104 protein-coding genes and 4 tRNA genes (2 of these 108 cut by a window edge) are annotated in these 111,698 nt (G+C 66.3%); 49 read left to right on the top strand and 59 right to left on the bottom strand.

Going from position 1 to position 111,698, the window contains the following annotated elements; all coding sequences use genetic code 11:
* Positions 1–992, bottom strand: partial view of a FliI/YscN family ATPase gene (locus tag LX70_RS09840; RefSeq protein WP_105514559.1) — the 5' portion only. Its footprint begins 328 nt before the window's first position; the window shows 992 of its 1,320 coding nt (coding positions 1–992); its start codon is at positions 990–992; its stop codon lies beyond the left edge, outside the window.
* A gap of 81 nt (positions 993–1,073) precedes the next feature.
* On the opposite strand from LX70_RS09840, the gene LX70_RS09835 reads away from it, so the two are divergent.
* Genes LX70_RS09835 through LX70_RS09795 form a run of 9 tightly spaced genes read left to right on the top strand, consistent with a single transcriptional unit; the run spans position 1,074 to position 5,679 of the window.
* Positions 1,074–1,457 (top strand): FlgB family protein, encoded by a 384-nt coding sequence (locus LX70_RS09835; RefSeq protein WP_105514557.1) that lies wholly within the window; start codon positions 1,074–1,076, stop codon positions 1,455–1,457.
* Between the two features lie 14 nt (positions 1,458–1,471).
* Entirely contained in the window at positions 1,472–1,864 is a 393-nt protein-coding gene (flgC, locus tag LX70_RS09830; protein ID WP_105514555.1) for a flagellar basal body rod protein FlgC, read from the top strand.
* 16 nt (positions 1,865–1,880) lie between these two features.
* Entirely contained in the window at positions 1,881–2,180 is a 300-nt protein-coding gene (gene fliE, locus LX70_RS09825) for a flagellar hook-basal body complex protein FliE (protein WP_105514553.1), read from the top strand.
* A gap of 2 nt (positions 2,181–2,182) precedes the next feature.
* On the top strand, positions 2,183–2,449 hold the full coding sequence (locus tag LX70_RS09820) for a flagellar biosynthetic protein FliQ (protein WP_105514551.1): 267 nt from the start codon (positions 2,183–2,185) through the stop codon (positions 2,447–2,449).
* Position 2,450: 1 nt separating this feature from the next.
* On the top strand, positions 2,451–3,170 hold the full coding sequence (locus LX70_RS09815; protein WP_105514548.1) for a flagellar hook-basal body complex protein: 720 nt from the start codon (positions 2,451–2,453) through the stop codon (positions 3,168–3,170).
* Between the two features lie 11 nt (positions 3,171–3,181).
* Positions 3,182–3,967, top strand: a complete 786-nt coding sequence (flgG, locus tag LX70_RS09810) for a flagellar basal-body rod protein FlgG (protein ID WP_105514546.1) — start codon at positions 3,182–3,184, stop codon at positions 3,965–3,967.
* Positions 3,967–4,389 (top strand): flagellar basal body P-ring formation chaperone FlgA, encoded by a 423-nt coding sequence (gene flgA, locus LX70_RS09805; protein WP_105514544.1) that lies wholly within the window; start codon positions 3,967–3,969, stop codon positions 4,387–4,389. The genes flgG and flgA overlap by 1 nt, the downstream gene beginning before the upstream one ends.
* A 12-nt stretch (positions 4,390–4,401) precedes the next feature.
* Positions 4,402–5,127 (top strand): flagellar basal body L-ring protein FlgH, encoded by a 726-nt coding sequence (gene flgH, locus LX70_RS09800; RefSeq protein WP_105514543.1) that lies wholly within the window; start codon positions 4,402–4,404, stop codon positions 5,125–5,127.
* 6 nt (positions 5,128–5,133) lie between these two features.
* Positions 5,134–5,679, top strand: a complete 546-nt coding sequence (locus tag LX70_RS09795) for a flagellar basal body-associated FliL family protein (RefSeq protein WP_105514541.1) — start codon at positions 5,134–5,136, stop codon at positions 5,677–5,679.
* Positions 5,680–5,694: 15 nt separating this feature from the next.
* Here LX70_RS09795 and LX70_RS09790 read toward each other — a convergent pair whose 3' ends face one another.
* From LX70_RS09790 to LX70_RS09745, 10 genes are all read right to left on the bottom strand, one after another.
* Complete coding sequence (locus LX70_RS09790) at positions 5,695–6,072, bottom strand: hypothetical protein (protein ID WP_105514539.1); 378 nt, start codon at positions 6,070–6,072, stop codon at positions 5,695–5,697.
* The gene (gene flhB, locus LX70_RS09785; RefSeq protein WP_105514537.1) at positions 6,069–7,136 is read right to left on the bottom strand and encodes a flagellar type III secretion system protein FlhB; all 1,068 of its coding nucleotides are present in this window, start codon (positions 7,134–7,136) and stop codon (positions 6,069–6,071) included. The genes LX70_RS09790 and flhB overlap by 4 nt, the downstream gene beginning before the upstream one ends.
* The gene (locus LX70_RS09780; protein ID WP_105514535.1) at positions 7,133–7,894 is read right to left on the bottom strand and encodes a flagellar biosynthetic protein FliR; all 762 of its coding nucleotides are present in this window, start codon (positions 7,892–7,894) and stop codon (positions 7,133–7,135) included. The genes flhB and LX70_RS09780 overlap by 4 nt, the downstream gene beginning before the upstream one ends.
* Entirely contained in the window at positions 7,891–9,978 is a 2,088-nt protein-coding gene (gene flhA / locus LX70_RS09775; RefSeq protein ID WP_105514534.1) for a flagellar biosynthesis protein FlhA, read from the bottom strand. The genes LX70_RS09780 and flhA overlap by 4 nt, the downstream gene beginning before the upstream one ends.
* Positions 9,978–10,718 (bottom strand): transglycosylase SLT domain-containing protein, encoded by a 741-nt coding sequence (locus LX70_RS09770; protein WP_245885024.1) that lies wholly within the window; start codon positions 10,716–10,718, stop codon positions 9,978–9,980. The genes flhA and LX70_RS09770 overlap by 1 nt, the downstream gene beginning before the upstream one ends.
* A gap of 96 nt (positions 10,719–10,814) precedes the next feature.
* Positions 10,815–13,202: a YfgM family protein gene (locus LX70_RS09765; protein WP_105514530.1), complete on the bottom strand. Its 2,388-nt coding sequence runs from the start codon at positions 13,200–13,202 to the stop codon at positions 10,815–10,817.
* Positions 13,199–14,068 carry a flagellar motor stator protein MotA gene (gene motA / locus LX70_RS09760; protein ID WP_105514528.1) on the bottom strand — a complete coding sequence of 290 codons (870 nt, stop codon included), beginning with the start codon at positions 14,066–14,068 and terminating at the stop codon, positions 13,199–13,201. The genes LX70_RS09765 and motA overlap by 4 nt, the downstream gene beginning before the upstream one ends.
* Positions 14,069–14,135: 67 nt before the next feature.
* Positions 14,136–14,723, bottom strand: coding sequence for a MotE family protein (locus LX70_RS09755; RefSeq protein WP_105514526.1), 588 nt, complete (start codon positions 14,721–14,723; stop codon positions 14,136–14,138).
* Positions 14,720–15,085, bottom strand: coding sequence for a hypothetical protein (locus tag LX70_RS09750; RefSeq protein ID WP_105514525.1), 366 nt, complete (start codon positions 15,083–15,085; stop codon positions 14,720–14,722). Before LX70_RS09750 ends, LX70_RS09755 begins: the two co-directional genes overlap by 4 nt.
* A gap of 13 nt (positions 15,086–15,098) precedes the next feature.
* Positions 15,099–15,581 carry a flagellar basal body-associated FliL family protein gene (locus LX70_RS09745; RefSeq protein WP_105514523.1) on the bottom strand — a complete coding sequence of 161 codons (483 nt, stop codon included), beginning with the start codon at positions 15,579–15,581 and terminating at the stop codon, positions 15,099–15,101.
* 120 nt (positions 15,582–15,701) lie between these two features.
* Between LX70_RS09745 and fliF the strand changes: the two genes are divergently transcribed.
* The 4 genes from fliF to fliP are packed head-to-tail and all read left to right on the top strand — an operon-like array spanning position 15,702 to position 18,876.
* Positions 15,702–17,279 carry a flagellar basal-body MS-ring/collar protein FliF gene (fliF, locus tag LX70_RS09740; RefSeq protein ID WP_105514521.1) on the top strand — a complete coding sequence of 526 codons (1,578 nt, stop codon included), beginning with the start codon at positions 15,702–15,704 and terminating at the stop codon, positions 17,277–17,279.
* The gene (locus LX70_RS09735; RefSeq protein WP_105514519.1) at positions 17,276–17,878 is read left to right on the top strand and encodes a FliH/SctL family protein; all 603 of its coding nucleotides are present in this window, start codon (positions 17,276–17,278) and stop codon (positions 17,876–17,878) included. Before fliF ends, LX70_RS09735 begins: the two co-directional genes overlap by 4 nt.
* Entirely contained in the window at positions 17,871–18,155 is a 285-nt protein-coding gene (locus tag LX70_RS09730; protein WP_105514517.1) for a FliM/FliN family flagellar motor switch protein, read from the top strand. Before LX70_RS09735 ends, LX70_RS09730 begins: the two co-directional genes overlap by 8 nt.
* Before the next feature lie 25 nt (positions 18,156–18,180).
* Positions 18,181–18,876 (top strand): flagellar type III secretion system pore protein FliP, encoded by a 696-nt coding sequence (gene fliP, locus LX70_RS09725; RefSeq protein ID WP_245885022.1) that lies wholly within the window; start codon positions 18,181–18,183, stop codon positions 18,874–18,876.
* A gap of 328 nt (positions 18,877–19,204) precedes the next feature.
* On the opposite strand, the gene LX70_RS09720 is transcribed toward fliP, so the two are convergent.
* The 5 genes from LX70_RS09720 to LX70_RS09700 all read right to left on the bottom strand — a co-directional run bounded on the left by LX70_RS09720 (position 19,205) and on the right by LX70_RS09700 (position 25,026).
* Positions 19,205–20,299, bottom strand: coding sequence for a flagellar basal body P-ring protein FlgI (locus LX70_RS09720; protein WP_105514514.1), 1,095 nt, complete (start codon positions 20,297–20,299; stop codon positions 19,205–19,207).
* Positions 20,296–21,309: a flagellin gene (locus LX70_RS09715; protein WP_105514512.1), complete on the bottom strand. Its 1,014-nt coding sequence runs from the start codon at positions 21,307–21,309 to the stop codon at positions 20,296–20,298. The genes LX70_RS09720 and LX70_RS09715 overlap by 4 nt, the downstream gene beginning before the upstream one ends.
* A gap of 2 nt (positions 21,310–21,311) precedes the next feature.
* Positions 21,312–22,766, bottom strand: a complete 1,455-nt coding sequence (gene flgK, locus LX70_RS09710) for a flagellar hook-associated protein FlgK (RefSeq protein WP_105514510.1) — start codon at positions 22,764–22,766, stop codon at positions 21,312–21,314.
* Positions 22,767–22,780: 14 nt separating this feature from the next.
* Positions 22,781–24,091 (bottom strand): flagellar hook protein FlgE, encoded by a 1,311-nt coding sequence (locus LX70_RS09705; protein WP_105514508.1) that lies wholly within the window; start codon positions 24,089–24,091, stop codon positions 22,781–22,783.
* Positions 24,092–24,171: 80 nt separating this feature from the next.
* Positions 24,172–25,026, bottom strand: coding sequence for a flagellar motor protein MotB (locus tag LX70_RS09700; protein ID WP_105514506.1), 855 nt, complete (start codon positions 25,024–25,026; stop codon positions 24,172–24,174).
* Positions 25,027–25,270: 244 nt separating this feature from the next.
* Between LX70_RS09700 and LX70_RS09695 the strand changes: the two genes are divergently transcribed.
* Positions 25,271–25,564: a TFIIB-type zinc ribbon-containing protein gene (locus tag LX70_RS09695; RefSeq protein ID WP_105514504.1), complete on the top strand. Its 294-nt coding sequence runs from the start codon at positions 25,271–25,273 to the stop codon at positions 25,562–25,564.
* Between the two features lie 75 nt (positions 25,565–25,639).
* Entirely contained in the window at positions 25,640–26,224 is a 585-nt protein-coding gene (locus LX70_RS09690; protein ID WP_105514502.1) for a rhodanese-like domain-containing protein, read from the top strand.
* A gap of 273 nt (positions 26,225–26,497) precedes the next feature.
* Here the strand turns inward: LX70_RS09690 and LX70_RS09680 are convergent, their stop codons facing one another.
* From LX70_RS09680 to lysA, 8 genes are all read right to left on the bottom strand, one after another.
* Positions 26,498–28,087, bottom strand: a complete 1,590-nt coding sequence (locus tag LX70_RS09680; RefSeq protein ID WP_105514712.1) for a D-aminopeptidase — start codon at positions 28,085–28,087, stop codon at positions 26,498–26,500.
* Between the two features lie 20 nt (positions 28,088–28,107).
* Positions 28,108–28,623 (bottom strand): L,D-transpeptidase family protein, encoded by a 516-nt coding sequence (locus LX70_RS09675; RefSeq protein WP_105514500.1) that lies wholly within the window; start codon positions 28,621–28,623, stop codon positions 28,108–28,110.
* Between the two features lie 13 nt (positions 28,624–28,636).
* Entirely contained in the window at positions 28,637–29,614 is a 978-nt protein-coding gene (locus tag LX70_RS09670) for an ABC transporter ATP-binding protein (RefSeq protein ID WP_105514499.1), read from the bottom strand.
* A complete protein-coding gene (locus tag LX70_RS09665) occupies positions 29,611–30,621 on the bottom strand; it encodes an ABC transporter ATP-binding protein (protein ID WP_105514497.1) in 1,011 nt (336 codons plus the stop codon). Before LX70_RS09665 ends, LX70_RS09670 begins: the two co-directional genes overlap by 4 nt.
* A gap of 3 nt (positions 30,622–30,624) precedes the next feature.
* Positions 30,625–31,518, bottom strand: a complete 894-nt coding sequence (locus tag LX70_RS09660) for an ABC transporter permease (protein ID WP_105514496.1) — start codon at positions 31,516–31,518, stop codon at positions 30,625–30,627.
* Positions 31,515–32,450, bottom strand: a complete 936-nt coding sequence (locus LX70_RS09655; RefSeq protein ID WP_105514495.1) for an ABC transporter permease — start codon at positions 32,448–32,450, stop codon at positions 31,515–31,517. The genes LX70_RS09660 and LX70_RS09655 overlap by 4 nt, the downstream gene beginning before the upstream one ends.
* 105 nt (positions 32,451–32,555) lie before the next feature.
* On the bottom strand, positions 32,556–34,139 hold the full coding sequence (locus LX70_RS09650) for an ABC transporter substrate-binding protein (RefSeq protein WP_105514493.1): 1,584 nt from the start codon (positions 34,137–34,139) through the stop codon (positions 32,556–32,558).
* Positions 34,140–34,255: 116 nt separating this feature from the next.
* A complete protein-coding gene (gene lysA / locus LX70_RS09645) occupies positions 34,256–35,578 on the bottom strand; it encodes a diaminopimelate decarboxylase (protein ID WP_105514491.1) in 1,323 nt (440 codons plus the stop codon).
* 117 nt (positions 35,579–35,695) lie between these two features.
* Here lysA and LX70_RS09640 point away from each other — a divergent pair, with 117 nt between their 5' ends.
* Positions 35,696–36,622, top strand: a complete 927-nt coding sequence (locus LX70_RS09640; protein WP_105514490.1) for a LysR family transcriptional regulator — start codon at positions 35,696–35,698, stop codon at positions 36,620–36,622.
* Positions 36,623–36,825: 203 nt separating this feature from the next.
* Here LX70_RS09640 and LX70_RS09635 read toward each other — a convergent pair whose 3' ends face one another.
* Together LX70_RS09635 and uvrB are read right to left on the bottom strand one after the other, a co-directional pair.
* Positions 36,826–37,566 (bottom strand): type II toxin-antitoxin system death-on-curing family toxin, encoded by a 741-nt coding sequence (locus LX70_RS09635; protein ID WP_105514488.1) that lies wholly within the window; start codon positions 37,564–37,566, stop codon positions 36,826–36,828.
* A 4-nt stretch (positions 37,567–37,570) separates the two neighbouring features.
* Entirely contained in the window at positions 37,571–39,748 is a 2,178-nt protein-coding gene (gene uvrB / locus LX70_RS09630) for an excinuclease ABC subunit UvrB (protein WP_105514486.1), read from the bottom strand.
* Between the two features lie 332 nt (positions 39,749–40,080).
* On the opposite strand from uvrB, the gene LX70_RS09625 reads away from it, so the two are divergent.
* The 7 genes from LX70_RS09625 (at position 40,081) to LX70_RS09595 (ending at position 45,696) form a co-directional block, all read left to right on the top strand.
* Complete coding sequence (locus LX70_RS09625; RefSeq protein WP_105514484.1) at positions 40,081–40,392, top strand: ETC complex I subunit; 312 nt, start codon at positions 40,081–40,083, stop codon at positions 40,390–40,392.
* 48 nt (positions 40,393–40,440) lie between these two features.
* Positions 40,441–41,898, top strand: a complete 1,458-nt coding sequence (locus tag LX70_RS09620) for a hypothetical protein (RefSeq protein ID WP_105514483.1) — start codon at positions 40,441–40,443, stop codon at positions 41,896–41,898.
* Positions 41,895–42,356: a GNAT family N-acetyltransferase gene (locus LX70_RS09615; RefSeq protein ID WP_425430583.1), complete on the top strand. Its 462-nt coding sequence runs from the start codon at positions 41,895–41,897 to the stop codon at positions 42,354–42,356. The genes LX70_RS09620 and LX70_RS09615 overlap by 4 nt, the downstream gene beginning before the upstream one ends.
* A gap of 30 nt (positions 42,357–42,386) precedes the next feature.
* A tRNA-Arg gene (locus tag LX70_RS09610) sits at positions 42,387–42,463 on the top strand.
* A gap of 172 nt (positions 42,464–42,635) precedes the next feature.
* Positions 42,636–43,562: a transketolase gene (locus LX70_RS09605; protein WP_105514481.1), complete on the top strand. Its 927-nt coding sequence runs from the start codon at positions 42,636–42,638 to the stop codon at positions 43,560–43,562.
* 11 nt (positions 43,563–43,573) lie between these two features.
* Positions 43,574–44,578 carry a transketolase family protein gene (locus LX70_RS09600; RefSeq protein ID WP_105514479.1) on the top strand — a complete coding sequence of 335 codons (1,005 nt, stop codon included), beginning with the start codon at positions 43,574–43,576 and terminating at the stop codon, positions 44,576–44,578.
* Entirely contained in the window at positions 44,578–45,696 is a 1,119-nt protein-coding gene (locus tag LX70_RS09595) for a RuBisCO large subunit C-terminal-like domain-containing protein (protein ID WP_105514477.1), read from the top strand. The genes LX70_RS09600 and LX70_RS09595 overlap by 1 nt, the downstream gene beginning before the upstream one ends.
* A gap of 9 nt (positions 45,697–45,705) precedes the next feature.
* Here LX70_RS09595 and LX70_RS09590 read toward each other — a convergent pair whose 3' ends face one another.
* The 4 genes from LX70_RS09590 to LX70_RS09575 all read right to left on the bottom strand — a co-directional run bounded on the left by LX70_RS09590 (position 45,706) and on the right by LX70_RS09575 (position 49,833).
* A complete protein-coding gene (locus LX70_RS09590; RefSeq protein ID WP_105514475.1) occupies positions 45,706–46,149 on the bottom strand; it encodes an RbsD/FucU family protein in 444 nt (147 codons plus the stop codon).
* An 80-nt stretch (positions 46,150–46,229) separates the two neighbouring features.
* Positions 46,230–47,267 carry a substrate-binding domain-containing protein gene (locus LX70_RS09585; RefSeq protein WP_105514474.1) on the bottom strand — a complete coding sequence of 346 codons (1,038 nt, stop codon included), beginning with the start codon at positions 47,265–47,267 and terminating at the stop codon, positions 46,230–46,232.
* Positions 47,268–47,303: 36 nt separating this feature from the next.
* Entirely contained in the window at positions 47,304–48,320 is a 1,017-nt protein-coding gene (locus tag LX70_RS09580) for an ABC transporter permease (protein ID WP_105514472.1), read from the bottom strand.
* Positions 48,313–49,833, bottom strand: coding sequence for a sugar ABC transporter ATP-binding protein (locus tag LX70_RS09575; protein ID WP_105514710.1), 1,521 nt, complete (start codon positions 49,831–49,833; stop codon positions 48,313–48,315). Before LX70_RS09575 ends, LX70_RS09580 begins: the two co-directional genes overlap by 8 nt.
* A gap of 151 nt (positions 49,834–49,984) precedes the next feature.
* Here LX70_RS09575 and mtnK point away from each other — a divergent pair, with 151 nt between their 5' ends.
* Together mtnK and mtnA are read left to right on the top strand one after the other, a co-directional pair.
* Positions 49,985–51,250 (top strand): S-methyl-5-thioribose kinase, encoded by a 1,266-nt coding sequence (gene mtnK / locus LX70_RS09570; protein WP_105514470.1) that lies wholly within the window; start codon positions 49,985–49,987, stop codon positions 51,248–51,250.
* On the top strand, positions 51,247–52,341 hold the full coding sequence (mtnA, locus tag LX70_RS09565) for an S-methyl-5-thioribose-1-phosphate isomerase (protein ID WP_105514468.1): 1,095 nt from the start codon (positions 51,247–51,249) through the stop codon (positions 52,339–52,341). The genes mtnK and mtnA overlap by 4 nt, the downstream gene beginning before the upstream one ends.
* A gap of 23 nt (positions 52,342–52,364) precedes the next feature.
* Here the strand turns inward: mtnA and LX70_RS09560 are convergent, their stop codons facing one another.
* A complete protein-coding gene (locus LX70_RS09560) occupies positions 52,365–53,333 on the bottom strand; it encodes a sugar-binding transcriptional regulator (RefSeq protein WP_105514466.1) in 969 nt (322 codons plus the stop codon).
* Positions 53,334–53,448: 115 nt separating this feature from the next.
* Here LX70_RS09560 and LX70_RS09555 point away from each other — a divergent pair, with 115 nt between their 5' ends.
* Positions 53,449–55,491 carry a bifunctional aldolase/short-chain dehydrogenase gene (locus tag LX70_RS09555; RefSeq protein ID WP_105514464.1) on the top strand — a complete coding sequence of 681 codons (2,043 nt, stop codon included), beginning with the start codon at positions 53,449–53,451 and terminating at the stop codon, positions 55,489–55,491.
* 100 nt (positions 55,492–55,591) lie between these two features.
* Here the strand turns inward: LX70_RS09555 and LX70_RS09550 are convergent, their stop codons facing one another.
* Positions 55,592–56,071, bottom strand: a complete 480-nt coding sequence (locus LX70_RS09550) for a YidH family protein (RefSeq protein ID WP_105514462.1) — start codon at positions 56,069–56,071, stop codon at positions 55,592–55,594.
* Here LX70_RS09550 and LX70_RS09545 point away from each other — a divergent pair.
* The 5 genes from LX70_RS09545 to LX70_RS09525 all read left to right on the top strand — a co-directional run bounded on the left by LX70_RS09545 (position 56,070) and on the right by LX70_RS09525 (position 62,438).
* Entirely contained in the window at positions 56,070–57,803 is a 1,734-nt protein-coding gene (locus LX70_RS09545) for an ATP-binding protein (protein WP_105514460.1), read from the top strand. The two genes, LX70_RS09550 and LX70_RS09545, sit on opposite strands and share 2 nt — an antisense overlap.
* Positions 57,800–59,032: a sigma-54-dependent transcriptional regulator gene (locus tag LX70_RS09540; protein ID WP_105514458.1), complete on the top strand. Its 1,233-nt coding sequence runs from the start codon at positions 57,800–57,802 to the stop codon at positions 59,030–59,032. The genes LX70_RS09545 and LX70_RS09540 overlap by 4 nt, the downstream gene beginning before the upstream one ends.
* Before the next feature lie 204 nt (positions 59,033–59,236).
* Complete coding sequence (locus LX70_RS09535; protein WP_105514456.1) at positions 59,237–60,241, top strand: DctP family TRAP transporter solute-binding subunit; 1,005 nt, start codon at positions 59,237–59,239, stop codon at positions 60,239–60,241.
* 66 nt (positions 60,242–60,307) lie between these two features.
* A complete protein-coding gene (locus tag LX70_RS09530; RefSeq protein ID WP_105514454.1) occupies positions 60,308–60,985 on the top strand; it encodes a TRAP transporter small permease in 678 nt (225 codons plus the stop codon).
* 4 nt (positions 60,986–60,989) lie between these two features.
* Positions 60,990–62,438, top strand: a complete 1,449-nt coding sequence (locus LX70_RS09525) for a TRAP transporter large permease (protein ID WP_105514452.1) — start codon at positions 60,990–60,992, stop codon at positions 62,436–62,438.
* Between the two features lie 163 nt (positions 62,439–62,601).
* Here LX70_RS09525 and LX70_RS09520 read toward each other — a convergent pair.
* Together LX70_RS09520 and LX70_RS09515 are read right to left on the bottom strand one after the other, a co-directional pair.
* A tRNA-Met gene (locus LX70_RS09520) sits at positions 62,602–62,678 on the bottom strand.
* A gap of 55 nt (positions 62,679–62,733) precedes the next feature.
* Complete coding sequence (locus LX70_RS09515) at positions 62,734–63,744, bottom strand: NAD-dependent epimerase/dehydratase family protein (RefSeq protein WP_105514709.1); 1,011 nt, start codon at positions 63,742–63,744, stop codon at positions 62,734–62,736.
* Positions 63,745–63,861: 117 nt separating this feature from the next.
* On the opposite strand from LX70_RS09515, the gene selD reads away from it, so the two are divergent.
* Entirely contained in the window at positions 63,862–66,039 is a 2,178-nt protein-coding gene (selD, locus tag LX70_RS09510; RefSeq protein WP_105514450.1) for a selenide, water dikinase SelD, read from the top strand.
* Between the two features lie 85 nt (positions 66,040–66,124).
* Here selD and mnmH read toward each other — a convergent pair whose 3' ends face one another.
* From mnmH to LX70_RS09490, 4 genes are all read right to left on the bottom strand, one after another.
* Positions 66,125–67,183, bottom strand: coding sequence for a tRNA 2-selenouridine(34) synthase MnmH (gene mnmH, locus LX70_RS09505; RefSeq protein WP_105514448.1), 1,059 nt, complete (start codon positions 67,181–67,183; stop codon positions 66,125–66,127).
* 131 nt (positions 67,184–67,314) lie between these two features.
* Positions 67,315–67,911: a L,D-transpeptidase gene (locus tag LX70_RS09500; protein ID WP_105514446.1), complete on the bottom strand. Its 597-nt coding sequence runs from the start codon at positions 67,909–67,911 to the stop codon at positions 67,315–67,317.
* Between the two features lie 148 nt (positions 67,912–68,059).
* Positions 68,060–70,588: an ABC transporter permease gene (locus tag LX70_RS09495; protein WP_105514444.1), complete on the bottom strand. Its 2,529-nt coding sequence runs from the start codon at positions 70,586–70,588 to the stop codon at positions 68,060–68,062.
* On the bottom strand, positions 70,585–71,295 hold the full coding sequence (locus LX70_RS09490) for an ABC transporter ATP-binding protein (protein WP_105514442.1): 711 nt from the start codon (positions 71,293–71,295) through the stop codon (positions 70,585–70,587). Before LX70_RS09490 ends, LX70_RS09495 begins: the two co-directional genes overlap by 4 nt.
* Positions 71,296–71,356: 61 nt before the next feature.
* On the opposite strand from LX70_RS09490, the gene LX70_RS09485 reads away from it, so the two are divergent.
* From LX70_RS09485 to LX70_RS09475, 3 genes are all read left to right on the top strand, one after another.
* Positions 71,357–71,989 (top strand): arylesterase, encoded by a 633-nt coding sequence (locus LX70_RS09485; protein ID WP_105514440.1) that lies wholly within the window; start codon positions 71,357–71,359, stop codon positions 71,987–71,989.
* A gap of 74 nt (positions 71,990–72,063) precedes the next feature.
* On the top strand, positions 72,064–72,789 hold the full coding sequence (locus LX70_RS09480) for a sterol desaturase family protein (protein ID WP_105514438.1): 726 nt from the start codon (positions 72,064–72,066) through the stop codon (positions 72,787–72,789).
* A gap of 57 nt (positions 72,790–72,846) precedes the next feature.
* A complete protein-coding gene (locus LX70_RS09475) occupies positions 72,847–74,265 on the top strand; it encodes an FAD-binding oxidoreductase (RefSeq protein WP_105514436.1) in 1,419 nt (472 codons plus the stop codon).
* Here LX70_RS09475 and hemC read toward each other — a convergent pair.
* Positions 74,262–75,212, bottom strand: a complete 951-nt coding sequence (gene hemC / locus LX70_RS09470; RefSeq protein ID WP_105514434.1) for a hydroxymethylbilane synthase — start codon at positions 75,210–75,212, stop codon at positions 74,262–74,264. The two genes, LX70_RS09475 and hemC, sit on opposite strands and share 4 nt — an antisense overlap.
* A 106-nt stretch (positions 75,213–75,318) precedes the next feature.
* Between hemC and hemE the strand changes: the two genes are divergently transcribed.
* On the top strand, positions 75,319–76,344 hold the full coding sequence (gene hemE, locus LX70_RS09465; protein WP_105514708.1) for a uroporphyrinogen decarboxylase: 1,026 nt from the start codon (positions 75,319–75,321) through the stop codon (positions 76,342–76,344).
* Positions 76,345–76,347: 3 nt separating this feature from the next.
* Here the strand turns inward: hemE and LX70_RS09460 are convergent, their stop codons facing one another.
* Positions 76,348–76,974, bottom strand: coding sequence for a TetR/AcrR family transcriptional regulator (locus LX70_RS09460; RefSeq protein ID WP_105514433.1), 627 nt, complete (start codon positions 76,972–76,974; stop codon positions 76,348–76,350).
* 142 nt (positions 76,975–77,116) lie between these two features.
* On the opposite strand from LX70_RS09460, the gene LX70_RS09455 reads away from it, so the two are divergent.
* The 5 genes from LX70_RS09455 (at position 77,117) to LX70_RS09435 (ending at position 84,634) form a co-directional block, all read left to right on the top strand.
* Positions 77,117–79,156 (top strand): NADH:flavin oxidoreductase, encoded by a 2,040-nt coding sequence (locus LX70_RS09455; RefSeq protein WP_105514430.1) that lies wholly within the window; start codon positions 77,117–77,119, stop codon positions 79,154–79,156.
* A gap of 337 nt (positions 79,157–79,493) precedes the next feature.
* Positions 79,494–80,615, top strand: coding sequence for an ABC transporter ATP-binding protein (locus tag LX70_RS09450; RefSeq protein WP_105514428.1), 1,122 nt, complete (start codon positions 79,494–79,496; stop codon positions 80,613–80,615).
* Positions 80,616–80,693: 78 nt separating this feature from the next.
* Complete coding sequence (locus tag LX70_RS09445; protein WP_105514426.1) at positions 80,694–81,788, top strand: extracellular solute-binding protein; 1,095 nt, start codon at positions 80,694–80,696, stop codon at positions 81,786–81,788.
* Positions 81,789–81,875: 87 nt separating this feature from the next.
* The gene (locus LX70_RS09440; RefSeq protein WP_105514424.1) at positions 81,876–83,444 is read left to right on the top strand and encodes an ABC transporter permease; all 1,569 of its coding nucleotides are present in this window, start codon (positions 81,876–81,878) and stop codon (positions 83,442–83,444) included.
* A 5-nt stretch (positions 83,445–83,449) separates the two neighbouring features.
* Positions 83,450–84,634 (top strand): ABC transporter permease, encoded by a 1,185-nt coding sequence (locus LX70_RS09435; protein WP_105514422.1) that lies wholly within the window; start codon positions 83,450–83,452, stop codon positions 84,632–84,634.
* A 73-nt stretch (positions 84,635–84,707) separates the two neighbouring features.
* Here LX70_RS09435 and LX70_RS09430 read toward each other — a convergent pair whose 3' ends face one another.
* From LX70_RS09430 to betI, 5 genes are all read right to left on the bottom strand, one after another.
* On the bottom strand, positions 84,708–85,652 hold the full coding sequence (locus LX70_RS09430) for an AEC family transporter (protein WP_105514421.1): 945 nt from the start codon (positions 85,650–85,652) through the stop codon (positions 84,708–84,710).
* 9 nt (positions 85,653–85,661) lie between these two features.
* Complete coding sequence (locus LX70_RS09425) at positions 85,662–86,459, bottom strand: MBL fold metallo-hydrolase (RefSeq protein ID WP_105514420.1); 798 nt, start codon at positions 86,457–86,459, stop codon at positions 85,662–85,664.
* A 1-nt stretch (position 86,460) separates the two neighbouring features.
* Positions 86,461–87,261: a TatD family hydrolase gene (locus LX70_RS09420; RefSeq protein ID WP_105514418.1), complete on the bottom strand. Its 801-nt coding sequence runs from the start codon at positions 87,259–87,261 to the stop codon at positions 86,461–86,463.
* Positions 87,262–87,322: 61 nt separating this feature from the next.
* Complete coding sequence (gene betA / locus LX70_RS09415; protein WP_105514416.1) at positions 87,323–88,972, bottom strand: choline dehydrogenase; 1,650 nt, start codon at positions 88,970–88,972, stop codon at positions 87,323–87,325.
* A gap of 3 nt (positions 88,973–88,975) precedes the next feature.
* Positions 88,976–89,551 carry a choline-binding transcriptional repressor BetI gene (gene betI / locus LX70_RS09410; protein ID WP_105514415.1) on the bottom strand — a complete coding sequence of 192 codons (576 nt, stop codon included), beginning with the start codon at positions 89,549–89,551 and terminating at the stop codon, positions 88,976–88,978.
* A 216-nt stretch (positions 89,552–89,767) separates the two neighbouring features.
* Between betI and choX the strand changes: the two genes are divergently transcribed.
* The 3 genes from choX (at position 89,768) to choV (ending at position 92,686) form a co-directional block, all read left to right on the top strand.
* Complete coding sequence (gene choX, locus LX70_RS09405; protein ID WP_105514413.1) at positions 89,768–90,703, top strand: choline ABC transporter substrate-binding protein; 936 nt, start codon at positions 89,768–89,770, stop codon at positions 90,701–90,703.
* A gap of 118 nt (positions 90,704–90,821) precedes the next feature.
* Complete coding sequence (gene choW / locus LX70_RS09400) at positions 90,822–91,658, top strand: choline ABC transporter permease subunit (protein ID WP_105514707.1); 837 nt, start codon at positions 90,822–90,824, stop codon at positions 91,656–91,658.
* Positions 91,655–92,686, top strand: a complete 1,032-nt coding sequence (gene choV / locus LX70_RS09395) for a choline ABC transporter ATP-binding protein (RefSeq protein WP_105514412.1) — start codon at positions 91,655–91,657, stop codon at positions 92,684–92,686. Before choW ends, choV begins: the two co-directional genes overlap by 4 nt.
* A gap of 2 nt (positions 92,687–92,688) precedes the next feature.
* Here choV and LX70_RS09390 read toward each other — a convergent pair whose 3' ends face one another.
* Positions 92,689–93,594, bottom strand: a complete 906-nt coding sequence (locus LX70_RS09390; RefSeq protein WP_245885020.1) for a DMT family transporter — start codon at positions 93,592–93,594, stop codon at positions 92,689–92,691.
* Between the two features lie 39 nt (positions 93,595–93,633).
* Positions 93,634–94,236, bottom strand: coding sequence for a LysE/ArgO family amino acid transporter (locus LX70_RS09385; protein ID WP_425430582.1), 603 nt, complete (start codon positions 94,234–94,236; stop codon positions 93,634–93,636).
* 89 nt (positions 94,237–94,325) lie between these two features.
* Here LX70_RS09385 and LX70_RS09380 point away from each other — a divergent pair, with 89 nt between their 5' ends.
* Positions 94,326–95,201: a LysR family transcriptional regulator ArgP gene (locus tag LX70_RS09380; RefSeq protein WP_245885019.1), complete on the top strand. Its 876-nt coding sequence runs from the start codon at positions 94,326–94,328 to the stop codon at positions 95,199–95,201.
* 4 nt (positions 95,202–95,205) lie between these two features.
* Here LX70_RS09380 and LX70_RS09375 read toward each other — a convergent pair whose 3' ends face one another.
* From LX70_RS09375 to LX70_RS09360, 4 genes are read right to left on the bottom strand one after another with little or no spacing between them, the layout of a single operon-like run.
* A complete protein-coding gene (locus LX70_RS09375) occupies positions 95,206–96,336 on the bottom strand; it encodes a DNA polymerase III subunit delta' (RefSeq protein WP_105514410.1) in 1,131 nt (376 codons plus the stop codon).
* Positions 96,333–96,944 carry a dTMP kinase gene (tmk, locus tag LX70_RS09370; RefSeq protein ID WP_105514409.1) on the bottom strand — a complete coding sequence of 204 codons (612 nt, stop codon included), beginning with the start codon at positions 96,942–96,944 and terminating at the stop codon, positions 96,333–96,335. The genes LX70_RS09375 and tmk overlap by 4 nt, the downstream gene beginning before the upstream one ends.
* A 10-nt stretch (positions 96,945–96,954) precedes the next feature.
* Positions 96,955–98,103, bottom strand: a complete 1,149-nt coding sequence (locus tag LX70_RS09365) for a D-alanyl-D-alanine carboxypeptidase family protein (RefSeq protein WP_105514408.1) — start codon at positions 98,101–98,103, stop codon at positions 96,955–96,957.
* A gap of 16 nt (positions 98,104–98,119) precedes the next feature.
* The gene (locus tag LX70_RS09360) at positions 98,120–99,145 is read right to left on the bottom strand and encodes an SPOR domain-containing protein (protein ID WP_146111576.1); all 1,026 of its coding nucleotides are present in this window, start codon (positions 99,143–99,145) and stop codon (positions 98,120–98,122) included.
* A gap of 301 nt (positions 99,146–99,446) precedes the next feature.
* On the opposite strand from LX70_RS09360, the gene LX70_RS09355 reads away from it, so the two are divergent.
* Positions 99,447–99,534 (top strand) — tRNA-Ser (locus LX70_RS09355).
* 65 nt (positions 99,535–99,599) lie between these two features.
* Here LX70_RS09355 and LX70_RS09350 read toward each other — a convergent pair.
* A complete protein-coding gene (locus LX70_RS09350; protein WP_105514406.1) occupies positions 99,600–100,505 on the bottom strand; it encodes an NAD-dependent epimerase/dehydratase family protein in 906 nt (301 codons plus the stop codon).
* Complete coding sequence (locus tag LX70_RS09345) at positions 100,502–101,272, bottom strand: SDR family NAD(P)-dependent oxidoreductase (RefSeq protein WP_105514405.1); 771 nt, start codon at positions 101,270–101,272, stop codon at positions 100,502–100,504. Before LX70_RS09345 ends, LX70_RS09350 begins: the two co-directional genes overlap by 4 nt.
* A 155-nt stretch (positions 101,273–101,427) precedes the next feature.
* On the opposite strand from LX70_RS09345, the gene LX70_RS09340 reads away from it, so the two are divergent.
* The 3 genes from LX70_RS09340 (at position 101,428) to LX70_RS09330 (ending at position 104,501) form a co-directional block, all read left to right on the top strand.
* On the top strand, positions 101,428–102,399 hold the full coding sequence (locus LX70_RS09340) for a Bug family tripartite tricarboxylate transporter substrate binding protein (protein WP_170076166.1): 972 nt from the start codon (positions 101,428–101,430) through the stop codon (positions 102,397–102,399).
* Positions 102,400–102,469: 70 nt separating this feature from the next.
* Positions 102,470–102,988 (top strand): tripartite tricarboxylate transporter TctB family protein, encoded by a 519-nt coding sequence (locus tag LX70_RS09335; protein WP_170076165.1) that lies wholly within the window; start codon positions 102,470–102,472, stop codon positions 102,986–102,988.
* Between the two features lie 28 nt (positions 102,989–103,016).
* Positions 103,017–104,501 carry a tripartite tricarboxylate transporter permease gene (locus tag LX70_RS09330; protein WP_105514402.1) on the top strand — a complete coding sequence of 495 codons (1,485 nt, stop codon included), beginning with the start codon at positions 103,017–103,019 and terminating at the stop codon, positions 104,499–104,501.
* Here LX70_RS09330 and LX70_RS09325 read toward each other — a convergent pair.
* The 6 genes from LX70_RS09325 to LX70_RS09300 all read right to left on the bottom strand — a co-directional run.
* Positions 104,498–105,346: an IclR family transcriptional regulator gene (locus LX70_RS09325; protein WP_170076164.1), complete on the bottom strand. Its 849-nt coding sequence runs from the start codon at positions 105,344–105,346 to the stop codon at positions 104,498–104,500. The two genes, LX70_RS09330 and LX70_RS09325, sit on opposite strands and share 4 nt — an antisense overlap.
* Positions 105,347–105,407: 61 nt before the next feature.
* Complete coding sequence (locus LX70_RS09320) at positions 105,408–107,120, bottom strand: thiamine pyrophosphate-binding protein (RefSeq protein ID WP_105514400.1); 1,713 nt, start codon at positions 107,118–107,120, stop codon at positions 105,408–105,410.
* A 261-nt stretch (positions 107,121–107,381) separates the two neighbouring features.
* Positions 107,382–109,616 carry a Hint domain-containing protein gene (locus LX70_RS09315; RefSeq protein ID WP_281260441.1) on the bottom strand — a complete coding sequence of 745 codons (2,235 nt, stop codon included), beginning with the start codon at positions 109,614–109,616 and terminating at the stop codon, positions 107,382–107,384.
* A 144-nt stretch (positions 109,617–109,760) separates the two neighbouring features.
* Entirely contained in the window at positions 109,761–110,492 is a 732-nt protein-coding gene (locus LX70_RS09310) for a calcium-binding protein (RefSeq protein ID WP_105514398.1), read from the bottom strand.
* A gap of 799 nt (positions 110,493–111,291) precedes the next feature.
* Positions 111,292–111,368: transfer RNA gene (locus LX70_RS09305), tRNA-Pro, on the bottom strand.
* 65 nt (positions 111,369–111,433) lie between these two features.
* Positions 111,434–111,698, bottom strand: partial view of a DMT family transporter gene (locus LX70_RS09300; protein WP_105514397.1) — the 3' end only. 701 nt of this gene lie beyond the right edge of the window; 265 of the gene's 966 nt are visible here — the last part of the coding sequence; its start codon lies off the right edge, out of view — the gene reads right to left on this strand; its stop codon occupies positions 111,434–111,436.

Genomic DNA, 111,698 nt, shown 5'->3' with positions numbered 1-111,698 from the left:
TCAAGGACGCCGCGCAGGATGTCGGCCACGGGTTCGTCCATATCCGACGCGGCCACGAGGACGGAGAAGATCGCGGTGATGTCGCCCACCCCCTCCTCCCCCGGCCCCGCGCGTTCGGCCAGCGACATGATAAGCTGCGCGGCCGAGGCGGGATGGCCACGCACCGACGCAGGCTCCCCCGCCGCGAAGGCGATGTCACGATGCGCCTCGGCAAAGCGGGTGACGGAATCGGCGAAGAGAAGCACCTGCGCGCCCTGATCGCGGAAATGTTCTGCAATCGCCATCGCGGTCCAGGCACAGCGCCTGCGCACCAGGGCCGAACGGTCGGCGGTCGCGCTGACGATGATGCTGCGGGCCAGCCCCTCGGGGCCAAGGACCGATTCGACGAATTCCCGCACCTCGCGCCCGCGTTCCCCGATCAGCGCGATGACGCAAAGATCCGCGCTCATCCCGCGCGCCAACTGGCCGAGCAGCGTCGACTTGCCGACGCCGGAGCCGGCGAAAAGACCGATGCGCTGCCCGCGCACGATGGGCAGGAAGGTGTTGAAGATGGCCGTCCCGGTTTCCAGCCGACCGCCCAGCCGCTTGCGCCGGATGGCAGGCGGCGGCCCGGCCAGGACCGGCCGCTCGACCGCCCCCCGGATCAGCGGCCTGCCGTCCAGCGGTTGCCCCATCGGATCGACGATCCGGCCGATCCAGCTTTCATGCGGGGCGATGCCGGTCACCTCAAGCCGCTCCACCGTGTCGCCAAGCGCGCTGCCATCGGGCGACCCGTCCATCAACGCAATCGCGCCCGAGGGCTGAAGGGCGATGATCTCCCCCGTGATCGCGGGCGCATGGGCAAGCCGGATCCGGTCGCCGAGCTTCCAGCCCTCCGCCCCGCCGCCGATTTCCACCGTCCCGTGTCCGATGGCACCGATGCGGCCAATGTGGCGAACCGCCCCGCAGCCATCCATCTGGCTTCTGAGTGTTTCAAGATCGAGCGCGGCCATCGTACTCCCCGTTTGCTTCTCCTTACGGTTTCTAAAGGAATCACGGTTAAGGCTTGTTGAAAGTTCGGAGGAGAAGCCCCGATGTTCGCAAAGCCCGAGATTCTGACAATCGCATCATCGCTGTCTGCCCATGCCATGCAGCGGCAGGCCCTGATCGCGGAAAACGTCGCCAATGCCGACACCCCCGGCTACCGCGCCAGGGACATTCCCGATTTCAAGGAAAGTTACCTTTCTGCCTCGCCCTTCGGCATGAACCGCACGCGGGAGGGTCATCTGGGTACGCCCGAGCCGCCCTTCGCCGGTCAGGTCGAAACCCAGACGGCGCAGATGTCGCCCAACGGGAACAGCGTTTCGCTGGAGACCGAGATGGTCAAGGCGGCCGATACGCAGCGCGAACACGACCTTGCCCTCGCCGTCTATGGCAAATCGCTGGACATCCTGCGCGCCAGCCTCGGGCGGCGCTGAGGAGGGGCTGAGAGATGAGTGATTTCCAGACCAGCCTGTCGATCGCCGCAAGCGGCATGGAGGCCCAGGCCGCCCGCCTGCGCCACGTTTCCGAGAATATCGCCAATGTCGATACGCCCGGTTACCACCGCAAGACCATCGCCTTCGAGGCGGTTGTCCGCGACGGCGAAAAAAGCGGTGAGGTCCGGGCGGGCAAGGTCCGCCTCGACCAGAGCGAGCTGAGCCGCGTCCTCGACCCCGGCAATCCGCTGGCCGATGCCAACGGATATTACGAAGGCTCCAACGTCGACCTCGTGACCGAGATCGCGGACGCGCGCGAAGCGCAACGCAGCTATGAGGCAAACCTCAGGATGTTCGAACAGACCCGGAAGATGGCGGCAAGCCTGCTCGACCTCCTGCGCCGATAAGGACCAGATCATGACCATGGATATCAAAAGCGCCTTCGCGGCGCAGACCTACCTTCATGCCCGCCCGGCAACCGAGCCTGTGGCGCAGCCCGCCGCAGAAGGCGCAGAAGGGGGCGGTTTCTCCGGCCTTTTCAGCGACTTCGCCCAGACGCTCCGGCAGGGGGAAGAGGCCGCGAAGGCCGCCATGACCGGCGGGGCCGATCCCCATTCCCTGGTCGAGGCGCTCGCCGCAAGCGAGCTTGCCGTCGAAACCGCGGTGACGCTGCGCAACAAGGTCGTGGAGGCCTATCAGGAAATCCTCAGGATGCAGGTCTGACCATGGAAGAGCAGGCATTCTTCGACATCCTGCGCGAAGGGCTGTGGATCGCGGTGAAGATCGCGGCGCCGCTCCTGACGGTCGCGCTGGTTATGGGCGTGGTCATCGGCCTTTTCCAGGCGCTGACCTCGGTGCAGGAAATGACGCTGACCTTCGTGCCGAAGGTCGGGGCGATGATCTTCGTCTTCTGGGTGTCGATGACATTCATGTCCGCCGCCCTTGTCAGCTATTTCACCGACGGGATCATCCCGCTGATCGTGGGGCGCTGAGATGGATAACAGCGTCTACACCACGCTGAACCGCCAGTCGGGCCTGATGTCCGAAATGCGCGCGATCGCGAACAACATCGCCAATGCGGCAACGACCGGGTTTCGCGCCGAAGGGGTGCTGTTTTCCGAACATGTCGCGGGTCTCGGCCGCGCGGCACCCAGCCTGTCGATGGCCAATATCGAGGGCCGGATCGTCAGTCCCGTTCAGGGCGCGCTTGCCCAGACCGGCGGCACCTTCGACCTTGCGATCGAGGGCGACGGCTACTTCCTGATCGAGACCCCCGGCGGCAACCGGCTGACCCGCGCGGGGTCCTTCACGCCCTCGGCCGAGGGGGAGCTGGTGACCCCCGATGGGATGCGCCTTCTCGATGCGGGCGGCTCTCCGGTCGCCATCCCGCCCGGTGCCGCGAAGATCGCCATCGGGCGCGATGGCACCGTCACGGCCGATGGCCTGCCCGTCGCCGGGATCGGCCTTTGGATGCCTGCCGGTGAGACTGGCCTGGTCGCCGACGGTGCCACCCGTTTCGACGCCCCTGACGGGATTGAGCCGATGGAGAACGGCCAGATCTTCCAGGGCTTCGTCGAACAGTCGAACGTCGATGCCGTGGCAGAGATCGCCCGCATGATCGAGGTGCAGCGCGCCTATGAGCTTGGGCAGGGCTTTCTGGACAATGAGGATCGCCGCATCCGCTCGGTGATCGAATCCATGGGACGCAGCTAGGAGAGCGCGCGATGAGAGCTTTGCAGATTGCAGCGACGGGCATGTCCGCCCAGCAGATGCGGGTCGAGGTGATTTCGAACAACCTCGCCAACATGTCGACCACCGGCTACAACGCCCGGCGCGCCGAATTCGCCGACCTGCACTATCAACAGTTGACCCGGCCCGGCACCATCGCGGCGGCGGATGGCACCACGATCCCCGCCGGGGTCCAGATCGGCCTTGGCGTCCGCCCGGCCGCTGTTTCCGTCAACGTCGCGCAGGGGCCGCTCTCTGCCACCGGCGGCGACCTCGACCTTGCCATCGAAGGCCTCGGCTATCTTGAGGTCACGCTGCCCTCGGGCCTGTCGGCCTATACCCGCGACGGGGCGCTGAAACGCTCCGCCGACGGTCTGATCGTGACCTCGGACGGCTACCCGGTCGCGCCGGAAATCACCATCCCCTCCGACGCGCGCTCGATCTCGGTCAATGCCGCCGGTGAGGTCTATGCCTATTTCAACAACCGGGTGCAGCCGCAGCTTCTGGGGCAGTTCACGCTGGCCGGGTTCACGAACGAAAAAGGGCTTGAGGCGACCGGCTCGAACCTCTTCCTCGAAACCGCCGCCTCCGGGCCTGCCAATATCTCTCTGCCGGGGGAAAACGGCCTCGGTACCCTGCGGCAAGGATTCCTTGAGGATAGCTCCGTCGATCCGGTGAAGGAGATCACCGACCTGATCGAGGCACAGCGGGGATATGAGCTGAACGCCAAGGTCATCACCGCCGCCGACCAGATGCTTGGCGCGACGACCCAGGTGCGGTGATGTTAAGGGTCGTTCTTCCCTTGCTCCTCTTTGCCAACGCGGCCGGGGCCGACACGGTCTTTGCGGTCCGCAACCTGCCCGCGCAGACCATCATCGGCCCCGCCGATGTCTTCGTGCAGGATCTGGACGTTCCCGGCGCCGAGGCGCGGCTTGACGATGTCATCGGCCGCGAGGCGCGCACCACGATCTACAAGGACCGGCCCGTTCTGGTGGCGTCCATCGGCGCGCCGACGATCGTCCAGCGCAATCAGGTCGTGCCGCTGCTTTTCTCCGCCGGTGCGCTCGTCATTTCCGCCGAGGGCCGCGCGCTCGATCGCGGGGGCGCGGGCGATGACATTCGCATCATGAACACCACATCGCGGACGACGATTCGCGGCACCGTCCTTGCGGATGGATCCGTGATGGTCGGCTCCGCCCGCTGAAGGAATATCCCGTTGCGAAAACCTCTCCTCGTCCTCTCTCTGCTCCTTGCGGCCGGCTGCCAGCGGCTGGAAAACGTCGGCAAGGCCCCCGGGTTCACCCCCCTTGTCAGTGGCAGCGAATATAGCGCGATGTCATCGGCCGCCCTGCCGCTGACGACCGCCGCGCATACCCCGCAAGAGGCCGCCTCGCTCTGGACCGGTGCGCGCGGGTCGCTGCTCGGCGACCGCCGCGCCGGGAAACGCGGTGATATCCTGACCGTCGTGATCGAGATCGACGACAAGGCGGAGATCTCGAACTCCACCGGCCGCTCGCGCAGCGGGTCCGACAGCATGGGCATTCCGCAGATGCTGGGCATTCCGCAGCGGCTCGATGCGCAGCTGCCCGCCGGGGCGAGCCTTGCGCAGGCCGTCGCGACCAATTCCGCCTCCAGCTATCAGGGCGACGGCTCGGTCAGCCGGAAGGAGAAGCTGACGCTGAGGGTCGCCGCCGCGGTCGTCGATGCGCTGCCGAACGGGGTTCTGCATATCAGCGGCTCGCAAGAGGTGCGGGTCAATTTCGAGTTGCGTGAGCTGATCGTCGAGGGATTCGTGCGGCCCGAGGACATCTCGCGCCAGAATGAGATCACCTATGACAAGATCGCGGGCGCGCGCATCTCCTATGGCGGCCGGGGCCAGATCACCGACGTCCAGCAACCGCGCTATGGCCAGCAGGTCGCCGATGTCCTGCTTCCCTTCTGAGGCACCATGAAGAAACTCATCCCCCTTCTCCTCGGCCTTGTCGGCCTGATCGCCGGTGGCGGCGTGGGCTATGTCCTGCGCCCCGACGCCAAGGCCGAACATCCCGCCGAAACGCCCGCGCCGGACGGTGAACATGCCGAGGCCAAGCCCGAACAAGCGGACGCGCATGCGCCCGCCGAGGCCACGGCGGAGCATGGCGACGGGCATGGCGAGGACGGCCATGCCAGCGCGACCGAGTTCGTGAAGCTCAACAACCAGTTCGTCGTCCCGGTGATTAAGGATGAAAGCGTTGTCGCTCTGGTCATCCTTTCCCTGACCGTCGAGGCCACCACCGGCTCGCGCGAAGCGGTCTTTGCCACCGAGCCGAAGCTGCGTGACAGCTTCCTCCAGGTGCTTTTCGATCACGCCAATGCCGGTGGCTTCGACGGCGCCTTCACCCAGACCGGGCGCATGGCGCAACTGCGCAAGGCGCTGCTTGAACCTGCCCGCGTGGTCCTCGGCGACGCCGTCAAGGACGTCCTCATCACCGACATCGTCCGTCAGGACGGCTGACCGGCCCGCCAGGCGTCAGCGGCGCTTCGCGCCGCGTTCGGCCTGGCGCGCCTTTTCCTCAAGGCTGCCGATCACCCGCCAGCGCGCAAAGCTGTGGCGCGCCGATGCCAGGTCGGTCTCGACCCGCGCCGCGACCTCGTTGCGTTCGGCCGTCAGCGTCCTGCGCTGCTGTTCCACGAGGCCCGAATAGGCCTGAAGTTGCAGCATGTCGCGGCCATCGCTGTCTTCGGACATGCCAGTCGCGGCCCGTTCGGCATTCCGGCCAAGTTCCTCGATCCCGCGGTCCGCCACTTGCAGCCGCTGAAGCGACTTGGCGACCACCGCCAGATCCCGGTCCCGCATCAGCCGGGCAAGCACCTCAAGCCGGGCGAGTTCCTTTGCGGGCATCGTCATTGCCAGCGCCTCCGCGCCTTGGCGCGCATGGTTTCGGCAAAGCGGATGGCGGCGGCGACCGCGGCGAAATGCTCGGGCAGAATCTCCTGCCCCAGATCGACGCTTGCGTGAAGCGCCCGTGCCGCAGGCGGGTCGGAGCGGATCGGCACCCCGGCAAGCGAGGCCGCCTCACGAATCCGCGCGGCAACCTCATCGACGCCCTTGGCGACGCAGACAGGCGCCCGGCCCGAACCCCGGTCCCAACGCAGGGCGACGGCATAATGGGTCGGGTTCACGATCACCACATCGGCTTTCGGAACATCCGCCAGCATCCGCTGCGTGGCGATCGCCTCGGCCCGGCGGCGGCGCTGGCCTTTTACATGCGGGTCGCCGTCCGACTGCTTCATCTCGTCCAGCAGTTCCTGCCGCGTCATGCGGTTGCGGCGCAGGAAATCGTGGCGCTGCCAGAACCAGTCCAGCGCCGCGATGCCGCCGATCATCATAAGGATCAGCGTCAGGAAGCGGACGAAATCCTCCATCAGCCCGGCAAAGGCCAACCGCGCGTCGCGGTACTGCGCCAGCGTCAGCTCCGGCAGGCGGTCGAGGATGAACCAGCCCAGAAGCCCGCTGACGAAAAGCAGCTTCGCCAGCGACTTGACGAATTCAGCAAGGCCAGAGCGGCCGAATTTCTGCCCGGCGTTCTTCAGCGGATTGATCCGCGACAGCTTGGGCTGAAGCTTGTCCGGCGCGAAGACGATGGCGCGCTGGGCGGCAAGCGCGGCCAGGACGGCCAGCGCCGGAAGGACGAAAAGCGGCAGCACCGGAAGCATGAGGCGCATCGCCCCCCCCATCGCGGCGCCAATCAACGGTTCCTCCCCCGTCCGCTGAAGCCCGATCAGCGCGACCGCGCGGGTTCCGATCCCCTCGACGCCCGCCCGCCCGGTCATTACGACCGCCAGAAGCAGACCCGCATAGCCCGCCGCGGTCAACAGTTCGGTGGAGCGGACGATGTCCCCCTTCCGCCGCGCCTCCTCAAGCCTTTGCGGCGTTGGGTCGTGTTCGCGTTCGGCGTCATCCTCGCTCATGGGGCGGCTCCGAACGGGTCGGCGATCCGGGCGCCCAGCACATCGACCCAGATCGAAAGCGCCACCGGCGCGCAGATCGCCAGAAGCACGATTGCCCCCATGGAAATCGCTGGCGCGCCGACGAAGGCGACCATCAGCTGTGGCATGGCCCGGTTGATGATGCCGAGCGCGACGTTGTAGAGAAACGAGATCGCGAAGAAGGGCGCGGCGATGCGGATGGCGAGCGAGAAGCTCGCCGTGATCTGGCCGATGCCCCAGTCCTTGACGGTCGCCGCATCGGGCAGGCGCCCCATCGGCAACACGTCATAGGATGCCACGAACAACTCGCAGACACGGATATGAAGCCCCGCCATCATCGCGAGGCTGAGCGCGCCCCAGACCAGAAGGTGCGAGATGACCGGCATCGGTTCGACCGCGCCGGGAAAAAGCTGGGCGAGAGAGGTCGATTGCGCCGCGATGGTCCCGGCCATCTCAAGCGCGTGGATCAGCAGGCGCAGGGAAATCCCGATCAGAAGGCCCGCCACGGTCTCGGTCCCAAGGGCCTTGAGGAAGGAGATGTCCTGCCCGCCCGTCGCGACGGCGGGGGTGACGATCAGCGTGAAGGCGATGGCGACCGCAAGGCGCACCCGCGGCGGAACTGCCCTTTCGCCGAAGCCCGGCAAAAGTGCCATCGCGGCGCCGACGCGCAGGAACACGACGGCAAAGCTCAGCCAGGCGGCGCCCGCGAACTGTGCCACGTCCTGCAAAAGTCCGGTCATGCGGGGACCATCCCCACCAGCGCGGGCTTCGCATCCGCCGCGATTTCCTCAAACGACAGGACCGGGGCGGTGATGCCGCGTGCCTGCGCGACCGTCTTGACGAAACGCCGCCGTCGGCCGGACGTGATGACGGCCGGGAACACGCCCTTTTCGCCCGACCGCGCCAGCCGTTCGGAGATATTGCCCGCAAGGCGGTTGAACAACTCGGGCGGCAGTGCGATCTCCGGGCTGCCGCGATCCGCGTCGATCTGGTGTTTGGCGAAGGTCTGCTCCCATTCCGGGGCCAGTTGCAGCATCGGCAGGGTGCCGTCCTCGCGCCGGAATTCGGCGACAAGCTGAAACCCGAGCCTGCGGCGGACATGTTCGCAGATCATCTCTGGCTGGCCAAGCCCGCGTGCCTCGGCAATCGCCTCGAGAATAAGCGGCAGGTTGCGGATCGAGACCCTTTCTTCCAGCAGCAGTTTCAGCACGCTTTGAAGCAGGTCGACCGGCACCTTTTCCGGGATGAGTTCATCGTAAAGCTTGCGGTTGGCCTCGCCGCGCGCCGCGATCGAGAGGTTCGTGCTTTCCTCAAGCAGCCGCCGGACCGCCTTCAGCGTCAGAAGCCGCGCGAGGTTGCGGCGGATGATCTCAAGCAGATGGGTTGCCAGCACCTCGACCGGGCCGACGACCGTCGCACCGGCCAGCACGGCGCCTTCCTGATCGGCCAGCGCAAGCCATCGGGCGGGCGCGCCATAGACCGGCTCGGCGATGGTCTGACCGTCGGGAAGCGGCGTGTCCCCGGTCCCGATCAGGGCCAGCACATGATCGGGGAACAGCCGGTCGCGCGCCTGTTCGACGCCGTGGATGCGGATCCGGTATTCGCCGCGTTCAAGAAGCGCGTTGTCGGTCAGCCGTATCTCCGGGAGGATGAGGCCATAGGTCATTGCGACATGCTTGCGCATATTGGCGATCCGCGCCTCGATCCCGGTGCCGGGGTCAAGGACCATGGCAATCAGGCTGGGCGCGAATTCGACGTTGATTTCATCGAGGTCGAGGATGTCGCCCATGGATTTCTGCCGCGGTGTCGCGGGGGCTTCCTCCACCGCGGCCGCCTCTGCCTTGGCCTGTCGGCTTGCCTGGCGCTGGACGACCACCGCCGCGCCGCCAAGCGCCAGTGCGCCGGCAAGGAACGGCAGGAAGGGCAGCCCCGGCACGAAGGCGAACAGCCCCATGAGGAAAGCGACCGTCCCCAGCGCCGCCGGATAGCGGCCAAGCTGGCGGAGAAGATCGCGGTCCGCCGCCCCCGTCGCCCCGCCGCGCGACAACAGAAGCGCCGTCGCGATAGAGATGATGACGGCCGGGATCTGGCTGACAAGCCCGTCGCCGACGGTCAGGATCGCGTAGGTTTCGAACGCGCGGCCGAAGGGCATCCCGTGGACCGCGACCCCGATGACCAGCCCGACGACGATATTGAGAAGCGTGATCAGCAAGCCCGCCACCGCGTCGCCCTTGACGAATTTCGACGCGCCGTCGAGCGAGCCGAAAAAGGTCGTCTCCGCCTGCTCACGCTCGCGCCGCGCCTTGGCTTCGGCATGGTCGATGGCGCCCGCGTTCATGTCGCTGTCGATGGCAAGCTGCTTGCCCGGCATCCCGTCCAGCGCAAAGCGCGCGCCGACCTCTGCCATCCGTCCCGCGCCCTTGGTGATGACGATGAAGTTCACGATCAGGAGGACGCCGAAGACTACAAGCCCGATCAGGATCGAGCCCGACATGATGAAGCTCGCGAAGCCCTCGATGACCTTCCCGGCTGCCGATGTGCCGGTATGCCCCTGCCCGATGATGAGCTTGGTGGATGAGACGTTGAGCGACAGCCGCAGCATCAGCGAGGCCAGCAGGATCGTCGGAAAGGCCGAGAAATCGAGCGGCCGTTCGATGAAAAGGGTGATCGTGAACATCAAGATCGCCAGCGCGAATGAGGCGGCGAGGCCCACGTCCAGCACCCAGGCGGGCATCGGCAGGATCATCATGATGATCACCGCCATCAGCGCGAGGGCAAGAAGCACCGTGGGCTTGAAGATATTGCTCAGCTGGACTTGCGACATCAGTCGATGACCGTCTTCGGGGCAGGCGCGGCGAAGAGGGACCCGGCGCTGCGGCCCTGGATCGGGACCAGAGAGCCGGGCGCCAGCGTCACGCCGGGTTGCAGCAGCGGAAAGAGGTTCGCGCGTTTCGGTTGCGGCGCCTCGGCCCCGCCATTGGCGGCCAGGACAATGTCGGGAATGTCGGGGATCGCGCCGCCATCCCCTGCCAGAAGCGGCCCGCGCAGCCGTTCGAAGCGGGCCTGATAGCGTTCGGCCAGTTCGGTGGTCCGGGAATGATAGGCCCCCGCCGCCTTGCCCCAGCTTCCCAGTTCCGCATGAAGCTGGCCCAGAAGCCGCGCGGCATAAAGCGCGTTCGGGACCGGATCGAACATCTCATCGATGGAGGCGAAGGCCTCGCCATGCCATTTGTAGTTGATCTGAAAGCACCCGATGTCAAAGCTGCGGGCGCCGCGGGCATATTCCTTGTCGACATAGGCCTTTGCCGCCTCGCGGCTTTCGAACCAATGCCCCTTGCCCTCCATGTTCACGGTCCAGGGCCAGGGCCGGAACGCCTTGCCGCGCTTGCGGCCCGTCTCGGTCAGCGAAATCGCCTTGAGGACGGAAAGCGGCACACCCGTGCGTTGGGAGGCAAGGCCCGCCATCTGGTCGCAGATTGCGGCGGTGTCCTCGGGTGTCGCCACGCCGGGCGATCCGGCGCCGATCAGGCCGACGAAAAGGGAAAGCCGGAGGAAACGGCCCAAGGGGGAAACTCTCTGCGCTGTCATTCTGACCTGTCCGCGGCATTCTTGCTTGCAGGCCCAGCCTCGCCCCACATGGTTGAGATTCGGTAACCGCGGTCACTGTGCCGGGGGCTCGGCGGCGAACTTGACGAGGCTGCCAAGCGCGTCCCGCGCCTGCGCGGCCTCGGTCACCAGGTTGCGGCCGGTCTCAAGCTCGCCGGTCGGCGGTGTCGTTTCCGTGTTCGGCGCATCAGAGGGAACCAGGCCGAGGGCCGAGAGATTCTCCGCCAGGCCGTTCGCGTCATAGGCGGCGGCAGACGTCCAGTCACCCGAAAGCCAGGCGGCGCGCGCCGCCCCGTCATCGGCGCCGGTCGACTTGAAGACGGTGGCGGCCTGGTCCACCGCGCCCTGCCGCAGCATTGCTTCGCCGCGAAGTCGTGCGGCGGCGGCATCCTTGAGGCCCGAAAGCTGCGCCAGGGCCGCATCGGTATCGCCAGAATTCAGCGCGTGACGCGCCAGCAGGCGCCGCCCCCGCGTGGTCGCCGCTGCCTCGCCCGTCAGCAAGCGCGCGGCATCGGTGTCGAACCCGGCGCCGGTCAGCCGTTCGGCCAGATCCAACCGCAGGAGAATGTCGGGATCGGCCGCCTCAAGCCGGTCGCGGTCGCGGAAATACTGCGCGAAGAAACTCCAGTCGTCGCCCTTCCCGACCAGCGCCGCGAAAAGCCCGATAAGGACCTCGCGTGCCTGATCTTCCGACAGGCGGTCGCGCCAATAGGCCTCTTGATCGAAGGCGGTCGTGAAATCCCCCGTCGAGGCCAGGCCGAGGATTTCCAGCACCGCAAGCTCAGGACCAAGAGGGTTGTAGGAGAATTCTTTCGCAAGCGCACCGGCATTCGCGGTCAGTTCGGGCGGCACCGCGCGCCCCTTGTCGAGGTGCAGGCGGATCGCCTGCATCAGCGCCTCGGTCGCCGCCGGGCCGTTCCCGGCCGCAAGCGCCTCAAGCTGCCGGGTCCCTTCCCCGTCATCGCCCTCTGCAAGGGCGATCCGGGCCTCGGCCAGTCCAAGGTCGGGGGTCTCGACCGGCCCCGCGCGCAGGATGGCGGCGCGCACGGTGCGGGCGGCCTCCACCTCTCCCATATCCGTCAGCCGTTCGACCAGCGTAGGGCCAAGGTGCAGCCGCAGATGAAGCGGCAGGGATGAGAAGCCGCCCAGCACGCTTGGCAGATCGACCTGGCTGGATGCAAGGCCGCCGCCGTCCTCAAGAAGCGCCCAAAGCGCGACCGGCCCGGCGCATCCGGCAAAGCTGTGCAAGGATGGCGGCGCGTCGCCCGGCTGATCGACGATCCGCGCAAGACTGTGGAGCCAGGCCGCCGAATCGCTCTCGATCCCGAAGGAGTCGAGCGTCGCGCTGGCTTCGGCGCCGAAGCCGAGATTGATGTAAAGCCGTGCCAGCGCGATGGCCCGCTCCGGGTCCGGGCGGTCGAATTCCCCGACGACGCCCTGGCGCAGGGCCGCGATCTGGATCGCGGCCGGGTCCTCTCCGGCCCAGGCGGCGACATCGAATTCCGTATCGGCGGGGCATTGGCCGCCGTCTGAGGTCAGGGGATGCGCCGGGGCGGTAAAGCCGGAATCCCGGTCGACGCTGGTTTCGATGTGAAGCGGCACCCGGTCGGTTTCCGGCAGGGGGATCGGGGCCTCCATTTCCGGGGCCTGAGGCGTTTCATGGCCGGGGGGCTGCGGCGCAGGCCGGGTAGGGGCGGGGTCAAAGGTGATGAGACCCTGCGAAGCCGCACGGCTGAGCTGTTCCAGCAGGTCGTCGCGCATCTCCGGGATGCGGTCGGGGGCGGGGCTTTCGGCGGCAACCTCGGGCGGGATGTCGGCGGGCGTTTCAGCGGGGGGCGTCGCCGTCTGCTCTGCGGGGGTGGGCTCCACCAGAGGGGGCGGGACCGGCCCGTTCCAGTAGACCGGCAGATGCGGATCGTCCGGGATCGCCGTCGAGGGCAGGGGGACGAGTGAGGCGTGCTGTTTCGTGACCGTATCGGGGGTCGCCTCCGTCGTCCCGGATGGCACCCCGGACGGCGTCGTGTCGGTCTGCGCGATCCCGGCCTGATCTGCCGCCTCGAAAGGGCTGTCGCCGGTGGGCGGTCCGTCGGTGATGTCGATGGCGATGGCGCCCGACCCGGTCGCAAAGGCCGCCGCGTGGCAATCGCAGCCGAGGATGATGTCAAGCGCTCCGTCCGCGCGGGGACGCAGGTCGGCGATCCGATCGCGCGGGATCAGGTTGAACACACCGGCGAGGTCGTAGTCGTCGCCCGTCCGGCCGCTGCGGAAGACATACCCTTCCGCCCCCCGCCGCAGGGTCCAGCCCGAAGAAGGCCCGCCCGCGATCACGATGCGGCTGAAGCCGTCATGTTCCCCCGACCGCAGGCGCAGCGTTTCGGCAAAGGCCCCCGTCCCCGCCAGGAGGGCGAAGGCGATCGCGAAGATGCGGAGCGCAGGTGTCATGCGGCGTCCGATTTCACGGATTTCAGCGCCTCTTCCAGCACCGAAAAGCTTGGCCGGATATGGTGGGGCGTGTTCTGGCGCCCGACCTCGATGCAGAGATTGGCCGGGTGGTTGTGCAGGTTGGCGACCAGAACCTCACGGATCAGCTGGTAGAAATGGCCGTCCTCCTCGACGACGGTCTTCAGCTTGGCCGCGAAGGGGCCGACGATCCCGTAGGCGAGAAACACCCCCAGGAAGGTCCCGACCAGCGCGCCGCCGATCATCTTGCCAAGGATTTCGGGCGGCTGGTCGATGGAACCCATCGTCTTGATGACGCCGAGAACGGCGGCGACGATCCCAAGCGCGGGCAGGCCGTCGGCGACCGACTGAAGCGCGTGGGTGGAATGGAGCGAATGATGCAGGCTGGCCTCGATCTGCTTGTCCAGCACCTCTTCGACCTGATGCGGATCGTCGTAGTTCATCGAGGCCGAGCGCATCGTGTCGCAGATCAACTCCACCGCCTCGTGATCCTTCGAGATCTTGGGATACTTGCCAAAGATCGAGGAGCTTTCCGGCTCTTCGATATGGGGTTCGAGCGCGACGGGATTGCTGCGCGCAAGGCGGATCAGTTCGAACAGAAGGCAAAGAAGATCGCGGTAATCGTCGGGCTTCCATTTCGCGCCCTTGAAGACCTTGCCGATGTCTTTCATTGTCTGCTTGATGGTCCCCCCGTCGCTTGAGACGACGAAGGCGCCGACGGCCGCGCCGCCGATCATCATCAACTCGAACGGAAGCGATTTCAGGATGATGCCGAGCTTGCCGCCCGCCGCGATGTAGCCGCCGAAAACCATCACGAAGATGATGACGATACCGATGATGCCGATCATGTCCGTCGTCTTTCTGTTCTGCCTGACCGGAGCTTTGACGCCCCGTGGTTAAGATTGCGTCTGCGGATCAGGATTTCGGCGCCGCGGCGTTCCGCCCGGCAAACATGACACTGATCGCATAGGCCGTTTTCGGGTCGAGACCGGCCATGATGGCCGCCGCGGCGTCAGGCCGCATCCTGGCCAGGAAGCCGGCTGCGAAATCCGGCTCCATTTCCGAAAACAGCGTGGCGGCGACCTTGGGCTTCATCTTCTCGTAAACAGCGACCAGCCGGTCGACATCCTTCTCGGCTGCCTGATCGGCCTGGGCCAGGGTGGCCGACAGCTTTGCCTCCGCCTCCTCAAGGGTCGCGATCCGTTTCTCGGCCTCGCTGACGGCCAGGGCGACGGCCTTTTCGCGGATGACGATTCGCGCTTCGCGTTCCTTCAGCGCGGCGTCGCGGGAGGTCAGCTCCTCCAGCATCGTGCGCAGCCCCTCTTCGTCCGCCGTGCAGGACGGGCCGGGTTCGGCCGCGGCCGCGGGCGCGGCGGTGGCCGCATCAAGGGCGTGGCTCGCGGTCAGCCCGATGCGCAGGACGCCAGAGCCGATGAGGAACACGAACAGGACCGGCAGGGCCACGCGCCGCTGGCGGCGGGGGGGGCTGGTCTTCCGTCTCATGCCGCTTCCTCCTCGATCTCCGGGGAACTGCTCCGGCGGCGCAACACCCGGCGCCGGACGGCGGGGGCTTTGCCGTCCTCGGGCAGGTCGTGCATGGTCGCGAGGATCAGGTCGAGCCGCGCGGCGGCGGCCTCGGCCCGCGCCGTCATGCTGGCCAGCCGTGCCTCGGAGTCCTGCGCGGCGGCGCGCGCCTCCACCAGCGCGGTCGTCATGTCATCGACTTGCGCCGACAGGACCGCGACCGCGCCGCCGATGCCACCCTCAAGCCGGCTGAAGGCCGCCAGACGCCGCGCGAGGATATGGCAATAGGCCGCAACCCCAAGGGCGCCGGCCCCCAGAAGAATATCTGCAATCAACTCCATCTTCTGCCTCGCTTCAGTTGATGACGAATTCGGTGATGAGAAGATCGCGCACCCGACCCTCGCCGGTGACCATCTGGACCCGTCTGAGCATCTGCGCTCGAAGCCGGACGAGGGCCATCGGGTCCTCAAGGTCCTTGGTCTCCACCGCGCGCAGATACCCGTTCAGGACATCCATGACCCGCGGCATAATGTGCAGGGTTTCCTCTTCATGACCCTTCTGCACCTCAAGCTGCGCGGTGAATTGCAGGTACCTCCCGCCGGGCTGCGGGCCAAGCGAGACGACCATCGGTTCGATCGGGACATAGCCGACCTCGGGCAGGGCCGCGACGGGCTGCGCCTCTTCCGGTGCGGCTTCGTGGGTGCCGAGAATCAGGCCGCTATAGACGGCGTAAAATCCTCCGCCGCCCAGGCCGAGCATCAGGACAAGCCCGATGATCAGCGGCAATTTCGACTTCTTCGGTGCGGGTTCCGCGGTTTCTGGGGGCGTCTCTGACATCTCTCGGTCCGGTCGTTTCCTCGACACAGGAATAGACCGGCCAGTGCTAACCGAATGTTAAGCGCGATTGCGGAAGCATCCGGGTCATGCAGGCAGAAGCCGCGGACGGGAGAAAAGCGCATGGAGCAACTGGTATCGGTCTGGAAGGCGCTGGAACCGCGCCGTCAGGTGATCGTCGTGCTGGCCACGCTGGCCATGTTCGCGGCGGTCCTCGGGCTGGCCAGGGTGGCCTCCAACCCCTCTTACGCGCTGCTTTATTCCGGCCTCGATTCCAAGCAATCGGGTGAGGTTCTGGCCGCCCTGGACCAGACCGGCGCCGCCTATGACGTGCGCGGCTCGGCGATCTATGTCGATGCGGCGCGGCGCGACGAATTGCGCATGACGCTTGCCGCCGAGGGGCTGCCCTCCACCAGCGGCGCCGGGTACGAGCTGCTCGATTCGCTCTCCGGCTTCGGCACCACCTCGCAGATGTTCGACGCGGCCTATCTCAGGGCGCGCGAAGGCGAACTGGCGCGCACGATCACGGCGCTGCCGGTGGTTCGCGCCGCAAGGGTCCACCTTGCCGACGGGCGCAAGCAGGGCCTGCGGGGAACCGCGCCCGCCTCGGCCTCGGTCGTGGTGACGACGACGGGCGCGATGTCCACCCGGCAGGTGCGGGCGCTGCGCTATCTTGTCGCCTCCGCCGTCCCCGGCCTTGCGGCCGAGGGCGTGTCGGTCATCGACAGCGAGGGTGGCCTGATCGAAGACGCTGCCGCCTCCACCGTCGCCGGTGACGATGAGCGTGCAGATACGCTGCGGCGCAATGTCGAACGTCTGCTTGAGGCGCGCGTCGGCTATGGCAACGCGGTCGTGGAAGTCGCGGTGGAAACCGTGAACGAACATGAGGCGATCACCGAACGAAAGCTCGACCCCGACAGCCGGGTCGCCATCTCGACCGACACGCTGGAAAACTCAAACTCCTCGACCGACAGCGGTAACGGCGCGGTCACCGTCGCCTCCAACCTGCCCACCGGAAATGCCGCCGCCGGTAACGGCAGCGCGCAAAGTCAAAGCAACGATACCCGCGAACGGACGAACTTCGAAGTCTCCGAAACCACGCGCGAGGTGATCCGTGCCCCCGGCGCGATTCGCCGCCTGACCGTCGCGGTCCTGATCGACGGGGTGGCCGACCCGCAGGACCCCGCCGTGAAGACCCCGCGCAGCGAGGAGGAGATCGCCGCGCTGCACGATCTGGTCGCCGCCGCGGTCGGCTTCGATTCGGCCCGCGGCGATGTCATCACCGTGAAATCGATGGGGTTCGAACCCGCGCCCGATGCCCTGCCCGCGCCTGCCGGATCGCTTCTTGAACGGATGCCCTTCGATTTGATGTCGCTGATCCAGCTTGCCGTTTTCGCGGTGGTCTCGCTCGTCCTCGGCCTCTTCGTCCTGCGCCCGATCCTCACCGCGCGGCCGCAGGGCCGCCCCGCCCTGATCGCCGCCGGGGCGCCCGGTGACGCGCCCGAGGCGCTGACCGGAACCATCGACGATGACGGCCCGGACCCGGCCGCCCTGCCGATGGTCCCCGCCACGCGGCAGGCCCCGGACGACGCCGCCGACCCGGTGGCCCGGCTCCGTCAGCTGATCTCCGATCGTCAGGATGAGACGGTAGAGATCCTGCGCGGCTGGATGGAAGAGCCGGAAGAGGAGAAGACGACATGATCTCCCGCGTTTTGAAGCTTGAAACCTTCACCCCTGCCGACCCGGACCTGACCCGCGACAACGTCACCGATACCGAGGCGGAGGAGGGCCGGCTTGCCGCCTATGAGCAAGGGTACTCGGCGGGCTGGGATGATGCCGTCGCGGCGCAGGACGCCGACCTGACGCGGCTGCGCAATGAGCTTGGCCAGAACCTTCAGGATTTGGCCTTCACCTATCATGAGGCGCACAGCCACGTCCTGCGCACGCTTGAGCCGCTTCTGCGCGACATGGTCGCCAAGGTGCTGCCCGCCGTTGCGCGCGAGACACTGGGCCAGATGGTCGTGGAACAGCTTCGCCCCCTTGTGGCGGACCTGGCCGATGCGCCGTTGTCTATCCTCACCCATCCCGACAACGTCGCGATGATCGAGGATCTGGTGATCGTCCATGCCAAGTTCCCCGCCGAGGTGCGCGTGGACCCGACGCTCGGCCCCGGTCAGGCGCAGTTCCGCATCGGCCCGACCGAACGGGTGATCGACCTCGACGGCGTCATCGCCGCCATTGCCGGTGCGGTGTCGGGGTTCTTCGATATCGAGAAGCAGGAGTTGAAATCCCATGGATAACAAGCCCGGCGCCACCCTCGCCGACACCAGCCCCTTTCACCAGGTCCCGATAGAGATCACGGTCTCCGTCGGCCACGCCCGCCCGCTCCTGAAGGACCTGCTGGCGCTGCGGCGCGATGCGGTCCTGTCGCTCGACCGCCGGATCGACGACCCGGTAGAGCTTTACATCGGTGACCGTCTGATCGGGCGCGGTGCGTTGACCGAGCTTGACGCGGCCGAAGGCGGCGGCCTTGCCGTGCGTCTGACCGAAGTGGTGCAGGTCAGAGATGCGCTGTGATCGACGTGCCGGCAGGGCGGCTCTGATGCTCGTGGTCCTCGCCGTTTCGGCGCATCCCGCCGCCGCGCAGACGCTCGATCTGGGGGGGGCGACCCTGACCGGGCAGTCGCTTCTGCTGATCGCGCTGGTGACACTTCTCAGCCTCGCGCCGGGGCTTGCCGTCATGGTGACCTGCTTTCCCTTCATCGTGACGGTGCTGTCGATCCTGCGGCAAGGGATCGGGCTTCAGCAATCGCCACCGAACATGCTGATCGTGTCGCTCTCGCTGTTTCTCACGTGGTTCATCATGGAGCCGGTGATGACCGAGGCCTGGCAGGCGGGCATCTCCCCCCTGATCGACGGCAGCATCGACCTCCAGACTGCCTTCGACCGCAGCATTACGCCGTTTCGCGGCTTCATGGCGGCGCGGCTTGATACCGACACGCTGCTGGAACTCGCGTCCCTCCGCCCCGGCCCGCCGGTGACCGACGCCGCATCGGCGCCCCTGTCGCTGCTCGTGCCGTCCTTCATGCTGTCGGAAATGGCCCGCGCGTTTGAGGTCGGGTTCCTGCTGTACCTGCCGTTCCTCATCATCGACCTCGTCGTCTCGGCCGTGCTGATGTCGATGGGCATGATGATGGTGCCGCCGGCGATCGTCTCGCTGCCGTTCAAGCTTGCCTTCTTCGTTGTGGCGGACGGCTGGGCGCTGGTCTCCGGCGCGCTGGTACGCAGCTATATGTGACCCGGACCGGGGCCGGGCGTTCGCGCGCCCGGCCCCTGTTCTGTGGCACGAACCCCCGATAGCGTCGTTCTGACAAGACAAAGAGAAGGGCGGACCCCAAGCATAGGGTCAGCCGCTTGATCGCCGGATCATCCCGGCCCCTCTCAATGTCACAGGGGAACCCGCTGTTGGCGAGCTGGCTGGCAGAGCTTGCTTCGCGCAAGTCGGCCCCGGCAGCGCTGGCCGGATAGATCTTACCCGCGTCGCGCGCCGCCCGCGGTGGCCGGTCCAAGGCCCCCGCCCGCGCCAGCCGATCCATGGCCCCCGCAAGGCGCAGCGCGTTCCCGTGTCACTGCACCACGAACTCCGCGTGCAGCGCCCCGGCGGCATGGATGCTTTTCAGGATGTCGATCATGTCGCGCGGGGAGACGCCAAGCGCGTTCAGCCCCGCCACGACCTCGGACAGCGATGAGGTATCGCGGATCTCGGCCATGCCGATCCCGGGCTCTTCCTGAACGCTCGCCGTGCTGCGCGGCACGATGACCGTCTCGCCCTCGGCAAAGGGGTTCGGCTGCACCGCGATGGGCGCCTCTTCCACGCGCAGGGTCAGGTTGCCCTGGCTGACCGCGACGCGGCTGATCGTGACGTCAGAGCCGACGACGATGGTGCCGGAACGTTGATCGACGACGACCCGGGCGCGCAACTCCGGCTGGACCGAGAGGTTCTCGATCCGGCCAAGCGCATGGGCCGTCGACAGCCGCGTCGCGCGGATATCGACCGAGACGGTCCCGGCATCGGTCATCGCCGCCACGCCGCGTCCGAACTCGCGATTGACCGCATCCTCGATCCGGCCCGCAGTGGTGAAATCCGGCGTCCGCAGCGCCAGCCGCACGGTCTTGAGCGCGGCGAAATCGAAGGGGACCTCGCGTTCCACACGCGCCCCCCCGGGGATCGCTCCGGCGGTCGGAACACCCTGAACGACGGATGCCGCCTGACCGTTGGCCGAGGCCCCGCCCGCGATCACCGTCCCCTGCGCCACCGCATAGATCTCTCCATCCGCGGCGTTGAGCGGGGTCATCACCAGCGTGCCGCCCAGCAGGCTTTTCGCATCCCCGATGGCCGAGACATTGATGTCGATCTTCGCCCCGGCGCGCGCGAAAGGTGGCAGGCTGGCGGTCACCAGAACCGCGGCCACGTTCTTTGGCCGCATGTTTTCGCCGGTGATGTTGACGCCGAGCCTCTCAAGGATGTTCGACATGATCTCTTCGGTGAAGGGCGCGTTGCGCAGCCCGTCGCCGGTGCCGTTCAGCCCGACGACAAGGCCATAGCCGACAAGGTCGTTGCCGCGAACGCCGTCGAATTCGACCAGGTCCTTGATCCTGACCGGGGCGGCCGCGGCGGCAAAGGCGCCGAACAGGAACAGGATCAGCGTCAGCCACTTCATCTCAGGAAATCCGCCAGTGTCAGGCGCGACAGGCGCGCGGTGATGGAATAAAGCGTCTCGATCTGCGTCTGCGTGCTTTCGAGCGCGGTTGCCGTCTCATAGGGGTCGGCCTCGACGATCTTGGCGCGCGCGATCGTCAGCGCCGTGGATTCGGCGGCGTTGCGCGTTTCGCTGTCGGCAATGCGCGCCTCGACCGAGCCGACACGACCGCGCAGAAGCGCGAGGTCCGAGCCCGCCGCCTGAAGCGTTTCGCCCGCCGTGCGGGTCAGGAAGGCGCGGCCGGTGTCATCGCCCGCAAGCGCGCCGCCGGAGACCATTGACGCCAGCGCCAGCCCCTTCAGCGTGTCGATGATCGCGGGGTCAAGCGCGGTCACGTCCAGCGTGACCTCGTCATTCGGCCCCGTCGCGAAGGTGCCGGGCTGCCCGGCGCCACCATAGATCGCATCCGCAAACCCGCCCCCGCCGGGCGGGGCGTCGAACCAGCTTTCCACCGTGGCGATGATGCCCGAGGCGGTGGTCTGCCCGGCCGTCGCCATCGACAGCGCGTTAAGGATGTCTGTCGAACCGCTGATCGGCGCCCGGTCCGTCGCGGCGCCGGACAAGAGAAAGCGGTCGGCGACCTGCGTGTTCAGGGCCGAGACGACGGAATCGAACTTCTGCCGCGCGTCGCCGGTCGTGATCGTGACGCTTTGCACCCCGCCGGTCGTCCCGGCCCCAAGCAGCGCCGGTCCCGTGTCGCCTGCGATCGAGGCGACGGTACCAAGGACGTTCTGGAGGTTCTCGGCAAAGAACCCAGCCTCGCTCGTCGCGGTCTTGTAGCCGTCGAGGATACCAAGCCGGTGGTCGAGCCCCGCCAACACCTTGAAATCGCTCGAGACGGCAGCGGCGACGTCGGCCTTTTTCCCGGTGGTGAGTTCCTTGCTCAGCGTCGAGAGCCGGGCCTGAAGGTCGGCATTCTGACGGCGGAGCGTGAAGTGGCGCGCCATGTCGCCGATGGTTACGGAGGTCATGGTCAAAGTCCGATCAGCGTCTGGATAAGGGAATCGACTGTCTGGATGACGCGGGCATTCGCGGCATAGGCCTGCTCGATCAACAGGAGGTCCTGCATCTCGGCATCGGTATCGACTCCGTCGGCCAGCTGAAGCTCGGTCATCGCGGCTTGCCGGGTGGTCGCGTAGCTTTGCCGCAGGTCGGCCTGCTGGCGTTGCCCGGAGATGTTCGACAGGACATCGGCCGCGAGGCCCGATGCGGAACGTGCCGCGCCGATGAAGGGGCCGGAGGCCGGCACCCGCGCCGCCTGCATCGCATCCGTCATCGCCGTCAGAAGCGTCGTGTCACCGACATTGCCCTGCGTCGCAGCCCCAAGACCGTCGCGCAGGCGCCAGAGCTGGCCACCCTGCGCAGGATCGGCCGCCGCGTTGATCGTCAGACGCCCTGCCAGCCCGGCCTCTGCCAGCGGATCGAAAGCGCCGCCCCGGTCGGTGAAAAGGCCCGGCGCGCCGGGTGGCAGCGTGGGATCGACCGCGGGATCGGAGAACCGCGCCATCAGGTCGCGCGCAAGCGCGTCGAACCCTTCCTGCGCGGCGGGGGCGAGATCGTCGCGGATCGCGAACATCGCGCCCAGCGTGCCGCCGCCAAGGACGCCGTCATCGCCGGACGGCACCGCCATGCCATTGATCGTCAGGCCGGACAGATCGCCGGAGGCCAGCGTCATGTCCGCCGTGACGACCCCGACGGGTGAAAAACCGACCGTTGCCGGAAGCCCGTCCAGAAGGACCGCGCCGCCGGTGGTGAACAGCGCGATCTGGTCGTGGTCGCGGGCGATTTCACGCACCGGCACGATTTCGGCGACCCGGTCGACGAGGCGCTGCCGCTGATCCATCAGCGCATTGGCGTCGCGACCCGAGGAGCGTTCGGCCAGGATCGCGGCGTTCAGCTTGTCGATGCCCGCCAGCACGTTGTTCAATTCAGCGACCTGCGAGGCGATGGAATTGTCCGCCTCGGCACGGGCGATCTGAACCTCATCCGACAGGGTGCCGAGGTGCGAGGCCAGCGCATCGGCCGTATCCAGCACGGTCTGCAACCGCGCCTGGCTGTCCGGCCGGCTGGTTGCCGAAATCAGCGCCGTTTCAAAAGTCGCGATCCGGTCGGAAAGCGACCGGCCGTCGCCCGGCGTGCCGATCTGCGTCTCGATGCGCGACAGGAAATCCGCCCGTGCGCCGGTATTTCCCGCCTCGGCATCGGCCAGCCGCCGGTCCCCGAGGATGCCGGTATTGACCTGCCGCGTTACGCCCACGACCTGCACCCCCGCGCCGATCCCGCCAAGGGATCGCGCGGCGACCTGAACCTCGCGTCGGGCATAGCCCTCGGTCAGGGCATTGGCGACATTGGTCGACACCACCTCGGCGCGGCGGGAGGTGGCCGTCAGGCCGGACAGCGCATTGTTGAGAGAGGCGGAAAGGCTCATCGTTCAATCTCCGGTCATCGTTTGATGTTTGTGGTTTCCTGAAGCATTTCGTCGACCGTCTGGATCACCTTGGCATTCGACGAATAGGCCCGTTGCGTCTGGATCAGGTTGGTCAGTTCCGCCGCGACATCGGTGGCGGAGCCTTCACGCGCATACCCCACGACCGGCCCCGTCGGGCCGTCGCCCGCATCCCACAGGAAGAAGGACCCGGAATCGGGCGAGACCTGGAAGGCCTGGTTGTTCAGCGTGATAAGACCGTTCGGATTGGGGACATCGACCAGCGGGATCTGGTAGATGCGCCGGGTAAAGCCGGTGTCGTAGGTCGCGATGACATAGCCATGCTCATCGACCTCGACCGTGGTGAGGTTGCCGACCGGAGAGCCATCCTTGGTGATGGAGGTCGGGGCGAAACTGTCCGACAGCTGGGTCAGCCCGTTTGGATCGCCAAGTTTGCCGATCGTCATGGTCAGGGGGCCACCCGCGACGGTCAGGGCAAGGGTGCCTGCCACCGGGTCATAGGCCCCGCCCGACACGGTGGTGACCGAGGCAAGGGTACCGCCATTCGGGCGCGTGTCGTCGAAGGTCAGCGTATACTGCCCGATCACCGCACCGGCCTGGGCGGAATCGCGGATCTCCATCGTCCAGGTGTTCGAGGAGCCGGTCGCCGGAACCGTCGGCGTGAAGGTGATGTCGAGCGTGTTCGAGGTGCCGAGATTGCCGAAATACTCGACGGACAGCGGCATGGTGTTCCCGGCCGCCCCTGCCTCGGTCGCCGTGGCGGGCAGGTTCACCCCCATGTTGACCACCGTCGTCGGATCGCCAGCGGTCTGGTTCGCATTGATGACGACAGGTTGCAGCCCCGCGATCGTGTCACGCGGCAGGACCGGGATCGAGCCGTCCGAATTGGCCGGCCAGCCAAGAAGGACAAGGCCGGATTCGGTGCGCAGGATGCCATCCGCATCGGGCCGGAAGGCCCCGGTGGTGGTCATCATCATGGGTTGCGACCCGCCCGAGAAAGAACTCAGCGTCACCGCGCTGGTCACCGGCAGCATACCGCGTCCGGCGATGGCAAGGTCGAGCGCGTGGTTCGTCGCCACCAGCGCGCCCTGTTCGTCGACCAGCCGCGTCGTCGCCGCACGGACCCCCCCGGCCGAATAGGTACCGGCCCCGCGTGCCTGGGTGATGACGAAATTCTCGAAATCGGTCGAGGCGCGTTTATAGCCGTAAGTGCCGGAATTGGCGATGTTGTCCGAGATGGTGGCAAGTCGAGTGGCATTGGCGCTAAGCCCGGCCACACCGGCGTTGAGAGAGGACGAAATGGACATGGAGCCGCCTTTCTGAAGCTGTGTCGCGTAGTCCCGCGCAGGATGGCGCGCGGTGGTTTAAGATTGCCCTAACGCCCCTTTCATCCGCCGCGCCCCGACCTGAGAAGCACGATTTCCATCCGGTTGTTTCGCGCCGCCATCGGGTTCTTCACGGCCAGGGCGCGGTCGGCATGGCCGGTCACCCGCTGCATCCGCTTCGCATCAAGCCCCTCGCCCTCAAGCACCTGGCGCATCTGCATGGCGCGGGCGGCGGACAGGTCCCAGGCGGGGTTCACGCGCAAGACCTCGGCCTGGGCGCGGATATGGCCGTCCACGGCGACGCCGTTGCCGACAAGGCCAAAGACCTCGACGATCACTTTGGCGATGTCAGACAGGATCGGCGCGGGCGTGTCGGTCTGCGGAAGGAACAAAGGTTCCCCTTCCAAATCAAAGACTTCGACGATCAGCCCCTCATCCGTGACGCGGGTCACGATATGGCGCTGGACCGCATCGCTGACCATGCTTTCGCCTGCGCGCCCGGCCAGTTGTTCGGCGATGCCGCGCAGCACCTCTTCCTCGGCGGCGCGGGCCGCCGCGTCGGCAGCCGCGGTGCCGGTCTGGCCCGTTGCCTGCCGTTCCTTGGTCGGCTGGATGCTGGATCCGCCGCGGCCGTTCTGGGCGATCTGTTCTTCGGAAAAGACGCTGTCGCCGCCAAAGCTGCCATCACCGCCGCCCGAAACGCGGCTGAGCGGTATCGTCGGACTGAAATAGTCCGCAATCCCCTTGCGTTGCTTTTCCGTCGTCGCGTTCAACAGCCACATCAGCATGAAGAAGGCCATCATGGCGGTCACGAAATCGGCATAGGCAACCTTCCAGGCGCCACCGTGATGACCGCCGCCAGAGACGACTTTCTTGCGCTTGATGATGACTGGCGCGGCATTCTTCTGCCCGGCCATACCACCAACCTTATCCTTCAACCCGAGGATGAACCTACGCGCGGGGGTTTAAGATTTCCCTAATCCCCGGCGATCTCCGGCCAGTTTGCGGGCGTCGGGATCGAGTCGGGTCCGCGTAGGGTGTCCGTAGCTACAGCGTAACGACGGCGGCGCGGCGGGAAACCGCCCCAGGAAGCCCGCCCGCATTGCCCCGGCGGGACGGGGTTCCCATATCGGGCGGGACGAAATCAAAGGAGACGTGGCGATGCGATGCCCGGTGGATGGCGCCGAACTGAGGATGATGGAACGGCAGGGGGTTGAGATCGACTATTGCCCGACCTGCCGGGGGGTCTGGCTCGATCGGGGGGAACTGGACAAGATCATCGACCGTTCCACGCCCGCGGTCGCGCTGGAGGAACCGGGCGCGGCGCGCCCCCCGCGTGAGGAGCCCCGGCGGGAATATCGCGGGGACCGCCCGCGCGAGGACGACCGCTACAGCCACGCCAAGCCCTACCGCAAGCGCAAGAGCTTCCTGAGCGAGATCTTCGATTTCGACTGACGGCACACCGGGGCGGAATCATATAGATAAAATCGAATGTATCTGGCAGTCTGGTCCCATAGGAGGACCAGACCCATGCGCCATGTACTGATTGCCATCTGCCTGACCCTGCCGGCCGCCGCCCTGGCCGAGCCGGTCGGGATCACCCCCGACACGATGTCGGTGACCATCGAAACAGATGCGGGGCCGGCGGAGATTTCCCGCGTTCAGGACAATGCCAACGAACTGTCCGGCGAATGGGCGCTGACCTCGCGCCCCTGTCCGAATTTCTGCATCCAGCCGATGAGCCCCGCGCCCGGCGTCACCACGATTGGTGAGCTTGAGATGCTCGCCTTCCTGCAAGACCCGAAAGTCGTTGTCGTCGACGGGCGGGTGCGCAGGGATTTTGAGGGCGGCGCGATCCCCGGCGCCGTCAATATCCCCTATACCGAGGCCGCCGACCGCCTGGGCGAGCTTGGCTGCGAGCCGGATTTCGAGGGGTTTATCTGCGACGGGCCGGAGGTGAAGTCGGTCGCGCTCTATTGCAACGGCCCCTGGTGCGGCCAGTCCCCCACCGCCGCGCGGCGGATGATCGAGGCGGGCTATCCGGCCGAGAAGATCTTCTACTATCGCGGCGGGATGCAGGTCTGGCGGATGCTGGGGCTGACAGTGACGAAGTGAGGGGGGGCGGGGTGGACCAGCGGACTGGGGCGCGGTTGCAAACGATGATGTATTGGCCGGTGTTCTCGGCCACCTGATAGCCGCGTCGGTCGATTTCGGCCATGAAGCGCTCCATCCCCGCGAAGCGCTCGACATCCCGCGCCTTGCGGCGAATGACGGCGCCCTCCTGCACCGCCCTGGAGGCGAAAGGTCTTTCGGCCAGATGTCGGGCGAGAAGGGGGAAGTTCAGGTTCCGCATGGGTGAAGGTTTGGTGCGGGATGGTTAAGGGCGGGTCAAGGCGGATGGGGAAGGGACATTGCCCGGCCGTCCCGGTGATAGCGGATCGCGCGGGCCAGCCAGCAGCCGAGCGTCAGGCCGGTCACCTCGCCAGTCTCCGCGCGGTGGATGCAAAGCGTCCATTCGCCCGGCGGGGCCGCATCCATGGCCCGGCGGCTTGTCACCGACCAGAGGTCCCGCGCCAGCGGATACATCCGCTCCATCGGACCCTGGCCCAGCATGCCGTCAAAGCCGATATAGGCCGCGCCGTCCCGTGCCACGATCTCAAGCGCCGCCCCGATACCGGGGGCGTGATAGCGCCCGGCGATGTCGTCGGCATCGGCGCGGTCGAGCGGGACGAGCGGCCTGGCCCGGACGGTCAGGTTTTCGGCCCGCCGCTCCATCACCATCTCCTCCCCCTCGCGGCGCAAGGCAAGGCCGGGGGCCTCGGCGTGCCGGTCGTCCAGCGGCCGCAGCATGACGGGCGAGACCGCGTAATGCAGCCGAACCCCCTCGGCCGTGTCGGTGCAGCGCAGGAACAACCCGTTTTCGTCGTCCAGCCACAGCCCGCCCCAGCCATGGGCGGCAACCGGGGCCGCGGGCGCCGGCCCGCGCAGGGCCGCCGTCATCAACCCCTCGGCCGCGCGCATCGCGCTGGCCTCATGGTTGAAGATCACCACGACCGACAGGCGGGCATCCGCGACATGCAGCCGGAAAGAGCAGAAGCCGCGAATGCCGCCGCCATGACCGGTCACCTCATGCCCGGCATGGCGATAGCGGCGCAGGCCATAGGCATAGGGCGCGGGCGCGCCATCGGCGAAGGTGACGGGGGCGGAGATGCGGCGATAAAGCCCCGCGGGATCGTCGCGCGTGGCGTCGATGTGCCGTTCCCATGCCAGCATGTCGTCCAGCGAGGCGACGACCCCGGCATCGCCCGTCCATGAGATCGCCGATCGGGCGGGGAGAAAGCCCACCTCATCATTGCCCTCATAGCCGATGACGCCGTCGATGCGGTCCCGCGTGTCGGCGGCAAGACGGGCGGTCGGCATCCCGGCGCGGCGCAGGATACGATCCTCAAGAAGCGCGCCGAAATCACGGCCGGTGGCGCGGGCGATCAGCTCTGCCAGCAGGCGGAAATTGCCGTTGCTGTAGGAATAGCACGCGCCCGGCGCGAAATGCCCCTCCTCTGCCGTCGCCAGAAGGGCAAGGCCGTCCTCCAGCGTGAACCGGCCCTCGGGGGCGGCGCCCTGCAACACGGTCAGCGCCCAGTAGTCGCGCAGGCCGGACTGGTTGTGGCAGAGCTGGGCGATGCCGGGCAGCACCCCGCGAAAGCGCGGCAAGAGGTCGGGGAGGAGGGGGGCCAGGTCCTCGGGCTGTTCGAAGAGGTCAAGGAGAAGCGCGCAGGTCATCTGCTTGGAGATGGAGCAGAGCGGCATTCGCAGCGCCGCCGTCATCGGCAGGCGGGTGGCCATGTCGGCATAGCCCCAGGCGCGCCGGGCGACGATCTGCCCGTCCTTGACCACCCCCGCGACGCCTGCCGGGCCGCGATACTGGCCCGGCAAGAGGTCAAGCGCCCGTTCCAGCGCCGCCATGTCGATCCCGGTCATCGCCCCCTCACGCGCCCCCATCACGCCCCATCGCGGAAGCACAGCCGCGTCTGCGGCCCGGCAAGGGCCAGGAACTCCAGCAGGTCCGCCCGGCTCAGCGCCGCGCAACCGGCGGTGGGGGTATAACCCTCGCGCGCGACATGCAGGAAGATTGCGCTGCCCGCACCGGGCAGGACGGGGTCGTCATTCTGGCCCAGCACGACGACGATGTCGTAAAGGTCGTCACCGCGCCACATCTCTTCATGGCTGGCCGCGAAGGGGCGTTTTACCGGGCGGTTATAGGCGGGATGGTCCGGCGCATCGCACCAGCCGTCATCGGGCGCGATTTCCGCGGTCGGAAAGACCGACACCGGCGCCGCTGCCAGCTTGTCCGCGCGCCATAGCACCCGCCGGATCGGCCAGCAGCCCAGCGGGCTGATCCCGTCGCCCTCGGCCCGTTTTTCGGCGATGCCGCCCCGGCCCACGGCGGCGCGCCAGACCCGGTCGCCAAAACGCGCCTGCCAGCGGCCTTCCTTTCCCGTCACGATCAGGTCCAATCGTCTCTCCCTCTCAGCCGTTCAGCGGAAAGTGGCAGGCGACGGTGCGCCCGCCCCGCTCTTGCAGCGCCGGGTCTTCCACCCGGCAGATGTCGCGCGCGAAGGGGCAGCGGGTATGGAACCGGCACCCCGGCGGCAGGTTCATCGGGCTTGGGATCTCACCCGTCAGGATCGGCCTGTCCCGGCCGCGCTGGTGCGGATCGGGGCGCGGGACGGCCTCCATCAGCAGCATCGTATAGGGGTGCAGCGGCGCGGCGAACAGCTCTTCGGTCCGGCCCACCTCGACCAGTTGACCAAGGAACATCACCCCGACGCGGTCGGCGAACTGACGCACGACGGCAAGGTCGTGGGTGATGAAAAGATAGGTCAGCTTCAACTGGTCCTGAAGATCGGCCAGAAGGTTCAGGACCTGCGCCTGGATCGACACGTCAAGGGCCGAGACGCTTTCGTCGCAGACGACGAAATCCGGCCCGTTCGCCAGCGCCCGCGCGATCCCGATACGCTGACGCTGACCGCCCGAGAACTGATGCGGGTAATTGCGCAGGTATTGCCGCCTGAGGCCGACCATCTCCAGCAGTTCGGCGCTTCTCTCACGGATCTCTGCGGATGAGCCGAAACCGTGGCTGCGCAGGGGTTCGGCCAGAATCTCCCCCACCCGCATCCGGGGGTTGAGCGAGGCATAGGGGTCCTGGAACACGATCTGCAACTTCTTGCGCAGGGCGTTCATCGCGCCTTCGTCCAGCCCGGTAAGATCGGTGCCGCGATAGGCGACCGTCCCCGAGGTCGGTTCCTGAAGGCGCAGCATCACCCGGCCCAGCGTGGTCTTGCCGCAGCCGCTTTCGCCCACCAGCGCGAAGGTTTCGCGCGCGCGGATGTCCAGCGTCACGCCATCGACCGCGCGCACCACCCGCGCCGGGCCGCCAAGGAACCCGCCGCCAACCCGGAAATGCCGGGTCAGGTCGCGGGTCGAGATCACCACGTCTTCGGTCATGCCGTCCCTCCGTTCGGGCTGTGCAGCCAGCAGCGGGCGGTGTGGCCGGGGCCAGACCCGGTCCCGGCGGCGGTCAGGCCGGGATCGCGACGCAGGCAGACCGGCATCACCTCGCCACAGCGCGGGTTGAAGCGGCAGCCGGGCGGCAGTTTCGCGAGGTTCGGCACCATGCCGGGGATCGAGGGCATCCGCCGCCCCGCGCGCGGTTCGGTCGCCCGCGGGATCGAGGCCAGAAGCCCGCGCGTATAGGGATGGGCGGGCTGGTCGAAAAGCGCGAACACCTCCCCCTGTTCCACCAGTTGCCCGGCATACATCACGTTCACCTCGTCGCACATCTCGGCGATGATCCCGAGGTCATGGGTGATGAGGATGATCGAGGTGCCGACCCGGTCGCGCAGGTCGCGCATCAGGCGCAGGATCTGCGACTGGGTGGTCACGTCCAGCGCCGTCGTCGGCTCGTCCGCGATCAAAAGCTTCGGTTCGCAGATCAGGCCCATGGCGATCATTGCCCTCTGACGCAGCCCGCCCGACAACTGGTGCGGATAGGCATCGAGCCGCGTCTTCGGTTCCGGTATGCCGACAAGCTCGAACATCTCAAGCACGCGCGCCCGGATGGCGCGGCGGCCCAGCCCGTGATGGATCGCCAGCGGCTCCCCCACCTGTTCCCAGACCCGCCGGACGGGGTTCAGAGATGTCATCGGTTCCTGAAACACCATGGCGATGTCGCGGCCCCGGATGCGGCGCATCGCCGACGGGCCAAGGCGCGAAATCTCCTGACCGTCGAGCGTGATCGACCGCGCGCTGACCCGGCCCTGCGGCTGCGGCACCAGCCCCATGAGCGACAGCGCCGTCATGCTCTTGCCCGAACCGGATTCGCCCACGACCCCGACGATGCGCCCGCGCCCCACATCGAAGGACACGTCGTCCAGCACCCGCACATCGCCGCGGTCGCCGCTGAATTCGGTCGTCAGGCCCTGCACCGAAAGGATGATGTCTGTCTCTGCCATGGCCTAATCCTTCATCGAGGGGTCGAGCGCGTCGCGCAGCCCGTCGCCGATGAAATTGAACGCCAGCACCGTCAGAAGGATGGCAACCCCCGGCGCGATGGCGACGGCCGGGGCCTGGAACATGTATTCCTTGCCCTTGGCGACCAGCAGGCCCCAGCTCGCCTCGGGGGGCTGCACACCGACGCCCAGGAAGCTGAGGCTCGATTCCCACATGATCGCCTCGGGAATGGCCAGCGTGAACAGCACGATCAGCGTCGGCACCACATTGGGAAAGATGTGCCGCAGCATGACCGTGATCCGCGCCGTCCCGTTGGCGCGCGCGGCCTCGATGAACTCCTTCTCGCGCAGCGCCAGCGTCTGCGACCGCACCACCCGCGCGACCGAGGCCCAGCCGACAAGCGCCAGCGCGATGAAGATGTTCAGGAGGTTCGCGCCCAGCGTATACATCACCACCATCGCCAGCAGCAGCGAGGGGAAGGCGATCATCATATCGGCCAGCCGCATGACGACGAAATCGGTCCTGCCGCCCAGATAGCCGCTGAGAATGCCCATCATCGTGCCGATCATCAGCGAGATCAGGCTGGGGACGATCCCCACGACAAGCGAGATGCGCGCCCCGTAAAGGATGCGGGTCAGAACGTCGCGGCCGAAATTGTCGGTGCCAAGCCAGTAGGTCGTCGAGGCGGGCAGCAACTGTTCGTCCAGCGCCACCCGATAGGGGTCATGCGGGCTGATCCAGGGGGCGAAGACCGCACCGAGGACCAGAAGCAGCACGAAGGCCAGCCCGACCATGGCCATGCGGTTCTTGCGAAAGGCGCGGACGGTGTCGCGCAGGAAGCTGGCTTCCTCCAGCGCCTCGATCGCATCGGCGGGCAGGGGGGCGGAGGGGGACGTCATGCCTCTTTCCTCATCTGCGCGCGGATCCGGGGATCGAGGACGGAATACAGGATATCGGCCACCAGATTGCCCAGGATCACCAGAACGGTGGCGAACAGCACTGCCCCCTGCAACAGCGGCATGTCGCGCGAGGAAATCGCGCTGATCGTGATCCGCCCGACGCCGGGGATGGAAAAGATCGCCTCGGTGATGACGGCGCCCGAGAGAAGCCCCGCCACCTGGATCGCCATGATCGTCACCACCGGGATCAGCGCGTTCTTCAGCGCGTGGCGGGTGATGACGCCGGTTTCGCGCAGGCCCTTGGCGCGGGCGGTGCGGATATAGTCCAGCCGCATCACCTCAAGCAGGCTTGACCGCATCAGCCGGGCGATCACCCCGGCCGAGGACCAGCCCAGCACGATGGCGGGCAGGATCATGTATTGCCAGCCGTAAAAGCCCGAAACCGGCAGCAGGCGCAGTTTCATCGCGAAGACATATTGCAAAAGCAGCGCCGACCAGAAGATCGGCATCGACACGCCCAGCAGCGAAAAGCCCATGAAGAAACGGTCAAGAAAGCTGTCGCGCCGCACCGCCGAGAGGATGCCCACCGGAATGCCGACGATCCACGATACCAGCGCCGCCGAGACGGCCAGCATCAGCGTGTTGGGAAAGGCTTTCAGGATCAGGTCCGTCACCGGACGGTTCAGCTTGATCGACTTGCCCAGATCGCCGTGCAGCGCGTCCCAGAGAAAGCTGAGGTAGCGGGTAAGCAGCGGGTCGTCGAGATGCATCTGCTGGCGCACCCTCTCGATCACGTCGGCGCTGGCATGTTCCTTCATCATCAGCGCGACGGGATCGCCGGGAACGACGTTCAGCATGATGAAGAGGATCAGCGTGATGCCGATCAGGACGGGGATGGAGACAAGGATGCGCCTGAGCGCGAACATCAGCATCGGCGGGCTGCCTTTCTGCGACGCCGCGCGACGCAGCGGATCTGCGGCGTGGCTTCCGGGGGGTGTCGGGCCGGGGCGGGCAGGGCCAGCCCCGGCCGGTCGGGCTTACTCGACCTCGACCTTGTAGTAGCTCATGTCGCTCCAGCCGTTCCAGGGTACGACGAAGTTCTTCACCCGCGGCTGCACGACATAGCTGTGATCAAGGCTGAACAGCGGCACCCAGGCCGCGTCCGTCCCCACGATCCGCGCCGTCAGATCCTGATAAAGCTTGCAGCGCGCCGCCGGATCGGTCATCCCGCGCCCCTCTTCGATGGCGGCAAAGACCTCGGGGTCTTCGTTGTTGTAGCCGCGCACCTTGGTCCCGGACTCCGAGAAGAAGGTGTAGAAGAAGTTGTCCGGGTCGTTGAAGTCCGCCGACCAGACCTGGGTATAGGCCTCGGCCTCGCCGGTCTTGCGCGCGGCGAGGAAGGCGGCCTCGTCGGTGGTGACGATATTGGCCTTGAACCCGGCCTCGGCGACCTGCGCCTGGATGATCTGGTTCATGTCAGACCATTTGGTCGACCAGCTCGACACCTGTTGCAGGTTGATCTCGACCCCGTCGGGATACCCGGCCTCGGCCAGAAGTTCGCGCGCCTTGGCGGGGTTGTATTCGATCGCCTCGGCAGGGGTGTAGCAGGCCAGGCCGCGCGGCATCACGCCGTCTTCCAGCTTGCCCTTGCCGTAGAAGTTCTTGTCGAGGATGGTCTGCCGGTCGATCGCCATCTGGAACGCCTTGCGCACGCGCGCGTCGCCGAACGGCTCCTTCAACTGGTTGATGGCGTAGTAATAGATCCCCACGCGCGGACCCGAACGGACCTGACCCTTCCACTGGTCGCTGCCGTAGAAATACGGCGTCTGCGTCGGCGCATAGTCAAGGTCGAAGACGTCAAGCTCATCGGTTTCGAACAGCAGCCGCAGCGTCTCGGAATCCGAGACCACGCGCACCAGAAGCCGGTCAAGCTTCGCCCGGCCGCGCCAGTAGTCGTCATTCGCCTCAAGCATCTGGCTGTCGTTCAGAGTGTAGTCGCGCAGGATGAATGGTCCGGTGCCGTTGGTGGTTTCCGGGGTCAGGCCGAACTGATCGCCCGCCGCTTCGGTGAAATCGCGGTCATAGATCGAGGCGCCGGGCGAGGCCAGCAGCGCCAGGAAGGCCGCATAGGGTTTCGTCAGCGTGATCTGCACGGTGAGATCGTCCAGCGCCTTCAGGCCGGACACGCTGTCGGCGGCGCCATCCAGACGCTCTTCTGCCCCGGCGATGAAGGTCAGGATGTCGGTGTTCAGCGCCTTGGTCGCCGGGTTCAGCATCCGGTCGAACGTATAGACCACGTCGTCGGCGGTCAGGTCGGCGCCGTCATGGAACTTGACGCCCGCGCGCAGGTGGAAGGTATAGGTCAGGCCGTCTTCGGACACCTCCCAGCTTTCCGCCAGCCCCGGCACCAGCGCCGACTGGCCCGGCCCGGTCGTCTCCGATTCGACGAGCCGGTCGAAGATGTTCAGCGGAAGCGTGTAGGCATCCGTCGTCATCTGCACATCGGCGGTCTTCGGGTCCTCGGAATAGGACACGCGCAGCATGTTCTCGGCGAAAGCCGGTGACATCAGCATCAGGCTGGCCAATCCGCTGGCCAGGAGCAGTTTCGTTCTCGTCGTCATGTGACACCTCGTTCTGTCGGTCCGGCCGCTGTTGCGTGGGGCGCCACCCGGCGGCCGCTGTTGTCGGGTGAGCCTTGTCCTTGGGCGGCCCCTGTCCCGGCGGGCCGCCTGCGATGTCAGTCCTGTTCCTCCCGCTGCCAGGGACCGGGCGTTTCCAGGCGCAGCGCCGCGTCGATCCCGACCCGGCGGCGGATCACGCGGAAGCGGTCGCCATCCACCAGAACCTCGGGAATCAGGTCGCGCGAATTGTAGGTAGAGGACATCGCGGCGCCATAGGCCCCGGTGTCGCGGAAGGCCAGAAGATCGCCCGCCCGAAGCGGGCCAAGCCCCTCATAAGCCCCGAAATCGTCCGAGCTTTCGCAGATCGGCCCGACCAGCCGGCATCGCCCCGCATCGGTCGGCGCGCGCGGCGCGGCCACCGTTTCGACGCCGTGGCGCGCATCGTAAAGCGCCGGGCGCATCAGATCGTTCATCGCCGCGTCGACGATGGCGAAACCGGCCCCGTCGCCGGGTTTGGTATAGGTGACGCCCGCCACCATCACGCCCGCGCGGGCGCAAAGCCAGCGGCCCGGCTCGATCGTCAGCGCAAGGTCCATGCCGCCCACGGTGTCCGCGATGACCCGCGCGTAATCGGCAAGGCAGGGGGCGGGCTGCTCCTCGCCGCCGATCCCAAGGCCGCCGCCAAGGTCCAGCCGCTCTACCCGCTGCCCGGCGGCCCGCAGGGCGCGGATCAGATCGGCCATCGCCGACCAGGCCCGGCGGAACGGCTCAAGGTCAAGGATCTGCGAGCCGATATGAAGCGCCAGCCCGGCGAGTTCCAGTTCCGGCCGGGCGGCCGCCGCGGTGTAAAGCGCCGGGATATCGGCGATGGGAATGCCGAACTTGCTGTCCTTGCGCGCCGTGGTGATCTTGGCATGGGTCAGGGCATCGACATCGGGATTGACCCGCAGCGCCACCGGCGCCCGCACCCCCAGATCGCGCGCCGCCTCTGCCACCGCCTCAAGCTCTGCCGGGCTTTCGACGTTGATCTGGCGCAGCCCCGCCCGCAGCGCCGCGCGCAGTTCCGCCCCGGTCTTGCCGACGCCGGAGAAGATGATCCTCTCCGCCGGAACCCCGGCTGCCAGCGCGCGCGTCATCTCTCCGCCCGAGACGATGTCCATGCCGCAGCCGAGCCGGGCGAATTCCGTCAGAACGTGGATATTGCCGTTGGCCTTGACGGCGAAACAGACCTCAACCCCCTGCGGCGCGACGGCCCCGGCGAGCGCCCCGTAGCCCGCCCTGAGCGCACCCGCCGAATAGGCGTAGAACGGCGTCCCGACCGCCGCCGCGATCCCCGCGAGGGCCACCCCGTCCATCCACAGATCGCCGCCCCGACGATGCAGCGGGTCCTGTCCCGGAACGTCGTCAAAAGCGGGGGCTGCGGCAAGTTCAGCAAGCATGGGGGCCATTTCACTAAAAATGAACTTTCTTCACCTTTCCAGAGCTTCACATGCATCTGAAATACTCCGTAGTATTCTTTCATTCATTTCTGATATGCATTGCGCAGCGGAGGTGGCATGAAACTGAACCAGCGCCAGATCGACGTTTTCAACGCCGTGATGTTGAACAAGAGCATCACGGCCGCCGCCGCCAGGCTGGGCAGTTCCCAGCCCACCCTCTCGCGCGAGATCCGCGCGATGGAGGCGCGGCTTGGCTTCGACCTGTTCTTGCGCTTCGGCAAGCGGCTGACCCCCACGCAGCAGGCGGTTTTGCTGCATGAGGTGGTGCTGCGCTCCTTCGTCGGGCTGGAGGAGATCAGTCGCGCCGCCTCGGTCATCCGGTCGCACAATGCCGCGAACTTTCGAATCGCCAGCATACCCGCCTACGCCGAATCCATCCTGCCCCGCGTCATCCAGCGGATGATGAAGACACGCCGCGACGTCCACTTCTCGATCCACTCGCACGAAGAACCCTCGCTGCGCCAGGAGATGACGACGCAGGTCTTCGATCTTTGCCTCGCCGAAAGCCTGTCGGAACGGGAAAGCGGTACGGGTGAGGCGATCTTTGTCGGCGACATGGTCTGTGTCCTGCCACAGGCCCATCCGCTGGCCGCGCGCACCGTGCTGGCGCCGGCCGATTTCGCCGGTCAGCCCTTCGTCTATTTCAGCCAGAACGACCCCTATCGCCACAAGCTTGACGCGGTGTTCCATGAGGCGGGCGTGGCGCGCGACTATGCCGCCGAGACGACCACGGCGACCGGCGTCTGCGCCATGGTGGAGGCCGGGGTAGGGATCTCGGTCATCAACCCGCTGACGGCGGCGAGCCATGCCGGAGGGGCGGTGGCGCTCCGCCGACTGTCGGTATCCGTACCCTACCGGGTGGCGCTGTGGTATCCGCCACGCAGCACCCGCATCGCACAGGTCCGCCGTTTTATCGCCCTGCTGCAAGACGTCGCCGGAGAAATGGCCGCCGACCTCGACCGCCACCTGACACCAAAGGCCTGAGCGGGACGAAATCCGATACGGATTTCGGGGGTCGCTTTCTGTTGAAGAAAGCGGGTTGCGCCGTCAGAGCCGTAGGGCGGGGTTCACCCCGCCAATGTGGCGGGTGTTACGGATTTGGAGCGTGCCGGGGGCGCGATGGTGGGCTGAAAGCCCACCCTACGGATTGCTTGATGGTGGGCTGATATTCCCACCCTACGTCTATTTTAGATTTTTGCCAGTCTTCTCAAGACACTCATATAGCGATAGATTTGTTCCCGCTCCGCCTCTTCATCGACATTTTGAAATTCAGCAAAAGTTTGCCCTGTTTTTTCGTAGGTCAATCCTAGCGTTCCAAGGTATCTTTTCGCGATTTTACCGGAGAATTGTCGTGTATCGGCGCCAATTCTTATGCTATTACCATCAAATGAAATTAATTTACCTCCGTCGTAATCGCGAACATTGCAACCAAGAGACGCGCACCGCTCTAAGAAGTCTGCCGTTTTCATATCTGAAGGAGAGATGTTTCGAGCAACAGAATTTTTTCGTAACCAATGTGCGATAAGGTCTACTATTTCGTCTGCGGACACTCTGTCAGTCCTATTCAAGAATAGGCCATCCGCAACACTTCGAGTTAGCTCATAAAGTTCGTCGTCTGTAACCTTGTAATCCAATATTCTTCCATTCTGATAGAGGGATGCCAGCAGTGTAACAAGCGCGGTTCTTTTATTGCCATTGTGAAAACCATGATTTTGCACCAAAGAGTGAAACAGGGCTGCGAGCTTCGCGTATTCGTCAGGGTACTTGTCGGATTCTCCGATCCCGGTATGCGGTCTCAAACACGCAGAATGGACTAGGTTCACATCGCGCGCACCGGCAGGGCTTACAGGATCATCGTCGTTTACGAACATCTCAACAAGAACCTCGTGAATTTCCATAACGTCATCGAATGTCGGTAAATAAGTCATCTAGCTACCCCCTCCGCCTCTTCCCGCCCCTCTGCCCCGGCCGCCCCGCCGTTGACCGTCCGCGCGACGCGCCGGCAGCCTCAACCGCCTCCTCCACCGCCGACTGCCGCGCGAGCGGATCGTCAGACAGCACCAGATCGACCGCCTCAAGCCGCTTGACCTCATCCCTCAGCCGCGCGGCCTCCTCGAACTCCAGGTTCTCCGCCGCTTTCCGCATCTGCACCCGTAGCGCGTCCAGATGCGCCTCAAGGTTGGCGCCGTGCATGGGTTTGTCGACCTTCGCGGTCACCCGGTTCATGTCGACGTCGCCCTTGTAAAGCCCGGCCAGAATGTCCTCGACGTTCTTCTTCACCGTCGCGGGCGTGATGCCGTGTTCAAGGTTATAGGCGATCTGCTTTTCCCGCCGCCGCTCGGTTTCGGCCAGCGCGCGTTCCATGCTGCCGGTGATCCGGTCGGCATACATGATGACGCGGCCTTCCGCGTTCCGCGCCGCCCGCCCGATGGTCTGGATCAGCGAGGTTTCGGACCGCAGGAACCCTTCCTTGTCGGCATCCAGAATTGCCACCAGCCCGCATTCGGGAATATCCAGCCCCTCACGCAGAAGGTTGATGCCGACCAGCACGTCGAAGGCGCCCAGGCGCAGGTCGCGCAGGATCTCGATCCGCTCGATCGTGTCGATGTCGGAATGCATGTAGCGCACGCGGATGCCCTGTTCGTGCATGTATTCGGTCAGGTCCTCGGCCATGCGCTTGGTCAGCGTCGTCACCAGCGTGCGAAAGCCCTTCGCGGCGACCGTGCGGACCTCATCCAACAGGTCATCCACCTGCATCTCCACGGGCCTGATTTCGACCTGCGGGTCAAGAAGGCCGGTGGGCCGGATGACCTGTTCGGTGAAAACGCCGCCTGTTTGCTCAAGCTCCCACGCGGCCGGGGTGGCGGAGACGAAAACCGACTGCGGCCGCATCGCGTCCCATTCCTCGAACTTCAAGGGCCGGTTGTCCATGCAGGAGGGCAGGCGGAACCCGTGTTCGGCCAGCGTGAACTTGCGCCGGTAGTCGCCGCGATACATGCCGCCGATCTGGGGGACAGAGACGTGGGATTCATCGGCGAAGACGATGGCGTGGTCGGGGATGAATTCGAACAGCGTGGGGGGCGGTTCGCCGGGGGCGCGGCCGGTCAGGTAGCGCGAATAGTTCTCGATCCCGTTGCAGACGCCGGTCGCCTCAAGCATCTCAAGATCGAAATTCGTGCGCTGTTCCAGCCGCTGCGCTTCCAGCAGTTTGCCTTCCTCCTGCAACTGCTTCAGCCGCGTCGCCAACTCTTTCCTGATGCCGACAATGGCCTGCTGCATCGTCGGGCGCGGGGTGACGTAGTGGGAATTCGCGTAAATCCTGATCTTTTCGAATGTATCGGTCTTATGGCCGGTGAGCGGATCGAACTCGGTGATCGTCTCCAGCTCTTCGCCAAAAAAGCTGAACTTCCAGGCGCGGTCTTCAAGGTGCGCGGGCCAAAGGTCGACGGTATCGCCCTTCACCCGGAACGCGCCCCGTTGAAAGGCAGCGTCGGCTCGGCGGTATTGTTGGGCGACAAGGTCGGCAATGAACTTACGCTGGTCATAGAGAGAGCCGACCGCCATGTCCTGCGTCATCGCCGAATAGGTCTCGACCGAGCCGATGCCATAGATGCAGGAGACGGAGGCCACGATGATCACGTCATCGCGTTCCAGAAGCGCGCGGGTGGCCGAATGGCGCATCCGGTCGATCTGCTCGTTGATCTGGCTTTCCTTCTCGATATAGGTGTCGGTCCGGGCCACATAGGCCTCGGGCTGGTAATAGTCGTAATAGCTGACGAAATACTCGACCGAGTTGTCGGGGAAGAAGCCCTTGAACTCCCCGTAAAGCTGGGCGGCGAGCGTCTTGTTGGGTGCCAGTATGATGGCGGGGCGCTGCGTTTCCTCGATCACCTTGGCCATGGTGAAGGTCTTGCCGGTGCCGGTCGCGCCCAGAAGGACCTGGTCACGCTCGCCATCCGCCACACCGCCCGAAAGTTCGGCAATCGCCGTCGGCTGGTCGCCCGCGGGGGCGAAATCGGTCTTCATCACAAAGCGCCGCCCGCCTTCCAGCTTGGGCCGGGTCAGGACCTCGGGGCGCGGGGTAGGGGCGTTGGTGTTGTTATGGGGCATGGCGACTCCTTCACCGCCAGATTTGATCTGTTTTTGTTCTTGTTCAACCCCGCCCGTGCGGATGTGCCGCGCGCCCCGGCGGTGGCCTGCAAAAAGAGGCGCAATCGAAATACAACTTTTGGTTGAAATACGGTGAATCCCCGGATACACATAAGGGGCGCACCGCGCCTGACTGCCGGCCATGGCACCCACCCAGCCACCACCACCCCACCCACGCTCCCGAGCGGGCCGGCAGTCAGACCAGCGCCAAGGGACATCAGGTCGCGGCCAAAGCCCTTGCGCGCGAGGGCGTTCTCCCCGATAAGAACGGGCGGATTTATTGGAGATTTCCCATGCGCGCGCGCATCTATCAGCCCGCCAAGACGGCAATGCAATCCGGCACCGCGAAGACCCGGCAATGGGTTCTCGACTTCGCGCCGGCCTCGGCGCGGGCGATCGACCCGCTGATGGGCTGGACCAGTTCCGGTGACACGCAAAGCCAGGTGCGGCTGCGCTTCGAAAGCCGTGAGGCGGCCGAGGAATATGCGCGCGAGAAGGGGATCGACTACACCCTGGTCGAACCCCATAGCCGCAAACCGAACGTCCGCGCCCGCGGCTATGGCGAGAATTTCGCCACCGACCGCCGCGCGCCCTGGACGCACTGACCGGGGCGCAAGCCCTTTCCTTTCCTTCCACGACTTCAGGACTTTACCATGTTTGACAAGTATATTTTCGCCGCCGGTCTGGCGCTTGCCGCCGCGCCCGCCTGGGCCGCGCCCGCGACGCAGGACGGCGCCGACCACCTCAAAAGCGTTTTCGAAGCCTATCTTGGCCAGACCGAGGGCGTCGTCACCGTCACCCCGAACGGTGAGGCCTATACCGTCAGCCTTGACCCCGCCAACCAGATCGCCAAGGCGCCGAATGGCGGCAAGGGCGCGACGGTATCGCCGATTGAGCTTCAGGTCGCCGAACTCGGCGACGGCAAATGGCAGGTCAGCCAAAACGGCCCGGTCGATTTCAACATGCTGGTTCCCGGCATGCTCGAGCTGCGGATCGCGGCGGAAGATTACAACTGGAGCGGCGTCTTCGACGAAAGCCTCAAGGCGTTCGAGACCAGCGCAGGCAAGGCCACCGGCGTCAACCTGACCGAGGCCGTGACCCAGCCCGGTCAGCCGACGATGAACGTTGCCTATACGGTCGATTCGATCGAGATCGCGACGAGCGCGGTTGCGGGCGCGACCGGCGGTATCGACGGTACCATGTCCTATGTCGTGACCGGGATGACCGAGACCTTCACCCTGCCGCCGACCCCGCAAATGCCCGCGCCGATGGATGTGACCATCACCGCCGACAGCTACACCGCCGAAGGCAACACCACGGCTGTGCGGACCGCCGCGCTTCTGGAGCTTTGGGCCTGGTTCGTCGCGCATCCGGGCGAGGATGCCATCAAGGCGAATTTCGACGAGATGAAAGGCAAGGTCGGCGCGGCGCTGCCGTTCTTCGACAATGTCAGGGCCAGCGGGACCATGAACAACCTCGCCGTCATCACCCCGATGGGTGAGGTGAAGGCCACGGCGGCGGAGATCGTGGTGGATGTGAACGGCGCCGTTGCCGACGGCAAAGTGCGCGAGCGGATCAAGCTCAGCGGGCTGCAACTGCCCGAAGAGCTTATGCCCGACTGGGTACCGCCGCTCCTGCCCAAGACGGTGACGCTGGACTTCACCGTCGACAGCTTCGACCTGGCCGCCCCGGCGCAGATTCTGCTGGCCGAGATGGGGCCTGATGGCAAGCCCTCGGCCGACATGAACCAGCGGATGATGATGGCCCTGATGCCGGCCGGGACGGTCGATATCGCGCTGGCAGAAACCGGCGCATCGTCGGACATGTATGGCCTGACGGTGGACGGCAAGATGTCCGTCGGCCCGATGACCCCGATGCCGGTCGGCAATGCGGTGATCCGCGCCAATGGTCTTGACGCCGTGATGCAGGCGCTGCAATCGGCCCCGCCGGAGGTCAGCCAGCAGGCGATCCCCGGTATCATGATGGCGCGGGGCCTGGCCAAGCCGGAGGGCGAGGACAGCTATAGCTGGACGATCGAGGCGTCCGCCACCGGCCAGATCCTTGTCAATGGCGTCGATCTGTCCGCGATGGGCGGTGGCGGGGCGCAGTGATCACCATCGCGGCGGAAAGCCCGGTTCAGGCGGTGCTGTCAGACCTGATGGCCCGCCATGCCGAGGCGATGCACGCCGACACGCCACCTGAAAGCATCCACATGCTCGACGCCGCCGACCTCGCGGCGCCGGGCATTTTCTTTTACGTCATGCGCGAGGATGGCCGCCCCGTCGGCATGGGCGCGGTCAAGCGGATCGGCCCCGCGGAGGGGGAGATCAAGTCGATGCATGTCCTGTCCGAACTGCGCGGGCGGGGCCTTGCGCGGCGGATGCTGGATCACCTCGTTTCGGCGGCAAAGGCCGAAGGTATCACCCGGCTCAGCCTTGAAACCGGATCGCAGCAAGGCTTCGCCCCCGCAAGGCGGCTTTACCAGACGGCAGGCTTCGTCCCGTGCCCGCCCTTCGCCGACTACCGCGACGACCCGATGAGCGTCTACATGACGCGGAGCCTTGCCTGACACCCCCCGCGCCGATAAAGCGAAAAGAGCGGTCCCGTAGCTCAACTGGATAGAGCAGCTGACTTCTAATCAGCAGGTTCGGGGTTCGAGTCCTCGCGGGATCGCCAATTTCCATGACCGACCCTTGTGCGCCCCCTGCGGGGTCTTTCGTCTTGCGCATGGGCGCGCGGATGGTCCGTGCCGCTATCTCCACGCAAAAAGTCAATTGTCAAACATACATGTCAAATGTATAAAACAACCATTCGTCCCCCTGTCTCCCCCCGGAAATGAGGTCCGAAGTTGCAAAACGAAAAGACGACGGAAGAGGTCGCGCTGGGTATTCGCCGCCGCGTCTTCGAACATACGATGCGCAACAATGGCGGCTATCTCAGCCAGGCCTGTTCGGCGGCCGAGCAACTGGCCTTTCTGTATAACGAGGCGCTCAACCTCGGGCAGCCGGTCCTGCCGATGATCCCGGAGCCGTTCCGCGGCGTCCCCTCGGCCGACAATCCCCACTATGTCACCGGCGCGGGCTATAACGGCCCGTTCGAACCCCATTTCGATCGCCTTTTCATCGCCCCCGCACATTACGCCCTCGTCGCCTATGCGACGCTGATCGAGACCGGGCGGATGGCGCCCGAAGGGCTTGAGATGTTCAACAAGGACGGCTCCTCGGTCGAGATGATCGGGGCGGAGCATTCGCCGGGGATGGAGGTGCATAACGGCACCCTTGGCATCGGGCTGTCGACCGGGGCGGGGCTGGCCTGGGGCCGCAAGCGGCGCGGCGAGACGGGCGAGGTCTGCGTCTTCATGTCCGACGGCGAGGTGCAGGAGGGCCAGACATGGGAGGCGGTGCAGGCCGCCGCGTTCCACGGCATCGACAACCTCTGGGCGATCATGGACGTGAACGCACAGCAATGCGACGGCGCGATGGACAGCGTGATGGAGGTTGGCGACATCGCCACCAAGCTACGCGATTTCGGCGCCGTGGTCTGCGAGATCGACGGCCACGACCTGCCCGCCATGCGCCAGGCAAAGGCCGAACCGCATGAGGGCAGGCCCCTTGTCATCCTTGCCCATACCTCGCCGACGCAGGGCATGGGCTTTCTGCGTCAGCGCTTCCCGCGCCTGCATTACGTCCGCTTCAAGACCGAGGAGGAACGCGCCGCGATGAACCGCGAGATTGCCGCAGAACTGGGCATCGACCCGATCGCCTACAGCCATTGAGGAGAGAGACGATGGTCGAAATGGTCAACCGCCCCTATGCGCGCGCTTTCGAGGACTATGCCCTGCGCCACCCCGACGTCCTCTGCCTGTCCGCCGACCTGACGTCGAGCTGCGAAATCGACGGCTTTCGCGACCGCCACCCCGAACAGTTCCTGTCGATGGGGATGGCCGAACAGAACATGCTGTCCTTCGCCGGTGGTCTCGGCCTTGCCGGGTTCCGCCCCTTCCTTCATACCTTCGGCGTCTTCCTGTACCGCAGGCCCTACGATCAGCTCATGGCCTCTGTCGCCTATCCACGGCGCAAGGTCCGGCTGATGGGCTTCTTGCCGGGTATCACGACGCCCGGCGGCATGACCCATCAGGCGATCGAGGATGTCGCGGTCATGCGGACGATCCCCAACATGACGGTTCTGGAAACCGGCGACGCGACCGAGGTCGAGGGCATCGTCGAGGCCGCCGACAGTATCGACGGGCCGGTTTATTGCCGGGTGCTGCGCGGCGCGATCCCGAGGCTCTTCGACACCCCCTTCCGGGTTGGCCAGATGCGGGTCCTGTCCGAAGGCGGCGACGTTCTGGTCGTCACCGCAGGGATCACGACAGAAGAGGCGATCCGCGCGCGCGGCGCGCTTGATGCCGCCGGGGTATCGGTGCGCCATCTGCATCTTGGCACGCTGAAGCCTTTCGACGCGGCGCAGATCCTTGACCACGCGGCCTCGGTCCGTCACGGGGTCGTCACGCTGGAAAACCACCTTGTCGCGGGGGGCATCGGCACCATGGTTGCCGAGGCGATGGCCGAGGCGGGCATGGCGAAACGGCTGATCCGGCTTGGCCTTCAGGATACCTACGCGCATGGCGGATCACGCCCCTACCTGATGCGCCACTACGGGCTTGACGCGCTGGCGCTGGTGCGCGCGATCGAACGGCTGACCGGGCAGGAAACCGGCATCGACGAGGCCGCGCTGGGCGAGGTCCGCGTCGAGGATGTCCATTCCGCCGTGAAGGCGGAGGCGCTTTGATGCGCTTTTCCGTCACCTACCGGATCTTCGCGCCGGACCTGACCGAGGCGAAGGCGCGGGCCGGGGCGATCGCGCTGGAGCAGACGGTGGAGATTCCGCGCGACGTCGTCCCCGCAGGCTATATCGAGACCGAAATCCTTGGCCGGATCGAGGAAATCGGGGCAGAGGCCGAGGGCCGGTTCCGCGCCACGATCAGCTATTCCCCCGACAGCGCGGGGCGGGAGCTTGCGCAATTCTTCAACGTGATCTTCGGTAACTCCTCGATCCAGCGCGGGCTGCGGGTGATCGCCGTCGATCCGGGGGCAGAGATGACCCGCCGCCACCCCGGTCCGCGCTTCGGCATCGACGGCATCCGCGCGCTCTGCGGGCGCACACATGGCGGCATGATCGCCCCGGTGCTGAAGCCGCAGGGGCTGAACGCGGATGCCCTGGCGCGTCTCGGCTATCTTTGCGCGAAGGCCGGGGCGGACGTGGTCAAGGAAGATCACGGCATCATGGATCAGCCCATGGCGCCCTTCCGCGAGCGGGTGGAAAAGACCGTTGCCGCCGTCGCGCGGGCCAATGCAGAGACCGGGGGCAGGGCGCTTTACTTTCCCTCGCTCGCCGGTGCGCCGGATCAGATCGAGGCGAATATCCGCTTCGCAAAGGACGCGGGCGCCGATGGGCTTCTGGTGATGCCGGGGCTTTTGGGGTTCGGCGTCGTGGCCCGGATCGCGCGGGACGGCGCGCTGAACATGCCGGTGATGACGCATCCCTCTTTCCTTGGCCCCTACGTCCTGTCGCCCGAGACGGGCTTTGATCACGGGGTGATGTTCGGCACGCTGCAACGGCTGGCCGGGGCCGATATCTCGGTCTTTCCCAATGTCGGCGGGCGTTTCGGCTTTACGGCAGGCGACTGCGCGCAGATCGCAACCGCCTGCCGCGATCCGAACGGACCGGGTCGCGCGATGCTGCCAAGCCCCGGTGGCGGGATGAGCGTCGAGCGCGCGGGCGACATGGCGGCGATGTATGGCACCGACGTGGTCTATCTGCTGGGCGGATCGCTTTTGCGTCTGGGGGAGCGGATCGGCGAGGGGATCGCCGCGATGCGCGCCGCGCTGGACCGGGTGGATGGATAGCGCGCCCGGTCAGAAGATCACGCCCTTGCGCAGGATGAAACAGCCGAAGGCCCGCGTTTCGGTGCAGCGCACCACACCAAAGCCGGTCCGCGCGCGGGCATAGAAGGCCTGCCGTTCCAGCGAACCGACCGCGCCGCCCTCGGGCATTTCCGCCCCCAGCACCGCCAGCGCGTCGCGATGCACCTCGGCCGGGGCAGCGCCCTTGCCGTCCTCTTCCATCCAGAACGCGCCTTGCGGCACGAAATGGTCCAGAGGCATCAGCCCGCAGATCAGCGCGATAGCCGCCGGGGCGTTGAAACCCGGCAGTTCGACAAGCTGCCCGCTGACGGTTTCGGAGGCGGTCGCATGGGCGGGGTAATTGCAATCGACAAGCACCAGTTCGTCGCCATGTCCCAACCGCATCAGCAGGTCCAGAAGATCCGCCGTCATGCGCGGGTCGATCCCCTTGAGCATTCTCCACCTCCCTCAAGAAAGCCGGGGCGCGCGTATACTCCCGCGCGCCCCGGCCAGCCTAATGCAATTGTCCCGCCGCGTCAGCGTTGCGGCAGCGGCATCCAGCCGGGAACCGAGACATCGGCATGGGCGAAGGCCGGGACCTTGGCGCTCAGGTCCTCCATATTCGTGATATCGAGATCGTTCAGCATCTGCTGGGTGATAAGCGTCGGCGGCACGATGACGTTGTGGCCGGGGTCCTCACCCGCCAGCAGCATCGCCAGGGTACGCACCGAAACCTCGCCTACCACTGCCGGGTTGGTGGCGGCGGTGGCCTTCCAGGCCGACCCGTCCTCGCGCATCGCGGCGATGTCGGAGGTGGAGACATCGGCGGAGTAGATGGAGACCTTGCCGGACATCTCCGCCTCGTCCACGGCGATCTTCACGCCCTTGGCGAATTCGTCATAGGGCGCGAACATCACCGTAATGTCGGGATTGGCCGACAGGGCCGAGCGCGCCTGGTTCGCGACCGAATTCGCGATCGGGTTGTCGAGTGTGCCGAACTCGGCCACCTGATTGATGCCGGGATTGTCGGCCTTCACCTTCTGCCAGGTCTCATCCCGACGGTCGAGCGGCGCGATCCCCGGCACATAGACATACCCGGCGGTAAAGCTGGTGCCATTGTCCTTCAGCGCCTGTTCCAGCGCCAGACGGGCCAGATCGCGGTCCGACTGTTCGACCTGCGGGATCGCGGCATTGTCGACGTTCACGTCGAAGGCCACGACCTTGATCCCGGCATCGACCGCGCGCTGGGCGGCGTCCTTCATCGACTCGGTCAGGCCGTGCTGGATGATGATGCCGTCAACGCCAAGCGCGATGGCCTGGTCGACCATGTCCGATTGCAGCGCCGCGTCCTGACGGCTGTCAAGCACACGCAGGTCCACGCCGATGGCAGCGGCCTGCTTTTCCACGCCCGACAGATAGGCCTGGAAGAAGTCGCCGGTCGAAAGATAGCGCACCAGCGCGATCTTGACCGCGCCGGGATTGTCGAAGGGCGCGGGCATGTCGGCGCCAAAGGCAAGGCCCGGCATCATCGCGACAGAGCCGATCAGCCCCGTGAATAGGCGTCTGGAAATCATGATCTTCCTCTCCTGTTTTTCAGTTCCGGTTGGCATTCAGCCGCGCGCCCGGCCTCCTCTGCCGGACAGCGCGAAAGTGAAGACGAGCGCGATGACAAGCACCGCCCCCTTGACGAAATCCTGCGTGTAGTAAGGCGCGTTCATCATCGTCAGGCCCTGAAGCAGGATGCCGACGAAAAGCGCGCCGATCGCCGTGCCGAAGGCGTTGGGCTTTGACGCGCCCAGCACCGCAAAGCCGATGAGCGCGGCGGCGACGGAATCGAGCAGAAGGTTGTTGCCCGAGGCGACATCGCCCCGCCCCAGACGCGCCGCCAGAAGGATGCCCCCGACCGAGGCGAGAACGCCCGAGATCATGTAGGCCACGATCTTGTAGCGGTTGACATTGGCCCCGGCGAGGCTGGCGGCCTGCTGGTTCGACCCGATGGCATACATCAGCCGCCCGTGCCGCGTGGTTTCCAGAAACACCCAGACACCGATAGCGATGGCGATCAGGAAGATCACCGAAAGCGGCACCAGGTTCGGCGCGATGAAGTCGATGCGGTGGCGGCCAAGCGCCAGGAACGCCTCGGAGAACTTGCCATTCGCGACCGACCCGTCCGGCAGGCTCATCCCGGTGGAGATGGAGCGCCCCTCTGTCGGGATGCGCTGCGCGCCGACCAGAAGGAACATCATGCCCAGCGTGGCAAGCAGATCCGGCACCCGCATCTTCACCACCAGAAGCCCGTTGATAAGGCCCACGAAGGCCCCCATCGCAAGGCAGATCAGCACCGCCGAAAGCGCGCTCATCTCCCATACGACCATGACATAGGAGGACAGCATCAGGGCCGAGGTCGCGACCGCCCCGATGGACAGGTCGAAGCCGCCCACCACCAGAGTCGCCGTCACGCCAAGCGCGAGGATGCCGGTGATCGCCACCGATTGCAGGATGAAGACCGCCGAAAATGGTGTCAGGAACCCTTCGGCCATGATCCCGAAAAAGACGATCAGCGCCGCCATCAGGACAAGGAAACCGTAGCGGATGGCGAGGTCGACAAGGCTTGTGCGGTTATCCATGCTGAAGTCCTGCTGCGCGTGCCGGCGCGGCCTCGACCACTTCGGCCATGATCGCGGACACGTCGATATTCTCGTTCCTGTGTTCACCGACGATGGAATGCTCGCTCATCACGAGGATCCGGTCGGCGATCTCAAGCGCCTCATCCAGTTCGGCCACGAAGACGATGGTGGCGCGGGTTCCGGCGGTGGCGCGGATCTTGTGGCCGATGTCGCGGCGGGCCTGAATGTCGACACCCTGAAACGGCTCGTCGAGGATCAGAAGGCGCGACGCTTCGGCCATCCACCGCGCGACCATGACCTTCTGCTGATTGCCGCCCGACAGGGTCAGGATGCCGTCCATCGGGGTTTGGCAGATCACCCCCATCTCGCCGATCATCCGTTCGGCGGTGCGCCTTTCGGACCCGCGCGACAGAAAGCTGGCGCGGCTGTGGCGCGGCAGGAAGGGGATGGTGATGTTGCGGGTGATGTCGAAATCGGCCACCACCGCCGTGATCAGCCGGTCCTTCGGACACATGTAGACCCCGGCCGCAATCGCGGCGCGCGCGTCTGTGGGGCGATGGGGGCGGCCGTCCAGAACCATCTGGCCCGACAGCGGCGGCGCAAGCCCGAAAAGCGCGCCCGCAAGGTCGGACTTGCCCGACCCGACCAGCCCTGTGATCGCGATCACCTCATTTTCCCGCGCGACCAAGCTGAAGGGGGCCGCGCCCGGCCGCAGGACAAGGTCGCTGACCTCAAGGACCGTGCGGCCCGGCGCGGGGATGGTGATGTCGGCCTCGGTCATCTCATGGCCCAGCATCGCCCGGACCGACCCGGAATAGTCGAGAGGCGCCTCCTCGAACACGCCCGCGATCTGGCCGTCGCGCATCGACACGATCCGGTCGGCAAGGCGGCGGATATCCGACATCCGGTGCGAGATATAAAGGATCGCGACACCCCGGTCGCGCAGGCTTTCGATCAGGTCGAACAGCCGCTCCGCCTCGACCGCCGAAAGCGACGATGTCGGTTCATCCAGAATCATCAGGCGCGGGTCGTGGGCCATGGCGCGGGCGATGGCGACCAGTTGGCGGTCAGCCAGCGACAGGTCGGCCACCTGCCGCGTGACGTCGATCTCAAGCCCGACCGCTGCGGCGATCTCGCGCGCCCGCTCGCGCATCCTGCGGCGGTTGAGAAAGGTTCCGGACCCGTCGGCGAGCGTGTCGAGAAGCAGGTTCGACGCGACGTCGAGATCGGGGACAACACCGTCATTGATGTTCTGATGCACGGTCACGACACCCGCCCGCAGCGCGGCCGAAGGCGAGGCGGGCGCGAAGGGCCTGCCGTCCAGCGTCACCGTCCCCGCATCGGCGCCGTGAACGCCGCAGAGGATCTTCACCAGCGTCGATTTCCCGGCCCCGTTCGCCCCCATCAGCACGGTCACCCGCCCCGCCGGGATGGTCAGGTCGATACCACGCAGAACCTGGTTGCGCCCAAACGCCTTGCGCAGGCCAGCCAATCGGATCGCCGGGTCGTTCAAAGCCGTTTTCTCCTCCACTGGGCTGGAGGCTGTCCGGTAAATCTTCAAATGTCAATACAATTTGACAATTGACCTGAAACCGGGGAATCTGCATCCGGCAGCCCGTCGCGGACAGCGGCCGGGGCCAGTTTCGACAAGGGGGAGGAGACCTTTGGCAACCCGTGACTATGCGCCTTTGACGCCGCAAACCCTCGCCGCCCGGCTGGGCGGGATCGAGGCGGTCCGTTCCCGTGCGGGCGACCCGTCCGCCTGGACCGTGCGCGAGGTGGGCGACGGCAACCTCAACCTCGTCTTCATCATCGACGGCCCGGACGGCAGCGTGATCGCCAAGCAGGCGCTGCCCTATGTGCGCCTTGTCGGCGAAAGCTGGCCGCTGCCCCTGAAACGCGCCTATTTCGAATATAACGCGCTGATCCGGCAGGCGGCGCGCGACCCCGGCTCGGTCCCCGAGGTCTTTCATTTCGATGAGGAACAGGCGCTGGTGGTGATGGAGTTCCTCAGCCCCCATGTGATCCTGCGCCATTCGCTGATGGCGGGCAAACGCCATCCCGACCTTGGCGGCGTATTGGGCCGGTTCTGCGCGCGCACGCTGTTCCGGGGCTCCGACCTGTCGATGAAGACCGCCGACCGCAAGGCCGATCTGGCACTTTTCGCGGGCAATGTGGAACTTTGCGACATTACCGAGAACCTCGTTTTCTCCGATCCCTATTTCGCGGCCGAGATGAACCGCCACACCCCGCAGTTGGACCCGGTCGTGGCGGAACTGCGCGCCGATATCGACCTCAAGATCGCGGCGCAGCACCTCAAGGCCGCCTTCGCCACCAATGCGGAAACGATGCTGCATGGCGACCTGCACACCGGCTCGGTCATGGTGTCGGACACGGAGACCCGCGTCATCGACCCGGAATTCGCGACCTATGGGCCGATGGGTTTCGACGTCGGCATGCTGATCGCGAATTTCCTGATGGCCTATTTCGCCCAGCCCGGCCATGCCGAAACCGAAGGCAGCCGCGCCGGGTATCAGGAGTGGATATTGTCCGTGGTGGAGGAGCTTTGGGCAGAGTTCGCCGCCGAGTTCACCCGCCTCTGGCGCGAGGAGAGGAACGGCATCCTTTACGAACGCACCCTTTTCGAGGATCAGGGCCACGGCATCGGCGCCGAACAGGCGCGGATCGACCGGCTTGCCGCGATCTGGCGCGACACGCTGGGCTTTTGCGGGATCGAGATGCACCGCCGCACGCTCAGCCTTGCGCATATCGCCGAATACGACCAGATCGCGGATGAGGCGTTGCGCGCAAAGTGCGAGGCGCGGGGCCTGCGCCTTGGCCGGGCGCTGGCCGTGCGGCGCGGCACCATCACCGGCATGGAGGAGGTGCTGAACCTCGCCCGCCATATCAATCAGGAGGCCATCCTATGAAGATCGACGGCAAGCCCTACCGCTCCATCTGGCGCGAACCTTCGGGAGAGGTGCGCATCATCGACCAGCGCTGGCTGCCGCACGAGCTTCGGATCGTGCCCCTGGCCACCCGTCAGGATTTCGCCGACGCGATCCGCGACATGTGGGTGCGTGGCGCACCGCTGATCGGGGCGACGGCGGCCTATGGCGTCGCGGTGCAGATGGCCGCCGATCCGTCGGACGCCTCGCTTCGCGAGACGTGGGAGGTGCTGCATGAAACCCGGCCGACCGCGATCAACCTGAAATGGGCGCTCGATGAGATGACGCGCGTCCTGCAACCGCTTCCGCCCGAGGCCCGCGCCGAGGCCGCCTATCGCCGCGCCGCCGAGATTTGCGACGAGGATGTGGAGATCAACCGCCAGATCGGGTTGCACGGGCTGGAGATCATCCGCGAGATCGCGAAGAAGAAGGGCGGTGGCCGTGTCAATGTCTTGACCCATTGCAACGCGGGCTGGCCCGCGACCGTCGACTGGGGGACCGCCACCTCACCGATCTACCACGCGGTCGAGGACGGGATCGACGTCCATGTCTTCGTCGACGAAACCCGCCCCCGCAATCAGGGCGCGCAACTGACAAGCTGGGAACTGAACAGCCACGGCGTCAGCCATGACCTGATCGTGGACAACGCCGGTGGCCACATGATGCAGCATGGCGAGGTCGATCTGGTCATCGTCGGCACCGACCGCACCACCGCGCGCGGTGATGTCTGCAACAAGATCGGCACCTATCTGAAGGCGCTGGCGGCGAAGGCCAATGGCGTGCCCTTCTACGTCGCGCTGCCCTCGCCCACGATCGACTGGACCGTGTCGGACGGGATCAGGGAAATCCCGATCGAGGAGCGCGGCGGCGAGGAGGTGACCCATGTTCAGGGCCGCGATGCCGGGGGCAACATCGTCTCGGTCCAGATCTCGCCCGACGGCACACCCGCGCGCAACCCCGCCTTCGACGTGACCCCGGCCGAACTTGTGACCGGCCTCATCACCGAACGCGGGGTCTGCAAGGCCGACGCGGCGGCGATGGCGGCGATGTTCCCCGATCTGGCGAAAGGTTAGGCCGGGCGGCGGCGGGGGGCGCCCTATTCCCCCGCCAGCAGCGCCTCGGCCACGCCAAGGCTGGTCACAAGGTGGGAGACATAGCCCCCCCGCATCGCCGCGCGCGAGGCTTCGACCTTGTCGAGGCCGGGGGTCACGAGGATGCCCATCTGAAGCCCGACGAGTTTTTCCAGCGGGATGCCGATCATGCGCGGTTCCAGCGGCCCGTCGATCCCCTTGCCCGCGCCGTCGATGAAACGCCCGCACAGAACCCCTTCGGCCCCATGCGCGACATACCAGTCAAGCTCTGCCTGCGTCGCGACGCCCGAGCCGACGACATGACTGTCGGACAGGCAGGTGCCGACCGAGAACAGGAACTTGTTGCAGGTCTCAAGCCGGGCCAGCTGGTCGCGGATGATCGGCTCTGACCGCAGCGCCGCCGCCAGTTCGCCGCTCGACAGCACCGCCGGGGCGTGCAGGTTGTAGCAAAGCGCCCCAAGCCGCTGGGCAAGACGGGTGGAACAGGCCTCGGCCGTGAAACCGTAGGGCGTGGACATGGACCCCACAAGCTGCACGACCGAAAGCCCCTCGATCCGCCGCCGCTCCGTCGCCTGGGCGAGGTCATAGATCGTCCGCCCCCAGGCAAGGCCCAGCCGGTCGCCCGGTTCCAGCAGATCGGGCAACCAATCGGCGGCACCCTGCACGACCCGGTGAAACGTCGTTTCCACATCCGCGCCCTCATCCGGCACGACATAGGCGGCGCGCAGCCCGAAGCGGTCGCAAAGACCCACGGCGGCGCGGTGGCGGGTGAACGCCTCGGCCCTGAGGGAGATCCGCACCAGTCCCTGCTCGCGTGCCTCCTGAAGGTAGTTCACCACCGTCGCCCGCGAAATCCCGAGCCGGTCGGCGATCTCCTTCTGGTTCAGCCCTTCCTGATAATACATCCAGGCGACCTCGATCACCACGTTCTCGCCGCTGATCTGGCCCGTCGTCCTGCGCTTCGCTCCGGCCACCCGACCCCCTTGTTTTTATTTATGACAACATCATTTGACTTTTGTATAAAGCCCGCGAAAGATCAAGCGGCACCGCCGCCCCGGACAGATCGCGAGCCTAGCAGGAGTTTTTCAGATGATCATCAACCGTTGGCAAGATGCCGAGGCCCGCGCGATGCAGGAGGCCGCCGGTGCGGACCCGATGGCCCGCGAACTGGCGCTGCGTGTCTATACCTCGCGGATCATCGGCCAGGACCCGGATCTGGTGATGCATGGCGGCGGCAATACCTCGGTGAAGCTCCGCGCCCGCGACGTCTTTGGCGATGAGGTCGATGTCATCCACATCAAGGGCTCTGGCTGGGACCTTGGCACCATCGCAGCGGCGGGCCTTCCGGCGGTACGCATGGCGCCGCTGATGCGGCTCAGGGACCTTCCGGCGCTGTCGGATGAGGAGATGGTGAACGTCCAGCGGTCGAACCTTCTTGACAGCACGGCGCCCAACCCCTCGGTGGAAACGCTGCTGCACGCCTATCTGCCGCATAAATACGTCGATCACACCCACGCCACGGCGATGCTCGCGCTCGCCAACCTGCCCGAGGTCGAAGCGGCCACGCGGGAGATCTTTGGCGGCCGGATGGCGCTGGTCCCCTATGTCATGCCCGGTTTCGCGCTGGCGAAGCTCGCCGCCGAGACGTTCGAAGGGCATCCCGATGCCGAGGGACTGCTTCTGGTCAATCACGGCCATTTTGCCTGGGGACCGGATGCGAAATCCTCCTATGACCGGATCGTCGCGCATACGAACATGGTTGAGGCCTGGCTGGCCGACCGCCGCCCCGAACCGCTGCACCCGGTCGCGGCGCTGCCGCAGCCCGATCTGGCCCGGACGCTTTCGGCCCTGCGCGGCGCCATCGGCGCGCATCTGCCCGACGGCGCGCCGATGCCGGTCTTCGACCTGCGCAGCAACGGGGTGGTCGATGCCTTCCTTGCGCGTCCCGACCTTGCGGACCTGGCGACCCGCGGCGTCGCGACGCCTGACCATGTGATCCGCACCAAGGGCCATCCGCTGGTCCTTGACGGTGCGACCGTCGCGGGCGGGGCCGGGGCGATTGCGGCGGCGGTCGACCGCTTCGTCGCCGGTTACACCGCCTATTTCGGCCGTCAGGCCCCGCGCTTTGGCGGCAGCAAGACGATGCTCTCCCCGCTTCCCAACCTCGCCTGGATCGTCGGGGCCGGTCTTGTCGGCATCGGCGCGGATGCCAAGGCGGCGCGGATCGCGGCCGATATCGGCGAACAGTCGCAGCGCGTGATGCGCGACGGCGAGGCGGCGGGCGGCTTCCGCCCGATTGCCGAGGCGGACCTGTTCGACATGGAATACTGGTCGCTGGAACAGGCGAAGCTGGGCAAGGGCAAGGCGCCGGTCTTTCAGGGCCGCGTCGTCCTTGTCACCGGCGGCGCGGGCGCCATCGGGTTGGCCACGGCGCGGGCGTTCAAGGCGCAGGGCGCGACGGTTTTCCTGGTGGACCGCGACGCGGGCGCGCTTGAAACCGCGTTGCAGGCGCTCGGCGGCGATCATGGCGCGCTGGCCTGCGACATCACGGAAACCGGCGCGGCCGAAGGGGCGGTCGCGGCCTGCGTGGCCCGCTTCGGCGGGCTCGACATCCTTGTCTCCAACGCCGGGGCCGCGATGGTGGGGGAGGTGGCGACCCTTCCCGACGATACCCTGCGCGCGTCGTTCGAGCTGAACTTCTTCGCCCACCTCGCCTTCGCGCAGGCCGCGACGGCGGTGTTCCGGGCGCAGGGCCGGGGCGGGCAGATCCTGTTCAACGTGTCGAAACAGGCGGTCAACCCCGGCAAGGGCTTTGCCGCCTATGGCCTGCCCAAGGCGACGACCTTCTTCCTGCTCCGCCAGCTTGCGCTGGAACTGGGTGCCGAGGGCATCCGCGTCAACGGCATCAACGCCGACCGCATCCGGTCGGGCCTTCTGACGCCCGAGATGATCGCCGCCCGCGCCTCGGCCCGCCAGATCGACGAGGCAAGCTATATGGGCGGCAACCTGCTGCACCGTGAGGTTGAGGCGCACCATGTCGCCGAAGGCTTTGTCATGCTGGCGCAGTCCGAACGCACCACGGCGCATGTCCTGACCGTCGATGGCGGCAATATCGAAGCGGCGCTGCGCTAAAGCGTTTCGGGTTTACGTTGAGAAAGTAAGTATCAGAATTCGAACGAAATAAGTTCAAATTCTGATTCAGTGTAAACCCGAAATGCTATAAGGGGGCGGGTCACGCCCCGCCCGCGCCCTGCGACAGACCGAAGAGATAGACGAAAAGCGTCGCCAGCAGCAGGGCGAGCATCGAGGCGAAAAGAACCTCGATAAAGCCGAAGGCGCGGCTGTCCTGCCGCGCCTTGCGAATCTCCCGCCGGATGATGAGGAAACGCAGCGTCGACATCAGGACCAGCGCCGCGCTAAGCCCGATCAGGGCGGTGCCGGTGGCGCCGCCGCCTGGCCCCGACGGCAGCTTTTCGATCAGCAGGCCGAACCCGGCGACTGCCACGGCGGTGCGCACCCAGGACAGGAAGGTGCGTTCATTGGCGGCGTGTTCCTGGAAACGGTCGATCATGGCGTCCCCCTTCTGCCCGGCCAGAAGATACCGGACCGTCGCCGGGGTCAATTTCCCATCGCCGGACGGGGCCGCGAAAACGCGCTGGCCTTCGCCACGGCCCGCCGGGTAAGGTCCGGGGCCGAGGAGGAGAGATGCCATGGGCCGGCGCGCCACCGTTCTTGCCGCCTTCGTGATGGTGACCTGCCTGCTGACCGGCGCGGCCTGGTGGCTTGCGCTGCGCGATGGGCTGTCGCGGCTGGCCGAACGCGGGCAGGCGGACCTTGCGCTGTCGGGCGATCGCCTGACCGGGCAGCTTCAGCGCTTTCGCGAGATGGCGGTGCTGATGTCCGACCACCCCGAGGTGACCGCGCTGGCCTATCACCCCGACGCCGACCCGGCGCAGGCGACGGCGCTGTTGCGGCGGACGGCTGATGTCACCGGGTCGAACGAATTGCTGCTGCTCTCCGCGACGGGGCGGGTCATCGCCTCGTCCGGCGGTGATGTCGGGCAGGACCGCTCAGGCCAGCCGCATTTCCTGCGCGCGATGCAGGGCGCGCTGGGCTTCGCGCGCGAGATCGAGCCTGAGACAGGCCACCGCCTGTTCGTCTACGCCGCGCCGATCTTTGCCCCCGATGGCCCGGTCGCCGGTGCGCTGGTCGCGCGGATCGCGACCGAGACGGTCGAGGTGACGTGGCGCGGCGATCCGATGATCGTCTTCTTCACCGACCAAAGCGGCGTCGCCTTCGTGTCGAACCGGGATGAGCTGATCCTGGCCCGCTTCGGCGCCGACCAGCCGACACCGGAACTGGCCGCGATGGCCGGTGAGGTGCGGCTGCGCGAACGCGCGACAAGCTTTGGCGGCTATGACATCTGGACGCTTTCGGGCGGTCCGCACCTGCCCGAACGCACCATGCACCTGACCCGGCCCTTGCCGGTGGTCGAGATGACGGGCGAGGCGCTGGTCGACATCGCGCCCGCCGAACGGCAGGCGGGGCTGGTGGCCGCGATGGTCGCGCTGGCCTCTGTCGGGCTGGGCGCGGTCGTCTTCGCGCTGATGGAGCGGCGCCGCGCGCTGGCCGACCGGCTGGCGGTCGAGGCCGAGGCGAACGCCCGCCTGGAAGGCCGGGTGGATGAGCGGACACGCGCGCTGTCGGACGCCAACGAACAGCTGCGCCGCGCGCAGGCCGAACTGGTGCAGGCGGGCAAGCTTTCGGCGCTGGGCCAGATGTCGGCGGGCATCAGCCACGAGTTGAACCAGCCGCTGATGGCGATCCGCTCCTATGCCGAAAACGCCGCGCTGTTCCTTGAACGCGGCATGGGCGACAAGGCCGCCGACAACCTTGGCCGCATCTCCGACCTTGCCCGCCGCATGGGGCGCATCATCAAGAACCTGCGCGCCTTCGCCCGGCAAGAGACGGAGGCGGTGAACGACGTCGATCTGGGTCAGGTCATCGCCGCCGCGCTGGAACTGACCGAGGCGCGGCTGGCCGCGGCCGGGGTGACGGCGGACTGGACCCCGCCCGCCCATCCGCTTTGGGTCCGCGGCGGCGAGGTGCGGTTGCAGCAGGTGCTGGTCAACCTGATATCGAACGCCGCCGACGCGATGCAGGGCGGTGGCGTGGTGACCGTCACCGCGCGCCCCGAAGGCGGCAGGGTGCGGATCGCCGTACAGGATACCGGGCCGGGCATCGCCGAACCCGACCGGATCTTCGACCCGTTCTATTCCACCAAGGAGGTCGGCGCGGGCGAGGGGATGGGGCTTGGCCTGTCGATCTCCTACGGCATCGTCAAGGGCTTTGGCGGCGACATCACCGGGCTGAACCGGCCCGGCGGCGGGGCGGAGTTCGTGATCCTTCTAGACGCCGCGAAACCGGGAAGGAAGGCGGCATGAGCATTGACCGCGTGCTTCTGGTCGATGACGACCGCGCCGTGCGCGAGGCGCTGGGCCAGTCGCTTGAACTGGCCGGGATGCGGCCGCTTCTGGCGGGGAGCTATATCGAGGCCAAGGACCATATCGCCGCCGAATTCGAAGGCGTAGTGCTGTCGGATATTCGGATGCCCGGCAAGGACGGCTTCGCGCTTCTTGATCTGGCGCGCAAGGTCGATCCCGATCTGCCGGTGATCCTTCTGACGGGCGAGGGCGACGTGCCGACGGCGGTGCGCGGCATGACCGGCGGCGCCTTCGATTTCCTCGAAAAGCCCTGCAACCCGTCCGAACTGATCGCGGTGGTGACCAAGGCGCTCAGGACGCGGGCGCTGATCCTTGAAAACCGCGCGCTGAAGCGCGAAATCCGGCGCGGCGATGCGGCGGCGCGGATGCTGGTCGGTTCCTCCGCCGCCTCCGAACAGATGCGTGAGGCCGCGCGGATGGCGGCGCGCACCTCGGCCGAGGTGCTGATCTCCGGCCCGCCGGGCGCGGGGACCGCGAAGATGGCCGAGGTGATCCACCTTCTCTCCGCCGCCGCGATGCGCCCGTTTCAAAAGCTTTCGGCGGCCTCGGCCACACCCGACGGGCTGGCCATGCTGTTCGAGAAATCCGGCGGCGGGACGATCTTTCTTGATGAGGTGGCGGCACTGCCCATGGCCGCCCAGTTCGCGCTTCTCGACCTGATCGACAGCCATTCCGGCACCCGCGTCATCGCCGGGACCTATCGCGACCTTGCCCGCGACGCGGCAGAGGGGCGGTTCAACCCCGATCTTTTCTACAAGCTCGACGTGATGCGCGTCCGCATACCGCCCCTGAAGGAACGGACCGAGGATATTCCCGTCCTCTTCCGCCATTACGTCGCCATCGCCTGCGAACAATCCGACCTGCCGATGCCCGAAATCACGCCCGACGTCATCGCCGGGCTGATGGCGCAGGACTGGCCCGGCAACGCGCGCGGGCTGATGAATGCGGCGATGCGCTTTGCCATGGGCCTGCATGAGGCGCAGGAAGACACCGGCGCCCCCGGCCTTTCGGCGCAGATGGCGCGGGTTGAACGCACGCTTCTGATCGAGGAACTGACCCGCCGAAACGGCAACGCGACCGAGGCGGCGGCGGCGCTGAAACTGCCGCGCAAGACCTTCTACGACAAGCTCGCCCGCCACGGGATTCGGGCCGAGGATTACCGGGAATAGTGTGCGGTTTTCCGCACAGTTGGCGGTAACGGCTGTGTGACAACCCAGCCTGCCGGTTTCGGCGTGAGGGCCGGTTTCCCATCATGCTATTGAAACAAAATGAAAAAACAGGGCGCCGACGCCCCGCGAACTAATCGTTGCCGCCCCGCCGCGATGGCGCTTTTGTCATGCCATCACTGTTTCGGACCAATGGGAGGAGTTCCGATGAAAGCCATTCTGACATCCATGACCGCGATCGCCCTTGCGCTGTCGGCCAGCGCCGCCGCCGCCAATACCGAAGGCTGCGACGACGGTGAGATCGTGATGAAATTCGCCCATGTCACCAACGCCGACAAGCACCCCAAGGGCATCGCGGCCAGCCTTTTCGCCAAGCGTGTGAATGCCGAGATGGACGGCACCGCCTGCATGGAGGTTTTCCCGAACTCCACCCTTTACGACGACGATCAGGTGCTTGAGGCGATGTTGCAGGGCGACGTGCAATTCGCCGCCCCGTCGCTGTCGAAGTTCGAAAGCTTCACCAAGCAGTTCCAGATTTTCGATCTGCCCTTCATGTTCAAGGACATCGCAGCGGTGGACGGGTTCCAGAACTCTGAAACCGGCACGAAGATGAAGGATTCGATGGCCCGTCGCGGTCTTCAGGGTCTGGAATTCTGGCATAACGGTCTGAAGCAGATGTCGGCCAACAAGCCGCTTCTGGCGCCGGGCGACATGAAGGGCCTGAAGATCCGCGTCCAGCCCTCGGACGTGATCGTCGCGCAGATGGAGGCGCTGGGCGCCTCGCCGCAGCCGATGGCCTTCTCCGAGGTCTATGGCGCGCTGCAACAGGGCGTTGTGGACGGGCAGGAAAACACCTGGTCCAACATCTACGGCCAGAAGTTCTATGAGGTGCAGGACGGCACGACCGAAACCAACCACGGCGTTCTCGACTATCTCGTCGTGTCCTCGACCGACTGGCTCGACAGCCTCGACCCGGCGGTGAAGGATCAGGTGCTGACGATCCTGAACGAGGTCACGGTGGAACGGAACGCGGCCGTGAATGAGGTCGACCAGGCGGCGCGGCAGTCGATCCTCGACGCGGGCGGCGTGATCCGTGAACTGACGGATGAGCAGCGCGCGCAATGGGTCGACGCGATGAAGCCGGTCTGGGACAAGTTTGCCGAGGGCATCGGCCAGGAAAACATCGACGCGGCGCAGTCGTTCAACAAGTAAGACCGGCATTCGGCTGAACACCGGCCGGGGGCGGAAACGCCCCCGGTCGTTCCGGGGGGAGGGGACATGAGCGGATATGAGCCGCGATCGGCCTTGGGCCAGATCGTCAATGAACTCGAAGAGACCGCCATCGCGATCCTGCTCGGCGCGATGACGATCATCACCTTCGTCAATGTCGTGATGCGCTATGTCTTCAACGCCTCGCTTATCTGGGGGCTGGAACTGACGCTGGCGCTGTTCGCCTGGCTGGTATTGTTTGGCATGTCCTATGCGGTGAAGGTCACCGCGCATCTGGGTGTCGATGCCGTCATCAACATCCTTCCGCAACGCGGGCGGCGCATTCTGGCGCTGATCGCGGCGGCTTGCTGCCTGATCTACGCCTTCCTGCTGCTGAAAGGGGCCTGGGACTACTGGGCGCCCTTCGCGGGCTTCGAACAGACCGGCGGGCGCTGGTTCCCCGATGGCTTCATCAAGACCCGCGATCAGGCCTGGTACGAGACCGAGCAGATCCCGATGCCGGACTGGCTGCGCTTTATCGAGCCGATTTTCAATCAGGGGGAGCATTACGAGAAGCTGCCCCGTTTCATCCCCTACGCGATGCTGCCCTTCGGCGTCGCGCTGCTGATGTTCCGGCTGATTCAGGCGACCTGGGGCATCGTTACCGGCACGCGGGATGGCCTGATCGTCAGCCACGAGGCCGAGGACGCCATCGAGGACGTCCGCCATATGAATCAGGGGGACTGAACCCATGGAAGTCGTTCTTCTGTTCCTGATGGTCATCGGGCTGATGCTGATCGGGGTGCCGATCGCGATCTCGCTTGGCCTGTCCTCCACGCTGTTCCTGCTGTGGTATTCCGACACCTCGCTCGCCTCGATCGCGCAGACGCTTTATCAGGCGATGGAGGGGCACGCGACGCTGCTGGCGATCCCCTTCTTCATCCTCGCCTCCAGCTTCATGTCGACGGGCGGGGTGGCCCGGCGGATCATCCGCTTCGCCATCGCCTGCGTCGGCCACCTGCCCGGCGGGCTGGCCATCGCGGGCGTCTTCGCCTGCATGCTTTTCGCCGCGCTCTCCGGCTCATCGCCCGCGACGGTGGTCGCCATCGGCTCCATCGTCATCGCGGCGATGCGGCAGGTGGGCTACACCAAGGATTTCGCCGCCGGGGTGATCTGCAACGCAGGCACGCTGGGCATCCTGATCCCGCCGTCCATCGTGATGGTTGTCTATGCCTCGGCCACCGATGTCTCGGTCGGGCGGATGTTCCTGGCGGGGGTGTTTCCGGGGCTTCTGGCGGGCGTCATGCTGATGGCGACGATCCTGATCTGGGCAATCTGGAAGAACCTGCCCAAGGGCGAATGGCTGGGCTGGCGCGAGATCGGGGCAAGCTTTCTTGACGCCTTCTGGGGCCTCTTCCTGATGGTCATCATCGTGGGCGGGCTTTACGGCTTTCCCTGGATCGGAACGCATGACGTGACGCTTCTGGACGGCACGCGCGGGTCGGCCTTCGGCATCTACTGGGAAAAGGGCGTCTTCACGCCGACCGAGGCCGCCGCCGTCGCCTCCATCTGGGCCTTCATCGCGGCGAACTTCATCTATCGCGACATGGGGCCGCTGGCGCGCGAAGGCCGCCCGCGGAGCCTGATCGAGAAGCCCGTCGCGCTGGTCACGGCCTTCTTCCACCGCGACACGCGCGCGACGCTGTTCGAGGCGGGCAAGCTGACCATCACGCTGATGTTCATCATCGCCAACGCGCTGATCCTGAAGCATGTGCTGACGGATGAACAGATCCCGCAGCAGATCGCGGGCGCGATGCTGGACGCGGGGTTCGGCAAGATCGTGTTCCTAGTCATCGTGAACGTCATCCTGCTGATCGGCGGGCAGTTCATGGAACCCTCGGGCCTGATCCTGATCGTGGCGCCCTTGGTCTTCCCGATCGCGATCGAACTGGGCGTCGATCCGATCCATCTGGGCATCATCATGGTGGTGAACATGGAAATCGGGATGATCACGCCGCCGGTGGGGTTGAACCTTTTCGTGACCTCGGGCGTCGCGGGCATGTCGATGATGCGGGTGGTCAGGGCGGCGCTGCCGTTCCTTGGCGTCCTCTTCGTCTTCCTCATCATCGTGACCTATGTCCCGTTCCTGTCGACCTGGCTGCCAACGCAGGTGATGGGTCCCGAAACCATCGTCAAATAGAGGCGCCTTTCAGGCGCCGCGCTTCCTGTCTCGGTCCTGTGGCGAAACGCCACAGGACCTCGGGCCGCCTCCGGCGGGAGTATTTGGCAACGGAGAAGTGGGCTGCGCGGATAGCGCGCCAAAAACCGGGTTTCAGCGGGATTTTAAGGTTTTAAGGGGGATTTGGTGGCCAGGGGCGGACTTGAACCGCCGACCCCGCGATTATGAGTCGCGTGCTCTAACCAGCTGAGCTACCTGGCCACTGGGGCAGCTAGGTATGCCAGCCCCCCGGCCCCGTCAAGCGCGAAAATCCCGCCTAAAGCCGGTAGTGGTCGCGGTACCATTTGACGAATTCCGCCATCCCGTCGCGGATGTTCGTTTCAGGCCGGTAGCCGGTCAGGCGGCGCAGAAGGCTGTTATCGGCCCAGGTCGCCGGGACGTCGCCCTTCTGCATCTCCATATAGTGTTTCTGCGCGGCCTTGCCGGTTGCGGCCTCGATGGCGGCGATGAAATCCTCAAGCGCGACTTTCTCGCCATTGCCGATATTGACCACGCGCCAGGGCGCGACGGGGGACAGGCTGTCGCCCTTGGCGATCTCATCGGGGCTGGCGGGGCGTTCCGGGATGGCGTCGATCAGCAGGCGGATCGCGCGGGTAAGGTCGGTGACATAGGTAAAGTCGCGGAACATGTTGCCGTGGCCGTAGACGTCGATCGTCTCCCCGGCGAGGATCGCGCGGGTGAACTTGAAGGGCGCCATGTCCGGCCGACCCCAGGGGCCGTAGACGGTGAAGAAGCGAAAGCAGGTCGTCGGCAGGGCGTAAAGATGCGCCCAGGCGTGGCTGAGGCTTTCGGTGGCCTTCTTGGTCGCGGCGTAGAGCGAGACCTGGGTATCGGCCTTGTCCGGCTCCCGGTAGGGCATGTCGGTATTCGCGCCGAAGACCGAGGAGGTCGAGGCGAGGAGGAGATGGCCGACCCTGGCGTCCCGCGCCGCCTCGATGATGTTGAACGTCCCTTCGATATTGGACGAGAGATAGCTGCGCGGCGCTTCGAGGCTGTAGCGCACGCCCGCCTGCGCGGCGAGATGGACGATGGCGTCGGGGCGGAATTCGGCGATGTCCTGCGACAGCCGCGCGGCATCTTCCAGCATGAATTCGGCAAAGCTGAAACCGGGGTGCTGCATCAGACCCGCGAGGCGCCCGCGCTTCAGGCTGACGTCGTAATAATCCGTCATCCCGTCCATGCCCCGGACGGTGATCCCTTCGTCCAGCAGGAGCCGGGCGAGGTGGTAGCCGATGAACCCGGCCGCGCCGCTGATATAGACCCGCATCTGTCCGTTTCCGTTGCCCCGCTGCCCGTCCTTACCGCGCAAATGGCCCCCGGCCAAGTCCACCCATCGCCAAATCCGGGAGGAGCGGCTACGAAGGGGCCAGAAGGAGGGGCCGTCATGCAGCCGCAGATCCCACTGACGCGCGATCTTGTGATGATCGGGGGCGGGCATACCCATGCGCTGGTGCTGCGCATGTGGGGGATGAAACCGCTGCCGGGTGTCCGGCTGACGGTCATCAACCCGACGCCGACGGCGGCCTATTCGGGGATGTTGCCGGGCCATATCGCGGGCCATTACCCGCGTGAGGCGTTGCAGATCGACCTGGTGAAGCTGGCCCGTTTCGCGGGTGCGCGGGTGATCCTTGGCCGCGCGGCGGGCATCGACCGTCAGGCGCGGCGGGTGATCGTGCCGGGCCGCGCGGATGTGGGTTATGACATCGCCTCGATCGACATCGGTATCACGGCGGAGATGCCGGACCTGCCGGGGTTCGCCGATCATGCGGTGCCGGCCAAGCCGCTCGATGCCTTCGCCGACCGCTGGGAACGGTTCGTCCGCGACGTGCGGGCGGGCAAGCGCGCGCCGGTGGTGGCGGTGATCGGTGGCGGCGTGGCGGGCGTGGAACTGGCGCTGGCCGCCGCGCACCGGCTGGGCGACGGCGCGAAGGTGACGGTGGTCGAGGGAACGGCCCCGCTTGCCGCGCTGGGCAAGGGCGCGCAGCGGGCGCTTTTTGCGCATCTGGAGCGGGCGGGGGTCGATCTGCTGGCCGGGCTGCCCGCGATGGGCGTGGACGAAACCGGCGTTTACCTCAGCGACGGGCGCCATGTACCTGCGGGCTTTGTCCTTGGCACGGCGGCCACGCGCCCCGCGCCCTGGCTGGGGACGACGGGCCTTGCGCTTGACGCAGGCTTTGTCGCGGTGACCGAGACGCTTCAATCCGAAACCGATCCGGCGGTCTTTGCCTGTGGCGACATCGCCGCGATGACCTGGGCGCCACGCCCCAAGGCCGGGGTCTATGCGGTGCGGCAGGCGCCGGTGCTTTACGACAACCTCAGGGCCGCGCTCAGCGGTAGCGGGACGCTCCGGCGCTACCGCCCGCAGAAGGACTACCTGAAGCTGATCTCGACCGGCGGCAAGGGGGCGGTCGCGGACAAGTGGGGCCTCAGGCTCGACCGGCCCGCGCTTTGGCGCTGGAAGGACCGGATCGACCGCAAGTTCATGGAGAAGTTCCACGACCTGCCGAAGATGGCCGTCCCACCCCTGCCCGCGACGGTGGCGGAAGGCGTGCGCGAGGTGATGGGCGACAAGCCGCTTTGCGCCGGTTGCGGCGCCAAGGTGGGCTTCGGCGATCTGGCATCGGTCCTTGTCGATCTGCCGCGCGTGGGGCGGGCCGATGTGCTGATGGGGCCGGGGGACGATGCGGCGGTGCTGGTCTGCGGCAAGGCGCAGCAGGTGCTGACCACCGACCACCTGCGCGCCTTTACCGAGGATGCGTGGCTTTTGTCGCGCATCGCCGCCATTCACGCCATGGGCGATGTCTGGTCGATGGGCGCGCGGCCGCAGGTGGCGCTGTCGCAACTGATCCTGCCGCGCATGGCCCCCGCGCTTCAGCGTGAGACGCTGCGCGAGGTGATGGCGGCGGCGGCCGAGGTCTTTGCCGCCGAAGGCGCGGAGATCGTCGGCGGCCACACGACCATGGGGGCGGAGATGACGGTGGGCTTCACCGTCACCGGCCTGTCGATCAACGGCCCGATTTCCATCGCCGGGGCGAAGCCGGGCGACTGGCTGGTCCTGACCAAGCCCGTCGGCACCGGCGTGGTCCTCGCGGCCGAGATGCAGGGTGCGGCGGATGGCAACGTGGTGGCGCGTTGCCTGGCCTCGATGGCGCGGCCGCAGGGGGCGGCGGCGCGGCTTCTGGCGGCCCATGCCCATGCGATGACCGATGTCACCGGCTTTGGCCTTGCCGGGCATCTGATGGAGATGATGGACGCCTCCGGCACCGCCGCGCGGATCGACATGACCTATGTGCCCCTGCTGCACGGGGCCGAGGCGCTGTCGGCCTCGGGCCATGGTTCTACCCTGCTACCGTCGAACAAGGCCGTGACGTCGCGGATGTTCTGGACCGAAAGCGCGCGGGCGGACCTGCTGTTCGATCCGCAGACGGCGGGGGGACTGCTGGCCGCTGTGCCTGCCTCCCACGCGCGCGACATCGTGGCCCGGCTGCGCGACGCGGGAGAGGGCGCGACGATCATCGGCGCGGTCGAGGATGGAAAGCCGTTCCTGACGGTGGACAACTAAAGCGTTTCGGGTTTTCGTTGAGAAATTAAGCATCAGAATTCGAACGAAATAAGTTCAAATTCTGAGTCTGTGCAAACCCGAAATGCTAAAGCGCGGGCAGCCCGGTGATCGCCGCCGCGATGCGGCCCGCCAGATCGGGTAGCGCCTTTGGTGACAGGTCCGGCGCGGCGACCTCGGGATCCTCCGGGCGGGCATAGCGGGCGCGGTGCTTTTCGTAGCGCGGATCGTAATGGCGGCGCATCAGGTCGGCTGCAAGAACCTGGGTCTGCCCGTCCGAGGCGAGCCTGAGCCAGCTTTCGATCACCTCGCCCGCGTGTGAAGGCCGCAGCCGGTCGATGATGCCGGTCAGGCGTCCGGTATCGGCGCTGACATCGGCATAGGTGTGCGCCAGATAGGCGGCGCGGGCGTCAAGCGGTGCGCGGATATGGATGCGGGGCGCGGCGGTCATCGCGGCCCAAAGCCCCTTCGGCACCGACAGATCCCCGATGCGGGAGCTTTCGGCCTCGACCACCACCGGCGCTTTGGGGTCAAGCTGCGTCAAGGCGGTCGCCACACGCCCCTCGAATGCCTTTTGCGATGGCTGCCCGCCCGGCATATGCCCGAACAGCGATCCGCGATGGTTCGCCAGCCCCTCAAGGTCAAGGATCTGCATGCCGAGGGCGGCGAGGTGGTACAGAAGCTCTGTCTTCGCCGATCCGGTATTGCCGTCCAGCACGACGACGGGCGCGGCGGGCGGTGTCTCAAGCGCCCCGACCACCAGCTTGCGCCAGGATTTGTAGCCGCCCTGCACAAGCTCCACCCGCCAGCCGACTTGGGACAGGATCGTGGCGAAGGACCCGGACCGCTGCCCGCCACGCCAGCAATAGACCAGCGGCCGCCATCCGCCGGGCATCCCGGCCAGCGTGTCCTCCAGATGCCGCGCGGCGTTCCGCGCCACCAGCGCGGCGCCGATCTTGCGGGCAAGGAAGGGGGACTCCTGCTTGTAGATCGTGCCGACCCTCGCCCGCTCTGCATCGTCGAGGACGGGCAGGTTGATCGCACCCGGCAGGTGATCCTCGGCGAATTCCGCAGGGGAACGCACGTCGATCACCGCGTCGAAGCCAAGCGTCAGCGGATCGGTCACAGAGGTCAGGGTCAGGGCCATGCGCCCTCTCTAACCGCTCGGGCCGCGGGCCGGAAGGGGGCGATGGCATTTCGGGTTTGCACTGACTCAGAATTCGAACTTATTTCGTTCGAATTCTGGCACTTACGTTCTCAAAGCAAACCCGAAACGCTTTAGTAGACCGTTACCGGCGCGCCGATGGCGACCCGGTTGTAAAGGTCGATCACATGGTCGTTGACCATGCGGATGCAGCCGTTCGACACCGAATGGCCGATGGAGTTCGGCTCGGTCGTGCCATGGATGCGGATCGCCGTGTCGCGCCCGTTCTGGTAAAGGTAGATCGCCCGCGCACCGAGCGGGTTTCGCGGCCCGCCCTCCATGCCATCCTCGTATTTCTTGTAGGCGCGCGGATTGCGCGCGATCATCTCGGGCGTGGGCTTCCAGCTTGGCCATTCCACCTTCTTGCCGACCGAACAGGCGCCGCGGAACACCAGCTCCGCCTTGCCCACGGCAACGCCGTAGCGGATCGCGACACCTTTGCGGACGATGTAATACAGGAAATGCTGCGAGGAGATGACGATGATCGAACCCGGCTCGAACTCCCGCTTCACGCGGAAGACGGCGGGGTAGAATTCGGGCGCGATGGAGACACCGGGCAGCGGCGCGGGCGGCAGGTTGATGTCATTCCCGATCACGGCAAGGGCCGGCGCGGCGGTAAGGGTCAGCGCGGCGGCGGCCGTACCTTGGGCGAACTGGCGGCGGGTCAGCATTGTCACGGCTCCTCAATTTCAACTCGGAAGAACGCATCCGGCACGCTCGGGTGCCATTTGATGCGATTCTGGCAACAATTCTGGCGTTTCAGGGGCGGAATCATGTGGAAATGCGCACAATCTGGCCAAGTGTGACCAGAATGCGCGTCTAATCGCGCCCACGCAACACCGTCGCGGGCCGCGCGGCCAGCGGGCGCAGGGCGAACAGCAGCCCCGCCAGTAGCGTGACGATGGCCCCGCCCGCAACGATGGCGATGGCCGAGACGGGTTCGAACCGGAAGGTGGCATCCATCACGAAATACATGATGGCCCAACCGGCAAGGCCGCCGAACAGGACCGCGACCACCCCCGCCGCCGCGCCCATCAGGGCAGACCGCAGCGCAAAGCTTTTCAGTATCGTGGCGCGCGTCGCGCCCAGCGTCTTCATCACCGCCGCCTCATAGACCCGTGACCGCTCTCCCGACGCCGCCGCCCCGATCAGTACCACAAGCCCGGTCAGAAGCGTCACCCCGGCGGCGACCGAGGTGGCCCGTGCGATGGCGCCAAGCGCCTCGCTGACGCGGTCCACGACGTCGCGGATGCGGATCGCGGTGATGTTGGGATAGGCCGAGGCCAGTTCGCGCAGGACCGGCGCCTCTGCCCTGCGGTCGGCATAGACGGTGGCGATGAAACTGTGCGGCGCGCCGGACAGCGCGGCAGGGTTCATCACCATGACAAAGCCGATCCCGGCGGTGGAAAAATCCACCTCGCGGAACGAGGTGATCGTGGCCTCCACATCGCGGCCAAGGACGTTGACGGTGATCCTGTCGCCCAGCTTCAGGCCCAGTTCCTCTGCCTCTTCCCGCGCGAAGCTGACCTGCGGCGCGCCGCCATACTCCTTCGGCCACCAGGTTCCGGCGGTGATGCGGGTGTTTGGCGGCGGCTCGGCGGAATAGGTCAGGCCACGGTCGCCGCGCAGGACCCAGTGATTGCCGGCGACCTTCTCTGCATCCACCCCGTTGATCTTCGTCAGCACCCCGCGCAGCATCGGCGCGTCTTCTTCCTTGGTAACGCCCGGATTGGCGGCAAGCTTGTCGCGGAAGCCGTCGATCTGGCCGGGCTGAATGTCGACGAAGAAGTAGGAGGGCGCAACATCGGGCAGGTCGCGCGCGATGGCGCTGCGGAGGTTCCAGTCGATCTGCCCGACGGCGGCCAGAACCGACAGGCCAAGGCCAAGCGACAGGACGACCGCCGTCGCCTCCTCTCTCGGGCCACCGATGGCGGCAAGCGCAAGGCGCAGCGCCGGGCGGCCACGCGCATTGCGCCCCATGCGGCGGGCGAGGCGGCGCAGGAGGAGCGCGGCGAGGGTCAGAAGAAGCAGCGCCGCCAAAATCCCCGCCAGCGTCCCAAGCGCCAGCGGGCGCGAGGCCGACAGCGTCACCGCCGACAGGATCAGCGCGCCCAGAAGCCCCGCCATCGTCAGCGCCAGCGGCCATCCCGGCCAGCGCCGCCGCTCTGGCCCAAGGTCGCGGAACAGCGCCGCGGCGCGAACCGCGCGCGTCCGGGCCAAGGGCCAAAGCGCGAAGACAAGCGCGGTCAGCACGCCGTAAAGCGCCGCCTCGGCCAGCGCCGCCCCGTCGATGCCGATGGACACCGGGATCGGCAGTTCCGCCGCGATGGCAGGCCCGGCAAGGATCGGCAGCCCCGCGCCAAGGACAAGGCCAAGCCCCACCCCAAGCGCCGTCAGCGCCGCGATCTGGATCAGGTAGGTGGCAAAGATCGTCCGCCCTTCGGCCCCAAGCGCCTTCAGCGCGGCGATGGTCTCGATCTTGCCATCCAGATAGGACCGCACGGCCGAGGCGATGCCGACACCACCCACCGCCAACCCCGCCAGTCCGACGAGGACGAGAAAGGAGCTCATCCGGTCGATGAACCGCTCCGTCCCCGGTGCGCCGTTGCGGGCGTCCTGCCAGCGCATGCCGCTGTCGGGAAAGGCCGCGGCCGCGCGGGCCTCGAACGCCGCAAGATCGGTGCCGGGGGGGAGGAGGAGGCGATAGCGGGTGTCGAACAGGCTTCCCGGTTCAAGAAGCCCGGACCCGGCAAGGTCGGCGGCCTTGACGATGGTGCGGGGGCCAAAGCTGAACCCGCCCGTCGCGCTGTCGGGTTCGCGTTCGATCACCGCCGTCAGGTGAAAGGCGTTGCGGCCCAGCTTGAACCTGTCTCCGGGTTTCAGGCCCAGCCGGTCGGCCAGAACCGGGTCCATCACCGCGCCGGGCAGCCCGCCCTGCGCCGCGAAGGCCTCGGCCGGGGTCATCGCAGGGGCCAGTTGCAGCGCCCCGGTCAGCGGATAGGCATCATCGACCGCCTTGACCTGCGTCAGCGCGCGTTCGGCCGCTTCGCCCTCACCCCGCACGACCATGGACCGGAAATCCACGATCCCGGACACGCGCGTCGCGGTCCGGTCCATGAAGGCGCGTTCTTCATCCGACGCATAGCGGTAGGTGAAGGACATCTGCGCATCCCCGCCCAGCAGGACGGCGCCCTGATCCGCAAGCGCCCGCTCGATCCCGCCGCGCACGGTGCCGACGGCGGCAATCGCGGCGACGCCAAGCGCGAGGCAGGCGAGGAAGACGGCAAAGCCCCGCACACCCCCGCGCAACTCGCGCCGCGCAAGCCGGACAGCGACCGGAAGCCTCATTCCCCGACCCCGGCAAGGGTCGTGGCCCTGCGATCCTCGCCCGCGATGGTGCCGTCCTGAAGCCGCACGATCCGGTCGCAGCGCGCGGCAAGCTCGGGCGCATGGGTCACAAGGACCAGCGTCGCGCCATGCCGGTCGCGCAGGTCAAAGAGAAGCTCCATGATCGTCTCGCCGGTCGCCCCGTCCAGATTGCCGGTCGGCTCATCCGCCAGAAGGATCGCCGGGCGCGGCACGGCGGCGCGCGCCAGCGCCACGCGCTGCTGTTCGCCCCCCGACATCTGCGCCGGATAGTGATCGAGCCGCCCGCCGAGGCCAATGGCGCGCAACTCCTCCTCCGCGCGCGCGAACGCATCCCGCACCCCGGCCAGTTCCAGCGGCACCGCGACATTTTCAAGCGCGGTCATCGTCGGAATCAGGTGGAAGGACTGAAAGACGATGCCCATATTCTGTCTGCGGAACCGTGCCAGCGCGTCTTCGTCCATCGCCGTCAGATCCTGACCCAGCGCGCGGACGCTGCCCGTGCTGGCGCGCTCAAGCCCGCCGAGCAACATCAGGAGCGACGACTTGCCAGACCCCGACGGACCGATCAGCCCGACGCTTTCGCCCTTGCCGACGGAGAGCGTGATGCCCTTCAGAATCTCGACCGGGCCGGCGTTTCCGGCAAGCGTCAGCCCCACCGCGCGCAGGTCGAGGATCGGGTCGGTCATGCGCGGGCTCCGTCACTTTATGTCAGTCTGCAATTCCCTTGGATATGGGGCCGGGCGGCCGATGCGCAACCTTGCGCTTGCGGTCCTTTTTGTCGCGGCACCGCCCGCGCTGGCCGCCGGACCAGAGGTCGTCGCGCTGGGCGACAGCCTGACGGCGGGTTACGGCCTGTCGCCGGGTGAGGGTCTCGTCCCGCAGTTGCAACGCTGGCTGGACGATCATGGCGCGGCGGCGACCCTCGTCAATGCCGGTGTCTCCGGCGATACCACGGCGGCGGCGCTGGCGCGGGTCGACTGGGCGCTGACGCCGGGTGCGAAGGCGATGATCGTCACGCTGGGCGGCAACGACCTTTTGCGCGGCCTGCCGCCGGAAGAGGCGCGCGCCAATCTGGACGCGATCCTGACCAGGGCCGAGGGCGCCAAACTGCCGGTGCTGCTGGTCCCGATGGTCGCGCCGGGCAATTACGGGCCAGAGTACAAGGCCGCCTTCGACGCGATCTATGCCGATCTTGCCAGCGCGCATGGCGCCATCCTTGGCGAGCCGCTTCTGCAACCGATCCTCGACCAGCCCGACCGTCAGGCGGCGCTGAAAGATCTGATGCAGCCCGACGGCATTCACCCCAACGCGAAGGGCGTCGGGCTGATCGTCGATGTGCTGGGGCCAGAGGTCGTGCAACTGCTGGGCCGGGTGAAATAACGCCACGTCGGCGTTGACCGGGCGCACGGGCGGGCAGAGCATCGGGCCAGGGCAACAGGCCGGGGGAGGGCCTGATGGAAAGGCTTCGGCTGATGTTTCGTCACGGTCCGATCGTCGGCATCGCGCTGGTGGTCGTCGCGGGCGCGCTTGTCGTCGCGCTGGACGGGCGGGGCTGGCTTTGGGCGCTGGCGCTTCTGGGCGTTCCGGCGCAGATGCTGAACGAATACAACCTGCACCGCTTCATCTTCCACCTGCCGCCGCCGCGACGTCAGTGGCAGTTCGACCTGCTCTACCGCGCCCATTACGGCCACCACGATTTCCCGACGAACACCGATCTCTTCTTCGTGCCGGGCTTCGTCGTCCTGCCGGTTCTGCTCATGAATACCACGCTCATCTGGGCGATGCTGACCCTTTTCGGCGCAAGCTGGGCCATTCCCGGTACGGCGGCCATCGTCGCGGTCGGCGGCGGGCTGACTTTCCTCGCCTATGAGTGGTTCCATTCCACCGCGCATCTGCCGGTTCGAAAAACGGCCCTGGAACGGCATGTCGCCACGCTGCACAACCAGCACCATTTCCGCGATTTCTCGAAATGGTTCCACGTCACGGCGGGCGGAGAGGTCATCGACCGCATCATGGGAACCGCCATTGATCGAGAGGCGCTGAAATCGCAACAACGGATCGCGTTCATCCGCACGCTGGGGATGCGGCCCGACGATCCGCGCCTGATCGCGGCGCGGCACCGCTTCGCCGCCCGCTACCGGCTGAGCGCCGACGACATCGCCCGCGCCGCCCGCAGCTGACGGATTGCCCCGGCCGCCGCGTTGGCTATGCTCCGCACGTCATACGGGAGGGATGAGATGACGGATACGATCGCGGCGTTCACGGCCATTCTGGGCAAGGCGCATGTTCTGACCGGCGCGGATGCCGCCCGCTACGGCGTCGACGCGACCGGATATTACCCGTGCCAGCCGCTTGCCGTCCTGCGCCCCGCCACGACGCAGGAGGTGTCGGCCGTCCTCAGCCATGCCAATGCGTCCGGCATCGCCATCGTGCCCGCGGGCGGTCGTACCGGCCTGACCGGCGCCACCCATGCCGAGGGCGCGGTGATGCTGTCGCTGGAGCGGATGAACCGCATCCGTGACCTGCGCCCCGCCGCGCGTGTGGCGGTGGCCGAGGCGGGGGTGATCCTCTCCACCCTGCATGACCGCGCGGCGGAACACGGGCTTGACTTCCCGCTCTGGTTCGGCGCGCGCGGGTCGGCCACTATCGGGGGGGTGCTGTCGACCAATGCCGGGGGATCGAACGTCCTGCGCTATGGCAATACCCGCGCGCTCTGCCTTGGGGTCGAGGCGGTTCTGGCCGACGGGCGGGTGCTGAACCTGATGGGGGCGCTGCACAAGGATAATTCCGGCTATGACCTGCGCGATCTTCTGATCGGCGCCGAGGGGACGCTGGCCGTCATCACCGCCGCGACGCTGAAGCTTGTCCCCGCCGCGAAGGCGCGCGCGACGGCGGTTCTGGGGATGAAGTCGCTGGACGATGCGCTGATGCTGCTGAACCGGGTGCAGGAGGCCAGCGGCGGCATGGTCGAGGCCTTCGAATACATGCCCGACACCTATCAGAGGCAACTCCGCGCCGCGCGGCCCGACCTTGGGCTGAACCTGCCCGATATTCACCCGGTCTCGATCCTGATCGAACTGGGCGCGACGGCGCCGCGCGACACGGTCGCGAACGCCGATGGCAGCCTGCCCCTGACCGAGCTTCTGACCGAAGCGCTGGAACCGATGCTGGAAGACGGGACCATCGACGACGCCGTGATCGCCACATCCGGCGAACAGCGCCGCGCGATCTGGGAGCGGCGCGAGGCCGCTTCTGAGATCACCTATGCGGCGGGAACCACCATCGACACCGACATCGCGCTGCCGCTGGATCGCGTGACGGCCTTCCTGGAACGGATCGAGCCGGAACTGCAAAAGCTCGATCCCGGCGCGGGCAACCTTGTCGTGGCGCATCTGGGGGATGGCAACCTGCATTACACCGCGCTGCCCACCCGCGATGATCCGGCACTTCACGACGCGGTGGTCGAGGCGGTTGAGGACATCGTGGCCGATCTTGGCGGCAGCTTTTCGGCCGAACACGGCATCGGCCTGTCGAAACGCGCGACGATGGCGCGACGCAAGGACCCGGTGGCGCTGGATGTGATGCGGGCGATCAAGGCCGCGCTGGACCCGAAGAACACGCTGAACCCCGGAAAGGTCCTGCCGCCCGCCGGTTAGCGCCAGTCGAAGAAATTCGCGGGCGCCTGCGAAAGCAGCTCACGCGCAAGGTCCGCGCCCGCCTCGGCGGCATCGGCCACGGCCACCCGCCGTTCACCCCCGATCACTTCAGAGCCGTCCGGGCGCAGAATCTCTCCCCGCAGCCACAGCCCCGCGCCGTCATGCAGCGCCAGCCCGGCGATGGGCGTCTCGCAGGACCCGTCAAGCGTGGCGAGGAACGCGCGTTCGGCGGCAAGCCTCTCCCCCGTCGGGCCGTCATGCAACGCGGCCAGCATTGCGCGGACCGTGTCATCCGCCATGCGGCATTCGATCCCGATAGCGCCCTGCGCGACGGCGGGCAGCATCTCTTCCACCTCGATCGGGCCTTGCGCGACATGGGCCATGCCCAGCCGGTTCAGCCCGGCCATGGCCAGAAACGTCGCCTGCGCCACCCCGTCCTGAAGCTTCTTCAGCCGGGTCTGCACGTTGCCCCGAAACTCCACCAGTTTCAGGTCAGGCCGACGATGGGCCAACTGCGCGCGGCGGCGGAGCGAGGACGATCCGACCACCGCCCCCTCGGGAAGATCGGTCAGCCGCGCGATACCGGGCGACACGAAGGCGTCACGCACGTCTTCACGCGGCAGGTAGCAGTCCAGGATCAGCCCCGCGGGCTGTTCGACCGGCATGTCCTTCATCGAATGGACGGCGATGTCGATGGCCCCCGACAGCAACGCCTCTTCGATTTCCTTTGTGAAAAGCCCCTTGCCGCCGATCTCTTTCAGCGGCCGGTCGGCCGCGATCAGCGCGCGGTCGTCTCCGGTCGTCTTGATGATGACGATCTCCACCGCGCTTTCATCAAGGCCATGCGCGGCGCGCAGGCGGTCGCGGGTCTCATGGGCCTGGGCCAGCGCAAGGGGGGAACCGCGCGTGCCGATCTTCAGGGGCGTCTGGGGCGTGAAACGGGTCATACCCACGCCATAGCCGCGACAGATTGCCCGCGCAATGCCCCGTGCAGCGGACGGCTGCTTGACATCTGGTCGCAGGGCGGGGTGAAAGGGGCGGATGGAGGCCCCGATGACCAAGACGATCCTGCGCGCGCTAGCGGGCGAAACCCTACCCGTTCCGCCGGTCTGGATGATGCGCCAGGCGGGCCGCTACCTGCCGGAATACCGCGCCACGCGGGCCGAGGCGGGGGATTTCCTGTCGCTCTGCTACGCGCCCGACCTTGCGGCCGAGGTCACGTTGCAGCCGATCCGGCGCTACGGCTTCGACGCGGCGATCCTGTTTGCCGACATTCTCCTTCTGCCGCAGGCGCTTGGCGCCGATCTGTGGTTCGAGACCGGCGAAGGGCCGCGACTGTCCACGATCACCACGCCGGGTGAGCTTGCGAAGCTGAAACCTGTCGAGGCGATCCACGACACGCTTTCCCCGATCTATGAGACGGTGCGCATCCTTGCGCGGGACCTGCCGAAGGACACCACGCTGATCGGTTTCGCGGGCGCGCCCTGGACCGTGGCCACCTATATGGTCGCCGGTCGCGGCACGCCCGATCAGGGACCGGCCCATGCGCTGAAGGCCTCTGACCGCGCGACGTTTCAGGGCCTGATCGACATCCTGACCGAAGGGACCATCGCCTACCTCTCCGCGCAGGTCGAGGCGGGGGCCGAGGTCATCAAGCTGTTCGACAGCTGGGCCGGATCGCTGAAAGGGCAGGATTTCGACGATTTCGCCCTTGCCCCGGCCAAGCGGATCATCGCCGCGCTGAAGGCGCGCCACCCCGGCCTGCCGGTCATCGCCTTCCCGCGTGAGGCCGGGCCGCGCTACGAGGGGTTTGCGCGCGCCACCGGCGCCGATTGCGTCGCGCTCGATTCCTCTGTCTCCGCAGACTGGGCGGCGGCGCATGTCCAGAAGGACGGCTGCGTGCAGGGCAACCTCGACCAGCGGCTTCTGGTGACGGGGGGCGAGGATCTGGTGGCCGAGACGAAGCGCGTGGTGCGCGCCTTTTCCGGCGGGCCGCATATCTTCAACCTAGGCCACGGCATCACGCCCGATGCCGACCCGGACAACGTCCAGCGCATGATCGACGCGATCCGGGGATAGGCGTCAGCCCTTCAGGTGGCGGGCTGCGAAGACGGCCAGTTCGTCTTCGGTCGCGCGCTGGCCGGTAAAGGTCTCGATATAGGTCGGGATACGTTCCAGCCGCCGTTCAAGGCTTTCGGCCGTCCCCAGCGCGATATAGCCCACCTGCGTCAGGTAGATCGCGCTGGCGCGGATGTCGGCCTCATCGGCGCCAAAGCCGTGACGTTCGAACATCGCCCGGATCGCGGCGGTCCGGCGCGCATCGGCATCCGTGAACGCCTCTCCCAGCGCGGCATCGGTCCGCGCCCAGTCGCGCATCGCCGCCTCAAGCCGCGAATCGAACAGATCGGCCGAAATCCAGCAGTCGAACAGATTCAGAAGTGCGGCCGCGATGGACGGCGCGGGGCGCTCTGTCTGGCGGATCAGGTTGCCGGTGTTCTTGTCCTGCCAGCGCTTCACAAGGGCGGCCAGCAGCGCCTCACGGTCCTGGAAATGCCAGTAGAAGCTGGTCCGTGACAGCCGCAACCGCTTGGCAAGCGGCAGGATCTTCACCGCCTCCACCCCGCCTTCGATCAGCATGTCATAGGCGGCGGCGATCCAGCCGTCCTCTGTCCCGCGCCAGCCGCGCCCAAGGGGTTCTTCGCTCTCCATATCCCCTCTTAGACCGCTTTGTGTACCTCGTGTCGAATAAAATCGACACACCTGTCGATTTTAGCATATCATGCCTGCGAAACTGCGCATATGAGCGATTCCAGCGCCCGGAGACCTCCGGGCAGGACCAAGGGAGAATGGCATGGCCTCGAACGATCCGCTTCTTCAGCCCTACCAGCTGAAGCACCTGACCCTGAAGAACCGCATCATGACGACCAGCCATGAACCCGCCTATCCCGAGGCGGGCATGCCCAAGGACCGCTACCGCGCCTATCACGTCGAACGCGCCAAGGCCGGGATCGCCATGACCATGACGGCAGGCTCTGCCGCGGTGTCGAAGGACAGCCCGCCGGTCTTCAACAACATCCTCGCCTACAAGGATGAGGTTGTGGGCTGGATGAAGAAGCTGACCGACGAATGCCATGACCATGGCTGCGCGGTGATGATCCAGTTGACCCACCTTGGCCGCCGGACCCACTGGAACAAGGGCGACTGGCTGCCCGCGCTGACCACCTCGCATCAGCGCGAACCGGCCCATCGCGCCTTCCCGAAGAAGATGGAGGATTGGGACATCGCCCGCATCATCCGCGACTATGCGGATGCGGCCGAACGGATGGCCGCCGCCGGTCTCGATGGGGTGGAGCTTGAATGCTACGGCCACCTGATGGATCAGTTCATGTCACCCCTGACGAACGAACTGGACGCGCCCTATGGCGGCAGCCTTGAAAACCGGGCGCGCTTCGCGCTTGAGGTGACGGCCGCGATCCGAAAGCGCACCGGCGACAAGTTCCTGATCGGCGTGCGTTACACGGCGGATGAGACCGCGAAAGGCGGCATCACCGAGGATGACGGCGTGGCGATCGGCAAGCTGCTGCGTGACGGCGGCAATGTCGATTTCCTCAACATCATTCGCGGCCAGATCCACACCGATCCGGCGATGACCGATGTGATCCCGGTGCAGGGCATGAAATCCGCCCCGCATCTGGATTTCGCGGGCCGCATCCGGGCCGAGGTCGGGATGCCGACCTTCCACGCCGCGCGCATCCCCGATGTCGCCACCGCCCGCCACGCGGTCGCCAGCGGCAAGCTGGACATGGTCGGCATGACGCGGGCGCATATGGCCGACCCGCATGTCGTGCGGAAGATCATCGAAGGGCGCGAGGATGATATCCGCCCCTGTGTCGGCGCGACCTATTGCCTTGACCGTATCTACCAGGCCGGTGATGCGCTTTGCATGCACAACGCCGCCACCGGGCGTGAACTGACCATGCCGCATGACATCGCGCCTGCCGGAACGCGCAAGAAGGTGGTGATCGTCGGCGCCGGCCCCGCGGGGCTTGAGGCCGCCCGCGTCGCCGCCGAACGCGGCCACGCCGTGACGGTGTTCGAAGCCGCCTCGCAACCCGGCGGGCAGGTCCGCCTGACCGCGCAAAGCCCGCGCCGCAAGGAAATGATCGGCATCATCGACTGGCGCATGTCCCAATGCGCTGCCCGCGATGTCGAATTCCGCTTCGACACCTGGGCCGAGGCCGATGACGTGACCGCGCTGAACCCCGATGTGGTGATCGTCGCCACCGGCGGCCTGCCGCATACCGATGTGCTTGAGGCGGGCAACGACCTTGTCGTGTCCTCCTGGGACCTGATCTCGGGCGATGTGAAGCCGGGCGCGAATGTCCTGATCTACGACGACGCGGGCGACCATTCTGGCCTTCAGGCGGGCGAGATCGCAGCAAAGGCAGGCGCGAAGGTGGAAATCATGACCCCCGACCGCAGCTTCGCGCCGGACGTGATGGCGATGAACCTTGTTCCCTACATGCGGTCGATGCAGGACAAGGACGTGACCTTTACCGTGACCTATCGCCTCACCTCGGTGGCGCGGGACGGCAATCAACTGAAGGCGACGATCGGGTCGGACTACATGCCGCTTGCGAAGGAAAGGCACTACGATCAGATCGTCATCAACCATGGCACGCTGCCGCTGGACGATCTCTATTTCGCGCTGAAGCCGCTGTCTTCGAACCACGGAGAGGTGGACTATGACGCGCTGATCGAGGGGCGGCCCCAGACGGTGGGCGGCGGGCAGGGGGGCGGCTTTCAGCTCTACCGTATCGGCGACGCGGTTTCGGCGCGCAACACCCATGCCGCCATCTATGACGCACTGCGTCTGGTGAAGGATATCTGACGCCACCCAGGCCTACTTTCCGGGTGTGTGCGAACGATATTTCGGGGCGGCCCCAAGACCGGGGTCGCCCCGATCCGTTCGCGCGGTGACTGCGATCCGGGCAGCCGGATGCCATTTCGGGCAGGGCGGCACAAAGGTCGCAGGACCGTTCGCGCTAGCACCGCAGATTTCATTTCGCAGGTGTCGCCCCCGCATGTTAAGACGTCGCAAACAGAATGACGACGAGACGATTTCCGGCGATCTTCCGCCCCGCTGACGGCACAAAAGAACGGGTTGAAAAGCGGGTTCGATTTCGTTTTAGTCGTCACACGGGATTAAAAAGACTCAAAAAAACACAATGGGGAGCCCGAGTTTGACCGATGCAACGACCGGCGGAGACGCCGCATTCGTCGAATTTGATCACGTTCAGAAAAGCTATGACGGTGAAACCCTTGTCGTGAAAGATCTCAATCTTTCGATCGCCAAGGGGGAATTCCTGACGATGCTCGGGCCGTCGGGGTCCGGCAAGACGACCTGCCTGATGATGCTGGCGGGGTTCGAGACGGCCACCCACGGAGAAATCCGTCTGGCCGGGCGGGAGATCAACAACATCCCGCCGCACAAGCGCGGCATCGGGATGGTGTTCCAGAACTACGCGCTTTTCCCCCATATGACGGTGGCGGAAAACCTCGCCTTCCCGCTTGAGGTGCGCAAGTTGGGCAAGAGCGAGCGGGAACAGAAGGTCAAGCGCGCGCTGGACATGGTGCAGATGGGCGCCTTCGGCGGCCGCCGCCCGGCCCAGCTTTCCGGCGGCCAGCAGCAGCGGATCGCGCTGGCCCGCGCGCTGGTGTTCGAGCCTGAGCTGGTCTTGATGGACGAACCGCTCGGCGCGCTCGACAAGCAACTTCGCGAGCATATGCAGTTCGAGATCACGCGCCTTGCCCATGAGCTTGGCATCACCACGGTCTATGTCACCCACGACCAGACCGAAGCGCTGACCATGTCCGACAACGTCGCGGTCTTCGACGACGGCCGGATTCAGCAGCTTGCCCCGCCTGCGGTCCTTTACGAAGAGCCGGAAAACAGCTTCGTTGCCCAGTTCATCGGGGAAAACAACACCCTTGAAGGCGTGGTGCAGGAGATCAAGGGCGACATCGCGGTGGTCAAGCTTGACGATGGCGAGTTGATCGACTGCAAGCCCGTCAACGTCTCAAAGGCCGGTGAGCGCACCCGCGTTTCGATCCGGCCCGAGCGGGTGGAAACCAACAAGGCCCGCTTGCAGCCGGGGGCGCATACGCTCAAGGCCGAGGTGCTGGAATTCATCTATATGGGCGATATCTACCGCACGCGTCTGCGCGTCGCGGGGAATGACGACTTCGTGGTCAAGACGCGCAACGCGCCCGACCAGAAGCGTATGCAGCCGGGCGAGCAGATCGAAATCGGCTGGCTGCCGAGCGATTGCCGGGCGCTTGACGCCTGAGCGCACGGACCGACCTGTGCCTGTCCCGGGGACACGGGTCGAAACATCACATCACGGGAAGACAATAGGGAGCAAACGATGAAACTGACCTCCATCCTCCTCGCCTCCAGCGCGCTCACGCTCGCTGCCGGTGCGGCGTCGGCGATCGACCTGACCTTCGTGTCCTGGGGCGGCGCCTACCAGAACTCGCAGCTGAAAGCCTATGCCGAGCCCTACATGGCAGAGCACCCGGACGTTCACATTGCCTGGGACGAAAGCTCGGCCGAGGCCGTGGCGAAACTGCGCGCCATGAACGAAGCGGGCAACGTGACCTGGGACCTGGTCGATGTGACCGTGTCCGACTCCATCCGTCTTTGCGACGAGGGTCTGGCCCGCGAGATCGACTTCGATACCGAACTCGCCGCCGCGCCGGATGGCACCTCGGCCACCGATGACTTCGGTGCGACGCTGATCAACGACTGCTTCGTGCCGCAGATCGTCTATTCCACCACCTTCGGCTATCGCACCGATCTGGTGGGCGACACGCCGCCGACCTCGGTCTGCGACATCTTCGACCTTCAGAAGTACCCCGGCAAGCGGTCGCTTCAGAAGCGTCCGATCGACAACATGGAATGGGCGCTTTACTGCGACGGCGTGGCCGAGGAAGACATCTACAACGTGCTTGGCACCGATGAAGGCGTCGATCGCGCGCTGAAAAAGCTCGACACCATCAAGGATCAGGTCGTCTGGTGGACCGCCGGCGCCGAAACGCCGCAACTGCTGGCCGATGGTGAGGTCGTGTTCGGCTCGACCTTCAACGGTCGCCTCTTCTCCGCCATCGTTGAGCAGAACCAGCCGATCGCGATGCTCTGGGACATGCAGTCCTATGACATCGACGGCTGGATCGTCCCGACCGGCCTCGACGCCGAGAAGGAAGCCGTCGTCATGGACTTCCTGAAGTTCGCGACCGATACCCAGCGCCTTGCCGATCAGGCGAAGTACATCTCCTACGGCCCGGCCCGCGCCTCTTCGGCGCCGCTGGTCGGCAAGCTGGACGGCACCGACATCGACATGGCGCCGCACATGCCGACCGACCCGGCCAACGCGACCAACGTCCACCGCTACGACTACACCTGGTGGGCCGACCATCGCGATGACCTGGATGCGAAGTTCCAGGCGTGGCTGGCGCAGTGACCTGCTGACGGGGAAGGGGCCGGTGACGGCCCCTTCCACCCCATTCGTTTTGCAATTTCTGAAGACCTGACGACTGACGGGGGAGCGATGAGCGACATCACCCAGGACGGCCCGATGCTGGCTGCCGATGGCACGCCGCTGAAGAAAAGTCTGGCGCGCGCGTTGAGGCGCCAGAAGATCCGCGCGCTGATGCTGATCGCGCCGCTTCTGATCTTCGTCCTCGTGACCTTCATCGCGCCGATCGCGGACATGCTGTTCCGCTCGGTCGAAAACCAGATCGTCCGCGATACGCTGCCGCGCACCGTCGTCGCGTTGAAGGACTGGAACCCCGATGGCGAGGAAATCCCCGGCGAAGCTGTCTTTCAGGCGCTGAACCTCGATTTCCAGATCGCCGCCGAGGAAAAGAACCACACCAAGCTCGGCTCGCGCCTCAACTACGAAAGCCCCGGCATTTCTTCCGTCTTCCGCTCGACCGGGCGCGGCGCCGACAAGATCGGCAAGGATGCCGAAAAGACCTTTACCGGCATCGACCCGCGCTGGAAGGACCCGGCGATCTGGGCGGGGATCTTTGCGTCGCCCGAGGCCGAAACCGCCCTGCCACGCAGCGCGCGGGCCTATGAGGCCTTTGCCAAAAGCGTCCGCGCCGAGGGCAAGAAAGAGGTGGCGAAGGCCAAGCTCTGGCCCGTCGTCTTCTCTGCCCTGCTCGACGACCTGACGCTGGCCCAGCCCGATGCCGCCGCCGTTGCGGCGCTGCCCGCGCCGGGACCGGAACTGGTCAACGCCGCCTTGGCCGCCGGGCTGCAACCCATTGATGCCAAACAGGCATTTCTTGAGATCAACGACGGCTGGTCAAAGCTTGACCTGTGGCAGACCATCTCTGCCTACAGCCCGCCCTATACCGCGGGCTACTTCCTGAACGCGGCCGATTTCGAACAGACCAGCCACGGGATCGAGGCCCGCCCGCCGTCAGAGCGCATCTACCTCAAGCTTTTCTGGCGCACGCTCTGGATGTCGATGACGATCACGGCCTGCTGCATCCTCCTTGGCTACCCGGTCGCCTGGCTTCTGGCGAACCTGCGCGCCTCGACGGCCAACGTCCTGATGATCCTCGTCCTCTTGCCGTTCTGGACCTCGCTTCTGGTGCGGACCTCGGCCTGGAAGGTGCTGCTGCAACAGCAAGGGGTCATCAACGACCTTCTGGTCTGGATGGGGTTGGTCAGCGACGGCAACCGGCTGGTGATGATCAACAACCAGTTCGGCACGATCATCGCCATGACCCACATCCTGCTGCCCTTCATGATCCTGCCGCTTTACTCGGTGATGAAGACGGTGCCGCCGTCCTATGTCCGCGCCGCGAAATCGCTGGGCGCGACGCCCTGGACGGCCTTCTGGCGGGTCTATTTCCCGCAGTCCATTCCGGGCATCGGCGCGGGGTCGATCCTCTGCTTCATCCTCGCCATCGGCTACTACATCACCCCCGAACTGGTCGGCGGGACCGAGGGCGTCTTCATCTCGCGCTACATCGCCTACCACATCTCCACCTCGCTCAACTGGGGTCTGGCGGCGGCGCTGGGGACCATCCTTCTGGCGGCGGTGCTGCTGCTCTACTACGTCTACGACAAGATCGTGGGCATTGATAACGTGAAGCTGGGATAACGATCATGGCAACGCTCGCACCGACCCTTCGCAAGCCCAGCCTGACCGGCTTTGTCCTGCCCCTGACCGCGCTGGCGGGCGCGCTTCTGGGCTACCTTGTCGGCAACGCCAAGGGCAACGCCCTTCTGGGCATCGTCGGCGGCGCCGTCTTTGCCGGGGTTCTTGCCTTCGTCCTGGTCTCCTTCGTGCCGCAGCGGCGGATGGGGCGGCTGATCGGCGCCGTCGCCACCGGCATCGCCGGGGCGCTGATCGCGGGTGTGGCGGGGCTGGTCTTCGGGGCCATCCTTGGCCTTGTCCTCAGCTGGATTGCCTATTGGCTGGCCTCGGGCGATTATCGGGCGAGCGTGCCGGTCTACGCCACCCCGCGCGAAGTTCTGTGGGCCAATACCTTCCGCTTCATCTGCGGTGTGATCTTCTTCTTCCTGATCGCACCGATCCTTGTCGTCATCCCGCTTAGCTTCAATGCCGAGAACTTCTTCACCTTCACGCCGAAGATGCTGGCGCTGGACCCCGAAGGCTATTCGCTGAAGCATTACCGGGATTTCTTTACAAATACTGACTGGACCGGCGCCTTCTACAACTCGCTGCGCATCGCGCCGGTGGCGACGCTTCTGTCGGTCAGCTTCGGCACGCTGGCCGCGATCGGGTTGAGCCAGAGCCACGTCCCCTTCCGCCGCGCCATCATGGCCATCCTGATCTCGCCCATGATCGTGCCGCTGATCATCTCGGCGGCGGGGATGTATTTCTTCTATGCGCGGATGGGGCTTCAAGGCACCTACTGGGGCGTTGTCCTGGCCCACGCGGCGTTGGGAATTCCCTTTGTTATCATTACGGTAACGGCGACGCTGGTGGGCTTTGATCGATCCCTTACCCGCGCTGCGGCGAATATGGGGGCGGGGCCGGTCACCACCTTCTTCCGCGTCCAGATGCCGCTGATCCTGCCGGGCGTGATCTCTGGCGCGCTTTTTGCCTTCATCACCTCGTTCGATGAGGTCGTCGTGGTGCTGTTCGTCGGCTCCGCGCAACAGAAAACCCTGCCTTGGCAGATGTTTATCGGCCTGCGCGAACAGATCAGCCCGACGATCCTGGCGGTGGCGACGGTCCTTGTGGCCTTCTCGGTCGTCCTGCTGGTGACGCTGGAACTGCTGCGGCGCCGCTCCGAACGCCTGCGCGGGATGAGCCCGAGCTGACGTCGGAACGCCGCGTCGGGGCCGCGTCGTTACCCTGTAGGGACCGCGTAGGGCATCTGTAGCTACAGCCGCCCTACGCCAGAAGCGTCAGCCAGACCGAGACGGTCAGGACCGACAGCGCCGTCGCGTAAAGTACCGCCGAGGCGGCGACGCGTTTGCCCACGCCGTACATGTTGGCGAAGACATAGGCATTGACCCCCGGCGCCATCGCCCCGGTCAAGACGGCAGAGCGGAAGGGGCCGGTCGGCAGACCCACGCCCCTGCCCATGAACCACGTCACCACCGGATGCAGGATCAGCGCGATGGCGCAGACGTAAAGCACGGTCAGCTTGTCCCCTTCGGGCCGGTAGCGGACCAGCACACCGCCAAGACCGAAAAGCGCGGCGGGAAGGGCGGCGCGGGACATCATGTCAAGCGCCTGCGCCGCGACGGCGGGGGTCTCCACCCCCGAAAGGTTCACGGCGAAGCCAAGCGCGATCCCGATCACCAGCGCGTTGCGGAACATCGCGTTGAAGATGTTGCGCAGCGTCGTGACCACCCCGCCGCCGGTATGGCGCGCGATCTCCATCGCCGTGATGCCGAGCGCGTAGCAGAAGGGGGAGTGCATGGCGATGATCGCATAGTTCGGCGCCAGGGCGCCCGCACCATAGGCACGTTCCGTGATCGGCAGGCCGAGGAGGAGAGAGTTGGAGAAAAGGCAGCAAAACCCGATGGCAACGCTGTCCGTCCAGGGCCGCCCGAAGAGGTAGCGCGCGCCGAAAAGCCCGGCGAGGAAGCCCAGCGTCGCGCCGCTGTAGAAGGACAGCAAAAGCGGCCACTGGAACGTCTGGCCAAGGTCCAGCGTGGAAATTGCGCGGAACAACAGGCAGGGGATCGCGAATTGCTGGGTGAACTTCATCAACCCGTCGACGCCCGCATCGGGGAACAGCTTCAGCGCCACGGCCGCATAGCCAAAGCCGATGACGAGGAAGACCGGCAGGGTCACCTCGAACAGCGTCTCAAGCGGCAGGGCGGGCATCGCGGCGCCCTACGCCGGGAAGTCCAGCACCATCCCGTCATAGGCGGCGCTGACATGGTCGGGGGTTTCCGCCTCGACCGTCGCATGATCGAGGTCGATGTGCATGTTGGTCAGCACCGCCCGTTTCGGCGCCACCCGCGCGATCCATTCCAGCGCAAGGTCGAGATGGGCGTGCGTCGGGTGCGGCGTGCGGCGCAGCGCATCGACGATGAAGCAGTCGAGCCCCTCAAGATGCGGCCAGGCATCGTCGGGGATGGTCAGCACGTCGGGCAGGTAGGCGAGCGCGCCGATGCGGAAGCCCAGCGCCTCGATATCGCCATGCTGGACGTGGAAGGGCGTCAGCGTGATGTCGCCCCCCGCGCCGTGGATGGTGAACGGCCCCCGGATCGTGTGCAGGTCGCAGATCGGCGGGTAAGAGGACCCCTGCGGCTGCACGAAGGCGTAGGAAAACCGCGCCATCAGCGCGTCCTGCGTCGCCCCGTCGGCCCAGACCGGCACCCGTTTATGGGTGTTGAAGACAATCTGGCGGATGTCATCCAGGCCGTTGACATGATCGGCATGGGAATGGGTGTAGGCGACGGCGTCCAGCGTCGCGATGCCGGTTTTCAGCAACTGCTCGCGCATGTCGGGGGCGGTGTCGATCAGCACCCGTGTCGTGCCATGCGGGCTGATCCGTTCGACCAGCATGGAACAGCGGGTGCGGCGGTTCTTCGGGTTCGCCGGGTCGCAATCGCCCCAGACATCGCCGATGCGCGGCACCCCGCCGGAAGACCCGCAACCGAGGATGGTGAAGCGCATCGTGACCATGTCAGGCCGTCCCCCTTGCCGCCTTGGTGAAGAGGCGTTCGAAATTCTCTTCGGTCCGCGCCGCGAACTCCTCAACGCTCAACCCGTAAACCCCGGCGCCGACCCTGGCGGTATGGGCGACATAGGCCGGTTCGTTGCGCTTGCCCCGGAAGGGCGGCGGGGCGAGGTAGGGGGAGTCGGTTTCCACCAGCACCCGCTCAACCGGCGCGGCGGCGAAGATGTCGCGCACCTCCTGGCTTTTGGGGAAGGTCGCGATGCCGGACATGGAGAGGTAAAAGCCAAGCTCCAGCGCCGTCTTCGCGAGGTCGGGGCCGGAGGAAAAGCAGTGCATGACGCAGCTATAGGCGCCGTTGCGGTATTCCTGCCCGAGGATGCGGGCCATATCCTCATCCGCGCTGCGGGCATGGATGATGAGCGGCAGGCCGGTTTCCCGCGCCGCCGCGACATGGATGCGGAGCGAGACCTGCTGCGCCTCGGCGCTTTCGGCGGTGTAGTGGTAATCAAGCCCGGTTTCGCCGATGCCGACGAATTTCGGGTGCCGCGCCAGCGCGATCAGATCGTCCACGGCGGCCATCGGTTCTTCGGCCACGCTCATCGGATGGGTGCCTGCGGCGTAGAACACGCCCTCATGCGCCTCGGCGATGGCGCGGACGGCGGGTTCGTTCCTGAGCCGGGTGCAAATCGTCACCATGCGGTGAACGCCCGCCGCATTGGCGCGCGCGACCAGCCCGGCGGTGTCGCCGCCGAAGTCGGGAAAATCGAGGTGGCAATGGCTGTCGGTCAGGCGCGGAACATCGGTCATGGCCTGCCTTTAGCGCGTTTCGCGGGCAATGGAAATCGCCCTTGCCCGCGTCAGACCGCCGTCAGCGCTGTGCGCTCTGCCAGCGCGGGCTGACCCAGGGTTCGGCGTTCGAGGGCGCACGCATCCCCTTGCCAAGGATATGGTCGGATGCCTTTTCCCCCACCATGATCGACGGGCCGTTGAGGTTGCCGTTGGTGATGCGCGGAAAGATGGAACTGTCGGCGACGCGCAGCCCGTCGACGCCGATCACCCGGCAGTCGGGATCGACCACGGCGCCGGGGTCGTCTGCCGCCCCGATCCGCGCGGTGCCGCAGGGGTGATAGGCGCTTTCGGCATGTTCGCGGATGAAACCGTCGATCGCGTCGTCGCTGTTGGTCCCGGCGCCGGGCTGGATCTCGTGCTTCACGAAGGGGCGGAACGCCTCTTGCCCGAAGATCTCGCGCGTCAGGCGGACGCATTTGCGGAACTCGGCCCAGTCGTCGGGATGGCTCATGTAATTGAAGCGGATCAGCGGCGCGGCCTTGGGATCGGCGGAGGCGAGTGTCACGGTGCCGCGCGATTTCGACCGCATCGGGCCGACATGGGCCTGAAACCCATGCCCCTCGGCCGCCGCCTTGCCGTCGTAGCGCACGGCGATGGGCAGGAAGTGATACTGGATGTCGGGATAGGGAATGCCCTTGTCCGACCGGATGAAGGCCGCGCTTTCGAACTGGTTCGAAGCGCCAAGACCCTTGCCGGTCAAAAGCCATTGCGCCCCCACCAGCGCCTTGCCCCAGAGGTTCCAGTACTTGAACAGCGTGATCGGCTGGAGCGAGGCATATTGCATGTAAATCTCCAGATGGTCCTGAAGATTGGCGCCGACGCCGGGGCGATCCGCGACCACCTCGATGCCATGGCTGCGCAACTCCTCCGCCGGGCCGATGCCGGAGAGTTTCAGCAGCTTCGGTGTGTTGATCGAAGAGGCGGCAAGGATCACCTCGGCCCCTGCGGCGATCACCTCGACCTTGCCGTCACGCTCCACCTCCACCCCGGTGGCGCGGCCGTTCTCGATGACGACCTTGCGGGCAAGGGCGCGGATCAGGGTGCAGTTGGGGCGTTTCAGCGCCGGGCGCAGATAGGCATTGGCCGCCGACCAGCGCCGCCCGCGCCAGATCGTCGCCTCCATCGGGCCGAACCCTTCCTGCTTCTGGCCGTTATAGTCGTCCGTCACCTCATACCCCGCCTGCCGACCGGCCTCGACAAAGGCGTGGAACAGCGGGTTCTGGCGCGGGCCGCGGGTGATGTGCAGCGGGCCGGAGGTGCCGCGGAACGTGGTGTCGCCGCCGCCGTGCCATGTCTCCATCCGCTGAAAATAGGGCAGCACATCGGCATAGGACCAGCCCGCCGCGCCGCTGTCGGCCCAGTGGTCGAAATCCATCGCATTGCCGCGCACAAAGACCATGCCGTTGATGGACGACGATCCGCCGATCACCTTGCCGCGCGGGGTGGCAAGCCTGCGCCCGCCCAGCTTCGCCTCGGGTTCCGACCGATAGCCCCAGTCATAGGCCCCCATGTTCATCGGATAGGACAGCGCGCCGGGCATCTGGATGAACGGCCCGGCATCCGAGCCGCCGAATTCCACCACGATGACGCTGCGCCCGGCCTCCGACAGGCGGTAAGCCATGGCGCAGCCGGCCGATCCGGCGCCGACGATGACGTAATCGGCCTTCATCTTCTATTCTCCGATTTCTCTCTCAAGGCAGTCCCAGACCATCGCCGCCGCCTTGCTGGCCGTGGGGGAATCGCCCTTCAGCACCTCGCGCAGATAGACCCCGTCGATCAGCGCGCCGACCGTGTCGGCGATCGTCTCGGCCCGGTCGCCCACAAGGGGGCGAAGATCGTGAAGCAGGGTAGAGCGCAGGCGCCCCTGATAGACCGATAGAAGACGCCGCGCCTGGGGCTGGGTCTGGGCGAGGACGTAGAAGTTCAGCCAGGCGCTGGCCACCTCGCGCCGGAAGCTGCCGCTGCCGAAACTGGCAAGGATCGTGGCGCGCAAGCGGTCCTTCGGCCCCCGCGCGGTCAGAAGCGCACCGCGCACCTCGGCGGCGTAAATCGTCAGGATATGGCGCATCGCGGCAAGGAAGATCTGTTCCTTCGAGCCGAAATAGTGATGCGCCAGCGCCGAGGACATGCCCGCGCGCTTGGCGATCTGGCTGACCGTCACGTCGAGAGAGCCATGGCGCCCGATCTCGGTGATCGTCGCCTTGACCAGAGCGGACCGGCGGATGGGTTCCATTCCCACTTTCGGCATCGGACGACCTTTCCCAGACAATATGTCATGGTTAAATTCGTTTTATTGACTCGTCAATCAACCTCTGCTCCGGGGAGGTGGAACAGACGGTTCCCCTTCGCGCGCATCTGTCATAGTCTTTGCCCAAGTCCGACAGGGAGACCTGCAATTCTTCTTGCCCGATGAGAAGAGACGACGTTAATTGACTCACCAATCAAGAAAACAGGGAGTACGACCATGACCCTCAGAACGACGCTTGGCGCGACGCTTGTCGCCGGTGCCGCCCTAGCCGCCGCCCCGGCCTTTGCGGCGGGCTGCGACAAGGTGATCTTTTCGGATGTCGGCTGGACCGACATCACCTCCACCACCGCCGTCGCCACCACGGTTCTCGACGCGCTGGGCTATGAGACCGAGGTGAAGGTGCTGTCGATCCCGGTCACGCTGACCGGCCTTGGCCAGGGCGACGTCGATGTGTTCCTTGGCAACTGGATGCCGACGATGGAGGCCGACATCGCCCCCTATCGCGACGCTGGCACGGTCGAGACGGTGCGACGCAACCTGACCGGCGCGAAATATACGCTGGCCACCAATGCCGAAGGCGCCAAGGAAGGCATCAGCGATTTTTCGAATATCGCCGAGCATAAGGACGCGCTGGACGGCAAGATCTATGGCATCGAGCCGGGCAATGACGGCAACCGCCTGATCCTCGACATGATCGAGAACGACCAGTTCGGCCTGGGCGGCTTCGAGCTGATCGAAAGTTCGGAACAGGGGATGCTGGCGCAGGTCGGCAATGCCGACAACGCGGGCAAGGCCATCGTCTTCCTTGGCTGGGAACCGCACCCGATGAACGCCAATTTCGACATGACCTACCTGTCGGGCGGCGATGATGTCTTTGGCCCGAACTTCGGCGGGGCCGAGGTCTTTACCATGGTGCGCGCGGGCTATGTCGCGGAATGCCCGAACACCGGCAAGCTTCTTGAAAACCTCGAATTCACGCTGCCGATGGAGAATGAGATCATGGCCAAGATCCTCGACGACGGCGAGGCGCCGGGCGATGCTGCGAAGGCCTGGCTTGCCGCCAATCCCGACGTGCTTGGCCCCTGGCTTGACGGCGTGACCACCAAGGATGGCGGCGACGCGATGGCGGCCGTCACGGCCGCGCTGAACTGACCTGACCGGCGCCGGCCCCTTCGCGCGAGGGGCCGGAACGGCCCCTGATCCCGCGCAGACGGGACCGGGGCGGCAACCACTTTCCGGGGGACGAGGGACGATGGCGCTGAACGATGCCATGGGCTGGCTGACCGACACCAAGATACCCGTCGGCAAGACCGCCAAGATACTCTTCGAATGGCTCAAGGTGAACGGGCGCGGCTTTTTCCAGTCGCTCTCCCAGCTTTTGCAATGGCTGATCGACAGCATCCTGTGGCTGCTTCAGACGCCGCATCCGCTGGTCATCATCGCGATCTTCGTCGCGATCACATGGTTCCTTCAGAAAAGCTGGAAGACCTGCGTGATGGTCCTTCTGGGCTTTCTGTTCATCCTTAACCAGGGCTACTGGAAGGAGACGACTGAAAGCCTGACGCTGGTCCTGTCTTCCTGCGTTGTCTGCATGGCGATCGGGGTACCGATCGGCATCGCCGCCGCGCACCGACCCCGGCTTTACGCCTGGATGCGGCCGATCCTTGACCTGATGCAGACCCTGCCGACCTTCGTCTACCTGATCCCGGCCATCGTCTTTTTCGGCATCGGCATGGTGCCGGGCCTGATCGCCACGGTGATCTTCGTCCTGCCCGCGCCGATCCGGCTGACCCATCTTGGCGTCTCTTCCACGCCGGAATCGCTTCTGGAGGCGGTGAAGGCCTTTGGCGGGACCAGCCGTCAGACGCTGTGGAAGGTGGAACTGCCCTATGCGCTTCCGCAGATCATGGCGGGGCTGAACCAGACCATCATGCTGTCGCTGTCGATGGTCGTCATCGCGGCCCTTGTCGGCGCCGCAGGCCTTGGCGTGCCGGTGGTGCGCGCGCTCAACTCGGTCAACACCGCGCTTGGGTTCGAGTCGGGCTTTGTCATCGTCGTAGTGGCAATCATTCTTGACCGGATGCTCAGGATCGGAGCCAGCAAATGACGGTGGCGGTGGAATTCGACAAGGTCAACATCGTCTTCGGCGATCACCCCGACCGCGCCCTGCCGATGATGGATGAGGGGCGGAGCCGGGCCGAGATTCAGAAGGCCACGGGGCAGGTCTTGGGTGTCCACGACTGTTCGCTCAGCGTCGAGACGGGGGAAATCCTCGTCCTCATGGGCCTGTCCGGTTCGGGCAAGTCGACGCTTCTGCGCGCGGTCAACGGGCTGAACCCGGTCTGCCGGGGGCGCGTGACGGTGCATGACGACGGCTGGTCCTGTGAGGTTGGCGGCGCGTCACGCGGCGATCTCTTGCGGGTCCGGCGCGAATGCGTCGCCATGGTCTTCCAGCAATTCGGCCTTCTGCCCTGGCGCACGGTGCGCGAGAATGTGGGCCTTGGCCTTGAGCTTGCCGGTCAATCCCCGGCCGAACGGCGCGCCAAGACCGACGAACAGCTTGCCCTTGTCGGCCTCTCGGACTGGGCCGACCGCAAGGTGGGCGAGCTGTCGGGCGGCATGCAGCAGCGCGTGGGCCTTGCCCGCGCCTTCGCGACCGAGGCGCCGATCCTCTTGATGGACGAACCCTTCTCGGCCCTCGACCCGCTGATCCGCACCCGGCTCCAGGATGAGTTGCTTGAGCTTCAGAGCAAGCTGAAGCGCACCATCATCTTCGTCAGCCACGACCTCGACGAGGCGTTCAAGATCGGCAACCGGATCGCGCTGATGGAGGGCGGGCGGATCGTTCAGTGCGGCACCGCGCGCGAGATCATCGCGCATCCGGCCTCGGACTACGTTGCGGATTTCGTCAACCACATGAACCCGCTGTCGGTCCTGACCGCGCGCGACGCGCTGGAACCCACACCGAACACGATCCCCACCGACGGAGAGACCGACATCGACACCCCGATCAAGGATGTGATGGCCCGGCTCAAGGATGAAACCCGCGCCCTTGTGGTGCAGGATCACGGCAAGGTCGCGGGCCAGATCTCACGCCGGACGGTGATTGCGCGGCTTCTCGACCCGCGCGGTTGAGGTCAGATCTTGGTGGCGGGTGGCGGCGGGGTGATCCCGCGCCGCCGGATCTGCGCCTCGCGCCAGGTCATGTAGCTGATCGCGGCGATGATCATGGCCCCGCCAAGCAGGATATAGGGATCGACCCGTTCGTCGAAGGCAAGCGCGCCCAGAAGGGACGCCCAGACGAGTTGCAGGAACGTCACCGGCTGCGTCACTGTCAGCGGCGCCGCGGCAAAGGCGCGGGCCATGCAGTAATGCCCCAGCGTCGCAAAGGCCGCGACGATGCCAAGCTGGCCGATCTGCGCCAGAGTCGGCGGCACCCAGACCATCAGCGCGAAGGGCGCAAGGCCGATCGTCACCGTCAGCGACAAAAGCGCGACCAGCGCACCGGCCGACATCATCGTCGAAAGCCGCTTGGCGATCAGGTAGGAAAAGCCGAAACAGGTCGCCGCCCCAAGCTGCGCGATCTGGCCGGACGAGATTTCCCGCAAGCCCGGCCGCAGGATCACCAGCGCCCCGATCAGCGCCACGCAGATCGCCATGATCCGCCTGAGCGCCAGCCTTTCGCCGAAAAACACCGCCGCTCCGATGGTGACGACAACCGGGTTCAGATAGCCGATGGCCGTCACCTCGGCCACCGGGATGCGGGCCATGGCATAGAACCAAAGCGCCACGGCCACGACGTGCAGCACGCCGCGCCCGAGGATCAGCGGCGGCGCGCCGGTCGGAAGCCCCGCGCGGAAGATCCCGATCAGCGCGGGGGACAGGAAGACGAGGCCGATCACGAACCGCAGGAATGCCGCCTCGACCGAGGGCAGGGCGGTCCCGAGATGGCGCACGGTTCCGGTGACGGCCACGAAGCTGAGGCCGGTGGCAAGCATCCAGAGGACGCCCGCGACGGGCCGGTTCTGTGCGGCGGTTTCCATGGCCCCGACAGAAGCCCATCGGGCGCGGGGCCGCAAGGCCTATCCGCGCGCCAGCGACAGCGCGATGGACCACATCACCCCGGCCACGATCAAGTCCAGCAACCGCCACGCGCCGGGCCGCGCGAAGACCGGCGTCAGAAGCCGGGCGCCATAGCCAAGCGACAGGAAGAACAGGAACGACCCCAGCGCCGCGCCAAGGCCAAAGACCCACTCCCGCCCCGGATACTGGGCCGAGATGCTGCCCAGAAGCACCACGGTATCAAGGTAGACATGCGGATTCAGCCAGGTGATCGCCGCCAGCGTCAGAAGCGTGCCGCGCAAGGGCGCCGCCTTTGCCGCCGCCGCGTCGAGATGTTCGTTGCCCCTCCAGGCGGCATGGGCCGCGCGCAGGCCGTAGACGCCCAGAAAGACCACCCCGCCCCAGCGCAGGATGGGCAGAAGGGCGGGCATCTTTTCGGCGGCAAGGCCGATCCCTGCCACCCCGGCGCCGATCAGGATCGCGTCGGAGATCGCGCAGAACAGGACGACCGGCAGCACATGCTCGCGTCGTAGTCCCTGCCGCAGCACGAAGACATTCTGCGCGCCGATGGCGGCGATCAGGCTTAGGGACAGGCCGAGGCCGGAAAGAAGGACGGGCAGCACGGGGGGAAACTCCTTGGTCGCGGGGCTTGACTAGGGCCACCGCTGCGTTATCACAACTTAATAATGCTAAGGCTGATTAAGCAAAACTGATGTTCGATTATGCCCAGCTTGCCGCCCTGTCCCTTGTCCTCCGCCACGGGAGTTTCGAGGCCGCAGCGGCGCAGCTTGGCGTCACGCCTTCGGCCGTGTCGCAACGCATCCGCGCGCTGGAGGAAAGGTTGGGGGCGCCCCTGGTCCGGCGTGGACCGCCCGCCACGGCCACCCCGCTTGGCGCGCGCCTGGCGCGCCATGCCGAGGATGTGGCGCTGATGGAACGCGATCTTTTGGAAGGCGAGGGCGCGGCGCCCACCGCCCGCCCGGTGCTGCGCATCGCCGTCACCGCCGACAGCCTCGCCGTCTGGGTCCTGCCCGCGCTGGCCGCGTTCGAGGATACGCTTTTCGACCTCGTCATCGACGATCAGGACCATTCCGCCGACTGGCTCCGCAAGGGCGAGGTGCAGGGCGCAGTGACCTCCCATGGCGGCACCATCGCGGGGTGCGACTGCCATCCGCTGGGCCGGTTCCGCTATATCGCCTGCGCGACGCCCGCGTTTCGCGATCGCTGGTTCGACAGCGGCGTCACGGCGCAGACGCTTGCCGCCGCCCCGGCGCTGATCTTCAACGCGAAGGACGGGTTGCAGGGCGAATGGGCGCGCCGCGCGATGGGGCAGGGTGTGCCGCTGGCGGGCCATATGATCGCCTCTGCCGAAGGGTTTGTCGCGGCGGCGCGATTGTCGATGGGCTGGGGCATGATCCCTAAGGCGCTGGCGGCCGATGACCTGCTGAGCGGCCGCCTTGTGCCGCTTCTGCCAGACGCGCCGCTGGACGTGGCGCTTTACTGGCAGGTCGGCCGCCTTCCCGGCGCAACGCTGCCGCGCCTGACGCGGACGATCCGGGCGGCGGCGCGGGATGTGCTGATCGGCTGAGCCTTCAGGCGAAGGCGGTGGCGCGGGCGGTCTCGTCCACCTTCAGGATCATGTCCAGCACCAGCGCCGCGGGGTCGAGGTTGACCGCGCGGGCATGACGCGCCCGCGCGCCGAGGCTTTGGTGCAGCCCTGCCCAGGACCGCGCGGCATCGGGCGAGGGGGCGAGGCGCGCGAACAACTCTGCCTCACCCGGCGCGGCCTCGGCCCCCGCGAAGCCCAGCATCCCGGCGCGGGCGAGGCGGGAAAGGAAAAGGTCGAAAAGCGTCAGCAGCAGTTCAAGCTTTTCCGCCTGCCCGCGTTGCCCCATTGCATCGGCCAGCTTCAGCGCACGGCCCCGGTCGAGACGCGGCAGGGTGGCAAAAAGCGTGACAAGATCGCGATAGGTCTCGATCCCGTCAAGGTTCAGAAGCCGGATCGCCTCACCCACCGACCCGCCGGCAAGGGCGGCCAGCGCCGCGCCGTCGCCATGGTCGATCCCGGCCGCCGCGATGGCGCGGCTGAGGTCGTCGGGCGACAGCGTGGTCAGCCGTAGTTCCCGGCACCGCGACCGGATGGTGGGCAGCAGGCCCGAGGGGCGGTGGCTGATCAGCAGGAAGACAACGCCATGGGGCGGTTCCTCAAGCATCTTCAGAAGCGCGTTGGCGGCCGAGATGTTCATCTCATCCGCCGGATCGACGATCACCACCCGCCGCCCGCCATCGGTCGAGGAAAGGTGCAGGAAGTTCCGCAGCTTGCGCACCTCATCCACGGTGATGACGGTCTTGAGACGCTTCTTGTCCTCGTCCCAGGCCCGGCGCAGCAGGTAAAGTCGCCCCTCGGAACCGGCATGGATGCGGCGCGCGACAGGGTGGTCGTCGGGAATGTCGAGCGTCGTGGGCGCGGGCGGGGCATCGCCGAAAAGCCCGCCCCCCTCCGCCGCGGGCGTGGCAAGGAGGAAGCGCGCCAGCCGCCAGGCGAGCGTCGCCTTGCCGACGCCAAGCGGGCCGGTCAGAAGCCATGCATGGTGCAGCCGGTCGGCGGCGTAGGCGTCAAGGAACCCCGCCTCGGCATGGTCCTGACCGATCAGGTGCCGCGTGTCGCGGGGATGGGGGGCGCCCTCGATCCGGTCGGGCTCGGGGATGGCGGCCTCGCTCATCCCAGCGCCCGTGTCGCGATGGCCGCGACCTCATCCGCGACGGCCTCCGGCGCGCGGGCGCCGTCGATCACCAGGCAGCGGTCGGGGAATTCCCGCGCGAGGTCAAGAAACCCCGCCCGCATCCGCCGTTGCAGATCGGCGCCGAAATCCTCGAACCGCTCCTCGGTGCCGCCGCGCCCCTTGGCGCGGGCCAGACCCGTCTCCGGGTCCATGTCGATGATGAAAGTCAGGTCGGGTTCGCGCCCGATCATCAGGGCGTGAAGCTTGTCAACCAGCCCGCGCAGATCGCCACGCGACAGGCCCTGATACATCCGCGTCGAATCCGCGAAACGGTCGGAAATGACGATCCTGCCCGCCGCCAAGGCGGGGTCGATCACCCGTTCAAGGTGGTCGCGCCGGGCGGCGGTGAACAGCAGGATCTCCGTCTCCGCCGACCAGCGGTCGGGGTCGCCCTCAAGGACCAGCCGCCGGATTTCCTCCGCCCCCGGACTGCCGCCGGGTTCGCGGGTCAGCACCACCTCATGCCCCGCCTTGCGAAGCGTTTCTGCCAGAAGCCGCGCCTGGGTGGATTTGCCGGACCCGTCGATCCCCTCGAAGGTGATGAACATCGCGCGCCGGTCAGCTGCCGATGGCGACAAGCGCGCGCTGCGTCAGCACGCCGAAGGCGGTCTTCATCCGGCTCGCGAAGCCGCCCTTGGCGACCGGCTGATCGGCGACAAGCGGGACCGTCGTCGGTTCCATCCCCGGCACCGTGATCGTCATCTCGGCCAGCTTCTGCCCTTCGGCAATCGGCGCCTCGATCGGGGTGGTAAAGGCGACCTCGGCCTTCAGCTTGTCCTGCGCCAGCGAGGGCAGCAGCATCGACAGGTCCTGATCCAGCACGAGGCCGACCTTGGTCTTCGACCCCATCCAGACATCGGCATCGGTGATGCGCGTCCCCTTGGTCGCCACGGTCTTCTGCACGAATTCGCGGAAGGCCCAGTTCAGGATCCGCTCTGCCTCTTGCGAACGCTCACGGTCGGTGGCCATTCCGGTGATGACCACGACGATGCGGCGGCCGTTCTGGATGGCCGAGCCGACAAGACCATAGCCCGATTCCTCGGTATGCCCGGTCTTGAGGCCATCCGCCCCGATCCCGAGCTTCAGGAGCGGGTTGCGGTTGAAGCGGTTGTCGGGCGCGCGGTTGTCATAGGGAAATTCCGTCAGGCCGAAATAGCCGTAATATTCGGGAAACTCGCGGATCAGCCGCGCGGCGAGGATGCCGAGGTCATGCATGCTCATCCGCTGGTTCGGGTTCGGCCAGCCGCTGGCATTGGCAAAGGTGCTGTCGGTCATGCCAAGGGCCTTGGCACGCTCGTTCATCTGGCGCGCGAAGGCTTCTTCGGTGCCGGCCAGCCCTTCGGCCACCACCACGCAGGCATCGTTGCCGGAAAGGACGACAATGCCCTTGATCAACTCCTCCACCGTCGGCCGGTCGGTTTCGTTGAGGAACATGGTCGAGCCCTGCATCGACTTGGCATGGGACGAGACCGGAAAACGGTCGTCGAGGTTCACGCGCCCGTCGCGCAGCGCCTCGAACAGCATGTTGATCGTCATCAGCTTCGACATCGAGGCCGGTGGCAGCTTTTCATGCGCATTCTTTTCCAGAAGCACGGTCCCGGTCGAAACGTCATAGACCCAGGCCGCCTTCGCGCGCGTCTCGAAGGCGCGCGCGGGCAGGGCGACGGTCAGGGCCAGAACGATAAGGGCGGCAAGTCTGAGGATCACCTGCGGAAAGCTCCCTTTACTTCGAGACCGGGTAGGCGTCGGGATAGCCGATGCCCTTGACCTTGGCGGCCGTCGCGTCGCGGCCCGCCACGCTGTCGGCCGGGCCGACGATCACGCGCCAATAGGTCTTGCCGTTGCTCTGGTCGGGGACGACCCTGGACAGAAGCCCGGCCTTCTGCATCTGGCCCTGCGCGCGGGTGGCGTTGGCCTCGGTGCTGAAGATGCCGATCTGGACATAGGCGCGCTTCAGCGCCGGTTGGGCGGCGGGCGCGGCCTGCTTCGCCTCGGCGGCGGCGATCCCGGCGGCGGCCGTGCCGACGACCGGGTCGAGCGGGGCCGCGTCGATCGCGCCGCCGGTGGCACCGGCAGCGACCGGGGCCGTCATCGTGTCTTCGGCCTTCGGCTTGCGCTTGAAGAGCCCGGCGAAAAGCCCGCGTTTCTTCTTCGGCGCCTCGGCCACCGGCGCCTCGGTGCCGTCGACGGGCGCGGCGGCAAGGTCGGTCGCCACGGCGGCGGGTGTCGGTGTGGCGGTGGTATCGGCAGCCTCGGGGCTGGCCGCGGCCACGGCGGCGGCTTCGGTTTCCGGCGTCACCTCGCTGGCCGGGGTCAGGTCGACCTCCTTGCGGCGCAGCGCGACGATGGCGATCTTGGCGGGCTGACCGGCCAGCATCCCAAGCGCCTCGGCGGCGTCGGAAGACACCTGGATGCTCGGCCCCGGATTGTCGATCTCACGCCGGAAAAGCGCGCCGACCACGCTCTTACCGTTCTTCTCGTTGCGGATCATCACCCGTTCCGGGTCCTTGACCGAGGAATGCGCGACCCAGACCCCGCCGAGCGAGGGCCGCCCGTCCCAAAGCGCCTCGCCGTTCAGGTTGAAGACGTCGGGGGACTCGATGTCCTGCTCCATCGTCACGATGCCCTGCTCGGCGCCCGGCGTCGTCACCGTCTCTTTCGAGAAGGGTGAGGTTCCGGTCTGGCAGCCCGCCAGAAGCAACGCCGCCCCCGCCGCGCCCGCAAGCAACCCAAGTCCCTGAGGTTTCATTCTTGCCCCCGTTTGTGCGGTTGCGATCCGCACTGTCTTGCCCAAATATCCGACCGGAAGCTGCGGGATCGCCCGTCGCGCCGGTCTCCTGCCCGTCTGCCGCGCGCTTGCGGGGCTGACCCCGGCGCACGCGATTTGGCGCGAAGTTTAGCGGCTCCCACGTCACAAGAAAAGGCCGCGCGCCGCGACATGCGGATTTCAGCCCGCCCCGACCTTTCAGAATCGCGTGAGCCACGCTAAGCCCGGCCGACCGGAGGCTGGGCAGGGACGATCCCAAAGCGCCCGCGCCGCCCGGACGGATGGATGAGTGGCCGAGTGGTTGAAGGCACTGGTCTTGAAAACCAGCGAACCGAAAGGTTCCGTGGGTTCGAATCCCACCTCATCCGCCAGCGTCTCCCGCACCGACACCACGGTGCCGCAGGTCAGGTTCGCCGCGCGCATAGTTGCGTTCGCGTCAGCTTTCCCCGCCACCGTCCCGGAACGCTGCCAGCGTCCGGGCCACGCCCTCCTCCAGCGGAACGGCGGCCCAGTCCCCGATCAGATCCCGCAGGGGCGTGTTGTCGAGGCCCTTTGGCCCCGCGCGGTGGACCGGCGCGGCGTCGACCCTGGCATCGGGCGCCAGCCGCAGGATCGCCGCCAGCAGGTCCGCGGTCGACCGGACGTCGGTGGTCAGATCGCTGACGACCGGCCCGTCGGGCGTGGCCGCAAGACAGCGCAGGAAGATCTCCGTCACCTCATCGATATGCTGAAAGCACATCTCGCCGGAAAAGGGCATCTCATAGCTTTCGCCGGTGGCGGCGGCACGGATCACCTGGGTGATCGCGGCTGTCTCGCCCTCGATCCGCCCTGGCCCGTAGACGACATTCGGGCGCAGCCCGACCGATGCGATGCCGTGGTCAAGGAAATAGACCTTCGAAATCTCCTCGCAGCAATGCTTGTAGGCGCCGTAAAGATTGACCGGAGAGGCAAGCGCCCCGCGCGGTTTCGCGGCGAGAGAGCTTGTATAGACGACGCGCGAAATCCCCGTCATGCGGGCCAGTTCCAGCACGTTGATATGGCCGATGATATTGACCTCGGCCCCCAGCACCGGATTGGCGCGGCAGGCCGGAATGACCAGCGCGGCAAGATGGACGATCGCCCGGATGCCGTGCCGCCCGGCCACCTCGCTCAGCGCGGACAGATCGCGGATGTCGCCCGTCTCATACCGGATCGCGTCATGCCGGATGGGGGCCTTCGGCGGTGCAAGGTCGAAGACCACGACGCTTTCCCCCCGCGCCAGCAGCGCCGCGCAAAGAGCACGGCCAAGAAAGCCCGACCCGCCGGTGACAAGGACCGGCCCGACCGTGGACACCCCGCTCATGACGCCATCCCCTGCCCGCCGTTGACGTCAAGCAACTGCCCGGTGATGAAGCCGCTTTCCTCCGAGGCGAAGAAGGCGACTGCGGCCGCCACATCCTCGACCCGGCCGTGGCGGCGGACCGGGATTGCGTTGCGCACGGCGGCGCGTTCCTCGGGCGTCTGGCGTTCGCTCAGCAGCCGTTCGACCCGCGGTGTCAGGATCGCGCCGGGGCAGACCGCGTTGCAGGTGATCCCCCGCGGCCCGAATTCCTGCGCCAGTTGCAAGGTCATCGACTGCACCGCCCCCTTGGCCGCGACATAGTTGGCGCCCGTGAACAAGCTGCCATAGCGCCCGGCCTTGGAGCCGAGGTTGATGATCCGCCCATAGCCGCGTTCGGCCATGCCCGGCACGATGGCGCGGATCAGCCGCACGGCGGCGGTGACGTTCAGGTCCATGACCCGCGCCCAGTCCTCATCGGTTTCCTCGACGAAGGCGCGCGGCGTGTGAAGCGATCCGCCCGCGTTGTTCACGAGGATGTCGAAGCGAAACCCGGCCTGATCGAGCCGCGATAACGCTGCCGCGATCCCGGCCGCATCCGACAGGTCGACCTGTTCGAAATGCACGCCTGCCATGTCGGGCCGCGCCGCCGACAGCGCGATCGCCTCGGCGCTGCGATCCAGAACCGCGACCCGCGCGCCATCGGCCGCAAGCCGCGCCGCGATCGCCGCGCCCAGCCCGTCCGCCGCCCCCGAAACCAGCGCCATTTTCCCGTGCAGCCCTGCCGCCATCCGCCGTCCTCCGAAACCTGAAACAGCGGTCGATTGGCCGCTTGCTATATTAAATATATCGGGACATAATACCGCAATGCAAAATTAATATGCCGCAACTCGCCTTTCGCGGGGAAATGCGGCAAGGCACGAACCGACAAAGGGAGGAACAAGGAATGAAAGACATCGCAGCCATCCTGCGGGGCTTTGGCCTCGTGGCCGTAATGGGCGCTTCGGCCGCACTGACCGCCGCCCCCGTTCAGGCGCAAGGCAACCGTCCGGTGACCGTCGTCGTCCCCTTCGCCGCCGGTGGCGGGACCGACATCACCACCCGCGCCATGCAGGAAGGCATGGCCAAGGCGCTTGACGCCAATGTTGTCGTGAAGAACACCGCAGGCGCCGGCGGCACCATCGGCGTCAGCGAGGTCGCCCGCGCGAAGCCGGACGGCACCACGCTGGCCATGGCGCCGGTCGGGCCGCTGACCACCCAGCCGCATCTGCGCGAACTGCCCTATGATGTCGACAGCTTCGACTATATCTGCCTGGCCTATTCGGCGCCAACGGTGATCGCGGTGCGCAAGGATTCGCCCTTCACCTCGCTTGGCGATCTCGTGGCCTATGGCAAGGAGCATCCGGGCGAGTTGACCTTTGCCGTGCAGGCCATCGGCTCGATCCCGCATATCGCAGGTCTTGGCCTTGCCGATGCGGCGGGGATCGAGATGAACTATCTGCCCGTGAACGGTGACGGTCCGGCGCTCAAGGCGCTTCTCGACGGGACGGCCGATCTCTTCATCCCGCATGTCTCCTTCTATTCGACCAATGCCGACCAGCTGAAATCGCTGGCGCTGTTGCAGGCGGATCGGCTGGCCGAACAGCCCGACCTGGCGACCGCGGCGGAACAGGGCTATGCCCTCGACTTCCCGATCTGGGGCGGGCTGGTGGCGCCTGCGGGGCTGGAAGATGCCGTCAAGGGCAAGCTGGAGGCCGCCTGCAAGGGTGCTATCGATTCCAAGCCGTTCCAGGACCGCATGGCGACGCTGAAACAACCCTCAGCCTATCTGGGCGCTGGCGACTTTGCGGCTTTCGTGCATGAAAAGTACGAAACCAACCGCAAACTGCTTGAAAAGGCAGGCCTTTTGGCAAAGTGATGCGGGTTGTGGCCGGGGGGTGCCTGCATCGCCCCGGCCGGTTGCTGCGTCATCTTCGGGGGGAGGGGACATGGATGCTGGCAATGCGCCGGGGTTGGAAAGCGATGCGGTGTCGCCGCGCCGCCAAAGGGCCGGACGGTTGACTGAAATCATGATCGTCGCGCTTCTCGTTGCCGCGCTGGCCCTGTTTCTTGCCGCCAGTTTCGGCAAGACCAGCGCCTTCGCGCAGGCCAGCAGCGGGCGCGGGCCGTACTTCTTCCCCCGTATCGTTCTGGGGGGGATGGCGATTTTGATCCCGGTGCTGCTTGTCGGAATCAGGCAAAGGGCGGCGCTTTTGCCCGAACGCGCCCCCCTTGTCCGCATGATTTTTGTCATCCTCGCGACGGCGGCCTATTGCGCGGCCATCGGCGTCATCGGCTTTCTGCTGGCAAGCGTGCTTTTCGGGGGTCTCGTGCCGGTCCTGCTGGGCCAGCGCGGTTACCTCATGCTGGCCGCGATCGCCCTCAGCTATGCCGTCGCCGTGTGGCTGCTGTTCGAGAAGATCTTTCTGATCATCCTGCCCGCCTCGCCCTTCGGGCTTGGTTTCTGACCGGACCGCCAGCCAGAAAGGAGCGCCGATGGAGTTGTTACTGACCGCTGTCACGCAGATCGCGACGCCGATGACGCTTTTGGCCATCGTCGCGGGGACCTTCGTCGGCGTGATCGTCGGCGTGCTGCCGGGCCTTGGCTCTGTCCTCGGGCTGACCATGGTGCTGCCCTTCACCTTCGCCATGCCGCAGATCCCCGCCATTGCGCTGATGCTGGGCGTCTATTGCGGGTCGGTCTATGGCGGGTCGATCACCGCCATCGTGCTGAACACGCCGGGAACGCCGCAATCGGCGGCCACCGCGATGGAGGGGTTTCCGATGGCCCAGCGCGGCGAGGCGGACCTGGCCATCGGCTGGGTGACGGCGGCCTCGACGCTGGGCGGGCTTTTCTCCGTCGCCGTCCTTGCGCTGGCCGGGCCGACGCTGGCGACCTTCTCGCTTCAGTTCACGCCGATCGAGTACTTCGCGCTGGGCCTTTTTGCGATGACCTGTATCGCGGGCGTCTCCTCCGGCGCGCTGGCCAAGGGGCTGATGGCCGGCGGCATCGGCATCATCCTGTCGATGATCGGCGCCGATCCTGTCACCGGCGACCTGCGCTTCACCTTCCACAGCTTCCAGCTTACCGCCGGGATCGGGCTGATCCCGGTCATCGTCGGGCTGTTCGCCTTTTCCGAGATGTTCCTGCGCGTCCTCGACCTTGACGCCGGGAAGACCGCCGCGAAGGACATGCGCGTCGGGTTCCGGCTGCCGCGCTGGGCCGACTGGCGCCCCCGGCTGGGCATGCTGCTGCGCGGCTCGCTGATCGGCTCCTTCGTCGGCGCGCTGCCCGGCACCGGCGCCGCGACCGCCTCTTTCATCGCCTATTCCGAGGCGCAGCGAACCTCGCCCCGGCGCGCGAACTTCGGCAAGGGAGAGGCCGATGGCCTCGTCGCCTGCGAAAGCGCCAACAACGCGGTCACGGGCAGCGCCCTGGTCCCGACGCTGGCGCTTGGCATTCCGGGCGATCCGGTCACGGCGGTGATGCTGGGCGCGCTGGTCATTCAGGGCGTCGCGCCGGGGCCGCAGCTTTTCGTCAACCACCTCGACCTGATCTATGCGATCTTTCTGGTGCTGGTCATCGTCAACGTGGTGATGTTCGCCATCGGCGCGCTGGGCGCCCCGATCTTCACCCGCGTCCTGCGCATCCCCGAGCCGATCCTGATCGGCCTCATCCTTATCATCTCGACGGTCGGGGCCTACGGCGTGAACGGCAACCTCTTCGACGTCTGGATCGCCTTTGGCGCGGGCGTGGCGGGGGCGATCCTGCGGTATTTCAGCTATCCCGTCGCGCCGATCGTGATCGGCATGGTGCTGGGTCCGACGATCGAGATGTCGCTGCGCCAGGGGCTGATCCTGACGCGGGGCGATGCCCTCGCCTTCTTCCAGCGGCCCATCGCGCTGATGCTGTTCATCATCACGGCGGCGATCCTGCTTTGGCCGCTGGTCCGACGGCTTCGGGCGCGCGAACGGACCTAGACCGCCCCGCCGCCCAGTGCCGCGATGTCGCGCGCCGCGCCCATCAGTTTCGGCAGATGTTCACGCCGCAGCAGATCGGGCGGGAGGTTGGCCGCATTGCCACCAACGCTCAGCGTATAGATGTCGCCGGTCAGCGGATCGCGCAGGGGAATGCCGATGGCATTATGCTCGGCCTTCCATTCGCCGAAGGAATCGGAATGGCCCTGCACCTTCATACGCTCAAGCGCGGCCAGAAGGGCGGCCTCTTTCCCGGCCTTCCACGCCGCGCCGTGAAGCTTTTCCAGATCGCGGAACGCCTGGTCCCGGATCTCCGGCTCGGCGGCGCAAAGGTAGGCGCGCCCCGGCGCGGACTCCGCCAGCGGGATGCGGGAGCCGACGTTGAGATGCAGCGCAACGGCCGTCGGCTTGCGGATCAGCTCGACGAACATCATGTCCAGCCCGTCGCGCACGCTCAGCGCGACGACGCAATCGCCGCTGGCGGCGATCTCCTCCATCCGGCCGCGGATCAACTCGCCAAAGCCGAACCGCCCCAGCGCCGCATAGCCCAGCGTCAGAACCTGGTTCGACACCGCGTATTTGCCGTATTCGGGCATGTAACGCAGGTAGCCAAGCTTGGTCAGCGTCCCCAGAAGGCGCGACACGGTGGTCTTGTGAAGCCCTGTCCGTTCGGCAAGCGCCTGCGTCCCCAGAACCTTGTCCTCGGCCCGGAAGGCGCGCAGGATCGACATGCCCCGCGCCAGCGAACTGACAAAGGGCCGGTCATCGTTCAGGGCCGCCGCGCCGATGTCCTGGCGCGGGCGGCCCCGGCGGGGCTTCACGGGTTTTCCGGCGGCTTCGTCATTCATCCCAGCGGTGTACCTTAGCCGGACGGCCAAGTCACCGGCAACTTGCCGGACCCGCTCGCCGCTATTTGAGCAATGCGCCCTCCGGCAGGTCGGCATAGTCCGAACAATCCCGGTGGCTTGCGGCTGGATCGACCTTGACGTCCACCACGACCGGCCCGCCGCGCTTGTGCGCCTCGCGCAGCGCGTCGCCGATCTGATCCGCCTCGGTCACCGTCACGCCACTGCCGCCCAGGCCTTCGGCCACCTTGGTGAAGTCATGATCGGCGAAATCGACGCCGATCGCCTGATTGCCGAGGTTGTCGCGCACCATGCCAAGCCCGGCATTGTTGGCGACGACGTAAACGACGTCCAGCCCCCGTTCCGCCGCCGTCGCGATGGCGTCCATCGTCATCACGAAGCCGCCGTCGCCGATCACCCCCGTCACCCGCTTTTGCGGGCAGACGACCTTCGCCCCGGTCGCGGCGGGCGTACTCCACCCCATGCCGCCGATCCCGCCCGGCGCGACCAACTGATGCGGATGGCGCAGCGGCAGGCGTGAGGTTGCCCAGATCCGGTTGGTGCCTGCGTCAAGCGTCAAGAGATCGTCGGCGGTCAGGAAATCCCCCAGCCCGCGCATGATGTCGGCGTAATGCACCGTGCCGGGCCGGGTGTCATAGACCGGCAGGACGCCATAGTCGTTCTCAAGCTTGATCGTCGCGATCCGGTCCTTGCGCGCCGCCACGACGCCGGGTTCGGCGCCCTTCCGGGTCAGGAGAAAGTCCAGCACGTCGGCGACATCCGCCGTCACCGCCTGATCGACCGGCATGACCCAGCCTGCCTGCAACGGGTCGATATCGACCTGGATGATCGTCTGGTCGCTGGGCCGCATCATCCGGGTGTCGCGGAACCGGGTGTATTCCGGCCCGAGGCTGCACCCCAGGACAAGGATCACATCGGCCGCCTGAACCATCCGGTTGGCGGCCGCCGCGGCCCAGTTGCCCATCATGCCGACCGCGATGTCGGTGGTTTCGTCGATCGTCCCCTTGCCGTGATAGCTTGAGGCGACGGCGATCCCGTCGCGGGTGGCCAGCGCCTGCAACTTCTCTCCCGAGCGGCTCATGTAGATGCCGTTGCCCGCGATGATGACCGGGGTCTTCGCCCCGGCCAGCGTGGCGGCGATCCTGTCCAGCGCGGCGCGGTCCGGCACCATCGGCGTGTGGCGCAGATAGCCCTCGGTCGGGTAAAGCGCCGCGCGGGTCTGCTCCGGGATCTCCTCGCGGATGATGTTGGTGCGCATGACCATGGCGGCCGGTCCCTGGCGCGGCGTCATCGCGTGCTTGATGGCCATCTGCGTGCCATAGACGGCCTCGGCCGGGGTGGTGGCATAGGTCGCGAACTTGGTCATCGTCTTGAGGACGGCAAAGGCGTCGCCCGCGCCGTAATCGCCGGTCATCGTCTGGTAGACGCCGTATTGCGCGAAACCGTCATAGCAGGAGGTGTCGGTCATGATGACCATGGGCGAGGACGAGAAATAGGCCTCGAGAATACCGAAGGCGCCGGTGGTCGTCGCGAAGGGACCCTGCGCCATCAGAAGGCCGGGCTTGCCCGTCAGCTTGCCCGCGACCTGCGCCATGACCGAGGCGGACTGTTCGGTCCGCGCCAGCACGAGGTCGAATTCCGACTTGCGGTCGTGGAAGGCCGGGAGCGACCAGGTGATGCCAAGGCCGGGCAGTGTGAAGCCCCGCGTGATGCCCGCCTCGATGAACGTCGCGATGACGCCTTCATTCGTTCTCATGTCGCCCTTCTCCTCCGCCAGCGTGTCTTGCTATTAATTCTGATATACGGAATTTAGTTTTGCAATACGGATATTGAGAGGCTACGTAGGATCGGTCGGGAAAAGGGTCGGCGTTGCCGTGGGGCGGCCCCGACAGGGCGCGCGGCGGCACGGTTTGCCATGCGGCCCGCCCGGAAACGCGCCGAATCGCAGAACGACGGGACGCTTCGCGCCCGGCGCTGCCGGGTCAGCCCGCATAGGGCCGTCGCGCGGCGCTGTCGGTCAGAGGGGCGCGGTCTCGAACAGGGGCCGGGGCGTTGCGCCCGTGCCGTTCGACCATCCGCCGCAGGCGCGGCCCCTGAAGGATCGGCCGCGCGGGGGTGGGCGCGGGCGCATCGACGGCCAGGTCGGGAAAGATCGCCGAAAGCTCCGCCCAGGCGTCGGCGCCCAGCATCTTGCGGGCCTGCGGGCCGGGCAAAAGCGTTTCCGATGCCCCCCTTCGGCAAAGATGATCTCATGCGCGTCGCACATCAGGTGATGGTAGCGCAGCCGCCCGGTCGCCCCGATGGCCGAAATGCCGGGCAACGCGGTCAGCTTTTTCGCCGCCACCAGCCCCTCGTCCACGCCCATCATCCTCTCCACGATGCGCGAGCGCACAAGCATCCGGTGCTGCGGCGAAACGTAAAGATCGCGCCGCGGCAGGCTGGGGCCAAGCGCACCGGCACCGATATGGATCGGCGCGACCGGGGGCGTCACGATCACCTCGGACACGCCGATCCAGCGGATCGGCTGTGCGCCATGATCGCGGGTCGTCACAAGGTCCCCCACGCGAAGACGCTCGATCGGCACCTCACCCTCCGGGGTCAGGATGCGGGTTCCGGCAAGATAGCAGGTGACGCCGGTATTTTCGGCGGTGAAGAAGGTGTTGTTGGCCGTGGCCCCGGTAAAGGTAAGGCTGCTTGTGCCAAACTGGGTGTTGTCCGAATAATCGACGACGCGGCCATTGGCATCGGTCGTGTTCGATTGATTCAGGATGCCGTCATCGGCCTGGTCGGCATAAAGCTCTGCAAGGTTGTCGTAATACGGGGTAAGGTCGATGAAATCGTTGTTGGTGGCATCGCCGTCATCCAGCGCGCCGGTATTGCCCGCGTTGAAATCGGTGATCGTGTCGGCCCCGTTGCCGATCGCGTAAAGGAAGGTATCGTTCCCGCCGCCGCCGCTCAGCAGGTCGTTGCCCTGACCGCCGACGAGGGTGTCGTCACCCGCGCCGCCGTAAAGCGTGTCTTCGCCGCCGTAGCCAAGGATGTAGTCGTCCCCGGCCCCGCCATCGAACATGTTGGAGAAGGTCTGTCCCTCCTCGGTGAAGGTCGGATCGTAGCCGGAAAGGGTATCGTTGTAATCCGATCCGATGGCGCCATCGATGCCAAGGAAGCTGTCGCCTTCGGCATCGCCACCGCTGCCAACCCCGGCGCCAAGGTTGACATTCACCCCCGCCGTCGAGGTGGAATAGTCGGCAATATCCAGCCCCGATCCGCCGTCAAGCACGTCGGCCCCCGCGCCGCCGATCAGCGTGTCGTTGCCAGCGTTGCCATAGAGCGTATCGGCGCCCGTGCCGCCGATGATGCGGTCGGCGCCCCCGTCACCTCCCAGTATCTGCCCGGTACTCGACGCCGAAGCGTCGATCAGGTCGTCATAGACCGTACCCCAGATGGCCTCGACCTGCGTGAAGGTGCCGCTGCCCGCCGTTCCGTCAAATGAGAATGTCCCGGCCTCGTCACCCGTGAAGGTAACGGTGACCCCGGACGTCGATGTAGTGGACCTCAGGAGGAGCGTGTCAGCGTCCGAACCGCCCTCACCACCGATGATGGTGGTGCCGGTATCCCCGTCGCTGACGCTGAAGGTGTCGGACCCGTCGCCACCGTCGAGCGTGTTGCTGCCTGCCTCGCCCTCAAGATAGTCGTCCCCGGTCCCGCCATAGATCAGATCGTCGCCGGTGCCGCCCCAAAGCGAATCGTTACCGGCATCGCCATGGACCGTGTCATTGCCGTTGCCTGCGGAAAGGTGATCGTCCCCGCCGCCGCCATGGATCAGGTCGTTGTCGTCACCGCCCCAGATAACGTCGTTGCCCGCGCCGCCGGTGATGGTATCATTGCCCGATCCGGCGGCGATTTCCGTCCCTGCCGTGTCGGCCGACGCATCGACCAGATCCGGTTGCGCGGTCAGGATGAGATGCTCGATTTCGCTGAAGGTGACGGTATAGGTGGCGTCGGTGACCGTTCCGGCCCCGTCGCCTGAATAGACCACGGTCAGCGGCGAGGTGACGGCGGAGAAATCAAGCGTATCGTAATTGGTCCCGCCCGTCCCGCCGACGATGGTGTCATCGCCGAACCCATCCGCGAAGATAAAGATATCGGACCCATCGCCACCGCGCAGCAGGTCATTACCCGCGCCGCCCAACAGCGTGTCGTCGCCTGTACCGGCGTTGATCGTGCTGCTGCCCGTGCCGCCGTGGAACAGGACATCTCCGGCAGCCCAGTTCCAGTAGTCGTTGTTATTCGTCCCATAGATTTCTTCGATATTGTCGAAGCTGATCGACAGGGTGCCCGTCGTGAACCCGCGCGCGTCGAAGGTGTCATAGCCCTCGCCGCCGTCAATCGTGTCCTAGCCGCCCTCGGCCTCGTTGAAATAGTCGTCGCCCGCGCCGCCCACCAGGCTGTCATTGCCCGCCCCGCCGGTGATCGAGTCGTTCCCGTCACCGCCAAAGATGCTGTCGTTGCCTGCCCCGCCGTCGATGGTGTCGTTGCCGTCGCCGCCATAGATCAGGTCATCGCCGGTGGTGATCTGGTCGCCGTCGGCATCGGTATAGCCGACGCCCATGCTGTCATTGCCGGTCGTGCCTTCAACGCCCGTGACATAGGTCGCGGCGTAGCGGTCGGCGGTCATGTTGCTGGTCGCGCCAGCGACGCTGTCCAGTGTCAGCGACCGGATCGGCGCGGCCTCAAGCGCGGTCTGGTCGGTGTTATAGGTCGTCTCCGGCACCAGGTAGAGATTGCCGGCGGTGTCCTGCATCACATTGGCGGTGATGATCGCGGTGCTGCCATCGGCATAGGTAATGGTGGCGTTGTAGATGACGAGCGTGTCGAAGGTCTGCGCCGCCCCGCCGTCGATGCTGAACGTGTCGTTCGCGGCGAGGTTGTCGGTGTCATAGGCGGTGCTGCTGCCGCCTGAATAGCTGACGGGCGCGAGGGTCTGAACGGCCGAGAAGAGCGGATCGGTCCGCGAACCGAAGGTCGCCCCGAGGAGACTTGCCGCGTTTTCGGCGGTCGTATTGCCCTCGGTGGGGTCAAGGGCGGCAACCGTTCCCAGATAGAAAACGTCGAATATCGTCGCCATTACCGGCCTCGCTTGTCAAATCTGCCTGGCAGAGGGCGGTGTCACATGGGATGAAGGGCCGACGGCACCGGCAGGCAGCGGCCATATGATGCCGCCGCCCTCCCGTTCGTTCCGGTCGTGGACCGGCCGCCCAGCAAGGCACGGTACGACACCGCACGGGCGCGAAAAGCGGCCGGGTTCATCCCAAGGGGACGTTACGCGCGATGTATTTGCGCCCTGTTAACGGGGAACCGTCCGAATTCGCGGGACCAGCAGGCAAGGGACGTGCCGGGCGGCAATAACCAGCTTCGCCGGTATCGCGGATCGCCACGCCCCTGCGGAAGGGCGCCGTCGCCCCATCCCGACCTGGCCGGAACTCTGAGAGTTTTCGATGCCGGGCGTCGAGCGGCACCGGATTTGTCCTTTCGGACTTCGGCAACCCCTTGAAAACACGCGGGCCGATTTTGGATCGGCAACGAAAGCGCCCTTTTTCGTCAGGGGATTTGTCCGATGTGGGCGCGGCCCGAGGGGCAGCTATGCGGACGAAGCTGCCGTTTGAAAGGCCGGGCATTGCCCTCCCGGTGGGGCGGTCGGGCGATGCCCGGCGGCGCGGGACGCGCCTTGGTTCCGGGCAGGGGGAGCGACCGCGAAGGGCTCAGCACCGACCTCTAGGTTTTTATGAACCGGCGCACCCGCGCGGCGGGTGCAGATAAGGTGTTTTCCCTCTAGCGGCGGGCAAAGCGAGCCAAGGCGCGGGGCGCCCAAGGGGCATTTTGTGACCCGAAAGGGCAAATGCCGTGACTATCGACATCGGGATAATTGGTCGGAGCGAGAGGATTCGAACCTCCGACCCCCTGCTCCCGAAGCAGGTGCGCTACCAGGCTGCGCTACGCTCCGACCGTGGGCGCGGGACTAACGCGACTCGGGCGCTTTGGCAAGGGGCTACGGCGGGGTTGTTTCGCTTACTCGCCGACCCCGCGGCGCAGGGGAAGGACGCGCTGCAAGATGCTCGACCGGGGCGCGGTGACGGTTTCGGGCCGCACCCGCGTCTGGGTGACGGGCCTGTTGGCCGAAATCCCCTTCCGGCTTTCGCGGAAGACGATGTAGAGGCCCGAGGCGATGATGACACCCGCGCCAATCGCCGTCGGCAGGTCCAGCCGTTCCTTGAACAGGACATAGCCATAGCCCGTGGCCCAGAGGATCTGGCTGTACTGCATCGGCGCGACG

Source organism: Albidovulum denitrificans (genome assembly GCF_002973535.1).
GTDB lineage: Bacteria > Pseudomonadota > Alphaproteobacteria > Rhodobacterales > Rhodobacteraceae > Albidovulum > Albidovulum denitrificans.
The sequence above is the reverse complement of the archived record's forward strand: the minus strand, read 5'-3'. Positions and strand labels throughout refer to the sequence as shown.

What these genes read in the sequence shown, in the direction of transcription:
- betA (WP_105514416.1), bottom strand. Translation starts at nt 88,972, where the DNA reads ATGAAGGCCGATTACGTCATCGTCGGCGCCGGATCGGCCGGCTGCGCC.
- motA (WP_105514528.1), bottom strand. Translation starts at nt 14,068, where the DNA reads ATGATCGGCATCATCGGTATCGTCATCATCTTCGTGATGGTTTTCGGC.
- LX70_RS09745 (WP_105514523.1), bottom strand. Translation starts at nt 15,581, where the DNA reads ATGTCAGAGACGCCCCCAGAAACCGCGGAACCCGCACCGAAGAAGTCG.
- mnmH (WP_105514448.1), bottom strand. Translation starts at nt 67,183, where the DNA reads ATGGCCCTGACCCTGACCTCTGTGACCGATCCGCTGACGCTTGGCTTC.
- LX70_RS09525 (WP_105514452.1), top strand. Translation starts at nt 60,990, where the DNA reads ATGGAAGTCGTTCTTCTGTTCCTGATGGTCATCGGGCTGATGCTGATC.
- LX70_RS09580 (WP_105514472.1), bottom strand. Translation starts at nt 48,320, where the DNA reads ATGGATAACCGCACAAGCCTTGTCGACCTCGCCATCCGCTACGGTTTC.
- LX70_RS09430 (WP_105514421.1), bottom strand. Translation starts at nt 85,652, where the DNA reads ATGCCCGCCCTGCCGCTTGAGACGCTGTTCGAGGTGACCCTGCCGGTC.
- choV (WP_105514412.1), top strand. Translation starts at nt 91,655, where the DNA reads ATGACGGTGGCGGTGGAATTCGACAAGGTCAACATCGTCTTCGGCGAT.
- LX70_RS09650 (WP_105514493.1), bottom strand. Translation starts at nt 34,139, where the DNA reads ATGACGACGAGAACGAAACTGCTCCTGGCCAGCGGATTGGCCAGCCTG.
- LX70_RS09730 (WP_105514517.1), top strand. Translation starts at nt 17,871, where the DNA reads ATGGATAACAAGCCCGGCGCCACCCTCGCCGACACCAGCCCCTTTCAC.
- flgC (WP_105514555.1), top strand. Translation starts at nt 1,472, where the DNA reads ATGAGTGATTTCCAGACCAGCCTGTCGATCGCCGCAAGCGGCATGGAG.
- fliP (WP_245885022.1), top strand. Translation starts at nt 18,181, where the DNA reads ATGCTCGTGGTCCTCGCCGTTTCGGCGCATCCCGCCGCCGCGCAGACG.
- fliE (WP_105514553.1), top strand. Translation starts at nt 1,881, where the DNA reads ATGGATATCAAAAGCGCCTTCGCGGCGCAGACCTACCTTCATGCCCGC.
- LX70_RS09835 (WP_105514557.1), top strand. Translation starts at nt 1,074, where the DNA reads ATGTTCGCAAAGCCCGAGATTCTGACAATCGCATCATCGCTGTCTGCC.
- LX70_RS09680 (WP_105514712.1), bottom strand. Translation starts at nt 28,087, where the DNA reads ATGACCGGGATCGACATGGCGGCGCTGGAACGGGCGCTTGACCTCTTG.
- LX70_RS09595 (WP_105514477.1), top strand. Translation starts at nt 44,578, where the DNA reads ATGCGCTTTTCCGTCACCTACCGGATCTTCGCGCCGGACCTGACCGAG.
- LX70_RS09790 (WP_105514539.1), bottom strand. Translation starts at nt 6,072, where the DNA reads ATGACGATGCCCGCAAAGGAACTCGCCCGGCTTGAGGTGCTTGCCCGG.
- LX70_RS09540 (WP_105514458.1), top strand. Translation starts at nt 57,800, where the DNA reads ATGAGCATTGACCGCGTGCTTCTGGTCGATGACGACCGCGCCGTGCGC.
- LX70_RS09390 (WP_245885020.1), bottom strand. Translation starts at nt 93,594, where the DNA reads ATGGAAACCGCCGCACAGAACCGGCCCGTCGCGGGCGTCCTCTGGATG.
- LX70_RS09655 (WP_105514495.1), bottom strand. Translation starts at nt 32,450, where the DNA reads ATGCTGATGTTCGCGCTCAGGCGCATCCTTGTCTCCATCCCCGTCCTG.
- LX70_RS09450 (WP_105514428.1), top strand. Translation starts at nt 79,494, where the DNA reads ATGGGGAGCCCGAGTTTGACCGATGCAACGACCGGCGGAGACGCCGCA.
- LX70_RS09445 (WP_105514426.1), top strand. Translation starts at nt 80,694, where the DNA reads ATGAAACTGACCTCCATCCTCCTCGCCTCCAGCGCGCTCACGCTCGCT.
- LX70_RS09375 (WP_105514410.1), bottom strand. Translation starts at nt 96,336, where the DNA reads ATGAGCGAGGCCGCCATCCCCGAGCCCGACCGGATCGAGGGCGCCCCC.
- LX70_RS09335 (WP_170076165.1), top strand. Translation starts at nt 102,470, where the DNA reads ATGGATGCTGGCAATGCGCCGGGGTTGGAAAGCGATGCGGTGTCGCCG.
- LX70_RS09640 (WP_105514490.1), top strand. Translation starts at nt 35,696, where the DNA reads ATGAAACTGAACCAGCGCCAGATCGACGTTTTCAACGCCGTGATGTTG.
- LX70_RS09550 (WP_105514462.1), bottom strand. Translation starts at nt 56,071, where the DNA reads ATGGCATCTCTCCTCCTCGGCCCCGGACCTTACCCGGCGGGCCGTGGC.
- hemC (WP_105514434.1), bottom strand. Translation starts at nt 75,212, where the DNA reads ATGACCCGTTTCACGCCCCAGACGCCCCTGAAGATCGGCACGCGCGGT.
- LX70_RS09670 (WP_105514499.1), bottom strand. Translation starts at nt 29,614, where the DNA reads ATGACCGAAGACGTGGTGATCTCGACCCGCGACCTGACCCGGCATTTC.
- LX70_RS09500 (WP_105514446.1), bottom strand. Translation starts at nt 67,911, where the DNA reads ATGCTGACCCGCCGCCAGTTCGCCCAAGGTACGGCCGCCGCCGCGCTG.
- hemE (WP_105514708.1), top strand. Translation starts at nt 75,319, where the DNA reads ATGACCAAGACGATCCTGCGCGCGCTAGCGGGCGAAACCCTACCCGTT.
- LX70_RS09360 (WP_146111576.1), bottom strand. Translation starts at nt 99,145, where the DNA reads ATGAAACCTCAGGGACTTGGGTTGCTTGCGGGCGCGGCGGGGGCGGCG.
- LX70_RS09535 (WP_105514456.1), top strand. Translation starts at nt 59,237, where the DNA reads ATGAAAGCCATTCTGACATCCATGACCGCGATCGCCCTTGCGCTGTCG.
- LX70_RS09590 (WP_105514475.1), bottom strand. Translation starts at nt 46,149, where the DNA reads ATGCTCAAGGGGATCGACCCGCGCATGACGGCGGATCTTCTGGACCTG.
- mtnA (WP_105514468.1), top strand. Translation starts at nt 51,247, where the DNA reads ATGAAGATCGACGGCAAGCCCTACCGCTCCATCTGGCGCGAACCTTCG.
- LX70_RS09705 (WP_105514508.1), bottom strand. Translation starts at nt 24,091, where the DNA reads ATGTCCATTTCGTCCTCTCTCAACGCCGGTGTGGCCGGGCTTAGCGCC.
- LX70_RS09380 (WP_245885019.1), top strand. Translation starts at nt 94,326, where the DNA reads ATGTTCGATTATGCCCAGCTTGCCGCCCTGTCCCTTGTCCTCCGCCAC.
- LX70_RS09665 (WP_105514497.1), bottom strand. Translation starts at nt 30,621, where the DNA reads ATGGCAGAGACAGACATCATCCTTTCGGTGCAGGGCCTGACGACCGAA.
- LX70_RS09330 (WP_105514402.1), top strand. Translation starts at nt 103,017, where the DNA reads ATGGAGTTGTTACTGACCGCTGTCACGCAGATCGCGACGCCGATGACG.
- LX70_RS09420 (WP_105514418.1), bottom strand. Translation starts at nt 87,261, where the DNA reads ATGACCGATGTTCCGCGCCTGACCGACAGCCATTGCCACCTCGATTTT.
- LX70_RS09340 (WP_170076166.1), top strand. Translation starts at nt 101,428, where the DNA reads ATGAAAGACATCGCAGCCATCCTGCGGGGCTTTGGCCTCGTGGCCGTA.
- flhB (WP_105514537.1), bottom strand. Translation starts at nt 7,136, where the DNA reads ATGAGCGAGGATGACGCCGAACGCGAACACGACCCAACGCCGCAAAGG.
- LX70_RS09660 (WP_105514496.1), bottom strand. Translation starts at nt 31,518, where the DNA reads ATGACGTCCCCCTCCGCCCCCCTGCCCGCCGATGCGATCGAGGCGCTG.
- LX70_RS09350 (WP_105514406.1), bottom strand. Translation starts at nt 100,505, where the DNA reads ATGAGCGGGGTGTCCACGGTCGGGCCGGTCCTTGTCACCGGCGGGTCG.
- LX70_RS09625 (WP_105514484.1), top strand. Translation starts at nt 40,081, where the DNA reads ATGCGCGCGCGCATCTATCAGCCCGCCAAGACGGCAATGCAATCCGGC.
- LX70_RS09795 (WP_105514541.1), top strand. Translation starts at nt 5,134, where the DNA reads ATGAAGAAACTCATCCCCCTTCTCCTCGGCCTTGTCGGCCTGATCGCC.
- fliF (WP_105514521.1), top strand. Translation starts at nt 15,702, where the DNA reads ATGGAGCAACTGGTATCGGTCTGGAAGGCGCTGGAACCGCGCCGTCAG.
- LX70_RS09460 (WP_105514433.1), bottom strand. Translation starts at nt 76,974, where the DNA reads ATGGAGAGCGAAGAACCCCTTGGGCGCGGCTGGCGCGGGACAGAGGAC.
- LX70_RS09475 (WP_105514436.1), top strand. Translation starts at nt 72,847, where the DNA reads ATGACGGATACGATCGCGGCGTTCACGGCCATTCTGGGCAAGGCGCAT.
- LX70_RS09815 (WP_105514548.1), top strand. Translation starts at nt 2,451, where the DNA reads ATGGATAACAGCGTCTACACCACGCTGAACCGCCAGTCGGGCCTGATG.
- LX70_RS09750 (WP_105514525.1), bottom strand. Translation starts at nt 15,085, where the DNA reads ATGGAGTTGATTGCAGATATTCTTCTGGGGGCCGGCGCCCTTGGGGTT.
- LX70_RS09320 (WP_105514400.1), bottom strand. Translation starts at nt 107,120, where the DNA reads ATGAGAACGAATGAAGGCGTCATCGCGACGTTCATCGAGGCGGGCATC.
- LX70_RS09490 (WP_105514442.1), bottom strand. Translation starts at nt 71,295, where the DNA reads ATGACCGACCCGATCCTCGACCTGCGCGCGGTGGGGCTGACGCTTGCC.
- LX70_RS09585 (WP_105514474.1), bottom strand. Translation starts at nt 47,267, where the DNA reads ATGATTTCCAGACGCCTATTCACGGGGCTGATCGGCTCTGTCGCGATG.
- LX70_RS09495 (WP_105514444.1), bottom strand. Translation starts at nt 70,588, where the DNA reads ATGAGGCTTCCGGTCGCTGTCCGGCTTGCGCGGCGCGAGTTGCGCGGG.
- LX70_RS09485 (WP_105514440.1), top strand. Translation starts at nt 71,357, where the DNA reads ATGCGCAACCTTGCGCTTGCGGTCCTTTTTGTCGCGGCACCGCCCGCG.
- uvrB (WP_105514486.1), bottom strand. Translation starts at nt 39,748, where the DNA reads ATGCCCCATAACAACACCAACGCCCCTACCCCGCGCCCCGAGGTCCTG.
- LX70_RS09600 (WP_105514479.1), top strand. Translation starts at nt 43,574, where the DNA reads ATGGTCGAAATGGTCAACCGCCCCTATGCGCGCGCTTTCGAGGACTAT.
- LX70_RS09530 (WP_105514454.1), top strand. Translation starts at nt 60,308, where the DNA reads ATGAGCGGATATGAGCCGCGATCGGCCTTGGGCCAGATCGTCAATGAA.
- LX70_RS09555 (WP_105514464.1), top strand. Translation starts at nt 53,449, where the DNA reads ATGATCATCAACCGTTGGCAAGATGCCGAGGCCCGCGCGATGCAGGAG.
- choX (WP_105514413.1), top strand. Translation starts at nt 89,768, where the DNA reads ATGACCCTCAGAACGACGCTTGGCGCGACGCTTGTCGCCGGTGCCGCC.
- selD (WP_105514450.1), top strand. Translation starts at nt 63,862, where the DNA reads ATGCAGCCGCAGATCCCACTGACGCGCGATCTTGTGATGATCGGGGGC.
- LX70_RS09715 (WP_105514512.1), bottom strand. Translation starts at nt 21,309, where the DNA reads ATGACCTCCGTAACCATCGGCGACATGGCGCGCCACTTCACGCTCCGC.
- LX70_RS09755 (WP_105514526.1), bottom strand. Translation starts at nt 14,723, where the DNA reads ATGAGACGGAAGACCAGCCCCCCCCGCCGCCAGCGGCGCGTGGCCCTG.
- betI (WP_105514415.1), bottom strand. Translation starts at nt 89,551, where the DNA reads ATGCCGAAAGTGGGAATGGAACCCATCCGCCGGTCCGCTCTGGTCAAG.
- LX70_RS09425 (WP_105514420.1), bottom strand. Translation starts at nt 86,459, where the DNA reads ATGGTCACGATGCGCTTCACCATCCTCGGTTGCGGGTCTTCCGGCGGG.
- LX70_RS09435 (WP_105514422.1), top strand. Translation starts at nt 83,450, where the DNA reads ATGGCAACGCTCGCACCGACCCTTCGCAAGCCCAGCCTGACCGGCTTT.
- LX70_RS09720 (WP_105514514.1), bottom strand. Translation starts at nt 20,299, where the DNA reads ATGAAGTGGCTGACGCTGATCCTGTTCCTGTTCGGCGCCTTTGCCGCC.
- LX70_RS09620 (WP_105514483.1), top strand. Translation starts at nt 40,441, where the DNA reads ATGTTTGACAAGTATATTTTCGCCGCCGGTCTGGCGCTTGCCGCCGCG.
- flhA (WP_105514534.1), bottom strand. Translation starts at nt 9,978, where the DNA reads ATGTCGCAAGTCCAGCTGAGCAATATCTTCAAGCCCACGGTGCTTCTT.
- LX70_RS09690 (WP_105514502.1), top strand. Translation starts at nt 25,640, where the DNA reads ATGCGCCATGTACTGATTGCCATCTGCCTGACCCTGCCGGCCGCCGCC.
- LX70_RS09480 (WP_105514438.1), top strand. Translation starts at nt 72,064, where the DNA reads ATGGAAAGGCTTCGGCTGATGTTTCGTCACGGTCCGATCGTCGGCATC.
- lysA (WP_105514491.1), bottom strand. Translation starts at nt 35,578, where the DNA reads ATGCTTGCTGAACTTGCCGCAGCCCCCGCTTTTGACGACGTTCCGGGA.
- LX70_RS09765 (WP_105514530.1), bottom strand. Translation starts at nt 13,202, where the DNA reads ATGACACCTGCGCTCCGCATCTTCGCGATCGCCTTCGCCCTCCTGGCG.
- LX70_RS09820 (WP_105514551.1), top strand. Translation starts at nt 2,183, where the DNA reads ATGGAAGAGCAGGCATTCTTCGACATCCTGCGCGAAGGGCTGTGGATC.
- LX70_RS09700 (WP_105514506.1), bottom strand. Translation starts at nt 25,026, where the DNA reads ATGGCCGGGCAGAAGAATGCCGCGCCAGTCATCATCAAGCGCAAGAAA.
- LX70_RS09695 (WP_105514504.1), top strand. Translation starts at nt 25,271, where the DNA reads ATGCGATGCCCGGTGGATGGCGCCGAACTGAGGATGATGGAACGGCAG.
- LX70_RS09735 (WP_105514519.1), top strand. Translation starts at nt 17,276, where the DNA reads ATGATCTCCCGCGTTTTGAAGCTTGAAACCTTCACCCCTGCCGACCCG.
- flgK (WP_105514510.1), bottom strand. Translation starts at nt 22,766, where the DNA reads ATGAGCCTTTCCGCCTCTCTCAACAATGCGCTGTCCGGCCTGACGGCC.
- LX70_RS09635 (WP_105514488.1), bottom strand. Translation starts at nt 37,566, where the DNA reads ATGACTTATTTACCGACATTCGATGACGTTATGGAAATTCACGAGGTT.
- LX70_RS09515 (WP_105514709.1), bottom strand. Translation starts at nt 63,744, where the DNA reads ATGCGGGTCTATATCAGCGGCGCGGCCGGGTTCATCGGCTACCACCTC.
- tmk (WP_105514409.1), bottom strand. Translation starts at nt 96,944, where the DNA reads ATGTTCATCACCTTCGAGGGGATCGACGGGTCCGGCAAATCCACCCAG.
- LX70_RS09310 (WP_105514398.1), bottom strand. Translation starts at nt 110,492, where the DNA reads ATGGCGACGATATTCGACGTTTTCTATCTGGGAACGGTTGCCGCCCTT.
- LX70_RS09455 (WP_105514430.1), top strand. Translation starts at nt 77,117, where the DNA reads ATGGCCTCGAACGATCCGCTTCTTCAGCCCTACCAGCTGAAGCACCTG.
- LX70_RS09780 (WP_105514535.1), bottom strand. Translation starts at nt 7,894, where the DNA reads ATGACCGGACTTTTGCAGGACGTGGCACAGTTCGCGGGCGCCGCCTGG.
- choW (WP_105514707.1), top strand. Translation starts at nt 90,822, where the DNA reads ATGGGCTGGCTGACCGACACCAAGATACCCGTCGGCAAGACCGCCAAG.
- LX70_RS09545 (WP_105514460.1), top strand. Translation starts at nt 56,070, where the DNA reads ATGGGCCGGCGCGCCACCGTTCTTGCCGCCTTCGTGATGGTGACCTGC.
- LX70_RS09440 (WP_105514424.1), top strand. Translation starts at nt 81,876, where the DNA reads ATGAGCGACATCACCCAGGACGGCCCGATGCTGGCTGCCGATGGCACG.
- LX70_RS09325 (WP_170076164.1), bottom strand. Translation starts at nt 105,346, where the DNA reads ATGAATGACGAAGCCGCCGGAAAACCCGTGAAGCCCCGCCGGGGCCGC.
- flgG (WP_105514546.1), top strand. Translation starts at nt 3,182, where the DNA reads ATGAGAGCTTTGCAGATTGCAGCGACGGGCATGTCCGCCCAGCAGATG.
- LX70_RS09345 (WP_105514405.1), bottom strand. Translation starts at nt 101,272, where the DNA reads ATGGCGGCAGGGCTGCACGGGAAAATGGCGCTGGTTTCGGGGGCGGCG.
- flgA (WP_105514544.1), top strand. Translation starts at nt 3,967, where the DNA reads ATGTTAAGGGTCGTTCTTCCCTTGCTCCTCTTTGCCAACGCGGCCGGG.